This window comes from Corynebacterium sp. USCH3, from assembly GCF_037619475.1.
In the GTDB taxonomy this organism is placed as follows: Bacteria; Actinomycetota; Actinomycetes; order Mycobacteriales; family Mycobacteriaceae; genus Corynebacterium.
Genome location: NZ_JAQPZT010000002.1, coordinates 1 through 115,343, shown reverse-complemented (window position 1 = coordinate 115,343; position 115,343 = coordinate 1). Strand labels below are relative to the sequence as shown.

Sequence of the window (115,343 nt, the reverse complement as noted above, 5' to 3'; positions counted from 1 at the left end):
TGCGGCTGGTCGGGGTGAGCCTGTCTGGGCTCACCGAGGAGCGTCAGGCGGTCCTCTTCCCCGAGCCTGGCCTGTCCGACGGCCAGTCCGTGGAGGTGCCCGGCCCTGTACATGCCCCTGAACATGCCCCTGAGCCGGAAGCGGCGGCGGTGGAGTCGCCGGAGGGCCCGCCCCGTGCATCCTGGCGCCCGACCGTGGACGTCCACCACGCCGACTACGGGCACGGCTGGGTGCAGGGCACCGGCGCCGGGGTCGTCAGTGTGCGCTTCGAGACCCGGTCCACTGGCCCGGGGAAGGCACGGTCGCTGGACGTCGACGACCCGGATCTCAGCCCTGCGGACCCCCTGGACAGCCTCCGGTAGCTTGTCCTGCGCGGTGCACCGCCAGTTCACACAGCAGTTCCATCCGCGCCTGGGCGGCGGTGAGCTGTCCGGCGGACCGCACCCCGGCCCGCGCCAGGCTACGGCCGCCACCGGCGCCGCCGTACACCAGCTGGACCCCACCGGCGGCGACCCGACTGGCGACGACCACGGGGATCCCCTCAGCCAGTGCGACGCTGATCCCTTCGGCGTGCACACCGACGTTTCCCGAACCGAAGGCGGCGACCACGATCCCGTCGGCGCCGGTGCGCACCGCCGACTCGACGAGGGTGGGCTCCGACCCCTGGCAGGCGGCGACGATGTCGACCCGGAGACCGTCCAACGGTGCCGGGTGTGTGCCGTGCGTACCGGGGACAGCCGGACGGGGCAGGGGCGGGGTGTCGAAGGCGGCGTCGGCGGAGGTGTGGATCTTGCGCACACCGTAGGCCGGCAGAGTCCGTCCGCCGAAAACCACACACGGGGCGTCGACATGCGCTGCGGCGGCCACGGCGTCCCGGAGGTTCCCCGGGCCGTCGGGCGCGTCGTCGTCGGCGGGACGTTGGGCACCGGTGAGGACCACCGGACCGCCGATGAGCCGGTCCACCGCCATTGCGGTCTCCTCCATCGAGTCTGTGCCGTGGGTCACGACGACGGGGCCGCGTCGACCTGCCTCGTGGATCTCGGCGAGCAGCGCGTCGAGATCGCGGAGGCTCATGGTGGAGGAGTCGAGGCGGAGGATGTCCCGGGCGGTGACTGAGGAGCGGTCCAGCCCGGCGTCCTCGAGAAGTGCGTCGATGTTGAGGGTGGGGACGAGGTCACCGCGGGCGTCGGCGGTGCAGGAGATCGTCCCGCCGGTGGCGAGCACGGTGGGGAAGTCAGCGGATGTGTCGGTCACGGATTACTAGGCTACCGGTTGAACGGCGGTAGACTCTCGTCATCCGTTGTACATCCGCACGCAAGAAGGAGCCCCGTCACTGTGAGATCATTGAAGCGAACCCGCGCCATCGCCGCAGCCGTCGCCATCACCGCAGGGCTGTCCGTGACCGCCTGTTCCTCGGACGACGACGCCGCCGACAGCTCGGCCACGGAGACCACCGCTGAGCAGACGACCGAGCAGGCACCGTTGCCGACGGCCCAGGAGCTCGGTGAGATCCTCGACCGCGCCGTCGCCCCGGGCGTCCCCGCCGAGGAGAAGGCGGACACCGTGGAGAACGGCGACCAGGCCGTGGAACTCTTCGACGTGATGACAGCGTCCAAGGAAGAGTCCGGCGCGACGTTCGAGGTCATTGACCCGGTGATGCCCGGACTCGTCGAGAACACGGTGGAGACCCAGATCAACATGACTCTTCCCGACCAGGAGCCGCAGCTCATCCAGGGCGTGAAGTTCGTCGACGACAACGGCCAGTGGAAGCTGTCCCAGGAGTGGGCCTGCACCCTGGTCAGCAATGTCGCCCCGGACCAGGTGCCGGAGAGCTGTGCCCCGTTCCTCGAGGACGCCCCCGCCCCTGAGGGCGGCGCACCCGAGGCGCCCGCCGAGGACGCGCCTGCCGAGCAGCCGGCCGAGCAGCCTGCCGCTTAGGCAGGCTCCCAGCTGGACTTCGTCCGGGAGACCTGGACCACCGTCACCGGTGAATCCGTCTCCCCGTAGGTCACACTGGTCGAGGTCTCGATCATCCCCGAGACCGGGACCGGACGGCGCAGGTCGACGGTGATGTTGCCGGAGGACTCACTCTCCGAGTCCATGACCTGCAGGTTGGTGCCGGGAAGCTGCCGTACCGACGGGGTGCGCTCGACCTCGACGTCCAGCTCGATACGCGAGCCCTCCCTGGCCACCAGGGTGTAGGTCACCGCCTGCCGCATCGACACGGTGTCGTCGACCTGCCCGGTGACCGTCCAGGTCGCGCCGGTGCCCAGGTCGTCGGTGGGGAAGACGACCGGGATGTCCGCCATCTGGCTGAACGACTGCTCCACGCTGGCACGCGCCGAGTCGGACGCCTGCTCAGGTGCGGAGAATCCCCGGGAGATGACCCGCCCGTCCTGGTTGTAGCGCTGGTTCATGGTGAACCCCTCCGCCGAGGAGATGTCGTCGTTGCGGTCGGAGTTGTCGCCGGTCGGGCGCCCGGCGACGACGGTGGCCTCCAGCTCTTCGCCGTCGGTGGACGTCGACACGGTCAGCGGTACCTCCATCGTGACGTCCTCGTAGGGCAGGTCGTCCGCGTCGGCACCTCCCTCGGTACGTTGTTCGAGTCCGCGTGTCGCCCGGAACACCGTCTCCTTCTCCCCGGGGTCGCTGAACCAGACCAGCGGTTCACGCGGGGCGTCGCCGGTGTCGCCGACGGTGACGGAGACCCCGGACACCGGGGCGTCGACGGGGTCTTCGGCGGTCTCGTCACCGGAGGAGCAGGCGGTGAGCACCGAGGCCGTCAGCACGGTGGTCATCAGTGTCGGCAGAAGTGCCCGCCGCAGGGGCACACGTGGTTGGAAGCGCACGCCTGTCAGAATACCAACTGCCGGTGCACCGACTGAGGTCCGTGGGCCGGGAGGCGTTAAGATCGTCGCCGTGACTGTTTTCAATGTCCGACCCTGGGCGCTCATCCCGTTGACCGGTATCGTCGCCGTCGACCAGCTCACGAAGTGGCTCGTCGTGGAGAATCTCGAACCGGTGACGGCGTACCCGGTGATCGGAGACGTCGCGCGGCTCTACCTGATCCGCAACTCCGGTGCGGCGTTCTCCATGGGCGAGGGCGCCACAGTGGTCTTCTCGGTGATCCAGATGATCGCCGTGGCGCTCTGCGTCGTCCTGGCTTTCCGTGTGCGTAACCCGTGGGCGGTGGCGGCGGTCGGCCTGATCGGTGGCGGTGCGGCCGGGAACCTCATCGACCGGATTCTCCGGGATCCCGGCGCACTGCACGGCCACGTCGTCGACTTCGTCTCGGTCGGCAGCTTCGCGATCTTCAACGTGGCGGACGCCGCGATCAGCGTCGGTGTGGTGGTGTACCTGGTGTACGCCCTGCTCATCGAACCGAGGCAGGAGAAGCGGCAGGAGAAGGAGACGGACGGGGAGAACGGGGTGCAGGCGTCGTGAGTGCAAGCCCCAGGGAGTCACGCATGATGCCGGTGCCGGACGGACTGGCGGGAATGCGGGTGGACGCCGGTCTGTCGAAACTGCTCGGCCTGTCCCGCACCGTCGTCGCCGAGCTCGCGGAAGCGGGCGACGTAACCCAGGACGGCCGTCCCGCCGGGAAGTCGGACAGGCTCGTCGGCGGCGCATGGCTGGACGTCACCCTGCCTGAACCGGAGCGCGATCTCGCCGATGAACCGGCCGAGCACGTCGAGGGCATGGAGATCCTCTACTCCGACGACGACATCATCGCCGTGAACAAGCCCGTCGGTGTCGCGGCGCACCCGACGATCGGGTGGGAGGGGCCGACGGTGACCTCGGGGCTGGCGGCCGACGGTTTCCGGATCTCCACCTCCGGCCCGCCGGAGCGCAAGGGGATCGTGCACCGGCTGGACGTCGGCACGTCCGGGGTGATGGTCGTCGCCGCCAGCGAACGCGCCTACACGGTGCTCAAGCGGGCGTTCCGCGACCGGACGGTCGACAAGACCTACCACGCCCTGGTCCAGGGGCACCCGGACCCGACGACGGGCACCATCGACGCACCGATCGCCCGTCACCCCGGTGCCGGGTGGAAGTTCGCGGTGCGCGACGATGGCCGCCATGCGGTGACCCACTACGAGACCCTCGAGGCGTTCCGGCAGGCGACCCTGGTGAAGGTGCACCTGGAGACCGGGCGGACCCACCAGATCAGGGTCCATTTCTCTGCGCTGCACCATCCGTGCTGCGGTGACCCGATGTACGGTTCCGATCCGGCCCTCACGGAGTTCCTGGGGCTGGAACGCCAGTGGCTCCACGCCGTACACCTGGGATTCACGCACCCGGACGGCCGGTGGATGGACATCGAGTCGCCGTATCCGGCGGACCTGCGTATGGCGCTGGACCGGCTCCGGGAGGTCAACTGATGGCGGCCTCCGGGGCCCGTCCCTCCCGCCGGATCGCCCCGGACCGCAAGGTGCGGCGGCGGCGTGAATGGGAGGACACGCGGCGTCCCGCCTGGGTGATGTGGCTGTCGGTGGCGTGTCTGGTGTGTCTCGCGGTGACGGTGGTCGCGCTGGCGGGGTCCGAGCGGATGTCCCGGCCGCAGGCGATCAACGGTGACGCCCTGGGGCCGGACAACAGTGAGACGCTGGACGGCTACCTCGACCGCGCCGCTGCATCGGTGCAGGACGCAGTCGACGACACCGGTGACGGCCACGGTGCCGGCCGGTGGGCGTTGGTGACCCCGGTCGCCCCCTCCGGCCCCGACGCGCTGGCGGAGATCTTCGGTGGGATGTCCGACCTGCGGGTCTCGACGCTGCTGTTCGGAAACTCCCGGTGGGAGATCCCGGAACCCGCGGACGGGCACCGGCGCGCCGACGTCTTCACCACCGCCCGTGACCAGGTGGCGGTCAGCGCCGGTACGGCGCAGGACGACCCCGCCCTCGACGCGCTCGGCGTCCTCGTCCACGGCACGCCCGACGATCTGGCGGACCTCGCGGACCGGCCCGGCGTCCTCGCGGTCGAGGCGTTGCCCGCCGACGCGGCGTACGGGCGGTTCGGGGTGCGCCCGGTCACCGTCGAGGAACGGGAGGAGCACCGATGATCTGGGGAGTCCTGGCCTACCTGATGTGGGGGTTCTTCCCCGCGTTCTTCCCGCTGCTGCGCCCGGCCGTGCCGATGGAGATCCTGGCACACCGGTTCGTGTGGACGTTGGCCTTCGTCGTCGTCGTGATGGCCTGCACCACCGGTTTCCGGTGGATGCGCGGCATTCCGCGGGGCCTGTGGCTGCGCATCACGGCCGCGGCGGTACTCATCGCGGGCAACTGGGGCCTCTACATCTACGCGGTCAACAACGACCATGTCGCCGACGCCGCCCTCGGGTACTTCATCAACCCTCTGGTCAGCGTGCTCCTGGCGGTGCTGGTGCTGCGGGAGCGGCTGCGGCCCCTGCAGTGGGTCTCGGTCGGGATCGCGGGGGTGGCGGTGGTCATCCTCACCGTGGCACTGGGGTCACCGCCGGTGGTGTCCCTGGGCCTGGCGGTGTCCTTCGCCGGCTACGGGCTGCTGAAGAAGCGGGTGCCGCTGACACCGTTGCAGTCGCTGACCGCCGAGACCGCCGTCCTCGCGCCGGTGGGCGTACTTTTCCTGGTCTGGCTGCAGTCCCAGGGGGAGAACACGATGGTCCAGGGCGGGCACGGCGTGGGCCACGTCCTGTTGCTGATCACCGCGGGTGCGATCACGGCGCTGCCGCTGCTGTGCTTCGCCCGGGCAGCCCACGAACTGTCGCTGACGAGCCTGGGGATGCTGCAGTACCTGACACCGGTGATGCAGATGCTATGGGCCGTGCTGGTCGTCGGTGAGCACATCGAGCCCGCCCGGTGGATTGGCTTCGCGATCATCTGGGTCGCCCTGCTGGTCTTCATCACCGACACGCTGCTCAACGCCCGCCGGGCCAATCGGCTGACGCGCGTCAGTTAGCGGGAAGCCCGCCGGGAGAGATCTCAGAGACCGAAGATCCGGTCGACCATCGGGTTGCGGAACATCCCGTCCGGGTCGACGCGCGACCTCAGGTCCGCGACCTCACCCAGGTCGGGGTGGACGGCCGCCAACGCGTCGTGGTCGAGGGTGTGCAGTTTTCCCCAGTGCGGACGTCCACCGGCGGCGGTGAGCACGGGCTCGACCACGGCGAAGAGTTCACGGTAGTCGTCACGGTGGTAGCGGTGCACCGCGACGTAACAGGACTCGCGTCCCTTCGCCGTCGAGAGCGGCACATCGTCGGCGGCGGTGCAGCGCACCTCGATGGGGAACCCGACGGGCAGACCCGACGAGTCGATCCGCCGGTGCACCTCGGTGAGGACCTCGGGGGCGTCGGCGAGGGGGACGGCGTACTCCATCTCGTTGAACCGCACGCGGCGTGCCGACACGAAGACGTCGTGGGCGACGTCCGAGTACTCCCGTTGCGCCAGTGTCGCGGCGGCGAGACGGTTCATCGCCCCGGTCGTGCGGGGGACGAGGTGCATCAGGGTGCACATCGCCCCGAAGGCGGCGTTGCTGACGAGTTCGTCGTCGACCACCGACCGCCAACGGGGGACCGGTCCGGGGAGCTGCGCCGCGGCGGCGTCCTGCAGCGAAAACCGGGTGTTGGTCTTGACGTGGGCGCGGTCGGTACCGGGGAACCAGTAGTACTCCAGGTGGTCCACGGCGGCGGCGCGTGCGGGGAACTCCCCGACCAGGGGCGCCAACGGCTCCGCCTTCTCCACCGCGGACAGGACGAAGGAGTCGACCACCGACATCGTGATCCGTGTGGTGACCCCCAGCGCGCCGAGTGACACCCTCCCGACGTCGAACAGGGCGTCGCCGGGGCCGACGTCGTGCACGGTGCCGTCAGCGGTGACGGTGCGCAGTCTGCGGACCATGCCGGCGAAGCCGGTCAACCCGACGCCGGTGCCGTGGGTGCCGGTGCTCACCGCACCGGCGAGGGACTGGGGGTCCACGTCGCCCTGGTTCGCCAGCGCGAGACCGTGCGGACGCAGGAGCGCCGGCACGTCACGGAGCCGGGTGCCGGCCAGGAACGTGACCTCCATCGCGGCGGTGTCGACCGCGACCAGGCCGCTGAGGTTGTCCAGGTTGACCAGGACCCCGTCCGTCACCGCGACCGGGGTGAAGGAGTGACCGGCGCCGACGGCCTTGACCCGTAGCCCGTCCTCGGCGGCGCGCCGGACGACCTCGACCACCTCGGCCTCGGTGGACGGTCGGACGAACCGGGTCGGTTGCGCGGTCTGTCCGCCCGACCAGTTGTGCCATCTCATGTGAAGATCCTTCCCTCGCCACGGTAGGTCGGCCATTCGTCGATGATGTCGCCGTCGCTGACGACGAGGACGGAGTCGGTGAACTCGGCCTGTTCGCCGGCCTTGGCGTGCCGGAACCACACATGGTCACCGAGCTCCAGCGCCGCGGCGACCGCACCGTGCAGCGGGGTCTGGACCTCCCCGGCGCCCTCGGTGGAGGTCAACGAGAGCCCCCGGGGGTAGTCGACCACCGGGACACGGTCGGCCCCGGGGGGTCCCGAGGCGATCCGTCCTCCACCGGCGACGGTGACGAACCCGGGTGCCGGACGGCGGACGACCGGCAGCACGAACCACTCCGCCGCCAGCGGGTGGAAGGACGAGTAGTTGTCGAACAGTGCCGGGCCGACGACGCCTGAACCGGCGCCGATCTCGGTGACGGCCTGCTCCGCCGTGGTCGACTCGATCGATCCGGTGCCGCCACCGTTGACGAACGCGAGGTCACCGACGACCTCCCTGACCGCGGCGACGACCGCGGCGCGACGACCCGCCAGCTCCCGCACGGACATCTTCTTCACCGCCGCGACGAGCGGGGAGGAGTCCGTGGTGCCGGCGATCTGGCCCTCGTAGGCCATCAGCCCGACCAGGGCGAACCCGTCACGGTCACGGATCGCCTCGGCCAGGGCACGGGCCTGTTCCACGGTGTGCACCGGCGACCGGCGCGCGCCCAGGTGCACCGGCCCGACGGTCAGCGAGGCGTCGACGTCGACGCACACCCGAAGGTCGCCGCGCTCGGCGGGAGGGACGACGGCGTCGATGAGGTCGAGGTGTTCCACCGAGTCGACCATCACCGTGATCGAGCGAAGGTAGGTGTCACCGCACATCAGCTGGTGGAGCAGCTGACGGTCGGCGCTGGGGTAGGCGACGAGGATGTCGTCGCAGACCCCGTCGTCGGCCAGCCACAGTGCCTCGGCCAGCGAGTAGGCGAGGAGCCCGTCGATCCCGTCCAGGGTCAGCAACCGCCGGATCAACGGGCGGATGCGGACCGACTTCGTCGCCAACCGGATGGGGGTGCCGGCGGCACGCCGGACCATGTCACCGGCGTTGGCCAGTGCACTGTCCAGGTCAAGGACCGAAAACGGGGCGTCGAGGTGCGCTACCGCCTCACGCACCGCCAGTCGTGGTGTACTCACGAGGTTGAGGATACGTCGGGAAACCGTCCGGAGTGGGGCAGTTTCGGATATCATCACCGGACATGACTGTGACGACTGTTGAACAATTCGGGAGTCCCCTGTTGGAGGGGGTGTTCCGTGCTCCGGGCCACACCGGGCCCGAGGGCGACATCGGCCGCTGGGAGGGGGTCGCCGGGGACGGGGAGTGGGCCGCGGAGATCCGACGACTCAAGGAACTGCGCAATGCGGTCATCCTGGCGCACAACTACGAGCTGCCGGAGATCCAGGACATCGCCGACCACACCGGCGACTCGCTCGCGCTCTCCCGGATCGCCGCCGAGACCGACGCCGACGTCATCGTCTTCTGCGGGGTGCACTTCATGGCGGAGACCGCCAAGATCCTCTCCCCGGACAAGACCGTCCTCATCCCCGACGAGGACGCCGGCTGCTCGCTGGCCGACTCCCTCAGCGCAGCGGAACTCGCCGGATGGAAGGCCGAGCACCCGGACGCGCTCGTGGTCAGCTACATCAACACCACCGCCGCCGTGAAAGGACTCACCGACGTCTGCTGCACCAGCTCCAATGCCGTGGACGTCGTGGCCGGCCTGCCCGCCGACCGGGAGATCCTCTTCGGCCCGGACCAGTTCCTCGGGGCCCACGTGCGCCGGCAGACCGGACGGGACAACATCCACGTGTGGGCCGGGGAATGCCACGTGCACGCGGGGATCTCCGGACCGGAGCTGGCGCGCCGGGCCGAGGAGAACCCCGGGGCCGACCTGTTCATCCACCCGGAGTGCGGCTGCGCGAACTCCGCGATCTACCTCGCCGGAGAAGGCGTGATCGACCCGGAGCGGGTCCACATGCTCTCCACCGGCGAGATGCTGACCTCGGCGCGGACGGCCGCGGAGAACGGCCGCGGGAAGGTGCTCGTCGCCACCGAGGTCGGCATGCTCCACCAGCTCAAGGGTGTCGCCCCGGAGGTGGACTTCGCGCCGGTCAACGAACGAGCGTCCTGCCCCTACATGAAGATGATCACCCCGGCGGCCCTGCTGCGCTGCCTGGCACTGGGCACCGACGAGGTCCACGTGGCCGAGGACGTCGCAGACAAGGCACGCCTCGCCGTCGAACGGATGATCTCGATCGGCACTCCGGGAGGAGGCGAATGACCGGCGTGCTCCCGGAGACCGACCTCGGGGCACTGGACGGGGACCCGGCCCTGTTCTCCGGGCTGGCCTGGGCCGCGCTGCAGGAGGACATCGCCTCCGGGGACGCCACCACCCTGGCCACCGTCCCGAAGGAGTTGACCGGGAGGGCGCACCTGGTGGCACGGCAGGCCGGGGTCGTCTCCGGTGTGGACGCGGTACAGGCGGTCCTCGACGCGGGGGCGTCCTACCCCGTCCTCGGTGGGCGGGTGGAGCTGCAGGACGCGGTCGCCAACGGCGCCCGGGTCTCACCGGGCACGGTCATCGGCGTCCTGGCGGGTCCGGTCGTGGCGATCCTGCAGCTGGAGCGCAGTGTGCTCAACGTCCTGTCGCACGCCTCCGGGGTGGCGACGCACACAGCGGCGTGGGCTGACGCCGTCGCCGTCGCCCGCCCCGGAACCGTCGTGCGGGACTCACGGAAGACACTGCCCGGACTGCGACTGCTGCAGAAACGTGCCGTGGTGCACGGTGGCGGGACACCGCACCGCTACAACCTGTCCGACCAGGCCATGGTCAAGGACAACCACGTCGTCGCCGGAGGGGGAGTGGTCGCCGCTTACCTGGCGGTCCGGGCCGACAACCCGGCACTGTGGTGCGAGGTCGAGGTCGACGACCTCGACCAGCTGCACGTGGTGCTGTCTGTCGGGGAACCGCCGCAGCAGGTGCTGCTGGACAACTTCACGGTGGAGGAGACTGCGACGGCGGTGCGGATGCGCGACGAGATCGCGCCGGGTGTGCTGCTGGAATCGTCCGGTGGGTTGACACTGGACGTCGCCGGGGAATACGCCGCGGCCGGGGTGGACTCGCTGGCCGTGGGGGCCCTGACACACTCCGTGACGGCGTTGGACATCGGGTTGGACCTGTAGAGATGGCGGGCGTTCAGGCCAGCTACGAGATGAAGATGCCCGCCGTGTTCGGGGTTCTTCCGCCGGTGGTCCTTGCCCCGAGTGCCGTCGGTCTGGTCGCGACGGGGTCGTGGACAGCCGGCATCGTGGTTGTTGTCCTGCTCGTGGTGTTCGAGTGGGCGATCTTCACCGCGACGGTGCAGGTGAGCTTGCATGAGGACGAGGTGGAGTTCCGTGCACCGTTCTACCGGCGGCGTGTCCCGTACCGGGAGGTCAGCTCGGTTGAGGTGACGAAGGACTTCGGGCTCAATCCCGGGCTGCTGAACTGGCCGGTGGTCGGGCGGACAGAGTCCCGCCGAGGGGTACGGCTCAACGTCGGGGGATCCGCGGCGCTGACGGTCTCGGCACGTGGCGGCCAGGAGAACATCACGGTGATGTTCGCGCAGATGGCGGAGGCTCGGGAGTGCGCCGACATCATCGAGACGGCCCGGTAGGTCAGTCAGCACATCGTCGTCGCGGACGATGGGGGAGAGCTTCACCTCTACGGCGATGACCTTCCCGTCGTACCGTTCCATGACGAGGTCGACCTCGTGCTCGCCTCCCCGCGTGCGAAGGTGGTAGGTCTTCGCCTCCGCCACCTGTCCTGCCGCGCGGACGGTCAGCGTGGTCAGAGACTCCAGGAACTGGCCGAACAGCTCCCCGCTGCCGGCAGATCCTGAGGTGAGGATCTGTGGTGTCACGCCGAGCAGTGCGGCGGCGACCCCCGGATCGACCACCTGGTGCTTCGGCGTCGTCGTGAGGCGTTTGAGAGGGAGGAGCGTCGGTGTCCACGCAGGCACAGGATCAAGGATCAACACCTGTGTGGGCAGGTCCCGGCAGGACTGTGCGGCGTCCTTGGAGATCTTCTCGGCATCGCCGGCGGTCGCCGCTGCATAGGCCGTTCACCAGGCGCGTAGCGCGCCGGGTTTGCGGACGAGGAATCCGGCGTCCGCGATGTCGCGGTCGATGACACGGGAGATATACCCGTCGATCTGGCTACGCCGGAGCCTGCCGCGGAGGCGGCGGATGCCGGGGAAGCCGGTGGAGCAGATCGCCTCGGCGTAACTGCGCGGGTCCATCTCAGTAGGTCCTCTGATGGGGCCACGCCGTCGCCGTCGAAGAGGTCGGACAGGGACACCGAGGGCTCCGTGGTGCCGCGTTCCGCGAGGGACAGTGGGCGCATACACAGAGAGAGGATCCGGCCTGCACCGGAGTGGGTGTCTGTCCCGGCGGGAAGACCCGCACTTCCGGTGAGGAGAAAGCGGGTGGGAGCGTGGTCATCGACCTGGCGGACGGTGTCGGCCTCGACGAGATGACGGGTGTCGGGGGGGAGTCGAGCGAGAGGACGACGTCGGCTCGGCGGGACGCGGTCGCGGTCTTGCCCACACCTTTGGCACCGTCGATGGCGATAGCGCTCGCCTCCGGAAGGAGGTCATCGAGCTCCCGGTCAATGTGTCGGGCGAGGTAGGACATGCCCATGAACTGCAATGACTTACCCTCACCGTCGTTTCGGCGGATGGTGTCGTGATCGGACGCTCAACTAGTATTGGGGGGTGAACTCTATTGAGATTGAGGTGTTTCACCGATGTGGAACCACAGGATCATGAGACCGGCACTGGCGATCGGGGTGGGGGCACCGCTGCTCCTCGGCGGTTGTCTCGCAGTCAGGGACGGTGAGTCGGAGGACGGTCCGGTCGTCACCGACACCCGGACCGTCACCAACACGGTGGAGATGCCTGCACCTACGGGAGAGGCGACCGTGCCCGGTGAGGAGGTCGAGACCTACTTCTCCACCGAAGGCCAAGAGGTCGGCGTCGCCGGATTGGGCCCGGATCAGGAGCCGCTGATCGTGCGGGACGTCCCCTCCGCGGACGGTGACGAGGTTGCTCACGTCGACCGGCTCGGCGCGGTGGAACTCGCCGGACGGGAGTGGAACAACACCGACCTGCCCGACGAGGGCTACTGGGCGGAGGTCCGCGTGGACGGAGCCCAGGGCTGGATGCTCAGCGGGCACCTGTTCCACTTCGGTGGGAACACCGACGTGACCGGCGACTACGTGGACATTCCCGCCGCCGACGAGGAACAGGAGCTGGTGACTTCCGTCGGTGGTCAGTCGGCAGGGGACCAGGCGGAGTGGATTCTGCTCACCACCCCGGACTACGCGGGTGAACCGTTCTACCGGGTGGACGTCACCGGGATGAAGGACGACGCACAAGCAGGTGAGCGGTTGTTCGTGACCGTCGAGGAGAACGACGGACGTTACGCCGTCGGGAAGGTCGAGCGGACCCTGCTGTGCCACCGTGGTGTGAGTGGCGGGCTGTGCCTGTAGGTGTCCGTCAGTGCTTCTGCTGGCGACGGATCCAGTCGCCCATTCCCGGGGTGATGAAGTGCAGTCCTCCGGTGGGGCTGCGGTAGATGGTGCCCTTCTTAATCAGCCGTTCACGAAGATAGCTGACCGAGCGTACCGGTTCCCCGAGGACCTTCGCGACGTCTCCGCCGTTGGGTTCGTCGTCAATGACCTCGGCAGTGGCCAGCGCGACGAGATATTCTCGCTCCCTGCCGCTCGCGTCTTCCCACCGGCTGGTGAACAATTGCTCAAGATCTGCCTGGATTCTCGGCGTGGCCTTCGCGACGTGCTCCGCAGTGATGGTCGTGCTGCCGTGGGAGGCGCGCCAGGCGAAATGGCCGGCGACTTGGATCTCGTAGGGGTATCCGCCGGACATTGACAACAAGGTGTCGGTGGCATCTGTCTGAAGCGGTCGGCCAGACTGTTCTGCCGGCCCGGTGAGTGCGTCACGTGCATCGGGTTCCGGCAATGAATCGAGCGAATGCCACTCCGCGCGTTCCAGGTACGTGGGGAGACGGCTGCCACGCGTCTCACGCAAGGACGGGAGCGCCGCCACCGCGACGACAAGTGGCCAGTTCTCGGGCACGATCTCCTGTAGGGCCCCGCCCAGCTCATGGAGATCTTTGGGGCTGGCGTTCTGAAGCTCATCGAGGGTGAGAAGTAGTCCGCTGGTCCGGGAATGCGCAATCGTCATCGTCGTGCGAAATTCCTCAGCCAGGCTGGTGACCTGCTGTTTGTCCGATGTCGAGATGTCAACCCCAGCACCGATGCCGAAGGCGCTCGCCTGGAACGTCGCACCCGTGATCGACTTCCTTCCAGATTTATCTCGCGGGACAGTGCCGCCGAAGGCGCTTCTGACGGCGCGGAGCTTGTCCACGAGTTCGGTGAGTATGCCCGCAGACTTCGCCTCGACATGCACAGTGGGCCAGGAGTGCTGTTCGGCGGCGACGTGGGATATCTCACCGAGTGTCACTGTTTTTCCGACGCCACGGGGGCCCACCAAGATGAGAGGACGAGGGGTTCTCCCGTCGAATGCCGCGACCTCGAGTGCCTCTGCGGCAGCGTCGATAACCTCGCCACGTCCAGCGAATACCATCGGGGCCTGGTTGAATCCTGGAGTGTAGGGGTTCGGGGTTCGTACGGAGGGAGCACGCATAGAGCAAAGTATAGCGTGTATAGCAAAAAATCGGATGTATAGCACGGTAGAGCAGGTATTGCACCGTAGAGCACCGTCGGCTGTCTGAACGGGGGTGACCCCACCTTCGTCTCCTGCTACGCTCAGGGCCATGGGAACACTGATCTTGTAGAACGGGACACCGCGTCGAGTTGGCTCCGCGGTGGGTCCTCAGCACGTCGGACGTGACTGCGCCGGGCGTGAGTTGACCCCGTTCATCTGCGCGCCTTGCGGCGCGCACACCACCAGACGGCACTGGTTGACCCGTGCTGTCGGTGAGGAGTTTTTCCATGACTCATGCCCCTGAATCACCCATGTCCACCGGCCCCTCGTCCGGGCCGCGGAGGACCTGCGAGATCCGCGGCGGCACCGTCCGCTTCGCGGAACGCACCGTCCTCGACGACGTCGACCTGATCATCGGGCCGAAGGAACGCATCGCCGTCATCGGCGACAACGGCGCGGGCAAATCGACTCTGCTCGGAATGCTCGCCGGATCCGTGCCACTCGCGGCCGGCGAACGCTCGGTCGTTCTCCCCGGCGGCCTTGCACTGGCCGAGCAGCATCCCCGGTTCGACGAGGACGCCTCCGTCGCCGACGCTCTCGACACGCTCCTGGTCGAGGTGCGGCACCTGGAGTCGGCGATCAGTGATCTGTCGACACGCCTCAGCCGGGCGAGCGATGAAGAACAGCCTGCTCTGCTGGCTGAACTCGGCAGGGCGACGGACACGTTCGAGGCGCGTGACGGTTACGCCGTCGACCAACGCGTCACTGAGGCGGTGGAGCAGCTCGGGCTCGGACGTGTCGACCGTGCTCAGCGGGTTCATTCGCTCTCGGGCGGCGAGCGGGCCCGGCTTGCGCTCGCGGCGGCGTTGTCGGCCGAGGCTGAACTGCTGCTGCTCGATGAACCGACCAATGATCTCGATGACGATGCGCTCGCATGGCTGGAGGCCCGCCTCGACGCGCACCGGGGGTCCATGATCGTCGTGACGCACGATCGGGCCTTCCTCGACCGGTTCGCGACGGACATCGTCCACGTCGACGACGGGATGCTGCGCCGGTACGGAGACGGGTACCAGGGGTTCCTCACCGCTCGGGAGGTGCAGCGGAAGCGCCTTCGCGCTGAGCACGAGGTCTGGTTGCGGGATCTCGCTCGCAACGAGGCGCTCATCGCCACCATCGCCTTCCGGATGGACGCGATCCCCCGCAGGATGGAGAAGTCGGGGTTCGGACACGGCGCGTTCCGCGCGCGGGGGCGCGACCACGGTGCCAGCGGCAGAATCCGGATGGCGAAGGCGCAGGTGTCCCGATTGCTCGCCGACCCCGCGCCGCCGCCAGCCGAGCCGCTCCGCTTCACACCACCGTCGGAGGTCGGACGCTGGACGGAAAGTGGAGACGAGCCGGCTATCGCGGCTCGTGGCGTACGGCTCGGCACCGGTGACGGGCCCCGCCTGGTTCTCGATGAGCTGATCGTCGGGACGTCAGACCGGATCCTCATCACCGGTCCCAACGGAGCAGGGAAGACGACCCTGCTCCGGGTCCTTGCCGGGGAACTGGTCCCTGGGTGTGGAACAGTGTCACACCGGCACGGGCTGAGGTCCGCCTGGTTGCGACAGGAACTCCTCGCCGGGAAGCCACAGACCCTTCAGCAGGCGTTCGCGGAGGCGACGGGGGACTACCTCGACGACGCGTCCGACCGGCTAGTGTCGTTCGGGCTGTTTCAGCGGGAGGATCTACCCCGGCCGCTGTCCGAACTGTCCATCGGCCAGGTGAGGCGATACGAGATCTCCGTCGCACTCGCGGCGCCCACCGACGTGCTGTTCCTCGACGAGCCGACCAACCACCTCGCACCCGAGCTCGTCGAACAGCTCGAGGCTGCGCTCGCGGAGTACGACGGCGCGGTCCTCACCGTCACCCACGACCGCAGATGGAGACAGTGCACCGCCTCCGACACCGGCACGAGGCACCTCCACGTCCGCCCGGGAGGACTGTGCGTCCCAGACGCCTGAGCCCGACTTGCCACCACCGGTAGACTGACCCCCATGAAGAAGTCCTCCTTCGTCCACCTGCACAACCACACCGAGTACTCCATGCTCGACGGGATGGCGAAGGTGGACCTGCTCGCCGAAGAGGTCTCGCGCCAGGGGATGCCCGCGGTCGGCATGACCGACCACGGCAACATGTTCGGCTCCGACGCCTTCTACCGCGCGATGACCGGTGCCGGCGTGAAACCCATCATCGGCATCGAGTGCTACATGGCACCCGAGTCCCGACTCATCAAGGACCGCGTCAAATGGGGTGAGCCCGAGCAGAAGCGTGACGACGTCGCCGGCGGTGGCTACTACCTGCACCAGACAATGATGGCGGAGAACGCCACGGGCCTGCGCAACCTGTTCCGGCTGTCCTCCCTGGCCAGCTACGAGGGGCAGGTCTCGAAGTACCCGCGTATGGACGCGGAGATCGTCGCCGAGCATGCCGAAGGGATCATCGCCACCACCGGTTGCCCGTCGGGCGACGTGCAGACCCGTCTGCGCCTCGGCCAGTTCGACAAGGCTCTCGAGGCCGCCGCGATGTGGCAGGACATCTACGGCAAGGACAACTACTTCCTCGAGCTCATGGACCACGGCCTCGAGATCGAGAAGCGCGTGCGTGACCAGCTTCTCGAGATCGGGCAGAAGCTCGAGCTGCCACCGCTGGTCACCAACGACTGCCACTACGTGCTGCAGAAACAGGCCAAGCCGCACGAGGTCATGCTGTGCGTGCAGACCGGTGCCACCATGGACGAGCCCACCCTCGACGAGGGCGGGCGCCGTTTCGCCTTCTCCGGCGACGGCTACTACATCAAGCCCGCCGAGGAACTGCGCAACTACTGGGACCCGATCGTCCCCGACGGCTGCGACAACACCCTCTGGATCGCCGAGCGGGTCCAGGACTACGGCGAACTGTGGGAGGAACACACCCACGACCGGATGCCGAACTACGACGTCCCGGAGGGACACACCCCCACCACCTGGCTGCGCCATGAGGTCCACGACGGACTCAAGGAGCGCTTCCACGGGGGAGAGGTGCCGAAGGAGTACCTCGACCGCGCCGAGTACGAGATCGACGTCATCGACATGAAGGGCTACCCGTCCTACTTCCTCGTCGTCGCCGACCTGATCAAGCACGCCCGGTCCATCGGCATCCGTGTGGGCCCCGGTCGTGGTTCCGCCGCCGGCGCACTGGTCGCCTACGCGCTGACGATCACCAACATCGACCCGATCGACCACGGTCTGATGTTCGAGCGGTTCCTCAACCCGGAGCGCCCCTCGGCACCGGATATCGACATCGACTTCGACGACCGGCGTCGCGGTGAGATGATCCGCTACGCCGCCGACAACTGGGGCCAGGACAAGGTGGCCCAGGTGATCACCTTCGGCACGGTGAAGACCAAGCAGGCGCTGAAGGACGCCGCCCGGGCCCACCACGGTCAGCCCGGTTTCCAGATCGCCGACCGCATCACCAAGACCCTGCCGCCGGCGCAGGCGGCCAAGGACATCCCGCTCTCCGGGATCATGGACCCCAACCACGACCGGTACCAGGAGGCCGCGGAGATCCGCACCCTCATCGAGACGGACCCCGTCGTCAAGGAGATCTACGACGACGCCCTCGGTCTGGAGGGCGTGGTCCGCCAGGCCGGTGTGCACGCCTGTGCGGTGATCATGGCATCCGTCCCGTTGCTCGACCACATCCCGATGTGGAAGCGTCAGCAGGACGGTGCGATCATCACCGGTTGGCCCTACCCGGCGTGCGAGGCCATCGGGCTGCTGAAGATGGATTTCCTGGGGCTACGCAACCTCACCGTCATCGGCGACTGCATCGAGAACATCAAGAAGAACCGGGACGAGGACCTCGACCTCGAGGGACTGACCACCGATGACCCGCAGTCCTATGAACTGCTGGCCCGTGGTGACACACTCGGCATCTTCCAGCTCGACTCCGGTGGTATGCAGGAACTGCTGAAGCGGATGAAGCCGACCGGCTTCAACGACATCGTCGCCGCCCTGGCGCTGTACCGGCCCGGCCCGATGGGCGTGGGTGCGCACTGGGACTACGCCGACCGTAAGAACGGTCGCAAGCCCATCGAACCCATCCACCCGGAACTCGCCGACGCGCTCGAGGAGATCCTCGAGGAGACCTACGGTCTGATCGTGTACCAGGAGCAGATCATGAGGATCTCGCAGAAGGTCGCGAACTACACCGCCGGCCAGGCCGACGGGTTCCGCAAGGCCATGGGCAAGAAGAAGCCGGAGGTGCTGGCCAAGGAGTTCGCCAACTTCGAGGCCGGAATGAAGGAGAACGGATTCTCCGGTGAAGCGATCAAGACACTGTGGGACACGATCCTCCCGTTCGCCGGCTACGCGTTCAACAAGTCCCACGCCGCCGGTTACGGTCTGGTCAGCTTCTGGACCGCCTACCTCAAGGAGCACTACACCGCCGAATACATGGCGGCCCTGCTGACCTCGGTGGCGGACAAGAAGGACAAGTCCGCGATCTACCTCGCCGACTGCCGTCACCTGGGCATCAAGGTCCTGTCCCCGGATGTCAACGAGTCGGACTACACCTTCAAGCCGGTCGGCCAGGACATCCGTTTCGGGCTGGGGGCCGTGCGCAACGTCGGCGAGGACGTCGTCGACTCGATCGTGGCGACACGCAAGGAGAAGACGTCGTTCTCCGACTTCTCCGACTACCTCGACAAGATCGACGCCACCGCCTGCAACAAGCGGGTCACCGAATCGTTGATCAAGGCGGGGGCCTTCGACTCCCTCGGGCACCCCCGCAAGGGCCTGATGCTGGTCTTCGAGGACGCCGTGGACTCCGTCACCTCCACCAAGAAGGCCGCCGCCCGCGGTCAGTACGACCTGTTCTCCGGGCTCGACGCAGTGGAGGACGACGCCTTCAAGGTCGAGGTCCCCGACCAGCACTGGGAACGCAAGCACGAGCTCACCCTGGAGCGCGAGATGCTCGGTCTCTATGTCTCCGGCCACCCGCTCGACGGGTTCGAGGCATCACTGGACTCGCAGATCGACACGCCTTTGACCACGGTGATCTCCGGTGAGTTGCCGGACAAGCGCACCATCAAGGTCGGTGGCATCATCTCCAGCGTGGACCGCCGCGTCGACAAGAAGGGAAACCCGTGGGCGATCGTCACGATCGAGGACCAGCACGGCGCACAGATTGAACTGCTGTGCTTCTCCCGCACCTACTCGATGGTCGCCCCGATGATCGCCGAGGACAACATCATTCTCGCCCAGGCTGAGGTGAGCATCCGCGACGACCGCACCAGCCTGTTCTGCAATGACCTCAAACTCGCCGAGCTCTCCGTCGGCGCAGGCGCGGGAGTGCCGTTGCGGCTGCGGATGCGGCTCGACCAGTGCACCCCGGACAACATGGACCGGCTCAAGGGCGTGCTGCACAACAACCGCGGTGACTCCGACGTCTACCTCACCCTCACCGACGGCACCGAGGAACTGCAGTACATGCTGCCGCCGGACCTCCGGGTCTCCCGGACGTCGTCGTTGATGGGTGACCTCAAGGCGTCGACCTGGGCCGGCGTGCTCGGGTGACCGAGCCGGTGAGCCGACCGTACCTGCGTCCCGCCGATGATCGTCCGGTCGCGGAGACCGAGGTCAAGCGGTCGCGGTTCATCGCCTGTGCCGCCCGGGTGGTCGACGAGGACGCCGCCCGGACGTTCCTCGCCGGGATCCGGGCGCAGTTCCCCGACGCCCGCCACCACTGCAGTGCCTACATCCTGCACGTCGACGGGGCCAACCCCGTGGAACGATCCAGTGACGACGGCGAGCCGGCAGGCACCGCCGGCCAGCCGATGCTCGAGGTGGTGCGTGGCTCCGGACTGCAGGACGTCGCCGTGGTCGTGGTGCGTTACTTCGGCGGGGTGAAACTGGGTACCGGTGGACTTGTGCGTGCCTACCAGGACGCCACCCGTGCCGTCCTGGACGAGGTCGCGGTCAGGCGACGCGAACCCCGGGACCTCTGGACGCTGGACGTCGGCCACGGGGAGGCGGGCAAGATCGAGGCGGAACTCCGGGGACGCGGATTCGGCGTCGAGGCGTCCTACGGACAGACGGTGACGTTGACCCTCACTGTGGCGGCCGGAGAGGACCCCGGTGGCGTTGTCAGGGAGATCTCAGGCGGAACTCTGGAAGTTGTACGGGACGGGTCCCGCTGGGACGACGTCACGGTGGGGTGAACCGGGGTAGAATCGCGCCCATGACCATGGACAACTACTCCGACAATCCCGTTGCCCGTCGTAAGGCCGACGTCCGTAAACGGTCGCGGTCGATCCAGGTGTCCGGGGGGATCGCGGTGGCCGGGGGAATCCTCGGCATCCTGGGGGTCGCCTCCGGTTTCTTCTTCACCATCGCCGTGGTCTCGCTCGTGGTCCTGGGATGGAACGTGGTGAAGGTCCGTGAGGTGCTCAACCACAAGGACCAGTGGTGACCGGTGACCCGGATCGACGCCTGGGTGTGGGCCGTCCGCCTGTACAAGACCCGGTCGGCCGCCGCTGAGGCCTGCCGTGCCGGGCACGTGAAACTCAACGACGTCTCAGTGAAACCCGCCCAGACCGTCGCGGTCGGGGACCGTGTGCGCGCCTGGGTGAACCACCGCGAGCACGTCGTCGAAGTCACCGAACTGGTGTCGAAACGGGTCGGTCCGCCACGGGCACGGGAATGCTACGTGGACCACTCGCCGCCGCCCCCGCCGAAAGAAGTCCTGGCCTCCATTCCACGCAGGGACAGGGGTGCCGGTCGGCCGACCAAACGTGAACGCCGCCAGATCGATCAGTTGCGCGGTCGCTGACCCATCCTCTGCCACCGGTTCCCCAACCTGCCCGGGCGCGACGACGTGTGGTCGCCGATGTGCACGGTCCGGCGGATGTGGTCGCGACCGTAGGTGAACAACAGCAGGTCGTCGATGAGGCGGACCTGCCCCGGGGGATAGCCGTAGCCGACAGTCTCCTGCAGCTGCGCCAGGGCTTCCGGTGTGCACAGGGCGCTGAGCTCGCCGATGGTCGTCACACCGTTCGCCGCGAGCATGTCCACGGCGAACCGGTAGTAGTCGGCCTTGGACATGGGGTACCCGTTGCCCACGAGCATCGTCAGCACACCGGGCAGCATGGTGGCGGTGAGTTCGGTGTCATCGGTCGCACTCTCGTCGGTGCTGGTGGCGCGGACGATCGTGTCGAACTGCTGGTCAGCGAGTTCAATCAGCCCTGCGGCGAGCGTGAAGGCGCGGTGGACCTCCGGACTGATCTCGTGGCCCGGGTTCTTGTAACGGACATCGTGCTCGAACTCCGCCCACGCGTGCTGCAGCACCGTCCTGATCTGGATCTCGACAAGCCTGCCCTCCAGGTCCGTCAGAGACGGCATGGTGGAACTGGTGACCCGGGCGATGACGTGGGAGGACGCGTAGCCGAACTCGCCCCGGTCCGCGGTCTGGGCGGACTTGTCGGTCACGGAGACCACGTCGAAGAGACTGCGCATCACCCCCACAAGCAGCAGGATGTCCGAGGTGGTGTAGACCGTGACCCGCACCCCCAGGACGTCGTAGGCGGAAGCGAAGTCACGGTAGTCGGGATGCAGGGAGTCGTGGATCTTCGCCAGGTAACTGCCGCGGTCCTTGATGCGCACCGAGACCTGGTCGAAGGCGATACCGGCGTCAGAGAGTTCGTCGGAGAGGACCTTCTGGATGTCCGTGACCACGGTGGGGTGGTCGGCGAGCCACGTGTCGAAATCGCGCAGGACGGTGGAATCTTTCATGGCACCGACTCTAGCGTCTGACAGTGGCCGGCCGAGATGTCGAGAGGTCCGGTGCAGTCCACCGGGGGAACGGCACCGGTGGAGATGAACAACCGCTGGTCCGGTGTGACGAAGAACGGGGTGGGGGACGGGCCGACGGTGAGGATGCGTGACGTGGGCAGCGCGAGCAGCGGGTGGGAGACCAGTCCGGCCGCGGGAAAGGGGTCGCCGATCACGGCGATCTCCCTGACCCCGGCACCGACGTCACGGTGCCGGAGAGCCGTGCCGTGGACGACGGAGAGCTCCCCGAGAACGGCGAGCATCCCGGTGGCGGTGTTCTGCCACAACAGTGAGGCGCTGGCCCCCACCGTCGTCAGGTCGCCGACCGTGAGCGGCCGCGCACCGTCGTGGACGGTGGCGCCGAGCCCTCCTCCCAGAGGCACGGTGACCAGGGCGCCGGGATCGTAGGGGTCGTGGTCGTCGGCGACGGGGACGGTGCGCAGATGGAGTTTCCGGTTCATACCGGTAGAGAGACTCCTAGAAGGGTGCGGAGGTTCCCTTCACGTCGTCGAGATCCGGCCGACGCGACTTTCCCAGGGCGGAGAGCAACTCGTCGAAACTCCACAACGAGATGTCCTGGCCCTTCTCCTTGAGCTCACGGGCACGCTTCTCCTTACTGGTCACCGACCCCCACTCGCCGATGACGAGCAGGGTGGTCTTCTTGGTGACGTTCTTGCCCACGGTCGCCCCCGCCTCGGCGATCATGTCCCACACCTCGCCCTTCTCGTACGGGGCGAAGTCCCCGGTGACAGTGACGTTCTGCCCGAAGACCGGGCCGTTCGCGTCGGCCCCGGTGTTGGCCTCCGGAACCGTGTCCGGGGTCGCGACGCGCTGCCAGGTCTTCTGCGGTGCCGACTGTGCCGACGTTGCCGATTTTTCCGACGGAGCCGCGGTCTGCTGCGTCTCGCCGGCTGTGGGGGAGGCTGCGGGTGCAGATTCGGGCTCGGCGGAGGCAGGCGCCGTCTCCAACGGGAAACCCGCCTGCAGGTTGGTCAGCAACTGGTGGACCTCACCGAACTCGTCCTGCTGACCGGGAGCGAAGACGACGACGTCGGACGCACCGCGGGTCGCGGGGAAACCCCGGACCGGGCGCAGGGCCGCGTTGTCGGGAGCCTCGGTGATCGAGAACTGGATCCAGCCGGGGGACGTGTCGGTCGGCGCGTGGTGGTACCACCCACGCAGGTCCGCCGGGGCGACCGTGAGTTCGGCCGGCAGCAGCGTCTGCCCCATCGGGGTTCTCCGGACGCGTACCCCGTCGCCGTCCACCGTGATGTCCGCCCCGTGGGCGGTGACCGTGTGCGCTGCAGCCGTGGTGCTCATAACGTCCGATCCTAGTTCGCGACGCCGTCGAGGACGAGGTCGACCCCGGAGAGCACCTGGGGGACCGTGCGGGGGGTCGCCCCGGCCGCCTCCGCGGTCTGCACGTCCGTCGCCGCACCCAGCAGGTACCGCGACAACACCCAGCCGGTCAGTTCACGGTCCGGAGCCGGAGACCCCGACAACGCGTCGCCGAGTGTCGCGGCGGGATCGTGCGCTGACGTACCGGCGGCGAGCGCCGCGGCGACGACCTCGGCACCGTCGCGTACCGACAGGAGCTGGTCGAGCAGGGCGGAGGCCGTGGCACGTGTACGCTCCCGCCAGGCGTCGGACTGAGGCTGGGGCACCGGTGTCGCCGTGTCCGCCGACACAGCGTCCAGGATGCGTTCGGCGATGCCGCCGAGAAGCTCCTGCTTGCTCGGGAAATGCCAGTACAGGGCGCCGGGGGCGACGTCGAGGGTGCGTGCCAGCCGTCGCATCGTCAGGTCGCCGAGGCCGAACTCGGCGAGGATGTCGAAGGCTGCGGTGAGGATACGGTCGCGGTTGAGCTGCACCCCGCCCAGTGTAGTGATCCGGCACACCTTGCCGACGACCGTGGCTAACGTTCCGCGTCCGGGCGACGTTGTAGGGTCGTAGCTGTACAACAAGCGTGAGAAGGGAACCACGAATGTCACCACGGGTGTCAGGCCACCGGCCGGGAATCACCACGGCCGTTCTCGCCGGGGTCGTTGCGACGACTCTGGCACTGGCCGCCTGCGGCTCCGACGATGCTGACGGCGACAGTACCGCCACCAGCACGACGAGCAGTTCCTCCGGCGCCGCGTCCACCAGTGCGAAGGAGTCGACGGAGGCCTCGGAAGCTTCGGAGTCTGCCCGGCCGGACGCCAGTGAGTCCGCTGAACCGGCACCGGGTGACCAGCCCGACGGTGACCGAAACGAGGGCGAGAACCCTGAGGGTGCCCCTGCTCCCGAACCCGCCAACGCGCCCGCGGGCAACCCCGCCGTCGGCGATGACGCTGCGCAGATCACGGCGCTTGAAAGAGGGTTCGCTGAGGATCGTACCTACAGTGAGTACCTCCGGTACACTTACGAACACACCTGTAACGCCGATCTTGACCAGACCGTGGGGGGCCGCGAAGCGGCCATGCAGGACGCTGACGCCAACGGTGAACTGGGGCAGAAGCGGGTCAGCGAGGTAATGGGTACGCTCCCAACCATTCACGGCGTCAATGACATCCGTGTGAATGGTGACCGCGCAACTGCTAATCTCGATCAGACTATGAACGGGAACCGCCAGACTCTGCCGAAGAACTACGTCCGTGAAGACGGACAGTGGAGGACCTGCATCGCCTGATGGCATCTCGTCGCGTACTGATCGGACAGTCGGCGAAGACCCTCACGGTCTTCCTGGCTGTCTTCAGCATTTCCGGACTGCTGTGGGGCTGGTGGCGCCCCGCGGTGACTGCCGTGGTCACCGACACCGGCGCCGCCCAGCTTGACCCGGCGACCTCCGGTGCCCCCTTCCTGTCCTTCGCGGTCTTCGCACTGGCCACCGGGCTGCTCGGGGGCATCCTCGCCGGGTGGTCCTTCTGGCGCTCACCACGTCTGAGGGGCCCGGTGATGCTGCTGGCCGTGATCGCCCTGGCTTTCGTCGGTGCGGCGGTCTTCCTGCTGTTCGGCAACTGGATCGCCGACACCTTGCACGGCACCGACATCACCGCCGGACTGGCGGACAACCTCAGCCCCGGCCAGGACGTCACCATCATCTCCCAGGTCACCGGAGCCGCCGGCTACCTCGCCGCCCCCGCCGCCGCGGCCGTGGTCTACTGGACCTGTTCACTCTTCGCCCCGGACACCGCCTTCGAGCGGTGACCGCGCACTGAGCCGGTCTGCCGTCACTGCCCGCGCAGGTGACGGAGTTCCCGGTACGCCTGCCAGACAGATCCCTCAGGTCCCTCGGTGCCGTCGAATCCGTCGTCGACCTCCGGCATCGTCTCCTCCGGCACGAGGAGGAGCTCGCCGTGTGCGCGGTCGAGGGCCACGTCACAGGACGAGTCCTCCCCACGCTCCAGGTACAACGAGGCCGCCGCCACCCAGTTCATCGCGGCGCTGCTGTGGTCCCGCGCCTCGGTGAATGACTCTGCCGCACGCGTGGCGTACTCCAACGCGAGATCCTCACGACCGGCGTCCTCCCAGATCGCAGACATATCCTCGTTCCAGTCGCCGAGGTGCCAGGAGAGCATCGGGTCGTCGTCCGTCTCCTCCAGGATCCGGCGCGAGCGTTCCATCAGCTCCACCGCCCGCGACGTGTCGCCGACGTTGAGGTGCTCGCGCGCGCCGGTACGCAACGCCTGCGCGGCAGCCAACGGCCGGTCGAGGTCGCGGTACAGAGCACAACTGCGTTCCAGTAGACCGGCGGTCACCACATGCTGCCCGGAGGTGGAGGCTGCGACGCACGCCATCGTCAGGCACGCCAGGGTGCGTTCGCTGTCCGGGGTGAACATCGACCAGTCGGCCGTCGCCACCGCCAGTGACAGTCCCTCGTCCAGGTTGCCGACACCGATCGCGGCACGGGCCCGGACAGCACGCAGGTTCAGCACGGCAGGGGAGACCGGGGCTCCGGCGGCTGCGTCGTCGAAGCGCACCGCAAGGTCGTAGGCCTCGGCGTAGTCTCCCTCAGCATTGAGCAACTGGCACGCCTGTTCCGCCCGGTGCATCCCCTCCAGGGGCGCACCGAGCTCCAGGGCGATCTCCGCACACTGTCGCCAGTGCTCCAGCACCGCGGCCTGACTGCCACTGTCGTCGGAGGTGAGCGCGAAGTAGCCCAGCAGGTCATGTGCCTCATACCGCGTGGTGGGGGACTCCGAGGCCAGCATCCCCGAGGCGACCTCGACGGCAGCCTCGACCTCCCCGTCGGCGTGCAACTGCTGGGCACGGGTCAGCTCCCGGTCACCGGGGGAGACCGATCCGACGGTGAACCTGTCCGCCAGTTCCCGGAACACCGGGCGCAGCGGGGCGGTCTCCGGCGTGGCGAGCGAGGTGGCGCACGTCAGCCCACCCATCGCCGCGAGCGACAGGCACGTCGCCTCGTGCCGGGGCAGGCTGTCGCCGGTGATCGTCGGGTCCTCGGCGACGGTGGGGCCCTCCGGGACGGGACGGAAGGACATGACCGAGCCCTGCAGGTCCTCGAGCAGGTGGGCCGCGGGCGGCAGCGCGCCGAGGTCGACCCCGTCGGACTCCACGACCATCGCCACCAGGCACAGCGCGGAGTTGGCGAGGACCGCCGAGGCATGGTCGCCGGTGTCCCTGGCGAGATGGCGCCACTCGAACACCGCCTCGGCGGCCTCCTCGTGGAGCTCGAGACGGTCGGCCACCGCCGCGTGCAGGACGTGGAACTCGGTCCGCAGGTGCGCCGGAGCGTCCGTCGGGAGATCGGTGTCCGGGTCCGACAGCCAGTGCTGTGTGCCGAACTGACTGGTGAGACGCCAGCTCGCGGCGTGGTCTCCGACGGACGTTGCGGCGACGGACGCCTGCAGCAGGTCCTCGAGCGACGGCTGTGACGACTGCGGTGACACCAGGGTGACCCTCCGTCCTTTCTTCAGTGTGGTAACGGGCTAGAATCACAACACGTTACCCGTTCACCGACCCTGGAGACGATCCCACGCCATGCTCTCGCGCCTGGACCTGAGGGGCCAGACCCCCTCCACCGCTGAACTCCGTCGAATCCTGCCGCGCGGCGGCACCGACATCGACCATGTTCTCCCGGCGGTGACACCGGTCGTGGAGGACGTCCGCGCCCGTGGCGCCGAGGCCGCACTGGAGTACGGCGAGAAGTTCGACCACGTCAGGCCGTCCTCCGTCCGGGTGCCGGACGACGTCGTCGCCGCGGCACTGCGCGACCTGGATCCCACGGTCACCGATGCGCTGCGGGAGGCCATCCGTCGGGTGCGCGCCTTCCACGGCTCCCAGAAGCCGCAGGACGCCTCGGTCGAGGTCGCTCCCGGTGGTGTGGTCTCCGAACGCTGGATTCCGGTCAACCGCGTGGGCCTCTACGTCCCGGGTGGCAACGCGGTCTACCCCTCGTCGGTGATCATGAACGTCGTCCCCGCCCAGGAGGCCGGCGTCGGGAGCCTCGTGGTGTCCTCCCCGCCGCAGGCGGACTTCGGCGGCTGGCCCCACCCCACGATCCTCGCGGCCTGCGCCCTGCTCGGTGTCGACGAGGTCTGGGCCGTCGGAGGTGGCCAGGCCGTCGCACTCATGGCGTACGGCGACTCCGGCGCCGCCGACCTGGAGCCGGTCGACATGATCACCGGACCCGGCAACATCTTCGTCACCGCCGCCAAGCGTCTCTGCCGCTCGGTCGTCGGCATCGACTCCGAGGCCGGCCCCACCGAGATCGCCGTGCTCGCCGACGACACCGCCGACCCCGTGGCCGTCGCCTACGACCTGATCAGCCAGGCCGAGCACGACGTGATGGCCGCCTCGGTGCTCATCACCGACTCCGTCGAGTTCGCCGACGCCGTCGACCGTGAGATCGAGGAGCGCTACGGCGTGACGCTGAACTCGGACCGGGTCGCCGAGGCCCTGACCGGGCGGCAGTCCGGCATCATCCTCACCGACTCCCTCGACGAATCGGTCCGGGTCGCCGACGCCTACGCCGCCGAACACCTCGAGGTCCAGACCGCCGACTCCGCCGCCGTCGCCGCGCGGATCACCAACGCCGGGGCCATCTTCGTCGGGCACTACGCGCCGGTGCCGCTCGGGGACTACGCCGCCGGGTCCAACCACGTCCTGCCGACGTCCGGAACCGCCCGGCACTCCTCCGGACTGTCGACCCACACCTTCCTCAAGCACGTCGACGTCATCTCCTACGACCGCGGCGCCCTCAAGGAGGTCGCCGACACCGTCACCGCCCTCGCCGACGCCGAGCAGCTGCCGGCACACGGTGAGGCCGTGCGTGCCCGTTTCGAGACACAGGAGCGATGATGACCGAGCAGACCACCCTGTCGGACCTGCCGCTGCGTCCTGAGCTGCGCGGAAGATCGGCCTACGGCGCCCCCCAGCTCACCGTGACCAACCAGCTCAACACCAACGAGAACCCCTACCCGCCGAGCGACGGCCTGGTGGAGGACCTCGTCGCGGAGGTGGCACGTCTGGCGACCACGCTGAACCGCTACCCGGAACGCGACAGCGTCGACCTGCGCGGGGAGCTGGCGTCCTACGTGACCCGACAGACCGGGGTTCCGGTCGGCGTGGACAACGTCTGGGCCGCGAACGGTTCCAACGAGGTCCTGCAGCAGCTGCTGCAGGCCTTCGGTGGGCCGGGCCGCAGCGTGCTCGGGTTCACCCCGAGCTACTCCATGCACCCGATCCTCGCCGCCGGGACGCAGACCGCGTTCATCGACGTCCCGCGTACGGGCGAGGACTTCGGTATCGACGTCGACGCCGCGGTGCAGACCATCGGGGAGGAGACGCCGGACATCGTCTTCGTCACCACCCCGAACAACCCCACCGGTGGGGTGACCGGTGTGGCGGACCTGCGTCGGATCCTCGACGCGACCCGCGCGGCCGGTGGCATCGTCATCGTCGACGAGGCCTACGCCGAGTTCTCGGCCGAGTCCAGTGCCACCGCGCTGATCGCCGAGTACCCCACGTCGTTGGTGGTGTCCCGGACGATGTCCAAGGCCTTCGACTTTGCCGGGGGACGGCTCGGCTACTTCGTCGCCGACCCGGCCTTCATCGAGGCCGTGATGCTCGTCCGTCTGCCGTACCACCTGTCGACGCTGTCGCAGGCCGCGGCCACGATCGCGCTGCGGCACAGCGACGAGACCCTCGCCACCGTCGACGCCCTGCGCGGCGAACGCGACCGGGTGGTCGCGGGGCTGGTGGAACTGGGTTACGGTGTGGTTCCCAGCGAGTCCAACTTCATCTTCTTCGCCGTCCCCGGCGACGCACACCGGATGTGGCAGCACTTCCTCGACCGCGACGTCCTCATCCGGGACGTCGGCGTGCCCGGCCACCTGCGGATGACGGTCGGGCTCCCGCAGGAGAACGACGCCTTCCTCGCCGCCGCCGCAACGATCATCGGAGAACACACGTGAGAACCAGCCGCATCGAACGCACCACGAAGGAATCCTCGATCACCGTCGAGATCAACCTCGACGGGACCGGGTCCACCGACATCTCCACCGGCCTGCCCTTCTTCGACCACATGCTCACCGCCTTCGGCTCCCACGGTTGCTTCGACCTGACCGTGCACGCCGACGGTGACACCGACGTCGACGCCCACCACACCGTCGAGGACACCGCCATCGTGCTGGGCCAGGCGATCAGCGAGGCCCTCGGGGACAAGGCCGGGATCCGCAGGTTCGCCGACTCCCACATCCCCATGGACGAGACCCTGGCGCAGGCTGTGGTGGACGTCTCCGGGCGCCCGTACTTCGTCGGTTCCGGTGAACCGGAGACCATGCTCACGACCGTGATCGGCGGACACTACGCCACCGTGATCAACGAGCACTTCTTCGAGACGCTCGCCTTCAACGCCCGGATCGCCCTGCACGTGCGCTGCCTCTACGGCCGCGACCCGCACCACATCACCGAGGCCGAGTACAAGGCGGTGGCCCGCGCGCTGCGCGCCGCCGTGGAGCCGGACCCGCGGGTGACGGGGGTGCCGTCGACGAAGGGGACCCTGTGACCGTTCTCTCGGTCAGGGGCGTGCCCCTGATGCTGCTGAGCGTGTTCTGCGCCTTCCTCGGCTGGTCGTTGCTGCTACCGGTCATTCCGGTGGCGATGCTGGACGCCGGCTACGGGGACTCCCTGGCGGGCCTGTCCACCGGAGTCTTCATGGCGGCCACGGTGATCACGCAGATCTTCGTCCCCCGGCTGCTGCGGCGCTGGGGGTACGTGCCGGTGATGGTGTCCGGGGCGGTACTGCTCGGGGTGCCCTCCGCGCTCTACCTCATCGACGGCGGGTCCTGGCTGGTGCTGGTCGTCTCGGCGATCCGGGGCATCGGCTTCGGCGCGGTCACCGTGGCACAGTCGGCACTGCTCGCCGAACTCGTCCCCGTCCACCAGCTCGGGCGGGCGAACGCCTTCTTCGGCGCGTCGATCGGCGTCGGGGAGATCATCGGGTTCACCGTCGGTCTGCCCCTCTACACCCATGCCGGCGACCTGGTGTTCCTCGTCGCCGTGGGGTGCGGTGTGATCGGTGGGTTCGGTGCACTGGGAATCCCCGCCCTGCAGGCGGCCGAGGTGACGAGGGACACCGCGCAAGTCCGGCGGCAGACACAGCGACGTGCACCGCTGTGGAAGCTCGTCCTCGTCCCGATCGTCGGACTGTGCACCGGGGCCATGGGCTTCGGGGCCTTCTCCACCTTCACCGCTCCCGCGGTCGGCGAGATCGACGCCACAGCCGCGGCAACGCTCGCCGGGGTGACGCTGGCGGTCATCGGCGGCGGCCAGATCCTGGGCCGGACGATCTCCGGATGGTGGGCCGACCGCGTCGGGGAGCCGGGTCGCCTGGTCGTCTGGGCGTCGCTGTCCGCCGTCGGCGGGATGCTCGCCATGTCCACGCTCATCGTCACGGCGCCGACCGGGGGCGTCCTGGTCGTCGGCGCCCTCGGTGCCGCGGCCGTCTTCGGACTCGGGTTCGGGGCGATCCAGTCCGAGACCCTGCTGATGATGTTCTCCCGCATGCCGAAGGAACGGGTCTCGGAAGCCTCGGCGATGTGGAACATCGGCTTCGACTCCGGGACCGGGGCGGGTTCCTCCGTGCTGGGTGTCGCGGCCACGACCAGCGGGTACGGTGGTGCCTTCCTGGTCGGTGCGGGTCTGGTGGGGCTGGGCACCGCCACACTCGCCGGCGACCGGATCCTGGGGCGCAACCGGGTCGCCGAGCACGGCAACGTCCGGGCCCGGCTGCGGAGCCTGCGCCCCGGCGGGGAGCGGTAGGGCCGGAGCGTCCGGGAGGACGCGCGGCCTTGTAGGATCACTGACCATGGTGGAAAAAGCATCCCCGACGGTCGCGCTCCTGGACTACGGCTCCGGCAACCTGCGCTCGGCGCAGCGGGCACTGGAACATGCCGGGGCGGTCGTCACCGTGACAGCTGACCCGGACACCGTCCTGGCCGCCGACGGTCTGCTGGTGCCCGGGGTCGGCAACTTCGCGGCCTGCATGACCGGACTGCGGGCTGTCCACGGGCCGAGGCTGATCGGGGAGCGGCTCGCCGGCGGACGTGCGGTGTTCGGCATCTGCGTCGGCATGCAGGTGCTGTTCGACCGTGGTGTCGAAGGCAGCACGGGCGGTGGCGACGGCAGCGACGGCACAGGCACCGAGGGCTGTGGTGAATGGCCCGGGACCGTCGCACGCCTGGACGCCTCCGTCCTGCCCCACATGGGGTGGAACACCGTGGACACCCCGCAGGAGTCCCGGATGTTCGCCGGTGCCGCCGCCGACGAGCGTTACTACTTCGTCCACTCCTACGGCGTCCGCTCCTGGGAGCTGGAGACCGACGGGCACACGGTCGCACCGTCGGTGACGTGGGCGACACACGAGGACTGCCGGTTCGTCGCCGCCGTCGAGAACGGCCCGCTGTGGGCCACCCAGTTCCACCCGGAGAAGTCCGGGGAGGCCGGTGCCCGGCTGCTCCGGAACTGGCTCGCCACTCTCTAAGACCGTCCCGCCCCGATTCACGCGATAGGATACCTCCCATGACTCTTACCCTGCTTCCCGCCGTTGACGTCGCCGACGGCCAGGCTGTCCGCCTGGTCCAGGGTGCCGCCGGCACCGAGACCAGCTACGGCGCACCCCTGGACGCCGCCCTGGCCTGGCAGAACGCCGGAGCGGAGTGGGTGCATCTCGTCGACCTGGACGCCGCCTTCGGCACGGGGAGCAACTTCGACCTGCTCAACGAGGTCATCGGGCAGCTGGACGTGCAGGTCGAACTCTCCGGGGGCATCCGCGACGACGCGTCGCTGGAACGTGCCCTGTCGACCGGCTGTCGTCGGGTGAACATCGGCACCGCCGCCCTGGAGAACCCGGACTGGTGCGAGAAGATCATCGCCGAGCACGGCGACCGTGTCGCCATCGGCCTGGACACCCGTCAGGTCGACGGTGAATGGCGCCTGCGTGGGCGCGGCTGGGTCTCCGACGGCGGCGACCTGTGGGAGGTCCTCGAACGCCTCGACTCCCAGGGCTGCTCCCGTTTCGTGGTCACCGACGTCTCCCGCGACGGCATGCTCAACGGCCCGAACATCGACCTGCTGCGCGAGGTCGCGGCGGCGACGTCGGCACCGGTCGTGGCCTCCGGCGGCATCTCCAGCCTCGACGACCTCCGCGCCCTGGCGGCCGTCGTGGACGAGGGGGTGGACTCGGCCATCGTCGGCAAGGCACTTTACGCGGGCAAGTTCACGCTGGAAGAGGCACTGGTGGCCGCCCGTGGGGAGACACAGGCGGTGCCCGGTGAGTGACGAGATCGACACCCGGGCACTGCTGGCGATCGCCGAGGCTGCCGTCGACGAGGCGGAGACGACGTTCTCCGCCGCCGTCGGCGCCGAGCCCTCGGTGATGAAGAGCCCCGGTGACTTCGCCACCGAGGCCGACCTCAGCGTGGAACGCCAGCTCCGTCACCTGCTGACCAGCTACACCGGACTGCCGGTCCACGGCGAGGAGTACGGGGTGGTGCGTCCCGGGGAGCCGGTGGAGATCAACCCCAACGACGACAAGGCCGACGACCTCGACGGGCCGCGTCGCGACCGGTCGGACCCCGGGCCACGGACCACCGACGCCACGGACGCCGACACCCTCGACCGTGCCGACGCCGACAAGAACCCCGGACTCGACGAACTTCCGGAGACCTGCTGGGTCGTCGACCCGATCGACGGCACGGCGAACTACGCCGTGGGCAACCCGTTCTGCTGCATCCTCGTCTCCCTCGTGCACAAGGGGGAGGCGGTCGTCGCCGTCACCGAGATGCCCCTGCTGGGCCAGCGCATCACCGCCCGCAAGGGCCACGGGCTCTACGTCGACGGGCACCCCGCCCGACCGATGCTGCCCTCGGACCCCGGCGTGACGCAGATCAGCTTCGGGTCCATCCTGTCGCAGCGCCGCGGTAACCTGCCGATCTCGTACCGTCAGGACATGCTCAACGCGATCGGCCGGACCTACCCACGCATGCGGGTCACCGGTTCCTGCGGGATCGACCTGGCCTTCACCGCCGCCGGGATCTTCGGCGGTACCGTGACCTTCAGCCCGAACCTCTGGGACAACGCCGCCGGCATGCTGCTCGTGCGCGAGGCCGGGGGAGTGGTGACCGACTTCAACGGCGACCCGTGGCGTCCCGGCGTGTCCGGGCTGGTCGCCGGGGAGCCTGAGGTCCATTCGATCCTGCTGGACCACATCCGCTCGGTGCCGATCGGCACCGCCGCACGAAACGCCCAGGAAATCATGGACCGGGGAGGAATACGGTGATCAACCGATGAGTGTTGCAGTACGGGTCATCCCGTGTCTCGACGTCGACGACGGACGCGTGGTCAAGGGGGTGAACTTCCTGAACCTCAGGGACGCCGGCGATCCCGTCGAGCTCGCCGCGCGCTACGACGCCGACGGCGCCGACGAACTGACCTTCCTCGACGTCTCGGCGTCGAAGGCGGGACGGGGCACGATGCTCGACGTCGTGCGCCGGACAGCGGACCAGGTGTTCATCCCGCTCACCGTCGGCGGCGGGGTCCGCTCCGAGGAGGACGTGAACCAGCTCCTGCGGGCCGGTGCCGACAAGGTCTCGGTGAACACCTCCGCGATCCACCGTCCGGAACTGCTCCGGGAGCTCTCGGCCCGTTTCGGTGCCCAGTGCATCGTGCTGTCCGTCGACGCCCGTCGGGTGCCGGAGGGAGGGGACCCCCAGCCCAGCGGCTTCGAGGTGACGACCCACGGTGGCTCCCGGTCCGCCGGCATCGACGCGGTGGAATGGGCGGTGCGTGGCCAGGAACTCGGTGTCGGGGAGATTCTGCTGAACTCCATGGACGCCGACGGCACCCGCGACGGCTTCGACCTCGACCTGCTGGCACTGGTGCGTGCCGCCGTGAGCATCCCGGTCATCGCCTCCGGCGGGGCGGGCACGGTCGCCGACTTCCCGCCCGCGGTGGAGGCGGGGGCCGACGCGGTGCTCGCGGCCTCGGTCTTCCACTTCGGTGAGATCGCCATCCCCGAGGTCAAGGACGCGATGGCGGAGCAGGGGATCGAGGTCCGGCGATGAGCGCGCTGACCACAGACGACGACGTCCGCGGCGTCGACCTCGATCCTGCTGTCGCGGCGCGGCTCTCCCGCAACGACGCCGGCCTCGTCGCCGCCGTCGTGCAGGAGGCGTCCACCGGCGACGTCCTCATGCTCGCGTGGATGGACGACCACGCCCTGGCACACACACTCGCCACCCGTAAAGCGACCTACTGGTCGCGGTCCCGCGACGAGTACTGGGTCAAGGGGGAGACCTCCGGACACACCCAGTACGTCCACGAGGTCCGTCTCGACTGTGACGGCGACACCGTCCTGCTGACGGTCGACCAGACCGGCGGTGCCTGCCACACCGGGGACCACACCTGCTTCGACGCCGACCGGCTGCTCCAGCCTGAAAGACCAGTTCATGACTGACCTGACCGACCAGTACGACCGACACGACCCGTCCGACCCCTACCAGATCACGAGTTTCGACACCTTCCGGCGCCTGGCGGCACGCCACCGCGTCGTCCCCGTCGCCCGGAAGATCCTCGCCGACGGGGAGAGCGCGCTGAGCGCCTACACCAAACTTGCCGGGGACCGCCCCGGCACGTTCCTCTTCGAGTCGGCCGCACCGGGACAGTCCTGGTCGCGGCACTCCTTCATCGGCACCGGTGCGCGGTGTGCGTTGACCGCGAAGGACGGCGACGTCCACTGGATCGGCACGCCGCCGGCGGGCGTGCCGGAAGGCACCGACCCGCTCGCCGTGATCCGCGAGAGCCTCGCACTGCTGCACACCGACCCGATGCCCGGTCTTCCCACGCTGACGTCCGGCCTCGTCGGCTACATGGGGCACGACATGATCCGCTACATCGAGGACATCCCCGACACCTGCACCGACGACCTGCAGGTTCCCGACATGGTGCAGCTGCTCGCCGACACCCTGGCCGTCATGGACCACCACGAGGGCACCATCTGGCTCATCGCCAACGCGGTGAACTGGGACGGTTCCGACGACCGGGTCGAGGGCGCCTACGCCGACGCCGTCGCCCGGGTCGACGAGATGGAGCGGCGTCTGGCCTCCGGCGCCCACCTGCCCTCGGCGACGTTCTCCACCCCGGCCCCGCAGCCGCGTCGTCAGCGCGCCCTGGACGACCACAAGGCCCGCATCGAGACCTGCAAGGAACACATCCGGGCCGGCGACGCCTTCCAGATCGTCCTGTCACAGCGCTTCGAGCTCGACACCGACGTCCCGGGGCTGGACGTCTACCGCATGCTGCGGGTGTCCAACCCCAGCCCCTACATGTTCCTGCTGAACGTCCCGGACGACTCCTTCACCGAGACCGCGTTCCAGATCATCGGCTCCTCTCCGGAGTCGCTGGTGCAGGTGTCCGACGGCCGGGTGACCACCTTCCCCATCGCCGGCTCCCGGCCCCGTGGCGCGACGTTCGAGGAGGACGAGCTCATGGAGAAGGAGCTCGTCAACGACGAGAAGGAGAACTCGGAACACCTGATGCTGGTGGACCTGGGCCGTAACGACGTCGGCCGGGTCTGTGCGCCCGGCACGGTGGAGGTCCACGACTTCCGGCACGTGGAACGCTACAGCGCCATCATGCACCTGGTCTCCGGGGTCAGTGGTCGTCTGGCCGAAGGGAAGACCGCGCTCGACGCCTTCGTCGGCACCTTCCCGGCCGGCACCCTCTCCGGCGCCCCGAAGCCGTCGGCGTTGACCATCATCGACGAACTGGAGGACACGCGCCGAGGTGTCTACGGTGGGACCGTGGGCTACTTCGACTTCTCCGGGAACGCCGACCAGGCGATCGCCATCCGTACCGGCCTCTACAAGGACGGGACGGTGTACGTCCAGGCCGGCGGCGGGATCGTCGCCGACTCCGACCCCGACGCGGAGGACGAGGAGACCCGGAACAAGGCCCTCGCCGTGCTCCGCGCTGTCGCCGCGGCCGAGACGATGGTGAACGTCGCTCCCACGGCAGCCGACACGGGGGCCGACCGGTGAAGCGTCTCGGAGGACGGAGCCTCGCACTCCTGCTGACGGTCCTCAGCGCCGCCGGGCTCTGGGGTGCGGGGCAGATGACCTGGTTGACCGTCACCGTCGAGGACGACAAGAGCGGCGAGTCGGTCAAGAACATCATCGGGTCGGTGTGGGACGCCGCCGGGACACCGCTGGCGCTGGCGATGCTGGCCGCGATGATCCTGTCGATGGCACTGCAACCCCTGGCCCGACGCGTCCTGGGCGGTATCTCCGCCCTGCTCGCCGCCGGCGCCGGGATCGCCGCGGTGACGCTGCTCTCCGGCGGGCCGGACCTGAACCGGGCGCAGTCCCTGCTGGTGAGTGGGGCCGGCACACAACGCGAGTCCGACCCCGTGCAGATCTCGGAATGGGCCACCGTCCTGGACGGGCACGTCCACGCCGGGCCGGTCGTCCTGTTCCTCGTCGCCGCGGCCCTGGGGGTCGTCGGCGGTGTCCTGCTGGCCATGAAGCCGGGCGCGGCGCGCTCCGGGCACAGCAAGTACGAGACCCCCGAGGCCCGCCGTGCCGGCGTGGAGAAGGACCTCGACGACAACCCCGGCTCCGGACGGGTGCTGTGGGACGCCCTCGACGCCGGCGTCGACCCGACCGACCGTGACGGCACCGACCGTGACACAGGCGACGGCGGACACCGGGTGTGACGCCGACATCACCCCGATGTCGCCGTCCCGCGACCGCGGGGATAGCATGAAGGTTCTCTACGACACCTGACCTCCCGGGAGGAATGATGGCAACCGTACTCGACGAGATCATCGCCGGAGTACTCGAGGACACCTCGCGACGCGAGTCCGCGGTCCCGTTCGCCGAGATCAAGGCGATGGCGCAGGACGCACCGCCCGCCCTCGACGCCCGTGCGGCCCTGGCCGGCCCGGAGGTGAGTGTGATCGCCGAGGTCAAGAGGGCCAGCCCCTCGAAGGGCCATCTCGCCGACATTCCCGAGCCGGAGATCCTGGCCCGGGCCTACGCCGCCAACGGTGCGACCGTGATCAGCTGCCTCACCGAGGAGCGCCGGTTCCACGGCTCTCTGGCTGACTTCGACAAGGTACGTGCCGCGGTCGACGTCCCGCTGCTGCGGAAGGACTTCACGGTCAACCCGTACCAGGTCCACGAGGCCCGCGCCCACGGCGCCGACGTGGTCCTGCTCATCGTCGCCGCACTGGAGCAGGACCGGCTCGCCGCCCTGCTGGACCGTACCGAGTCCCTGGGGATGACCGCACTCGTGGAGGTCCACTCCGAGGAGGAGGCCGAACGTGCCGTCGCCGCCGGTGCCTCGGTGATCGGCGTCAACGCCCGCAACCTCAAGACCCTCGAGGTCGACCCCGGTGTGTTCGGCCGGATCGTGCCCGGACTGCCGGACTCGGTCATCAAGATCGCCGAGTCCGGGGTGCGCAACACCACCGACATGCAGGCCTACGCCACGGCGGGGGCGGACGCGATCCTGGTCGGCGAGGGACTCGTCACCGCCGCCAACCCGGGACAGGCGTGCCGCGCGCTCGTCGCCGCCGGACAGCACCCCGCCTTCCGCCCGGACCCGACGTAGCCGGGGGAGCACGTAAGGTACAGTTCCTGGGTGTGAGTACACCATCCGGGAACGACAAGAGTGACTTCAAGAACACGCTCAACCTGCCCACGGCAGGGGAGGTCCTCGCCGTGCCGACGGCGCACGACGCGGACGACAACGGTCACTGGGGAAACTACGGCGGACGGTACATTCCTGAAGCCCTGATGGCCGTCATCGAGGAGATCCAGGATTCCTGGGCGAAGGCCAGGGCCGACCAGGACTACCTCGATGAACTCGACGACCTGCACCGCAACTACACCGGGCGCCCGTCGCCGCTGTACTACGGTGCACGGTTCTCTGACGCGGTGGGGGCCGACGTGTGGTTCAAGCGTGAGGACCTGAACCACACCGGTTCCCACAAGATCAACAACGTCCTCGGCCAGGTTCTGCTGGCCAAGCGCATGGGCAAGGCGAACGTCATCGCCGAGACCGGGGCAGGGCAGCACGGTGTGGCCACCGCGACCGCCTGTGCGCTGCTCGGCCTGAACTGCCGCATCTACATGGGGCAGGTGGACGCCCGTCGCCAGGCGCTCAACATCGCCCGCATGCGACTGCTCGGTGCCGAGGTCATCGAGGTCACCGTCGGTTCGGCGACGTTGAAGGACGCCATCAACGAGGCCATGCGCTACTGGGTCTCCCACGCCGACGACACCTACTACTGCTTCGGCACCGCCGCCGGCCCGCACCCCTTCCCCGAGATGGTGCGTGACCTGCAGCGCATCATCGGTGTGGAGGCCCGTGCCCAGATTCTCGCCGGGGCAGGACGTCTGCCCGACGCGGTCATGGCCTGCGTCGGCGGCGGATCCAACGCCATCGGCCTGTTCCACCCCTTCATCGACGACGAGGGCGTCGCGCTCATCGGTGGTGAGGCCGGCGGCGACGGTGTCGAGACCGGGCGGCACGCCGCACCCATCACCGTCGGCTCGGAAGGGGTCTTCCAGGGTTCCTTCGCCGCGCTGATGCAGAACGAGGACGGCCAGATCACCGAGTCGCACTCCATCTCCGCCGGCCTGGACTACCCCGGCGTCGGGCCCGAGCACTCGTTCCTGGCCACCGAAGGACGGGCCGAGTACCTGCCTGTCACGGACTCCGAGGCGATGGACGCCTTCCGGCTGCTGACGCGGACCGAGGGCATCATCCCCGCCATCGAGTCCGCCCACGCCGTCGCACTGGCGGTGACGGTCGGCGCGCAGTACGCCGACGGGACCCGGACCACCGCGAGCGGGAAGCGCCCGGTGTTCATCGTCAACGTCTCCGGCCGCGGTGACAAGGACGTCGACACCGCCGCAACCTGGTTCGGCATGCACCCGGAAGAGAGCCGGGACGAGGAGAGCAACCGATGAGCACACTGTCCGAGATCTTCACCGGCGCCAGGGACGAGGGACGTGCGGCACTCGTCGGCTACCTCCCGGCCGGCTACCCGACGCTGCAGGAGTCCGTGGAGCTGGCGACGGCGCTGTCGCGCTACGCCGACCTCATCGAGGTCGGGATCCCGTTCACCGACCCGATGATGGACGGCCCCACGATCCAGGAGGCCGCGACGACCGCCCTCGAGGCAGGCTTCCGGGTACGGGACACCTTCACCGTGGTCCGCGCGATCACCGAGGCCGGCGGGAGCGCGGTGATCATGAGCTACTGGAACCCGATCCTCCAGTACGGTCCCGAGAAGTTCGCCGAGGACCTCGCCGCCGCCGGCGGACTCGGTTCGATCATCCCGGACCTGCTGCCGGAGGAGTCCGCACGCTGGAACGCGGCCTGCCGGGCCAACGGGCTGGACAACGTCTACCTCGTCGCACCGTCCACCACCCCCGAACGCCTGGACCTCACCGTCAAGGCAGGAGGCGGTTTCATCTACGCACAGTCGCACATGGGTGTCACCGGTGCCCAGGACGACGTCTCCGCCGACGCCCGGGACCTCGTCGCCCGGACCCAGGCGGCCACCGACCTGCCGGTCGCGGTCGGGCTGGGGGTGAAGACGGGGGACCATGCCGCCGCGATCGCCGACTACGCCGACGGCGTCATCGTCGGATCCGCCCTGATCTCCGCCGCGTCCTCCGGGGTGGCGGCGTTGGAGAGGCTGGCCGCGGACCTCCATGAGGGGGTCCGTCGGTGACCACGGACATTCTCGCCGCCATCCCGTCACCGCCCCAGGGGGTGTGGTACCTCGGTCCGGTGGCGGTGCGCGCCTACGCGCTGTGCATCCTCGTCGGCATCGTCGTCGCGGTGTACTGGACCGTGCGTCGTTACGTCGCCCGCGGCGGACGCGCGGAGACCGTGATCGACTGTGCCATTGCCGCGGTGCCCGCCGGCATCATCGGTGGACGGATCTACCACGTCATCACCGACCACCACCTCTACTTCGGTGAGGGGCGGGACTGGGTCGACGCGTTCAAGATCACCAACGGCGGCCTCGGCATCTGGGGTGCGGTCGTCGGCGGAGGGCTGGCGGTATGGGCCGTCCTGTCCTACAAGAAGGTGCCCCTGGCACCCTTCGCCGACGCCGTCGCCCCGCCGATCCTGCTCGCCCAGGCCATCGGGCGGCTGGGCAACTGGTTCAACCAGGAGCTGTACGGCGGCGAGTCCGACGCCCCGTGGGCGTTGGAGATCTACCGGCGGGTGGACGAGAACGGCAACATCGACCAGATGAACGGTGTCTCGGACGGGTTCGTCCTGGCCACCGTGCAACCCACGTTCCTCTACGAACTGCTGTGGAGCCTGCTTGTGGTGGTGCTCCTGGTCGCCGCCGACCGTCGCTTCCGGCTCGGCGGAGGACGGGTGTTCATGCTGTACGTGGCCGGCTACACCTTCGGCCGCTTCTTCATCGAACTGATCCGCACCGACGCGGCGACGACCGTCTTCGGCGACGTCCGGATCAACAGCGTCGTGTCCGCGGTGGTCTTCGTCGGCGCCCTCGTCCTGTTCATCGTCACGAGGTCCAGGACCCGCGAGGACCCCGCGTACGTCGCGGGGCCTGCGATGCAGGACGAGCCCGTGTCGGTCGGGTCGGCCGGGGACGACACCCGGCGGTAGCGGGCACGGGGGTACGGGGTTATCCTCGGACGGGTGAGTAGACGCACCAAGATCGTATGCACCCTGGGCCCGGCAGTGGCCTCCGCGGACAACATCCGTGAACTCGTTCTGGCCGGCATGAACGTCGCCCGGCTGAACTTTTCGCACGGTGAGCACGCGGATCACCAGCAGAACTACGAGTGGGTCCGGCAGGCGGCCGAGGAGACCGGTCGCTCGGTCGGCGTGCTCGCCGACCTGCAGGGACCCAAGATCCGGCTCGGACGGTTCGCCGAGGAGAAGACCTACTGGGAGACCGGTGAGGAGGTCCGGATCACCGTCGACGACGTGTCCGGCACCCACGACCGTGTCTCGACCACCTACAAGCAGCTCGCCCGGGACGCCCGGCCCGGTGACCGGCTGCTCGTCGACGACGGGAAGGTCGGCCTCGTCTGCAAGTCCGTCGAGGGCAACGACGTCGTCTGTGAGGTCGTCGAGGGCGGCCCCGTCTCCAACAACAAGGGTGTGTCCCTGCCGGGGATGAACATCTCCGTGCCGGCACTCTCCGAGAAGGACATCGCCGATCTCCGGTTCGCCCTGACCATGGGTGCCGACGTCATCGCGCTGTCCTTCGTACGTTCCCCGGCGGACGTCGAGCTCGTCCACGAGATCATGGACGAGGTGGGCCGTCGGGTCCCGGTCATCGCGAAGCTGGAGAAGCCCGAGGCCGTCGACGCCCTCGAGCCGATCATCCTCGCCTTCGACGCCATCATGGTCGCCCGCGGCGACCTGGGCGTCGAGGTCCCGCTGGAGGAGGTGCCGCTGGTGCAGAAGCGTGCGGTGCAGATCGCCCGTGAGAACGCCAAGCCCGTCATCGTGGCAACCCAGATGCTCGACTCGATGATCGAGAACTCCCGTCCCACGCGCGCCGAGGCGTCCGACGTGGCCAATGCGGTGCTCGACGGCGCCGACGCCGTCATGCTGTCCGGTGAGACCTCCGTGGGCAAGTACCCGGTGGACACGGTGAAGACCATGTCGCGCATCGTCCTCGCCGCCGAGACCGACGGCGAGGTCCCGCCGCTGTCCCACGTCCCGCGCACCAAGCGTGGCGTGATCAGCTTCGCGGCCAAGGACATCGGTGAGCGGCTCAACGCCCGCGCCCTGATCGCCTTCACGGCGTCCGGCGACACCGCCCGCCGTGTCGCCCGGCTGCGCTCCGACCTGCCCCTGCTGGTGTTCACCCCGTCCCAGGAGGTCCGCAACCAGCTGGCCCTGACCTGGGGGGCCGAGTCCTACCTGACCAACGAGGTGTCGACCACCGACGAGATCATGCAGGAGGTGGATTCGATCCTGCTGGGCCAGGCCGGGTACACCCGTGAGGACGCGGTCGTCATCGTCGCTGGGTCGCCCCCCGGCACCGAGGGCAACACCAACATGATCCACGTCCACCTCCTCGGCGAAGACACCGCCTAGGAGAAGGTTCCCGGGGCAGAGGCAAGGAGACCCGACCACTGATGATCGACGCACGCGACACGGCACTGCTGCTCGAGGGCGGAGGTATGCGTGCGTCGTACAGCGCCGGTGCGATGGACGTGCTCATGGAGCACGAGGTCCGCTTCGGCTGGGTTGGGGGTGTCTCGGCCGGCGCATCGCACCTGGTCAGCTATCTCAGCGACGAACGGGACCGGCTCCGTCACAGTTTCGTCGACTTCGCCACTGACCCGAACTTCGGGGGCTGGACGTGGCTGCTGCGGGGGAAGGGCTACTTCAACGCCGAGTACATCTACGGTCAGGCGCCGACACTTGACCTTCCGCGTCCGTACGATGCGTCGCGGGTGCTCGAGGGGGACACCGAGTTCCGTATCTGCGCCACGCGTGCGGACACCGGCGACCCGGTGTACTGGGGGCGGGACGACATCAGTTCCGGCAGTGAGCTGATGGAGCGGGTCCGGGCGTCGTCGACGATTCCTTTCGCCATGCCGGTTCCCCGGATCGACGGCGTGCCCTACGTCGACGGTGCACTCGGACCGTCCGGGGGCATCCCGCTGGAGGCTGCCCTGGCGGACGGCTACGACCGGTTCTTCGCCGTACTCACCCACCCCCGGGGCTACGTCAAGCCCCCGATGGGCAGGACGAAGGTGTGGCGTACGCTGCTGCGCCGGTACCCGGCGGTGGCGGAGGCGCTCATCACCCGGCACATCCGGTACAACGCCACCATGGCGCGTCTCTACGCCCTGGAACGCGCGGGACGGGCCTTCCTCTACTTCCCGGAGGACGACGCCCCGGTGAGCTCCACGGAACGCAAGGTCGACGTCTTGCGTGACTCCCTGCACCGGGGGACCGTGCAGGCGCGGAGGGACTGGACGACGATGGACGAGTTCCTGGGGCAGTCGACGGTGCGGACCCGCTGACGGCCTCCGTTCCCCGCCGCCACCGTCAGGAGCGCCAGAGGTAGGCCAGCACCCCCGCCAGGGCGGACCGCGTCGCCGCGTCAACGGTGCCCGGCGCCGGCAGGAAGTGCGGGGAGTGGTTCCCGGGAATGTCCTGGGCGACCCGGTCGGCGGTCACCGCGGCATCCCACTCGTCACGGTCGGTGCATCCGGTGAGCCAGAACTCGTAGGGCACGCCGAAGTGCCGGGGGATCTCGGAGAAGTCCTCCGAGGCGGTCCACCGGGTCGCGTCCTGTGAGCGGTCGCCGAAGACGGCGTCGAAGACCGGGCGGACGGTCTCGTGCACGGCACTGTCGTTGTCGGTGAGCTCCCCGCGGGCCGAGTAGACGATGTCGGCGGGCTGCGGGGTCCCGGACGCCACACACTCGGCCTGGATCACCCGCTCGATCGCCGCATACGTCCTGTCCCGCACCGTCGTGTCGTAGAAACGGCAGTTGAGCACCAGCGTCGCGGTGTCGGGGATGGTGTTGTTCGTGTGCCCGGCGGTGAGCGTGCCCACCGAGACCACCGCGAAGTCGTCGGCGGCGACCTCACGGCCCACGATGCCCTGGAGTCGGACGACGATCATGGCGGCGAGGAACGTCGGGTCGATCGAGTTGTGGGGTGCCGAGGCATGGGAGGACACCCCGTGCAGGGTCACGGTGATGGTGTCGCACGCGGCCATGACGGGGCCGGCGGAGGAGAACACGGTGCCGACCGGTCCCGGCATCACGTGCTGGCCGAGACAGACGTCCGGGGCGGGGATGCGCTCCGCCAGGCCGTCCCCGATCATGGACGTGGCGCCGCGCGTGACCTCCTCCGCCGGCTGGAACAGGGCGATGAAGGTCCCGGACCAGGCGTCCCGCCGGGCATCCATGATCTCGCACAGGCCCATCAGGGCGGTGGTGTGCACGTCATGTCCGCAGGCGTGCATCACGCCCGGATTCCGTGAGGCATAGGGCGCGCCGGTGTCCTCGGTGACCGGCAGGGCGTCGAAATCCGCACGGTAGAGCACCGTGGGGCCGTCGCCGTTGCGCCACACCGCGGTGATGCCGTGGCCGCCGATGCCGCTGGTCACCTCGGCGCCGAGGGATTCGAGACGGCGCAGGACATGTGCCGCGGTCTGTTCTTCGTGCTCGCTGAGTTCAGGGTTCTCGTGCATCCACGTGTAGAAGTCACCTGTCCAGGACAGGTCCACACCATGACTGTCGACGAACTCCGCGATGCCGGTCGGGTTCCCAGGTGTACTCATGGACGACGATTCTAGCTACTGGACCGCGGGGTTGTACCGCAGGGAGTTGCGCTGGAACTCGATCTCGTCGCCGAGCCGGATGCCGGGGGCCAGCCGACCGTGGTCGCGGGCGTCCCGGAGGCTGGCGAGCACCTTGGTCTTCAGGCCCGCCGGACTGAGTGTGTTGATGAAGATCTTGGTGCCGCCCTCGAACCCGGCCATGGTCGAGTCACGCCACTTGATCATGATCCGCCACGGCATGGGGACGTCCACGTCCAACGGCCGGTGCAGCCACTCCTCGTTGGACGGCATGTGCGGTCCGGCGGCGACGTGGCAGGCGTGGACGAGGTCGGCCACCGCGTCCCGCTCCTCGTCGCTGATCAGCCAGGGTTCGGTGGTGCCGGACCGGGAGAAGACCTCGAGTGTGGGCCACCGGTGACCGAAACCGGCGAAGACCACGGCATGGTCGTTCTCGGCGACGATGAGGTTGTGGTGGCCGGCGTAGTCCACCGCCCACTGGTTGTACATGTTCGGGTTCGCCCGGACCTGGGCGATCTCCGTCTCGTTCTGCAGACCGTGCTCGTCGATGGCCACGAGCTGCTTGTGCAGGTGCTCGATCGACGCGCCGGCGGGTTCCAGCCAGTTCTGGAATGCCGCGACGTAGCGGACGTAGGGGTTGGCACGGTAGAGCCGGTCCATCGCGTCGACGGTGAAGGCGATGTAGAGCCGGTGGTCCGACCAGCTCATCTCGCCGGAACTCAGCAGCTGGTCGCTGCGGGTGGCACCGGGGATGTAGTGGTCACGCGCGAGGATGATGTCGTGCCCACCGCCGAACAACGGTGCGCCGAGCTCGTTGACGCTCTGCACGGCGCGCTCCTCGGTGAACAGCGCGTCGATCTCGTCGGCCGGGCGCCCGGCGGCGGCCATCCGGATCCGCAGCAACTGCTCCACGTGGGCCCGCCCCTCCGGCTCGGAGAGGTACTCGGCCATGTGGCGTGCCGCCGTGGCGTCCATCCGGTGCCCGTAGTTCACCAGCCAGTAGTCGTAGGTGAGGATCTCGTAGAGGTTCGCCACACGCCGGAACAACGGGTCCGTCGCCGACAGCTCGGAGACGGTGAGTCCGCGGAGGATGCGGGGGTCACCGTTGTCGTCGATGACCATCCGGCCTTTCTCCGGCGTCGTCCGTAGCAGGTCGGCGATGCCGAAGTCCGTCTGGTTGTCCCGGTTGTCCGCGGTGATGTCGAAGACGTCCTCCGGACGTTCACGGACGGGACGGTGGCCGCGGCTGGGCACCGTCCACACCTCCGTGCCGGAAAACGGGTTGACCTGTTTGATGGTGCCGTCCGGCAACGTCGTCAACGGGGGCACCGGTGCTGGGGAGATGGAGGAGTGGCCGATCACAGTTACCCAACACTAGTCGCTCGGACCCTGGCCGTGGGAGCAAGTCAGTGCTTTACTGGTCCCCATGCCTCAGATCGTGTTCAAGATTCTTTCCACCCCCGACCAGCGCGACAGTATCGTCGCCGATCTCCGCCACCTGCTGGACCTCAATTCCGAGGTGCTCACTGCCGGCCTCGAGGTGGCCACGGGGACCCCCGTCGACGGCAGTCTCGAGGACGTCTGGCGGGACTACGGTTTCGCTGACGCGGTCGCCGGGACCGGGGACGCCCCGGAGCCGGCGACGCTGACGGTGGACGTGACGAGGTACGACGGCAGTATCAGCGCCCTGACGGCCCGGATGTCCGATGTCCTGGTGACGCGGGACAAGCAGCCCGCCGAGCAGCTCTTCCAGCAGGTCCTCGACGATCCGGGGAGCCCGCGCGTGCCGTGGCACGTCGACATCCGGCCCTGAGTCGACGGGGTGACGGGGCTCCACCTCCTATATGGTCCTCAGTCGAGGATGCTGGAGAGGAATGACCGGGTACGTTCCTGCTGCGGGTCGGTGATGACCTGACGGGCCGGGCCGTGCTCGACGATGCGCCCGCCGTCCATGAAGGCGACCTCGTCGGCGACCTCCCGGGCGAATCCCATCTCATGGGTCACCACGAGCATGGTCATGCCGTCATCGGCGAGACGGCGCATCACGTTGAGCACCTCACCGACGAGTTCAGGGTCCAGGGCGGACGTCGGCTCATCGAAGAGCATGAGCTTCGGTTTCATGGCCAGGGCACGGGCGATCGCCACGCGCTGCTGCTGACCGCCGGAGAGTTGGACCGGCCACGCCTCCGCCTTGTCGGAGAGACCGACCAGGGCCAGGAGTTCGCGCGCGGTGGCCTCCGCCTCAGCTTTGGGCACTCCCTTGACCTTCACCGGGGCCTCGATAATGTTGGCCAGCACGGTGCGGTGGGTGAACAGGTTGAACTGCTGGAAGACCATGCCGATGTCCGCACGTTGACGAGAGGCCTCGCGTTCGGAGATCTGGTGGAGGCGGCCGTGACGCTCCTGGTAACCGATGAGGTCCCCGTCGACCTCGATGCGGCCGGCGTCGATGCTCTCCAGGTGGTTGACACAGCGCAGCAGCGTGGACTTGCCGGAACCGGAGGGGCCGATCAGACAGGTCACGCTGCCGACGGGAACCTCCAGGTCGATACCCTTGAGGACGTCGAGTCGGCCGTAGCGCTTCCACACGTCCTTGACGGCGATCATCGGGGTGCTGTGCTGGGTGCTCATCGGCCGTTCTCCTTCGGGGTGCTGTTGCTGGGGTTCCCGGCGTCCTCGACCGTGATGTTCAACGGGGGCAGGCCTTCGGCGTCGGTGAGTGCGGCAAGCTGCCGGCTGGTCAACGCCCGCGAGGACCCACGGGAGTAGTAGCGCTCCAGGTAGTGCTGGCCGACCATGAGGATCGAGGTGATCACGAGATACCAGGTGGCCGCCACCAGGAGCATCGGCACGGGCTCGAACATGGCGTAGGCGATGTCCATGGACCGGCCGTACAGTTCCCCGGCGTAGGGCAGGGCGATGACCAGTGACGTGGTCTTCAGCAGGCTGATCAGCTCATTGCCGGTCGGCGGGATGATGATCCGCATGGCCTGGGGCAGCACGGTACGGCGCATGTTCTGCCACCAGGTCATGCCCAGCGCCTTCGACGCCTCGGACTGCCCCTCAGGCACGGCCTGGATTCCGGCGCGGACGATCTCGGCCATGTAGGCGGACTCGTTCAGACCCAGGCCGATCACGGCGAGCCAGAACATGTTGTTCAGGAGGGGTTCGAGCTCGATCTCGGTGAAGCCCACGTTGACCGACTGGTAGATGGCGGAGAGCAGCCCCCAGAACACCAGCTGCACGTACACCGGCGTGCCACGGAAGATCCAGAGGTAGAGCCAGGCGATGCCGCTGGTCACCGGGTTGGGGGACATGCGCAGGACCGCCAGGACGGCACCCAGGACGACACCGACGACCATCGCCAGCACCGTCAGTGCCAGGGTGTGCAGGGCGGCTTCGGCGATACGGGTGTCGAAGAGGTACGAGGCGTAGATGCTCCAGCCGTAGGCCTCGTTGTGGGCGGCGTCCCAGATGAACAGGGCGACGACGACCAGCAGGATCACGGAGGCGATGATGCGGCCGGGGTGGCGCAGGGGGACGACGTCATTGTCGGTCGGACGGGTGCGTTCCGGGGTCCGGGGGTGGTCGCTCATGAAGATGCTCCTTCGTCGGCGGGGGCCCCGGCGGTTGCCGCGGCAGGCAGGTCGACGTCCTGCGTGTTGACGGTGACGGAGTCCACGGCCCCGTCGGTGAGGCCCCAGGGGTCGAGGATGTCCTCGTACTGTCCGGAGGTGATCAGGTACTGGAGGGCGGCGGCGAACGCCGGGACGAGATCGGAGTTCTTGCTGAACGCCCATCCGAAGGGGGTGGTGTCGAAGGCGTCGCCGGCGGGGATCAGCTTGCCGTCGGACAACCGGATGGCGTAGTCGGTGACCGCGGAATCGGAACTCATCGCGTCCGCACGCTCCAGCGCGGTGGCGTTCGCCGCCGCATTGGCGGACTCGTACACGAGTTTGTTGATCCCCGGGTGTCCGGCCGCCACACACTCGTCCGACTTCACCTGGACATCGTCGGTGTCCGAGTAGGTGCCCTTCTGGACCGCCACCGTGAGCCCGCAGGCGTCCTGCGGGTCAACGGTCTTGCCCGGTGTGGTCGCCCACGAGATCCCGGAGGTGTAGAAGTCGACGAAGTCATAGGACTTCTGCCGTTCCTCGGTGTCGGAGAACCCCGATGTCCCGATGTCCACGGTCCCGGCACTGATCGACGGCAGGATCAGGTTGAAGTCCTGCTGCTGGAAGCCCACCTCCAGGCCCAGGACCGCACCGGCGGCACGCACGAGATCGACCTCGAAGCCGATGATCTCGCCGGACGGGTCCTTGAACTGATTCGGGGGGAAGGTCGGGTTGGTGGAGGCCGAGATGCGTCCGGAATCGCGGTACTCCCGGGGGAGCAGGTCCTGCAGGGCGGGGACAGGTTCCGGCAGGGTGTCGACCCAACCGTCGGGGTTCCCGGACTCCTCGTTGGTGACGCAGGCCGCCAGGGACGTCGAAAGCATCAGCGCCCCCAGGACAGAGCCGACCCTGCGGGCGGTCCGGCCCGGTCGGGGAACGGAATGGGGTGTCATGGGGGGAAGTATATCGGCGGCGGATTCTGTTAGTCTCGGGCCCCATGGATTCTCTCGTCGAAGACTATCTCAATGACATCCTGGACCGGGTCCGAGACGAGGACGGTGGTGCCGTGGCCGACTACATCCCGGAACTCGCCAAGGCGGACCCGACACCGCTGGCACTGGCCATGTGCACGAACCAGGGGTGGGTCTACAGCGTGGGCGACGACGAGCGCGAGTTCACCATGCAGTCGATCTCGAAGCCGTTCGCCTACGCCGCTGCACTGCAGGACTGCGGGGTCGACAAGGTCATCGAGACCGTCGGGATGGAGCCGTCCGGGGAGGCGTTCAACGAACTCTCCCTGGACGGCAGGACCCACCGGCCGGTCAACCCGATGATCAACGCCGGCGCCATCGCGGTGAACCAGCTCATCAACGGGGAGGACTCGTCGGTCGAGGACAGGGTGGAGGTCATCGTGGACTACTTCTCCCGGCTGGCCGGGCGTCAGCTCACCGTGGACGAGAACGTCACCGAGTCGGAGACCGGTACCGCCGACCGCAACCTGGCGTTGGCACACATGCTGCGCAGCTACGACGTCATCGTGGACTCGGCCGAGGACGCCGTCGCCAGCTACACGCGGCAGTGCGCCATCCGGGTCACGGTGAAGGATCTGGCGGTAATGGGGGCGACGCTCGCACTCGGCGGGGTGCAGCCGATCACCGGTGAACGCATCCTGGAACCGCTGGTGTGCCGGCAGGTGCAGGCGGTGATGGCGTCCGCCGGCATGTACGACGGGGCAGGGAAGTGGATGGCCGGCGTCGGTATCCCGGCGAAGTCCGGGGTGGCCGGCGGACTGATGGGCACGCTGCCGGGACAGCTGGGGATCGCCACCTTCTCCCCGCAGCTCGACGAGTCAGGGAACAGTGTGCGGGGAGCGAAGATCTTCCGGGCACTGTCCGAGGACATGGGTCTGCACCTGATGTCGGCCGTGACCCGCAAGGGCAGCGCGGTGCGGGGGATACGTACCCGTGGCCGGACCACGATATTCCGGCTGCAGGGCGGACTTGACTTCTCCGGCGCGGAGGAGTTCCTGACCGCCGCGGAGAACAAGGAGATCAAGACCCCCCGGGTGATCATCGACGCCCGTCAGGTCACCGAAAGCAACCCCGTGGGCCGGCGCATGGTCAAGGAGGGGCTCCGGCGGATCCGTGAGAACGGGAAGAAGGTCGCCGTCGTCGACCCGAACAACGTCCTCGGCAAGCGGAGGTTCGAGGACGGCACGCCGGTGGCGACGACCGCAGCCGAGTTCGACGACCAGTAGGCGGCGGGACTGCCGGTCTGTGGTCTAGGAGCGCGGCAGGAACGACGTCAGGTAGGCTCCCAGATCGCCGATGAGGCCGAACGGGGATGACAGCATGGATCCTGCGATGAACAGCGCGTTGGACGCGTAGGCGCCAGAGGTTTCGACAGCGTCGGCGATAGGAAGGTCCACGGGTTTTCTCCTGAGGGACGTAGCGCGCCGGGTGGCTCCCGACAGTTTGCCCACCCAATGTAGCGCATCGGCGGGGCAAGTACCATGGAACGGATGACGGACTGGTTTACCGCCGACACTCATTTCGGCCATCCCACCCCGGCAACCGCGCGGGGGTTCGACGCGACGACGGAGCATGACGCGGTCCTGGTCGAGAACCTCGCACGACGTCTCCTGCCCGGTGACCGGCTCTTCGTCCTCGGTGACATCTCGTCGGGCATGCCCGACGAGGAGGACCGTGCGTTGCGGTTGTTGGCGCAGGTGCGCGACGCGACCGGGGCACGCCTCCACCTGGTGGCGGGCAACCATGACGCGGTGCATCCGATGCATGCACGTTCACTGGCCGGCCACTCACGCTTCCTCCGGACCTTCGACACGGTCGGTTCCGCGATGACCGTGAAGATCGAGGGGCAGCGGGCAGTGGTAAATCACTTCCCCTACGACGGCGACCACACCAGCCCTGACCGCCACGTGCAGTGGCGCCCGCGGGACTGTGGTCAACCGATCACCCACGGGCACACCCACTCCACAGACAAACTGAGCTACTCGGCGGCCGGGACGCTGCAACTCTGCGTCAGCCTCGACGCGTGGGAGATGAGACCGGCGAGGAAGGACGACCTGGCAGCGCTGGTACGGCAGTGACCATTAACCCGCAGTGACCGCGACCCGGCGGAACCGGGGAACACGAAGAACCCCGCCGGTCTCCGTGGAGACCGGCGGGGTCGTCGAGTGGTGCCCTGGGTGGGACTCGAACCCACACGCCCGAAGACACTGCATTTTGAGTGCAGCGCGTCTGCCAATTCCGCCACCAGGGCCGACCCCGGAAAGCATACGGCAGAGTTGTCACCGCCGACAACACGGGGTCGGCGGCCGCCGTACGGACGGCTACGCCCGGGCGTCCTCACCGTCGAGGACGCACTGGATAAGACCCCCGTAGTACTCGACGAAAGCGTCGACGTCGGCCTCGTGAAAGTACTCCTGGGTCACCAGCCGTCGCATCAGGGCCAGGCCGATGACCATCGACATCGCCGCCTCAGCCCGCATCTCCGCGTCAGTGGGAGAGTGACCGAGGGACTCCGCGGCGACCCTCTCGAGCACCGGGGCGACGACCTGTTGCCGAAACACCTTCCCCAGGGCATCGACGATGTGCCGGTTGCCACCGGCGTCGGCGAGCTTGCGTACCAGTGAGTTGGGGCTGTCGTCGGCTGAGGTCACGGCCAGCCGCGCCAGATGCGTACCCATCTCCGCGAACGCGACGTTGTCGAGCCGTTGGGCCGCCTCGGTGAAGTCCAGCTGGGCCTCGTACAGGTTCTCCTTCGTCCCGTAGTACTTGATGATCAGCGGTGCGCTGACGCCGACGTCCTCGGCGATGTCCTTGAGTGACACTTCACTGTAGGGACGCTGGTTGAACGCGACTCTGGCGCGCTCGAGAATGCTCACCCTCGTCTGCTCCGCCCGCCGACGTGCCGACGACTGCCGTTCGTTGTCGCGGGGGGACGTCGCTTCGTCCGGGATGCTCTCTGTCTGGTCACTCATGGCGACTAGGATAGCCGGGGTACGACGCCGACCGCGGCAGCCACCACGAGAAGTGTGTCCGACATGTGACCGACAGGTGTCACGGACATGCAGGAAGGTCACATGACAGACAACTCCGGAGACCCACGTCCCACCCTGTTGTTGCTCGACGGACACTCACTGGCGTTCCGGGCGTTCTACGCACTGCCGGCCCAGAACTTCTCCACGACCGGAGGCCAGTACACCAACGCCGTCTACGGCTTCCTGGGCATGTTCCTCGGCCTCGTCGACACAGAGAAGCCCACGCACATCGCGGCGGCGTTCGACCTCTCCGGTCCGACCTTCCGGGAGAAGGACCTGCCGGAGTACAAGGCGCAGCGTCCCCCGGCACCGGAGGAGTTCCGGGGCCAGGTCGACCTGATCCAGGAGGCACTCCGCTCGTTGGGTGTCACCACCCTGACCAAGGAGTCCTACGAGGCGGACGACATCATCGCCACCCTGTCCTGCCGGGGCAGCGACGCCGGCATGCGCACCGTGATCTGTACCGGTGACCGGGACAGTCTGCAGCTCGTCAACGATGACGTCACCGTCCTCTACACCCTGCGTGGGGTCTCCGAGCTCGACCGGTTCACGCCGGCGCGGGTGGAGGAGAAGTACGGGGTCACCCCGTCGCAGTACCCGGACCTCGCGTCGTTGCGCGGGGACACCTCCGACAACATGCCCGGCGTCCCCGGCGTCGGCCCGAAGACGGCGCAGAAGTGGATCAGCAAGTACGGCAGCCTGGATGCCGTCATCGACCACCTCGACGACTTCAGCGGGAAGGTCGGGGAATCGCTGCGTGACAACATCGACAATGTCGTCCTCGCCCGCAAGGTCACCGAGATGGTCCGCGACCTCGACCTCGGGGATCTCGACGGCGACAATGGCCCACTGTCGGCTCTGCGTCCGAGGGCGGTCGACGCGTCGGAGGCCACCGCCCTCTTCGACTCCCTGCAGTTCGGTGCGAACCTGCGCAACCGGACATTCCGGGTACTGGGCATCGAGTTCGAGGACGGTGCAGCCGTCGAACTCTCCGTCGACGACCTGGCCGACGGGAAGCTCGCCGCCTGGCTCACCGCCCGTGCCGGCTGGAAGGACGGGCGCAATCACGGTGACGCCTCGGTCAACCGGCCGATCGTCGTCGAGGTCAACGGTGAGGGGACGCCGTTCGGAGGTCACGCCGACAGCGTCGTTCTGCTGGATCCGGTGACCGGTGACGACGGCGTCCTGCACGCCGTGCAGATCGACCTCGCAGACCAGGCCCCCAAGGACGAGAAGGCGCTGCTGGGGTATCTCGCCGACCGGTCGGCGGCGAAGTGGCTGCATGACTCCAAGCGCTCCTGGCACATGCTCAACGGGTCGGGGATCCGGCTCGACGGTGTTGAACACGACACGGCGCTGGCCGCCTACCTGCTGCGTCCGGACGTCCGTTCGACCGGTCTCGCCGACGTCCTGCAACGCCACGTCGGGCACGAACTCGCCGACGGTGCGACACCGGTCATGCGCGCGCAGGCCGTCCTTGAACTGGTCACGTCGTTGACCCCGGAACTCGCCTCGATCGGTGCGATGGAGCTCTACCTGGATCTCGAGGTGCCGCTGGCGACGATCCTCGCCAGGATGGAGAGCCACGGGATCTCGGTCGACCGTCCCGCACTGCAGGAGCTGTCGGACAACTACACCGACCGTATCGCCGAGGAGGTCGCCTCCGCGCGGGAGCTGGCCGGTGACGACACGCTCAACCTGTCCAGCCCGAAGCAGCTGCAGAAGGTCCTCTTCGAGGACTTCGGTCTGCCGACCACCAAGAAGACCAAGACAGGCTACTCCACCGCAGCCGGTGAGCTCGAGAAGCTCACGGTGCAGACCGGGCACCCGTTCCTCAGCCACCTGATGGCGCACCGTGAGTACCAGAAGATGAAGACCACCATCGACGGACTCATCGAGGCCACGGGGGACGACGGTCGTATCCACACAACCTTCAACCAGCGTGGTGCGGCGACGGGGCGGTTGTCCTCGGCGGAGCCGAACCTGCAGAACATCCCCGTGCGTACGGAGGCGGGCCGGCACATCCGTGGTGCCTTCCGGGTCGGTGACGGTTATACCACCCTGTTGACCGCCGACTACTCCCAGATCGAGATGCGCGTCATGGCGCACCTCTCCCAGGACCCCGGCCTGATCGAGGCGTACCGGCAGGGCGAGGACCTCCACAACTATGTCGGATCGAAGGTCTTCGACGTCCCGGTCGACGAGGTCACCCCCGAACTGCGCCGACGGGTCAAGGCGATGAGCTACGGTCTGGTCTACGGCTTGAGTGCCTTCGGGCTGTCCCAGCAGCTCAACATCCCCGCTGGCGAGGCCAAGAAGATCATGGAGACCTACTTCGAACGTTTCGGAGGGGTGAAGACCTACCTCGACGACGTGGTGGAACAGGCGAAGGAGGACGGTTACACCGAGACGCTCTACGGTCGTCGGAGGTACCTGCCCGAGCTCAACTCCACCAACCGGGTCGCACGGGACAACGCCGAACGCGCCGCGCTCAATGCTCCGATCCAGGGCACGGCGGCCGACATCATCAAGCGCGCGATGATCCGTGTCGACCGTGAGATGACCAGGCGCGGGATGGCGTCCCGGGTGCTGCTGCAGGTCCATGACGAACTCGTCGTCGAGGTCGTCGATGGTGAGCTCGAGGAGATGACGGCTCTGCTGCAGGAGCAGATGGACGGCGCCGCCGAACTCCGGGTTCCGCTGGATGTCTCGACCGGCACCGGCCCGGACTGGGAGGCGGCAGGGCACTGAGCACGTTCACTCGAGATCACCACTGGAGATGATCTCGACCCGGCGGACTCCGTCCATGCCGGACAAGGACGTCGTCAGGGTGTCGACCCGGTGGCGCCCCACGAGTTCGAGGGTGACCGTGGCGGACCGTTCATCCTGTCGGCCGGGCGTGGCGCTGTGCTCCTGGTTCACCTGGCGGATCGTCCAGCCACTCCCGGTGATGGAGGTCAGGACCGCGCGCAACAGACCACGCCCCTCGTCGTAGGATACGTCGAGCAGAACATGGCTGTGCGGGCCGGGAAGTAGACGGGACAGGCGTCGGAGGCCGAAGGTGGTCACCATGTGCAGGACGGTGACGGCGAGTGCGAGTGACCAGAGACCGGCTCCGGCCGAGGCGCCGATCGCGGCAACCTCCCACACGGATGCGGCCGTGGTCAGACCGACGACGGCCCCACGTCGGGTGAGGATCAGCCCCGCGCCGAGGAAACCTATCCCCGAGACCACCGACGCCGCCACCCGCGACGGATCGTAACTGGTCTGCTCCGAGACGACATCGGCGAAACCGTACTTCCCCAGCATCACGAACAGGGCTGATGACGTGCCGACGATGGCCAGTGTGCCGGGGCCACCGTTGTGACCGCGCAGTCGCCGTTCCACGCCCACTGCCGTGCTCAGCGCGAATGCGAGCAGCAGCAGACCCACCTGGGGCCATAACTGGTCGGTGACCGGGATCATCCCTCCATGCTAAACCGCTGCTTCAGTGGTGTCAGGGGAGCTGGCCCTCGGAGTGCGTCGGGCGTGCCGCGTGGTCGCGGGTCCGACGGCGTTTCGTGACCTGTTCGGCGACGACCATGGCGGCGACGACCGCTGCGCCGAGGACGAACAGTCCCAGCGCAAGACCGGCCTGGTCCCCGGGAACCTGGATGGCGGCGTCGTCGTCCTGCCAGGGCCACAGTGCCCGCAGTGACCCCAGCAGCATGCCGGTCATGGTGAACAGGGTCAGGGTCCGGTGCTTGGTGAGGAGATGCTCCATCACGCGGACGAACAGCACCAGCCCTGTCAGTGCGCCGAGGCCGAAGACGAGGATGTAGGTCACGTCCAGGTCACTGACGGCGGTGAGCGTCGCCGAATAGATACCGATGGCGTAGAGGAAGAACGACCCGGAGACGCCGGGCAGGATCAGCGCGCACACGGCGATCGCGGCGGCGACGAACACCAGGAACAGGTTCGGGTCGGGATTCGTCGACGAGGAGAACCCGGTCGCGATGAAGGTGAACAGTGCACCGACGATGAACAGGGGGACGGCCACCGGCAGACGACGCTTCAGGTCGGCGGAGTCGATCATCAGCAACGGGACGACGATCGAGACGGCGACCATGCCGAGGAAGAGGCTCCGGGCGGGGATCGGGTGGTCCTCGACGAACGAGCCGAGGATGCCGGCCAGAGCGAAGACCATGGCGACCATGCCGACCGCCATGGGAAGCAGCATGGTCCAGTCCACCGCCTTGAACCGCCGGGCACCTTCGGCACGGTCCGAGGGGAATGCCTTCACAGCGTCCAGCAGCCGGTTGGCGTTGTAGAGGACCCGCTCGTAGGCGCCGGTGACCAGCGCGACGGTGCCGCCGGAAATACCGGGGACGAGCTCAGCGGAACCGATCATCCCGCCGCGGACGAGGTTGAAGACGACCGTCCCCGGGTTGAGGGGCGTACGTCCGAACGTCGGTGGCTGGACGTCTGGCTGTTCTTGACTGGGGGAGTTGTCTTTCACGGGCGTCATCGTATCCGGATTTCCCGGGGGAGGGTGAAACCTGCGTGCGCGACGCGTGTCCGGTCAACAGGGAGGCAGCCCGGGACGATCCTCTAGGATCGGCCGGGTGGGCATGACGACAGGCAAACGACGGGCACAGACTCAGGCACGGACACTGACGCTGGGCTACTGGCCCGGTGAGGGGATCGGTCCGGAGATCGTGGAGCCGGCGGTGGTCGCCACCACGACCGCGCTCCGCCACCATGGAGGGCACACCGTGCGGTGGGTGCCGCTCCTTCTCGGTCGTGAGGCCTTCGGGGAGACCGGTCAGATCCTGCCGGACGAGACGTGGTCGGCGGTGCAGGCGCTCGACGGTTGGGTGCTGGGACCGCACGACAACGCGTCCTACCCGCCGGGCGCGCGGCGGCAGCAGAATCCGTCGGCGGCGCTGCGCGTGCGTGCGGACCTCTGGGCGAACATCCGGCCCGTCCGCGGCCTGCCGGGGGCGGTGGCCCCGGAGATGGACCTGGTCGTCGTGCGCGAGAACACCGAGGGGTTGTACGCCGACCGCAACATGTTCGCCGGCTCCGGGGACCTGAAGGTCACTCCGGACGTTGCCCTGGCGATCGGTACATTCACCCGGCAGGGGGTACGCCGTATCGTCCGACGTGCCGGTCAGCTCGCCGCCGAGCGGGGAGGGGTGCTCACCGTGGCGCACAAGGCCAATGTCCTGGCACGCACCTCGGGGATGTACCTGGAGGAAGCTGAGGCCATGGCGGCCGACACCGGTGTGGAGCTGCGGCCGGTGCACATCGACGCGCTGTGCGCGGACCTGGTGACCCGTTCGGACCGTCACCGGACGATCGTGGCGGAGAACATGTTCGGCGACATCCTCTCCGACCTGACCGCGGCGCTGGGCGGGTCGCTGGGCGCGGCGGGCAGCGTCAACGCCGGCGACCGCGCCGTGATGGCGCAGGCGGCCCACGGCTCAGCCCCCGACATCGCCGGGCAGGGCATCGCCAACCCGGCCGGTGTGATGAACTCCGCCGCCATGATGCTGGGGCACCTCGGTTTCCCGGAGGCGGGCGACGCGCTCGCCACTGCGGTCCGGGACGCCCTGACATCCTGTCCGACCCAGGATCTCGCCGGACCCGGGGGAGCGGGCACGGAAGAGTTCTCCCGGACCGTATTTGCACAGCTCGGAGGGGTCGTGTAGCCTGCAGTCTGTTAACCGTCTGTCCGCAGACGCGCGACGGTGCCGCAACGCTGAACGCTGGCGGAACGGTGCCCCTTGTCCATCACTAAGAACAATCCGTCTCGGAGCAACTTCACATATGCCCACCAACAACGTTCCTCAGGTAGCCGTCAACGACATCGGCTCCGCTGAGGATTTCCTCGCCGCAGTCGACGCCACCATCAAGTACTTCAACGACGGTGACATCGTCGAAGGTACCGTCGTCAAGGTCGACCACGACGAGGTCCTGCTTGACATCGGATACAAGACCGAGGGTGTCATCCCCTCCCGCGAGCTGTCCATCAAGCACGATGTCGATCCCGGCGAGGTCGTCGAGGTCGGCGACGAGGTCGACGCCCTGGTCCTCACCAAGGAGGACAAGGAAGGCCGCCTGATCCTGTCCAAGAAGCGCGCACAGTACGAGCGCGCCTGGGGCACCATCGAGGAGCTCAAGGAGAAGGACGAGCCGGTCATCGGTACCGTCATCGAGGTCGTCAAGGGCGGCCTCATCCTGGACATCGGTCTGCGTGGCTTCCTGCCTGCGTCCCTCGTCGAGATGCGTCGCGTCCGCGACCTTCAGCCGTACATCGGCCAGGAGATCGAGGCCAAGATCATCGAGCTCGACAAGCAGCGCAACAACGTCGTCCTCTCCCGCCGCGCATGGCTCGAGCAGACCCAGTCCGAGGTCCGCTCCGAGTTCCTGCACCAGCTGCAGAAGGGCCAGGTCCGCAAGGGCGTCGTGTCCTCCATCGTCAACTTCGGTGCGTTCGTCGACCTCGGCGGTGTCGACGGTCTGGTTCACGTCTCCGAGCTGTCCTGGAAGCACATCGACCACCCGTCCGAGGTCGTCACCGTCGGTGACGAGGTCACCGTCGAGGTCCTGGACGTCGACCTGGACCGCGAGCGTGTCTCCCTGTCGCTGAAGGCCACCCAGGAAGATCCGTGGCGCGTGTTCGCCCGGACCCACGCGATCGGTCAGATCGTCCCGGGCAAGGTCACCAAGCTGGTTCCGTTCGGTGCCTTCGTCCGCGTCGAAGAGGGCATCGAGGGCCTGGTCCACATCTCCGAGCTGGCCGAGCGCCATGTGGATGTCCCGGACCAGATCGTCACCGTCGGCCAGGAGCTCATGGTCAAGGTCATCGACATCGACCTCGAGCGTCGTCGGATCTCCCTGTCCCTGAAGCAGGCCGACGAGGACTTCGCCGAGGAGTTCGACCCGTCCAAGTACGGCATGGCCGACTCCTACGACGAGCAGGGCAACTACATCTTCCCGGAGGGCTTCGATTCGGAGACCAACGAGTGGATGGAAGGCTTCGACGAGCAGCGTGAGGCATGGGAGGCCCGGTACGCAGAGTCCGAGCGCCGTCACAAGACGCACGCCGCCCAGATCGAGCGCCACCGCGCCCAGGCCGCCGAGGCTGCCGACAACGGCTCCTACTCCAGCAACTCGGACAAGCCCGCTGCCGCCGCCACCGAGGAGACCACCTCCGACGCCGGCTCGCTGGCCTCCGACGAGCAGCTCGCCGCTCTGCGCGAGAAGCTCGCCGGCTCCGGTGAGTAGTACTCCGTCGCTCAGTCTGCGGTGATCCGCTACTGAGTACCCGGTCTGACCCGCCCCACCCCGTCACGGGGTGGGGCGGGTCTTCCGTATTCCTGACCCTTATCTTTTCCATCGTGAAGTTCTATGATGTGGAGAATGCTGTCCCACTCAGCGACGGCAGTTCATCCCTGTCACCTGACCTAGGCGGAACCACACCATGGCATCGGCAACCACAGACACCTCCCGGCACATACTCCGGGAGATCGGGGGAGCGGACAACGTCTCCTCCCTGACCTACTGCGCGACCAGACTCCGCTTCGACCTCGTCGACCGGTCGAAAGTCGACAATGACGCTCTCGACAGCGACCCGGCTGTTCTGGGGGTCGTCGAACAGGGAAGCACCGGTCTCCAGGTGGTGATGGGAGGAGGGGTCGCCGACTACTACAACGCCATCGTCAAGGAACCGGGGATGGGGGACGCGGAGTCTCGCTCGTCGTCGAAAAAGGAGTACGGAGGGGTCCGTGGCCGGTACGACTGGGTGAACTACTGCTTCGAGTTCCTCTCGGACACCTTCCGGCCCGTGCTGTGGGCACTACTGGGGGCTTCCCTGATCATCACGATGCTGGTCCTGGCAGACACCTTCGGCTGGCAGGACTTCCGTGCCGACATGGCGGACCAGCCCGACGGCTACGTCCTGTTGCACGCCATGTGGCGGTCGGTGTTCTACTTCCTCCCGATCATGATCGGCGCGACGGCGGCCCGGAAACTGGGTGCCAACGAGTGGGTCGGCGCCGCGATCCCCGCGGCGCTGCTGACTCCGGAGTTCCTGTCCCTCGGCGAGGCCGGGGAGACAGTCCACATCTTCGGTGTCCCCCTGGTGCTCAACGACTACTCCTCGCAGGTCTTCCCGCCGCTAATTGCGGCGATCGGGCTGTTCTGGGTGGAGAAGGGACTGAAGAAGGTCATTCCTTCCGCGGTCCAGATGGTCTTCGTCCCGTTCTTCTCCCTGCTGATCATGATCCCGGCCACGGCCTTCCTCCTGGGCCCCTTCGGCATCGGCATCGGTAACGGGATCTCGGACTTCCTGCTGTGGCTGAACGGCGTCTCGCCCTTCATCCTCGCGGTCATCATCCCGCTGCTGTACCCGTTCCTCGTCCCGCTGGGTCTTCACTGGCCGCTCAACGCCATCATGATCCAGAACATCGCCACCCTCGGGTACGACTTCATCCAGGGGCCGATGGGTGCCTGGAACTTCGCCTGCTTCGGTGTCGTCGCCGGCGTCCTGTTCATCTCCTTCCGCGAGAAGAACAAGGGGATGCGACAGGTGTCCCTGGGCGGTCTGATGGCCGGACTGTTCGGAGGGATCTCCGAACCCTCGCTCTACGGTGTCCTCCTGCGGTTCAAGAAGACCTACGTCCGCTTGCTTCCGGGATGTCTCGTCGGCGGTATCATTATCGGCTTCTTCGACGTCAAGGCGAGTGCCTTCGTGTTCACCTCGCTGCTGACCTTCCCCGCGATGGACCCCTGGGGCGGCTACCTCATCGGTATCGCCGCGGCTTTCGCTACCTCGATGCTGCTGGTCGTCTTCTTCGACTACCGAGGGAAGGACGAGAAGGCGGAGGTTCTCGCCGGCCTCGCCGCTGAACAGGGGAGGGAGGACGGGGAAGAAGGTGCGGCCATCGGGCCGTCCGGGGCAGAGGCCACCGCGTCAGTCGGGAAGACTGCCCTGCGGCCGGGAGCAGTCACCGTGATCACCGCGCCCGTGGAGGGGAAAGTGGTCCCGCTGACGGAGGTGGACGACCCGGCCTTCTCCTCCGGGGCACTCGGGCAGGGAATCGCGGTTGAACCGTCCGGTGACACGGTCGTGGCACCGGCGGACGGAACGGTCCTCACTGTCCAGAACACCGGTCACGCCGTCGGACTGCGGCTCGACAACGGAGTCGACCTGCTGGTCCATATCGGTATCGACACGGTGAAGATGGGTGGGGCAGGTTTCGAGGTCCTGGTCGAGAAGAAGCAGAGGGTGACCGCCGGTACCCCGTTGATCCGCTTCGACGCCCTCCGGATCCGTGACGCCGGCTACTCCGCCGTCACCCCCGTCGTCGTGGTCAACACCAGGAAGTTCGGGAGCGTCGAGGGAATGCCGGCACCGGTGGCGGCATTCGGTGACGACGTCATCACCGTCACCGCGAAGACTGCCGAGGAGCCCGCCGGCAGCGTCAGCGCGGGCTGAGTTCCAGGCGGCGTAGTACCTGGGCATTCAGGGCGACCACCACCGTTGATGCCGACATCAGTACCGCTCCCACGCTCATCGGGAGAACGAATCCGACCGGGGCCAGTACCCCGGCAGCCAGCGGAACGGAGACCAGGTTGTAGCCCGCCGCCCACCAGAGGTTCTGCGACATCTTGCGGTAGGTGGCGCGGGAGAGGTCGATGACGGACAGGACGGAGCGGGGGTCGGAACTGGCGAGGACCACTCCCGCTGATCCGATGGCGACGTCAGTACCTGCACCGATGGCGATGCCCACGTCGGCGGCGGCCAACGCGGGGGCATCATTGACACCGTCGCCGACCATGGCGACCCGGCGTCCCCGGTCGTGGAGTTCCGAGACTTTCGCCGCCTTGTCTTCGGGCCGTACTCCCGCGAGCACCCGGTCGATGCCGAGGTCGGTGGCTACGGAATCTGCGACCGCCTGGGCATCACCGGTGATCATCATGACCTGCACGCCCCGCGCGTGCAGCGCCTCGACGGCGCCCCTGGACTCGGGCCGGATCTCGTCGGCCAACCGCAGTGCGCCGGCGACCGTACCGTTGACGAGGACATGGAGGATGATTGCACCGTCGTCGCGCCAGCGGTCGACGTCGACCAGTTCGGATATTCCGTGGTTCTCGAGGAGGTGGGGGCCGCCGACCTCGACGGTGGCACCATCGACGGTAGCTTTCACCCCGACTGCCGGGGACGAGGAGAACTCCGTCGCGTGGGGAACCGTGAGTTCCCGCTGCCGGGCCGCGTCGGTGATGGCCGTGGCCAGTGGATGTTCGCTGTCAGCCTCGGCGGCTGCCGCGGCGGAGAGGACCCCGTCCTCGTCAAGCCCGGCGTCGCCGAGGGTGATTCCGGTGACGGTGGGTTCACCCCTGGTGAGCGTCCCGGTCTTGTCGAACAGTACGGTGTCCACCGACCGCATGGACTCCAGGGCGAACCGGTCCTTGATCAGGATGCCTGCACGGGCGGCCCGCTCAGTGGCGATCGAGACCACCAGCGGGATAGCGAGGCCGAGGGCATGGGGGCAGGCGATGACCAGGACCGTGATCGTCCGGACGACGGCGTCCTCCGGTCGGCCGGCGGCGGACCAGACGACCGCGGTCAACGCTGCGGCACCGAGGGCGAACCAGAACAGCCACCCCGCTGCGGTGTCGGCGAGCCGTTGAGCTTTCGACGAGGAGTCCTGAGTCCGTGGCCACGGTGGCTGCGACCACCGTGTCACCGACCTCCCGGCGGACGGTCGCCGACTCGCCGGTCACCATGGACTCGTCCATCGACGCCGAACCGTCCACGATCGTCCCGTCGGACGGCACCGAGGCTCCTGGCTGGACGACGACGATGTCGCCCAGCTCAAGCTCACCGGGGGCGACCGTGGTGACGGTGCCGCCCTCCGACACCTTCTCCGCCTCGTCCGGTAGTAGTGCGGCGAGAGAGTCGAGCGCCGAGGACGTCTGGGCCAGTGACCGCATCTCGATCCAGTGCCCCAGCAGCATGATCACCACCAGGAGTGCCAGTTCCCACCAGAAGTCGAGTTCGTGGCTCAGCAGGTGGAGGCTGGCACCCCAGGAGGCGATGAAGGCGACCGAGAGTGCCAGCGCGATGAGCAGCATCATCCCCGGTCGCCGGGACCTGATCTCCTCCCAACCACCGGTCAGGAACGGGCGCCCTCCCCATACGTACATGACGGTCCCGAGGACGGGTGATATCCAGCCGGTGAGTCCGTCATCCGGCAGGGGGTAGCCGATCAGGCTGGCGAACATGTCGTTGAACACCACCACCGGCACGGCGAAGATCAGCATGACCCAGAAGAGTTGCCGGAACTGGGCGACGTGGTCGCCGTGCCCGGAGTGGTCGTGCCCGGAGTGTTCGTGCTGGGTGTGGTGGTCGTGCATCTGTCGGTTCTCCTCCTCAGGCCCCGGTCGCGCGGCTACTCTGCCGGACGGATCTCGCTTTCAGTGACCCACTTGTGGTTCGTCATGGTCATGCCGTCGGCCTCGTAGTCGACCATGTAGACGGTCTCGTCGGTGGAGCTGTCGATCGTGGCTTCGGCCCCTTTCATCCCCGCCATGTGGTCGGCCTCCAGGGTGGCGGTCGCTCCGTCGTCGAGCCGGTCGTCGCCGACGTCGGCGAGCTCCTCCTGGACGACCCACCTGTGGTCGGACACAGGCTCACCACCGTTGGTGGGTGTGTAGGACACGGAGTAGGTGTAGGTGTCGAAGGCTCCGGCGATGGTGGCGGTCGCCCCCTCCATCCCTGACATGTGGTCGGCCGTGAGCAGGACTTCTGTGCCGACGGGGTACTCGGGGGCCTCCGCCTCGCTGATGCCTTCGGGGGCGGGGCCTCCGTCGGCGGGGTGGTCCATGTGCTCCATGTGGTCCATGTGACTGTCGTCGCCGGCGGAGTCGGTCGCTGTGCTGTCGTTCTGGTCGGAGCTGCATGCCGTCAGTGCCAGCGCGACGCTGAGGACCGCTGCAGTGGCGACGGAGGAGAGGGTGGATCGGCGTTTCATCAGGGTGGTCCCGCTTTCTGGTCGATGTCTCGTATACCCCTAGGGAGTATACGCACCGTTCCTGTGCGTACCCCCGTGTGAGCGTGGTGGCGCAGCGAAAGCCCCGTACACCGACAACGGTGTACGGGGCTCGGCGGTGGTGGGGGCCGTCGATGTGACGCCGGGGGATTAGACCGGCGTCACCTCCGCGATCGCGTGGAGCGTCTCCAGCTTGGACGCCTTGCGCAGCTGAACCTTCCAGCTCTCCCCGTCCTTCTCCGTGAAGAAGGCGACCTTCGTCGGGAGGACGATCGGCTTGGCGAACTCTACCGAGTACTTCCCGGCGGGCGGCAGGAGGCCCTCCAGACCACTGAGGATCCGGGCTGCGGACCACATACCGTGGGCGATTGTCGCGGGGAAGCCGAAGGCCTTCGCCCCCAACGCCGACACGTGGATCGGGTTCTTGTCGCCGGAAGCGTCCGCGTAGATCTTGATGCCGGCCTGGTCGACGGGCCAGGTGGCCGTCGGAGTGGGATCCGCCGGGACCTCGGGACGGTCGAACAGGGACCCGGTGTCCTCGTCACGGCCGGAGACCGTGGCGTCGGCGGACGACGACAGTTTGGCGCCCTTGGCGAGGAAGCCCGACGTCTGCCTCCACACCGGGGCGTCGCCGTCCTCTCCCTCGACGAACACCTCGGTGACCATGTCGATGAGCAGTCCCTTACGGTGCTTCCGCAGATTCTCCGCGTGCGTGCGGATGTGCAGGACATCGTCGACGGTCAGTGGGCGGGACTGCTCGATCACGTTGGTCAGGTGCACACCCCCGACGGCGTTGAAAGGGAAGTCGTCGGTCGACATCACCTTCATCACCAGGGCGAAGGAAATCACGTAGGGGTAGGTGTACGGCAGTTCATTGCCGAGGCGGAGCCCGGTGGCGTCCGCGTACGCGGCGAGGTGGGGAATGTCGATGGTGACACCCTTGACCTCGAACCCCGTCGACGGGTCCTTCGTGGCTGACCGCTTCGCGCCGACCACAGGAACCATGTTCTTGGCGGCACCCTTGTACTCCGTCATCAGGTCGGGGATGGCGGGGAGTTCCTTGTAAGTGACAGTCACGGTGGGGTTCCTTCCTAGGCGCCGAGCAGGTTCTGGCCGCAGACGCGTACGGTGTTGCCGGTCACGGCGTTGGACGCGTTGCCGGCGAAGTAGGCGATGGTCTCGGCGACGTCGACGGTGTGGCCACCCTGGGCCAGGGAGTTGAGGCGACGTCCGACCTCGCGGGTGCCGAAGGGCATTGCGTCGGTCATGGCGGTCTCGATGAAGCCCGGGGCCACGGCGTTGACGGTGATCCCCTTGTCGGCGAGTTCCTCGGAGAAGGAGTCGACGAGACCGACGACGCCGGCCTTGGTGGTCGCGTAGTTGGTCTGGCCACGGTTGCCGGAGATGCCGGCCATCGAGGACACGCCCACGACACGTCCGCCGTCAGCGAGGCCACCGTTGCGCAGCAGACCCTCGGTGATGCGGACCGGTGCGACGAGGTTGATGTTCTGGACCATGTTCCAACGGCCCTCGTCCATGTTGGCGAGCAGCTTGTCGCGGGTGACCCCGGCGTTGTGGACGATGATGTCGACCTTGCCGCCGTGGCGCTCCTCGGCATGGGCCTTGATCTTCTCCGCGGCGTCGGGTGCGGTCACGTCGAGCGGAAGGGACGACCCCTTGACCTCGTTGGCGGTCTCTGCGAGCCCCTCGCCGGCGGCGGGGATGTCCACGCAGATGACCTTGGCGCCGTCGCGACCGAGGACCTTGGCGATGTCAGCGCCGATGCCGCGGGCGGCGCCGGTCACGACGGCGATCTTGCCGGCCAGCGGGGCGTCCCAGGACTCGGGGGCGGTGGAGGCGTCTGCGGAGACGCGGATGACCTGGCCGTCGACGAAGGCGGACTTGCCGGACAGCAGGAAGCGCAGGGTCGACTCGACTCCGGTGAGATCGGAGGAGGTCTCCGGCGCAACGTAGACCAGCTGCGCCGTTGCTCCGCGGCGCAGCTCCTTGGCCACCGACCGGGTGAAGCCCTCGAGGGACCGCTGGACGATGTGCTCGTCGCGGTCCTTCACCAGTTCGGGTGTGGTGCCGATGACCACGAGACGAGCGCAGGGGAGCAACTTGCGCATCTGCGGGTTGAAGAAGTCGAAGAGCTGGTGGAGTTCTTCCGGTGTCGTGATGCCGGTGGCGTCGAAGACAAGGGCGGCGCGCTTGGCGTCGGTCCCCGCGTCGACGAACTGGTAGTCACCATTGAGCAGCGGCTTCACGCCGGCTGCGACGCGGCCTTCGCCGCCGATGACCACCGGACCGTCGAGAGCGGGCTCGCCCTTCTTGTAGCGGCGCAGCGGCTCTCCCTGGGGGACGCCGAGCTTGCCTGCGAGACCGGAATTGACGACCTGATCGAGCAGGCCCTTGTTGGAGGAAGACAACGTTCGTAACTCCTTGGTAGTGGATCCGTTATTCGAAAGCGTACCTACGGCCGCTCGAACAATGTATGTTCACATTTGTACCCTAGTATGTGACCCCGAACCACGTCTCGAGATTCCGTGACGAGGGTTACATAAAAGTTCAGGGGCCGGACCAGACGGGACCGCACCGGTAGACTTCCGGGACACGTCTGACCGACACCACGATCCACGACAACACACGATGGAGAAACATCCTGATGACTACTTCGCCTCGTAAGGTCGCCATCCTCGGCGGCAACCGCACCCCTTTCGCGCGCTCCAACAAGGAGTACGCGAATGCCTCCAACCAGGACATGCTGACTGCTGCCATCAATGGACTGGTCGCCCGTTACGGCCTGCAGGATGAGCAGTTGGGCATGGTCGTCGCCGGAGCAGTTCTCAAGCACGCCCGCGACTTCAACATGACCCGCGAGGTCGTGCTCGGGTCTGCACTGAACTCCCAGACGCCCGCGTTCGACCTGCAGCAGGCCTGCGGAACGGGCCTGGCGGCCGCCATCCAGGTCGCCGACGCCATTGCGCTGGGACGTATCGACGCAGGTATCGCCGGTGGCACCGACACGACCTCCGACGCACCCTTGGCGGTCAACGACGAACTGCGCAAGACCCTGATCAAGGTGAACAACGCCAAGACCACCGGTGAGATGGTCAAGTTGCTGGGGTCGGTGCGGCCCTCCCAGATCGCCCCCGAGCAGCCCCAGAACGGTGAGCCGCGTACCGGCTTGTCCATGGGGGACCATGCCGCAATCACCGCCCGCGAGCTCAATGTGACCCGGGAGGACCAGGACAAGCTGGCCGTCGAGTCCCACCAGAAGCTCGCCGCCGCCTACGACGCGGGCTTCTTCGACGACCTCGTGACCCCGTACCTCGGTGTCCAGCGCGACACGAACCTTCGCCCGGACTCCTCGCTGGAGAAGTTGGCCAAGCTCAAGCCGGTCTTCGGCAAGAAGGATGCGGCAGACCACGGCACCCAGGCGACCATGACCGCGGCCAACTCGACCCCGCTCACCGACGGTGCCTCGGCGGTGCTGCTCGCGTCTGAGGAATGGGCCGAAGCCCACAACCTGCCGGTTCAGGCCTACCTCGTGGACTCCGAGACCGCCTCGGTCGACTTCCTGCACGGGCGTGACGGCCTCACTCCGGACGGACTGCTGATGTCCCCGACCTACGCGGTTCCGCGTCTGCTGGAGCGTAACGGCCTCACCCTGCAGGATTTCGACTTCTACGAGATCCACGAGGCCTTCGCCTCTCAGACCCTGGCCACGCTGCAGGCCTGGGAGTCCGAGGACTACTGCCGTGACCGCCTCGGCCTGGACGCACCCCTGGGCGCCATCGACCGTGCGAAGCTCAACGTCAAGGGCTCGTCGCTGGCCGCCGGCCACCCCTTCGCAGCTACCGGCGGCCGCATCATCGCCACCGCAGCCAAGACCCTCGAGGAGAACGGCGGCGGTCGTACCCTCGTCTCGATCTGCGCCGCCGGTGGGCAGGGCGTCACCGCCATCATCGAGCGCTAGTCGCTTCACCTGCTCCACTGTGTCTGCGGACCATGGGGCGCCCCTGCGGTGACCGAGGTCACCCCAGGAGTGTGTCGACGTCCGAGCGCAGCATCGCGGTGTTGTATCCGGACCACGTCGTCATGACGAAGTACAGTCGCGACGGGTCCGTCGGAGCCTGCATCGGCAGCATGAACGCCCCGTAGGCGTCCGGAACCTGCAACCGGGAGACCACGGTGTGCTTCCTCGACCACGGGCCCTGGGGGGTGTCGGACTCGCGCAGGACGATGCCCTCGGTGGATTCGTACATCGCCAGCCAGGTCCCACGGTGCTCGTTGTACTGTACCGACAGTTCGGAGACCCGGCCGTCGAGGACTTTCGCCGCGGACGCGGAGTCGGTCGACCAGCCGGTGCCGTTCCAGTACTCGGCCGCTGACCAGTCCGGGAACGCGTCCTGCGCAATGCGGGCGAGCCTGGCACTCCCGTCACGCCCGCTGGGGGTGCCGTAGGCGTAGACGTAGTCGGTGCCGTCCTCCCTGTGTTTGGTCAGTGCCGTCATCTGGAAGGTGTCGACCGTCGGATGCCCAGTAGTCACGTCGGTGATCCGTGAGTTCGACGAGGCGTTGCCCGACACCCGCGTCGAGTCCTCGACCGGGGTGAAGGTCGTGCCGCCGTCGTCCGAGACGACGGTCTGCGCGTAGTTGGTGGTCCACTGGCCGGCGCTGCCCCAGGACCGCACCGACATGAAGTCCACGTACTGCCTGCCGTCGACCTCGATTCCCGACGTCGGAATCTTGGTGTGCTCGATCCCCGGTTGTTTCAGCGAGGTGGGGAGAAACTCGCCTGACCGTCCTCCGTTGGCGGTTCCGTCGATGACCAGACCGTCCGAGGGGTCCTTGTCCGAGGAGGTGAACAAGGCGTTCGAGTGCCAGCCGTCTCCGGAGGCGGCGCAGCCGAAACTGTCGCCGAAGGCGATGAGGGTCCGACCGTCCCCGGCGTCCCACATGAAGCCCAGGTCGGTGGAGGCCAGGCCCAGGTCACTGGTCCGATCCGGACTGTTCGGCCCGGTCACCATGTACATCGCCTCGGTGGTCCCCCCGAGGTTCGGCAGGTCCCAGGGGGTGTCCCCGGCCCAGGAGGTGAGGGAACCTGACGTGTCCGAGCTACCCGAGCTACCGGAGCTTCCGAGCGAACCTGACCCGGAGCTCAGCAGGGCGGACGCCCGGTCGACGAGGCCGGGGGAGTACGTGTCGCAGGGTGCGGCGCTGGCGGAGGCGCTGCCGAGGATCGCGGCCGCGGACGCAGTGACGACCGCTGTGAGTGACAGCGTCGACACCCGTCGGAGAGAAGAGGTGAACATGGGACTCCTGAGGTGAAACATCATCAGAGTTATATGAGTGAAGAATTATGACTATAGTTCACTCTCATGACCCTCACCTCTGAACGTCGTACGACGACCCGCCCCGCATCGCTGACCACCGCCGGTGCGGCGGCTGCGGTGCTTGCGGCAGGAATCCTTGTCGCGCCCGGTGTAGCAGCTGACACGACGGAGCCGGATTCGACCGACATCACCGAGGCTGCGCCGGCGCTCCCGGACGTCCGTGAGATCGACGGCTCGACCGGAAGCCTGTTGAACCGGGACATCGGCACAGGTGACCAGGCGTTCTGTGCTGATTTCGGCGCGAAACTCGAGGACTTGGCGGGGCAGTGGGCGGTCGCTGTCGAGGGGCTGGATGAGGGCGAGGCATGGAAGGCGGCCAACGAGATCCGCATCCTCTTCACGAACACGGAAGCCGCGAACTTCCAGTGCCTGACCGCGGCGGGCGCCGCGCTGACCTCGTCCGGCAACGGCTCCCTGATCGGATCCTGACGTCACCGGCGGGGAGCGGTATCCTTGACGACATGCGCATCATCGGCCTGACAGGCGGTATCGGTTCCGGGAAGACGACGGTGGCGGAGCGGCTCCGGCAGAAGGGTGCTTTCGTCGTGGACGCGGACAAGATCGCCCGCGAAATCGTCGAACCCGGACAGCCCGCTCTCGCGGAGCTCGCTGAGGCGTTCGACGGGGTGATCACCCCGGAGGGCGGGCTCGACCGGGCTGCGCTCGCACGCCAGGCGTTCGCATCGACAGGCGCCACGGACACCCTCAACGCGATCACCCATCCACGCATCCGGGCGCGGACCACCGAACTCTTCGACCGTGCCGCCGCTGACGGTCGTGAGACCGTCGTCTACGACATGCCCCTGCTCATCGAGAACGGGGAGACGGAGACAGTCGACACCGTCCTCGTCGTCGACGCCCCTGACGACGTCCGGATCGCACGCCTGGTGGCGTCCCGGGGCCTGGACGAGGACGACGCACGTCGTCGGCTGGCCGCTCAGGTTGACCGGGAGACCAGACTCTCTGCCGCAGATGTCGTCCTGGACAACAGCGGGGACCTGGACTCGCTGATCGCCCAGGTCGACGCGTTCTGGGACGAGGTGTAGGGCACATGGCCTTCGCCGCAGAACATCCCGTCCTCTCAGAGTCCGAGTTCCGTCCCGTCGGGGACGTCGAACGCAGTGACGCCCGCTTCGAGGTCATCAGCGAGTACGAACCCGCGGGTGACCAGCCCGCCGCGATCAAGGAGCTCGATGAACGTCTGAGCCGGGGGGAACGTGACATCGTCCTCATGGGTGCCACCGGTACCGGTAAGTCGGCGACGGCCGCCTGGCTGATCGAGCAGCAGCAGCGCCCCACGCTGGTGATGGCACCGAACAAGACCCTCGCGGCACAGCTGGCGAACGAGCTGCGTAGCCTGCTCCCCAACAACGCCGTCGAATACTTCGTCAGCTACTACGACTACTACCAGCCCGAGGCGTACATCGCGCAGACGGACACCTACATCGAGAAGGACTCGTCCATCAACGACGACGTCGAGCGACTGCGGCACTCCGCGACCTCGAACCTGTTGTCGCGCCGCGACGTGGTAGTGGTCTCCTCGGTGTCCTGCATCTACGGTCTGGGAACGCCGCAGTCGTATCTCGACAGGTCGGTGGTCCTCAAGGTCGGTGAGGAGGTCGAGCGGGACCGGTTCCTCCGGCTCCTCGTCGACATCCAGTACGACCGAAACGACGTCTCCTTCACCCGTGGGGCATTCCGGGTCAAGGGGGATGTGGTCGACATCATCCCCGCCTACGAGGAACTGGCGGTGCGCGTGGAGTTCTTCGGTGACGAGATCGACAGCCTCTTCTACATCCACCCCCTCACCGGCGACGTCATCCGTGAGGTCGAGGAGGTCCGTATCTTCCCGGCGACGCACTACGTGGCGGGGCCGGAACGGATGGAGAAGGCGATGGAGGACATCCGGGACGAACTCGAGAAGCGCGTGGCAGACTTGGAGGGGCGGGGAAAGCTCCTCGAGGCGCAGCGGCTCCGGATGCGTACCGAGTACGACCTCGAGATGATCCAGCAGGTCGGTTACTGCTCCGGCATCGAGAACTACTCGCGCCACGTGGACCAACGTGAGGCAGGTTCGGCACCTGCGACGTTGATCGACTACTTCCCTGAGGACTACCTCACCATCATCGACGAGTCGCATGTCACCGTCCCGCAGATCGGTGGAATGTTCGAGGGCGACATGTCGCGCAAACGAAACCTCGTCGACTTCGGTTTCCGGCTGCCGAGCGCGTTGGACAACCGCCCCCTGACGTGGGAGGAGTTCGACGACCGTAAAGGCCAGTGTGTGTACATGTCGGCCACTCCGGGCGACTACGAGATGGCTGCGACGGGGGGAGAGTTCGTCGAGCAGGTCATCCGTCCCACCGGGCTGGTCGACCCGAAGGTCGAGGTGCGCCCGACCGAGGGGCAGATCGACGACCTCATCGAGCAGATCCGTCAACGGGTGGACAAACAGGAACGTGTCCTGGTGACCACGCTGACCAAGCGCATGGCAGAGGACCTCACCGACTACCTGCTGGAGCACGGGGTCCGGGTCAGGTACATGCACTCCGACATCGACACCCTCAAACGCGTCGAGTTGCTGCGTCAGCTCCGTCTCGGCGAATATGACGTCCTGGTCGGGATCAACCTGCTGCGCGAGGGGCTGGACCTGCCTGAGGTGTCGTTGGTGGCGATTCTCGACGCGGACAAGGAGGGCTTCCTGCGGTCGGAGCGGTCCCTGGTGCAGACCATCGGGCGTGCAGCCCGCAATGTCTCCGGCGAGGTGATCATGTACGCCGACAAGATCACGGACTCCATGCAGCACGCCATGGACGAGACGGACCGGCGCCGTGCCAAGCAGATCGCCTACAACGAGGAGCACGGGATCGACCCGCAGCCGTTGCGCAAGGCGATCGCGGACATCCTCGACCAGGTGTACGAGAACCGTGGTGACGACGCAGACAGCACCTCCACCGGTTTCGGTGCGGACGTCAACGTCGCCGCGGGCGACTCGGCGGCGGCCGGGGCGCAGGACGCCGGGTCGATGGCACGGCCGGAACTCGAGCGGTTGATCGCCGATCTCACGACACAGATGCAGGACGCGGCCAGAGAGCTGAAGTTCGAGCTCGCGGGGAGACTGAGAGACGAGATCGCCGACCTCAAGAAGGAACTCCGCGGCATGATCGAAGCAGGGATCTGACTGGGGTAGGATTTCGTGTGGAAACCATCCACGATCACAGAGGGCTGGCAGTGAGCGATAGCACCACCTATGAGACCATCGTCGTCGGAACCGACGGATCATCGTCATCCGTTCTGGCGGTGAAACGGGCAGCAGCACTGGCCGCGGCGTTCGATGCCCGGCTCGTCATCGGTTGCGCCTACTACAAGAACGCTGAATCGGCGGTGAAGGCCATCCGGATGGATTCGAAGACGGTGGTCGGTGGGGACCCGGCGCAGGAGAATCTGGCTGCTGCAGTCGCCGCGGCTGAAGAGGTCGGCGCGACGAAGGTCTCCACCGCGGTGAAGGAGGGGGCACCGGTCGACGCGCTCATGGCGATCGTCACCGACGAGTCGGCGGATCTGCTCATTGTCGGAAACCGCGGCATCAACTCTCTGACCGGCCGGCTCCTGGGGTCGGTACCGGCGGACGTCGCGCGTCAGTCCGACTGCGACGTGATGATCGTCCACACGGTGTAATCTCACGCCCTCCGGTGCAATTCCCGGACCTCACCGGCCAGGGAGGGGTCGGGGCCGTCGACGACGATACCGGGGAGAATCTCCCGGATCCGCACCGGTGCGACCGGTGACGGGGGTCGACCGTCCCCGGCCGCCCAGGACGCGAACTGGGTCGCGGAGGTGGCGTAGACGATCCGGCCGAGTCCCGCCCATCCGTGGGCTGCCGCACACATCGGGCAGTGCTCGCCCGACGTGTAGACCGTGCACCGTGCCCGTCCTGTGGCGCTGAGGTTCGCCACGGCCCATTCGGCGGCGGTGAACTCCGGGTGCCGCATTGGGTTGGAGTCGGAGACGACACGGTTGCGGTCGGAGAAGAGGACCGTGCCGTCCTCATCGACCAGAACGGTGCCGAACGGGTCGTCACCGGCATGGAGGGCCTCCCGCGCACGGTCGACGGCGAGACGGAGATAGTCGCGGTCACTGCCTGATATACCCACAGAGCCCATTCCTACCAGGGCAGCGGCCGGTCATGGACGAGGGTGAGGCCCTGTGTCGCTCGCGTGACGGCGACATAGAGGTCGTTCAACCCCTGGGGCGACGCCTCCGCGATCTCCCCGGGTTCCACCAGGACGACCTCGTCGAACTCGAGGCCTTTGGCCCCGTTGACGTCGGAGACGACGACGGTGGCAGTCCCGAACCGCTCGTCCAGTTCGCTGACATGCGGGGCGGCCGCGATGACGCCGACGAGACCTGCTCCGGCAGCGTCGACGGCCCCGTGCACCGCCGCGGCGAGCTCCGACACCGGGAAGCCCCTGACCCCGCTGCCCGTGTCCCGCAGGCAGGCCGGGGCCTCCTGGTCCGGGGCGATCTCGGCGAGGATGCGTGTGGCGATCCCGCTGATGTCTGACGGTGTCCGGTAGTTCACCGTCAGCTCGTGAAGTTTCCACCGGTCGTTCACGAACGGCTGGAGCGCCGACGCCCAGTCCTCGACCCCGGCCGGACTGCCCGTCTGGGCGGGGTCACCGACCAGCGTCATCCACCTGTTCGGGGAGCGTCGGAAGATCATCCGCCAGGCCATCGACGAGAGTTCCTGGGCTTCGTCGACGATCACATGTCCGAACGCCCACGTCCGGTCGGCGGCGGCGCGTTCGGCGGTGGACATCGACGACCGGACACGTTGCCGTTCAGCAAGTTGTTCGGCGTCGATGACGTCGTAGGCCATCAGGATCTCTGCGTCAGTTCCGTCGTCGAGGTCCTGGTAGGCGGAGCCGCTGAGGATGTCGAGTGCCTCCTGAGCCTCGTCGACCTGGGCTCTCCACCGTCGGCGCTCCTCGGCTTCAGCCTCCTCGGCGCCTGCGATGCCGAGAATTTCGGCCAGCTCGTCGAGCAGGGGAGCGTCAGCCTCGGTCCAGTCGTCCGGCTTGTCCTCGCGCAGCAGGGCGTGCCGGGTCAGGTCATCGTACTCGGCGGCGGCCGAGTCAACGGCCTGCGAGGAGCCGAACAGTCCGGCGAGCACCTCCTCGGCGGTGAGTTCGGGCCACAGCGCATCGACGGCGTCGGCAACCGCGGGCTCCTCGGCCAGGTCCTCCCGCAACTGCTCGCGGTCGGAGGCAGTCAGCAGATTCTCCCCGCCGAGGGGGTCTGCACCGATGGACTCGGCCATGGCGTCGCACATGAGATCGAGCACCGCATCGCGGAAACGTCCACGGGCAAGGTTGTGGGGGCGGTGCGTCCGCCGGGCGCGTGTCCGTGCCTGCCGTGCGATGGCCGGAGTCAGCGACACCGGCACACCGTCGATGACGAAGTTCACCGGCTGCGCAGGCACGGTCTGCAGGTCGCGGACGGCGGCGGCGAGGATCTCGAGCATCTCCAGGGAACCTTTGACTTCCTGGGTGGTCAGAGTCTCTGCGCCCAGGGGACGTGCGGTGATTCCCGGCAGCAGCGATCCCGGGGTCGCCAGGACGACCCCGGTTTCGCCGAGGCTCGGCAGGACCTGCGAGATGTAGTCCAGGAAGCGACGGTTGGGGCCGATGATGAGGACACCGGTGTTCGACAGCTGCTCACGCCAGGTGTACAGCAGGTAGGCCGTCCTGTGCAGCGCCACCGCCGTCTTACCGGTTCCGGGGCCTCCCTGAACCACCGTGACACCGCGGTGCTCCTCCCGGATGATCCGGTCCTGTTCCGCCACGATGGTGTCGACGATGTCGTGCATGTGCCGGTCCCGTGCGCGGTTGACCGCATGCAGCAGAGCGCCTTCCTGCGCCACGGAGCCGTCCCTGTCGCCGGCCGTGACACCGTCCTCCCCGCCGGGGCCACCGGAGAGACGTTCATCGGCGACGTCGGTCACGGTACGGCCACGGGTCCTGATGTGCCGGCGGACGTGGACGCCCTCGGGGTGGAGCGTCGTCGCGAGGTAGAACGGTCGGGCAAGGGGGGCCCGCCAGTCCATCAGCAGCGTCCGCATCTCGTCATCGGTGGTGTGCAGCCCGATCCTGCCGATGTAGCGGCGGTCAAGGGCAGGTTGTCCGGGGACGTCGGTGACCGGGTTCTCCGGTTCGTCGTCGTCGACGTCGATGCGTCCGAAGAACAGGCCGATCTCCGCCGCAGAGTACTCGTCGAGGCGACCGGCGACCTCATAGGTCTCGTGGTCGCGTTCGAGGAGAGTCTGCGGCTGATCTATGTCGGCGCGACGGCGCTGTGCCTTACGCATCCGCTCGGTGAGCCGTTCCCTGGACTCGTCGACGACAGCGAGCAACGCGTCGAGGTGCTCCTGCTCCGCCGTGATCTCCGGGGTCTCGGAAGGGGTGTCGCTCATGGTCTCCTGAATCTCGTGCCGGTTGTCCGTCGCTCCCGCAACAGGACGACCATTCTACGCTGTCCGGCGGTGCGGAGAACCCGCGTTCACCACCCGCGTTCCCGCCACTGCTCCAGGTGCGGACGTTCAGTGCCGATCGTCGTGCCGTCCCCGTGGCCCGGGTGGACCAGGGTGTCGTCCGGCAGAGAGAAGCAGCGTCGGCTGACATCGGTGAGCAGCATGTCGAAATCCTCCGGTGACTCGGTCTTGCCGACACCGCCGGGGAACAGGCTGTCACCGGCGAAGAGGTGGTCGGGGCCGTCGTCCCGGGGGAGGATCACCCCCAGCCCGCCGGCGGTATGGCCGCGGAGCAGGATCAGACGCATACCCAGCGAGTTGAGCGAGGGGGAGGAGGTGATGAAGTCCTCGGGGGCGTCCCGGTCGGGGTCGTGTCCCCAGGAAGCGTCGACGTGGACCGGCAGATCCGGTGCGTCCTGGACCGAGGCATGGTGGCGTGCTCCGGTGGCGGCGAGAATCTCGGTCAGGGCCTGGACATGGTCCCAGTGCCGGTGGGTGGTCAGGACATCGGTGATCCGCACGCCGGCGTCGGCGGCCGTCGAGAGCAGATGGGGGGCCTCGTCCGCGGCATCGATGAGCAGCGCGTCGCCTCCGGAGCTGACCAGGTAGCAGTTGTTGCCCATCGGGCCTACTGTCGTCGTGGTGATTTGTGTGGGATCCATGGACCCCACCATAGCCGCGCCGCCGCCGTGACGGCGCGACATTTTTCGACTATCCGTTCGACTGCGCCGGGGCCTTCACGTACGATGGCGACGCAGTGACGAACTTCCATGAAGGAGAACCTGGTGGCTGAGATCCTCACCGTGCGGGGAGCGCGGGAACACAATCTGCAGGGCGTCGACATCGACCTGCCGCGTGAGCGGATGATTGTTTTTACCGGACTGTCCGGGTCGGGAAAGTCATCGCTGGCTTTCGACACCATCTTCGCCGAGGGACAGCGGCGGTACGTGGAGTCGCTGTCGTCCTACGCACGTCAGTTTCTCGGGCAGATGGACAAGCCCGACGTCGACCTCATCGAGGGACTGTCTCCGGCGGTGTCGATCGACCAGAAGTCGACGAACCGGAACCCACGGTCGACGGTCGGCACAATCACCGAGATCCACGACTACCTGCGCCTGCTTTTCGCGCGGACAGGCGTAGCCCACTGCCCGGAATGCGGGGAACGGATCCAGGCACAGACCCCCCAGCAGATCGTCGACCAGATCCTGGACATGGAGGAGGGTCTGAAGTTCCAGGTGCTCGCCCCGGTGGTGCGGACCAGGAAGGGCGAGTTCGTCGATCTCTTCGAGGACCTGGCGTCGGACGGGTACTCGCGGGTCCTGGTGGACGGGGAGACATACCGGTTGTCGGATCCGCCCACCCTGGAAAAGCAGGTCAAGCACGATATCGACGTGATCGTCGACCGCCTCCAGGTCAAGCCCTCCCAGAAACAACGGCTGACCGACTCGGTGGAGACCGCGCTACGGCTCGCCGACGGGCGTGTCGTCATCGACTTCGTCGGTCTCGACGACGCGGACGACAACCGTTACCGTCGTTTCTCTGAACACATGGCATGTCCCAACGGCCACCCCCTGGCCATCGACGAGCTGGAGCCACGGAGCTTCTCGTTCAACAGTCCCTACGGCGCGTGCCCGGTGTGTGACGGCCTCGGTACCCGGCTGGAGGTCGACGAGACGCTGATCATTCCCGACGACGACGCCCCGCTGCTGTCGGCGATCGCTCCCTGGGCGTCCAGCCCGAATCACAAGTACTTCGACAAGCTCCTCACCGCCCTCGCAGAGAACATCGGTGTCGATCCACGGACGCACTGGTCGGAACTCACGAAGAAGGAACGCAAGGCGGTCCTCCACGGACATCCCGAGGAGATCACCGTCCGGTACCGGAACCGCTACGGCCGGTCACGGCAGTACTCGGCCCCTTTCGAGGGCGTGATGCCTTACCTGCACCGCAAGATCGACCAGGCGGAGAGCGAACACCAGAAGGAACGCTTCCTCGGGTACATGCGGGAAGTCCCGTGCGCGACGTGCGACGGGACCCGCCTGCGTCCGGAGATCCGCATGGTCACCATCAGCTCGGAACTCGGTGAGAAGTCGATCGCCGACGTCTCCGACATGAGCATCGAGGACGCGAGCGGTTTCCTCGACCGGTTGAGCCTGTCGACCCGTGACGAGATGATCGCGGGGCGGGTGTTGAAGGAGATCCAGGCGCGTCTGACCTTCCTCCTCGACGTCGGACTCAACTACCTCAACCTGTCACGTGCGGCGGCGACCTTGTCCGGTGGCGAAGCCCAACGCATCCGGCTGGCGACGCAGATCGGCTCGGGCCTGGCCGGGGTTCTCTACGTTCTCGACGAGCCGTCGATCGGTCTGCACCAGCGGGACAACAAACGCTTGATCAGCACGCTCCAGCACCTCAGGGACATCGGGAACACCCTGATCGTCGTCGAACACGACGAAGAGACGATCCGGACCGCGGACTGGCTGGTCGACATCGGGCCGCGTGCCGGCGAGTACGGCGGCCGCATCGTCTACGAGGGTGAGCCCGGCGGCATCGTCGACGCCGACGAGTCCCTCACCGGTCAGTACCTGTCCGGCAGGCGCCTCCTCGCCGTTCCGGACACGCGCCGGACCGTTGACCGGGAGCGGTCCATCACGGTTCATGGTGCGACGGAGAACAATCTGCGGAATGTCACCGTCAGCTTCCCGCTGGGTGTCCTGACCTGCGTGACCGGGGTGTCCGGGTCCGGCAAGTCGAGTCTCGTCAACGGGATCCTGGCGCAGGTGCTGGCCAATGAACTGAACGGGGCGCGACAGGTGCCAGGGCACCACAGGAAGGTCACCGGCCTCGACCAACTCGACAAGCTCGTCCGCGTCGACCAGAGTCCGATCGGCCGGACTCCGCGGTCCAACCCGGCGACCTACACCGGCGTCTTCGACAAGATCCGGAATCTCTTCGCTGAAACCACTGAAGCGAAGGTCCGGGGCTACAAGGCCGGCCGTTTCAGTTTCAACGTCAAGGGTGGACGCTGTGAGGCCTGCCGTGGCGACGGCACATTGAAGATCGAGATGAACTTCCTGCCGGACGTCTACGTGCCCTGCGAAGTGTGCGACGGTGCCCGGTACAACCGTGAGACACTCGAAGTCCACTACAAGGGCAGGACGATCTCCGAGGTCCTGGACATGCCGATCAGTGAGGCCGCGGAGTTCTTCGCGCCGATCACCTCGATCGCCCGCTACCTGGACACCCTCGTCGACGTGGGGTTGGGCTACCTGCGGCTCGGGCAGGCGGCGACGACACTGTCCGGCGGCGAAGCCCAGCGGGTCAAGCTGGCCAGTGAACTGCAGAAGCGGTCGAACGGTCGAACCGTCTATATTCTGGACGAACCCACGACCGGCCTGCACTTCGAGGACATCCGGAAGCTGATGCTCGTCATCCAGGGACTCGTGGACAAGGGCAACACCGTCCTGGTGATCGAGCACAATCTCGACGTGATCAAGGCAGCTGACTGGGTGATCGACATGGGTCCCGAGGGGGGCGCCGGTGGCGGGATGGTCGTGGCGGAGGGGACTCCGGAAGACGTGGCGGCGGTGGAGTCGTCGCACACCGGGTCGTTCCTGCAGGATCTGCTCTGAACAGGTGATCAGAGGGAGTCGGACGACGGGCCGGGGGCCTTCCGTCCGCGCTCCCGCAGCAGTGCGGCGACGAGGAGAATCGCGCCGCAGATGATGAACGCCGCCACCTGGATCAGCCCGGCCAGGGCAGAGAGGTCGTAGAAGACGAGCTTCGCGGACGCCAGCAGCGCCAGCACGAGGCCTGCAGGCCCGTTGTCCCTGGCAAGCATGGTGACCCCGAGGCTCATCCACGAGACCGACATCACCAGGTGGCCCGCCATGAACGCACTGTCGGTGTCACTGACCGTGAGGAAGATCAGGGGGATGGCCGACGACACCACAACCAGGAGTACCGCGGCCAGCAGCAGTGTCAGTTCCCGGGCCGCGCCCAGTGCGCGGGACTGCCTGAGGACCATGACGCCCGGTGCCGCCGTCACGAGCAGTACCGGCCACATGATGGCGGGGTGGACGTCCGTCTCGATCCAGGCGGGAACGGCCCGGGGAAGCGCATAGGCGAGGGTGACGAGGAACACGCCCCACACCAGAATCGTCGGCAGCCGGTCGGAGACCACCACCAGAGTGGTGGCCAGTGCGACGAGAGCGACCATCCACCACAGGGACGACACGGCGAACGGGTCGCTCTGCCGGACCATCATCACCGCGGTCAGTCCGGCGACGCCGGTGCACAGCGCGGCAGTTAGACCGGGCGCGGGGGTCGCGTCTCCGGGGGTAGTGGCATCAGGGGGACCCGTCCGCAGCGGTATCCCGAGGAACACCGAGGCAGCGGTACTGCCGACCACCGGGGCGCCTGCGATGGCGAGGCAGGCGACCGAGGCTGCCGTGACGGACATCGGCCCGGCGGTGTCGGAGAGCAGGAGGAGTACCGGGACAAGCGAGGCCGGGATCCACCGGGTGGCCGCCGACAGGCCCGCCGACTGCCCCGGGGCCGACAACGCCAACCAGGTCATGAGGGCCACCCCGGTGAGCGCACAGACCGTCAGAGCCATGCGCTGCCCGTCGCCGTACAGGACCACGGATCCGAGGACGAGAACGGCGGCGGACGACCAGGAAACCGCCGTCCACTCCCTGTGCCAGGTGGCAGCGGCACCGATGAGTGCGACGACGACCAGTGACAGTGCCTCGAAGCGGTGGGTGGTGGACACCTGCAGGAGGTGGAGGACCGCGGGAGTGAGAAACCCGGTCCCGGCGATCAGGAGGATCACGGCCAGCACCTGGTGGGACCACGCCCAGGCGGTGAGCAACCCCGCGGCGGCGATGCCGGCCACCAGGACAACGCCGGGCATCGGTTCCATCCACCCGAGTCCGAAGACGAGAACCCACAGGTCAGTGAACATGCCGAGCACACCTACGCTGACTAGGGCCGGTGCCGTCGGCCCGGTGGGGTGTCGATGGTGAACCGCGAAGCCACCGGTGATCAGCAGCAGGCAGAGTACCGCCGCCGCCGAGACGGCGCTCGCCGGGCCGAGCCAGCCCCGGCTGAAGGCCTGCACCGCGAGGAAGACCAGACCGATGACGGTGATGACACCTCCGAGAGCGGATACACCGATGGTGACCTTGTCCTTGTCCTCGAGGTAGCGGGAGACGGGGCCGGAGACCACTGTGCCGGGATGACTGCGGGGCGCTCGTGGCAGACCTGCCGAGGGCGCCAGGGGCGGCGCGGGTGTGGAAGCAGACGGTGCCGGGGCGGACGGCCAGGCGTCCGGCCGTGCCGCGGACGGAGCCGGTGTCGGGTGTTGCTCCGGAGGCGGTGCAGGGACGGTACCGTAGAGTTTCGCGAGCAACTCCGAGGTGACGCGGACCGTGTCCCGGTGTGCGGCCTCTGAACGTTGCAGTGACAGCTCGAGCTGCCGTCGGAGTATGTCGATCTCATGCGGTGACCCCTCCGCCCCCGGATGTCGCATTCTGTTCATGTCCTAAAACTAGCAGGCGGGCGCGGCATTATCGGCAGCTTGTCAACGTCGGGGGCGTCTGTTAGTGTTCAGTCCACTACCGCCTGTCAACGATGTCAGGCTGCAAGTGGAGTCTCTCCCACCTGAAACCGCCGTCCGGCAGGGTTCGGGTCACTGGAACGGTCACCGGTCGCCACCGTCGTGGATGCACCGGTGCCGTCCGAGGTGCGGTGCATGTGCACCGTCCGGGGGATCACACTCGCAGTACGCGGTACACGTTTCTACCACTGCTACTGAGGAGTTCTCATCAGCGCACAAGCTCGCATTAACGACCGGATTCGAGTTCCCGAGGTCCGACTCGTCGGTCCGGGAGGCGAACAGGTCGGTATCGTCCGTATTGACGATGCACGCAAGCTGGCCTATGACGCAGACCTCGACCTCGTCGAGGTTGCACCGAACGCCAAGCCGCCCGTGTGCAAGATCATGGATTTCGGCAAGTTCAAGTACGAACAGGACCAGAAGGCTCGCGAGGCTCGCAAGAACCAGCAGCAGACCGTGGTCAAGGAGCAGAAGTTCCGTCCCAAGATCAGCGACAACGACTACGAGACGAAGAAGTCCAACGTGGTCCGGTTCCTGGACAAGGGATCCAAGGTCAAGGTCACCATCATGTTCCGCGGTCGCGAGCAGTCCCGCCCTGAGCTGGGCTTCCGGTTGCTCGAACGGTTGGCTGAGGACGTGCGTGAGTACGGCGTTGTTGAGACCCGGGCAAAGCAGGACGGTCGCAATATGACGATGGTGCTGGGACCTGTCCGCAAGGGCAAGAAGTAGTTCCCCGACCCCGGTCGGCACCTATCCACGAAGAAGTGAAGGATCCACGATGAAGCAGAAGACCCACAAGGGCACCGCCAAGCGCATCAAGGTCACCGGTTCCGGCAAGCTGCGCCGCGAGCAGGCCAACCGTCGCCACCTCCTGGAGGGGAAGCCCTCCAAGCGCACCCGTCGCCTCAAGGGCACCGAGGAAGTTGCACCGGCCGACGTCAAGCGCGTCAAGCGTCTGCTGGGCAAGGCCTGAGCGCCTTCTCCCGCCTCGACTCGTATCCCGTAATTCCAGGGAACACCGGGTAGTCCGGTAGTCCCAGAAGATCAAGAAGCTAGAAGATAAGGACGTCCCACCATGGCACGTGTCAAGCGCTCAGTGAACGCGAAGAAGAAGCGTCGCGAGATCCTCAACGAGGCCTCCGGCTACCGCGGCCAGCGCTCCCGCCTGTACCGCAAGGCCAAGGAGCAGGTCCTCCACTCCAAGACCTACGCCTTCCGCGACCGCCGCGCTCGCAAGGGTGAGTTCCGCAAGCTCTGGATCCAGCGCATCAACGCTGCAGCCCGGGCCAACGACATCACCTACAACCGCCTGATCCAGGGGCTGCGCCTGGCGGAGATCGAGGTCGACCGCAAGAACCTCGCCGAGATCGCCGTCTCGGACCCGCAGGCCTTCACCGCTCTGGTCGAGGCAGCGAAGGCAGCCCTCCCGGAGGACGTCAACGCACCGCTGTCCAACTAGGGACGCACCGCCTGCCGCGATCCTGCTGCGAGATCACCGCGCCACCCCCCCGTGTACGCCACGGGGAGTGGCGCGGTTCGTCGTCTCTGTCGCCCCGGGGCCGAGGGGCGGGGTAGGCGAGGTGTCGCTCCGCGCTAGAATCATGGACCATGACTGAACCGTCGCCCACAGGCACCGCACACCCTCTCGCCGCCGACTGGCGCACCTGGATGGGGGACGAACCCTTCACCGAGCGCACGCCGCGCATCGTGAACGCGGCCAAACTCCACCGTGCCGCAGCGAGGAAGAAGGCCGGCCGGTTCCTCGCGGAAGGGTCCAATGCGGTCTCTGCTGCGTTGCGGAACGGGGACGTCGTCGAGGTGTACCTCACTGAACAGGGGCTGGAGGCGGTCGGTACGGAGCTCGACCACCTGACCGGCGGGGACGACCGCGGCGTCCGGGTCCACCTCATCACCGACCGGGCGGCTACTGCACTGTCGGAGTCGGTGACACCGACAGGCATCTTCGCCCTGTGCCGACACCAGCTCGTCGACCTGGCAGACGCCGTAGGTGGGACCTTCGTGGCCGTTGCCGTGGAGACCTCCGAACCGGGCAATGCCGGGGCCCTGGTGCGTGTGGCGGACGCGACGGGCGCCAGCGGTGTGGTCTTCGCCGGCGCGACCGTCGATCCGCAGGGGGGTAAGGCGGTGCGGTCCTCCGCGGGTTCGCTGTTCCACCTCCCCGTCGCCCGACACACCGGTGTCGCGGAGGTGATCGACGTACTGCACGACCGGGGGTTCACCGTCCTGGCGACCGCGGGTGACGGTGACATCTCGCTCGACGACGCGTCGGTGTCCCCGGACGGCACGCCGCTGCTCGGGCAGAAGATCGCGTGGCTGTTCGGTAACGAGGCGCACGGGCTCGGTGACTGGCAGGACCTGGCGGACGTGCGGGTCTCGATTCCCATGGGGGGGAAGGCGGAGAGCCTGAACCTCGTCACCGCTGCAGCCATCTGCCTCTACGAGACCGCGCGCGTGGCCAGGACCGTGTGAGCCGTCACTGAGACCGTGTCCCCGACCACCCGTGGCGCGCGGCTGATTGGTATCATCTTGAGTCGACTCCAAAAGGGGATCGACCGGGACGAGAACGAGCGCGAGGTGCGGTAGGTGGCTGACGACATCGACATGAGTGAGGCCGGGCTGGAAGGTGCGGCGGACGCCGCCGAACAGGCGTTCGCCGCTGCCGACGACCTGGACGCGTTGGCCGAACTGCGCCGTGCACATCTCGGAGATGACGCACCTGTCCCGGCTGCCCGCCGGAACCTCGGGTCGTTGCCGAAGGAACAGCGGAAGGACGCCGGCCGTCTGGTCAACCAGGCGCGGGGGCGCATCGAGAAGGCCTATGCGGCGACCAAGGTGGCCCTCGAGGAGAAGCGAAACGCCCAGGTTCTCGCGGCCGAGCGCATCGACGTCACCGCGCCGACCACCCGAGGTCAGCGCGGTGCCCAGCATCCGATCACGATCCTGTCGGAGCAGATCGCCGACATCTTCGTCGGCATGGGCTGGGAGATCGCCGACGGTCCTGAGGTGGAGGCGGAGTACTTCAACTTCGACGCCCTGAACTTCCTGCCTGATCATCCGGCCCGCACGCTGCAGGACACCTTCCACATCGCACCGGAGGGGTCCGGTCAGGTTCTGCGGACACACACCTCGCCCGTTCAGGTCCGCACGATGCTCGACCGCGACGTACCGGTCTACATCGCCTGTCCGGGGCGGGTCTTCCGCACGGACGAACTGGACGCCACCCACACCCCGGTATTCCACCAGGTCGAAGGGCTGGCCGTCGACAAAGGGCTGACGATGGCACACCTCAAGGGCACGTTGGACCACCTCGCCCGCACCCTGTTCGGCGAGGATGCGGTCACCCGTATCCGACCCAACTTCTTCCCGTTCACCGAGCCGTCCGCAGAGGTGGACGTCTGGTTCCCCGACAAGAAGGGGGGCGCCGGGTGGATCGAGTGGGGCGGCTGCGGCATGGTCAACCCCAACGTCCTGACCGCCGTCGGTGTGGACGCGGAGGTCTACTCCGGTTTCGCCTTCGGCATGGGAATCGAGAGAACGTTGCAGTTCCGCAACGGCCTGCCTGACATGCGCGACATGGTGGAGGGCGACGTCCGTTTCACGGAGCCCTTCGGAATCCGCGGCTGACCCCGGTGCACCACCACCGGCCTGACCATCCCTGACACAACCTAGAGGAACCGAGCACCCGTCAATGCTGATCTCACAGTCCTGGCTCACCCGCCTTCTCCAGACCTCCACCGCGCCGTTCTCGGTCTCCGCCGAGGAACTGGACGCAGGCTTCGTCCGCGTCGGCTTCGAGACCGAAGGTTACGGGCACATCGAGCCGACGACCGGTCCGCTGGTGTTCGGGCGCGTCGAGCACATCGAGGAGCTCGAGGGTTTCAAGAAGCCGATCCGCTACTGTGACGTCAACGTCGCCGGCGCCAACGGGTCCGGAGAACTGCAGCACATCATCTGCGGTGCCAGGAACTTCCGGGAAGGCGACATCGTCATCGTCTCCCTGCCCGGTGCGGTACTGCCCGGCGGTTTCGAGATCAGCGCACGTGAAACCTACGGCAGGACGTCCGAGGGCATGATGTGTTCCGCGGCCGAGCTTGGCCTGGCGAAGGTGCAGACCGCCGGAATCATCGCTCTGCGGGGTGCTGAAACGGACGATCCGCGCATCGTCGTCGGCGAGGACGCACGCGAGTTCCTGGGTCTCGACGACACCGTCTTCGACGTGAACATCACGCCCGACCGGGGGTACGCCCTCTCCGCCCGCGGGTTGGCACGTGAACTCGCCAGCTCGTTCTCGTTGACCTTCCGGGACCCCGCCGACGATCCGGCGGCGGCAGCGCTTCCGACAGACCTGCTCGCCGGGCTGCCGCACGAGACCGACCGCGGTGACCTCCCGGAGATCACCGTCGATGAGTCGACGAAGTGTGCCCGTTTCGGGATCCGCAAGGTGTCCGGGATCGCCACGGACGCGGAGTCACCGTACTGGCTGCAGCGGGAACTGCTGCTCTGCGGTCAGCGTCCCGTCAACCCCGCCACCGACGTCACCAACTACATCATGTTCCTGCTGGGGCAGCCGATGCATGCCTTCGACGCCGACCGCATCGACGGGAACCTCCACATCCACCTCGCGACCGAGGGGGAGACGCTCACCACGCTCGACGGTGTCGAGCGCACGCTGTCCGGTGAGGACGTGGTGATCTCCGACCAGAACGGCATCCAGTCCCTGGCAGGTGTCATGGGGGGGTCGACCTCCGAGATCTCCGACTCGACCACCAGTGTCTACTTCGAGGCGGCCTTCTTCGACCAGATCACCGTGGCACGGACCTCCAGGCGGCACCGCCTGTCCTCGGAGTCCTCGCGCCGGTTCGAGCGGGGGACCGACCCGGCCGTGATCGAGGCGGCCCTCGACTTCGCCGTCGCCCTGTTGACGAGGATCGCCGGCGGGCAGGTCGAGGCCGGGGTGAGCCTCGTCGGCTCCGTCCCCGGCATGCCGGTGATCGACATGCACACCTCACGTCCGGGGAAGACCGCGGGCATGATCTACCCGACCGGCACGACGGTGGCGCGCCTGACCGAGGTCGGGTGCGCTGTGCGGGAGACCGGTGAGCGGGACTCCAACGGTGCCAAGGCGATCGAGGTGACCCCGCCCACCTGGCGCCCGGACCTCACCATGCCCGCTGACCTCGTCGAAGAGGTGCTGCGGCTCGAAGGCCTCGACAAGATCCCGTCGATCGTCCCCACCGCGCCGGCCGGACGTGGACTCTCCCGGCGCCAGCGCATGCGCCGCTCGGTCGGCCACGCCCTGGCGTGGGGCGGTTACGTCGAGATCCTTCCGAGCCCCTTCGTCCCGAACGACGTCTTCGATGTCTGGGGGTTGGACGCCGACGACCCGAGGCGGGCTGCGGTGCGGGTGCTCAATCCGCTCGAGAACGACGTCGCCACGATCGGGACGAGCCTGCTGCCGTCCATGATGGAGTCGTTGCGGCGCAACGTCTCCCGTGGCCAGCATGACGTCGCGCTCTACGGCGTGGAGCAGGTGACCAGTCCGACTTCCGGGTCCGGCAGGTCACCGATGCCGTCGGTGTCGGTGCGTCCGTCCGACGAGGACGTGGCGGCCCTGTTGTCCTCACTGCCGGAGCAGCCGCTGAACGTCGCCGTGATCGCCGCCGGCGACAGGGTCCTGCCGGGAACCTGGGGCGACGCCGTTCCGTTCGAGACGTCGGACGCGATCGAGGCGGCACGCACGGTGGCCCGTGCAGCCGGAGTCGAGATCACCCTGCGCAATGCGGAGTACCTGCCGTGGCATCCGGGACGGTGCGCCGAGATACTCGTCGCCGGCGGCACAGGCGGCGCAGATGCCACCGATGCCGTTGTCGTGGGGCACGCCGGTGAACTGCACCCCCAGGTCTGCGAACGCGCGGGGCTGCCCCGGCGGACGGTGGCGCTCGAGATGAACCTCGACGCACTTCCACTGGTCGAGACATTCCCGAAGCCCGTGATCTCCCCGTTCCCCGCCGTCAACCAGGACGTCGCCGTGGTCGTCGACGAGACGACGCCGGTCGCCGCGGTCGAGGAGGCACTGGCGTCGGGTGCCGGCGAGCTGCTGGAGCACATCCGCCTGTTCGACGTCTACCGTGCCGAGGCGCTCGGGGACTCGCAGAAGTCGCTGACCTTCACCCTGCGGTTCCGTGCCACGGACCGGACCCTCACCGAGGACGAAGCCTCCGCCGCCCGCGAGGCGGCCGTGACCGCTGCCGCGGAGAAGGTCGGCGCGACGCTGCGCGGCTGACAATGGTCCGCCTGCATAAAAATCAGATCAATGCATAACTTGCGCCCGACTGTGATCGGGTGCATACTTGCACAATGATCTCGATCGCAGTCGCAGGCGCCAGTGGATACGCCGGAGGGGAAGCTCTCCGGCTGCTCCTGAACCACCCCGGTCACGGCCGGGACTTCCAGATCGGCGCCCTCACCGGTGCGTCCAACGCCGGCCAGCGTTTCGGGGACCTCGTTCCCGCCCTGCCGCAACTCGCCGACCGCACCGTCGACGAGACCACCGAGGAGGTTCTCGCCGCCCATGACGTCGCCATCCTCGCACTTCCGCACGGTGTCTCCTCCTCGCTCGACCTGGGCGACACCGTCGTGCTGGACTGTGGGGCGGACCGGCGCCTGTCGTCCGCGGCGGACTGGGACACCTACTACGGGGGGACCTACCCTGGCAGCTGGCCCTACGGCATCCCGGAGCTTCCCGGTAACCGGGCCACCGTCGCCGCAGCGACCGGTGTCGCCGTCCCCGGCTGCTTCCCGACCGGGGCCACCCTCGCCCTGCTGCCGGGGATGGCTGCGGGGCTGCTGAGCCCGGACGTCTCGGTCGTCTCCGTTACCGGTGTCACGGGAGCGGGCAAGAAGCCCGCCGTCGAACTCCTCGGCGGGGAGACGATGGGCAACCTGCGTGCCTACAAGGTCGGCACCCACCGGCACACCCCCGAGATCGCCCAGAACATCCGGCGGGTGCTCCCGGGGGCGGGCGACACGCGTGTCACCTTCACTCCGGTGCTCGCACCCCTCGGGCGGGGAATCCTCACGACCGTCGCCGCGGACGCCCGCGGCGACGCGGCCGAGCTTCGCTCCGCGTACGAGAGCTTCTGCGCCGACGAACCGTTCCTCCACCTTCTTCCCGAGGGACGGCAACCTGAGGTCAAGAGCGTCGTGGGAACCAACATGGCACACATCCAGATCACCGTCACCGATGGCGTCGCTGTGGCGACGAGTGCCATCGACAACCTGACCAAGGGCACCGCCGGTGCCGCCGTGCAGTGCCTGAACCTGATCCAGGGCTGGGACGAGACCGCCGGTCTCCCCACCGCCGGCCTGTAGACGAACGAAGGACACCACCACCCATGAGTGACGATTTCGACCCCAATGACTCCGCCACCTTCCCGGACCATCTGACGGACGGGCGGGACACCGAAGACGACGATGCGGTCGCGCAGACCACCGAGGCGCTCGGCGTGACCGCGGCCCACGGGTTCCGTGCGGCGGCGACCACCGCCGGCATCAAACCGTCGGGCAACCCGGACATGGCCCTCGTGGTCAACGACGGCCCCGAGTTCACCGCCGCGGCCGTCTTCACCCGTAACCGGGTCGTCGCGTCGCCGGTGAAACTCACCCGCGCGAACAACGACGGGACCTTCCACGCGGTGATCCTCAACGCCGGAAACGCCAACGCCTGCAACGGGGATCAGGGCGACCGGGACGCCGCAGCGACAGTCGCCGCCGTCGCAGAGAAACTCGACGTCGCCCCCGACGAGGTGGCGGTGTGCTCGACCGGGCTGATCGGGGACACCCTCCCGATGGACAAGGTCCTCGCCGGAGTCGACACACTCACCGCTCAGGTCCGGAGTGACGGTGCGACGTCCCCGGAGTCCGGTACCGCCGCCGCCGAGGCCATCATGACTACCGACCTGGTGAGCAAACAGGCTGTCTACCACGGTGACGGATGGTCGTTGGGTGGCATGGGCAAGGGTGTGGGCATGATGGCCCCCTCGCTGGCGACGATGCTGATCGTGCTGACCACCGATGCCCACGTCGAGGACCCCGCGCCCGCGCTCAAGGCGTCCACGGAGGTGACCTTCGACTGCGTCGACATCGACGGGTCGACCTCCACCAACGACACCGTGATCCTCATGGCCAACGGAGCCTCGGGCGTCACCCCGTCCGACGACGAGTTCCGCACCGCCGTCCATGCCGTCTGCCTGGACCTGGCCAGGCAGCTGCAGGCCGACGCGGAGGGCGTGACCAAGCGTGTGTCCATCACGGTCACCGGCACCGACTCCGACGCCGACGCGAAGACCGCGGCCCGCGTCCTCGGACGGGACAGCCTGTTCAAGTGCGCGATGTTCGGCTCCGACCCGAACTGGGGCCGTACCCTCGCCGCCGTGGGGATGGCACCGGTGGCCATGGATCCCGACCGGATCTCGGTCAGCTTCAACGGGCAGCCGGTGTGTGTCAACGCCACCGGCGCGCCCGGTGCCCGCGACGTCGACCTCTCCGGGGAGGACATCGACGTGCTCGTCGACCTCGGGACCGGGGGAGAGGGCACGGCGACCGTCTGGACAACCGATCTCTCGCACGACTACGTCCACATCAACTCCGCCTACAGCTCCTAGAAAGGCAGCCTCATGACAGACGCCGACCCCGAGAAGGTCGTCTACCGCGGTGCCACCGACCTCGACCCCGCCACCCGGGCGAACGTCCTCGCCGAGGCGCTGCCGTGGCTGCTGCACTACCGCGACAAGATTGTCGTGGTGAAGTACGGCGGCAACGCCATGATCGACGAGGACCTCAAGGCGGCGTTCGCCGCCGACATGGCCTTCCTGCGGACGGTGGGTGCCCACCCGATCGTGGTGCATGGCGGCGGACCCCAGATCACCGAGATGCTCAACAAGGTGAACCTGCCGGGAGAGTTCGTCGGTGGATTCCGGGTCACCACCCCTGAGACGATGGAGTACGTACGCATGGTCCTGTTCGGCAAGGTCGGCCGGGAACTGGTGAACCTGATCAACCAGCACGGTCCGTTCGCCGTCGGTACCTCGGGTGAGGACGCCGGCCTGTTCACCGCGGTCAAGCGCACCGCCACGGTCGACGGGGTGGAAGTCGACCTGGGACGGGTCGGCGACATCGAGCACGTCAACGCCAGTGTTCTCATGGACCTCATCGACGCCGGCCGCATCCCCGTCGTCGCCCCGTTCGCACCGGACGAGGACGGCAATGTCTACAACGTCAACGCAGACACCGCCGCCGGCGCGCTGGCGGCGGCGGTGGGCGCGGAACGCCTCGTGGTGCTGACCAACGTCGAAGGCCTCTACACCGACTGGCCCGACAAGAGTTCGCTGGTGTCCCGGATCGCCCCGGACGAACTCGACAAGATCCTGCCCGACCTTGACGCCGGGATGATCCCGAAGATGGAGGCCTGCCTGAGCGCGGTCCGCACCGGCGTCTCGGCGGCACACGTCATCGACGGACGTGAACGACACTCCGTCATCCTCGAGCTCATGACCGAAGGCGGCATCGGCACGATGATCGCCCGCGACGACTGGGAGTCCCCGCATGCCTGAGAACTGGAAACACGACTGGGAGTCGGCGGTGATGCCGACCTACGGTACCCCCGCCGTGGAACTCGTCTCCGGCCACGGTGCGAGGGTCACGGACTCCGAGGGCCGTGAGTACATCGACCTGCTCGCCGGGATCGCCGTCAACGCCCTCGGCCACGCGCACCCGGCCATCGTCGAGGCAGTGTCCCGGCAGATCGCCACCCTGGGGCACACCTCGAACATCCACGCCCACCCCCGGGTCGTCGAGTTGGCCAGGTCGCTGCAGGACCTGATCTCCCCGGACGCGCAGGTGTTCTTCTCGAACTCGGGTGCGGAAGCCAACGAGGCGGCGTTCAAGATCGCACGCTTGACCGGTCGTGGCCGGGTGCTGGCCGCCGAGCACGGCTTCCACGGCCGTACCATGGGCTCACTCGCGTTGACCGGGCAGCCGGACAAGCGTGCCCCGTTCGAGCCGCTGCCTGCCGGGGTCGAGTTCTACCCTTACGGCGACATCGCGGCACTGCGGGCCCTCGTGGAACAGGACGGGACGGCCTCCGACACCGCGGCGATTTTCCTCGAGTCCATCCAGGGGGAGACCGGCGTCGTCCCGGCACCCGAGGGATTCCTCACCGAGGTCCGGGCGCTCTGTGACGAACACGGCATCCTCATGGTCGTCGACGAAGTGCAGGCAGGCATGGGGCGCACCGGACGGTGGTTCGGCTATCAGGTCGAGGACGTCCTGCCGGACATCGTCACGCTGGCCAAGGGACTCGGCGGTGGGCTCCCGATCGGTGCCTGCGTCGCGGCGACACCGGCCGCACAGCTGCTGTCCAAGGGGCAGCACGGCTCCACCTTCGGCGGCAACCCGGTGGCATGTGCCGCCGGCAGCGCCGTCATCGACACCATACGGACCGACGGACTCCTGGACCACGTCCGCGCGACGGAAGCGCTGGTGCGCGATGACCTCGGCTCCTGCGACGCCGTGGCCGGAATCCGCGGACGGGGCCTGATGCTGGGCGTCGTGCTGCGCGAGCCCCGTCCCGGGCTGGCCGACCGGGCGCTGGAGGCAGGCCTGCTGCTCAATCAGCCGGCGCCCGACGTACTCCGACTCGTCCCACCCCTGACCATCACGGACACCGATGTCCGTGAATCCCTCGAGACACTGAAGGAGCTGTTGTCATGACCCGTCATTTCCTCGCCGACGACGCCGTTTCCGTCGCCGAACAGGCCGAGATCCTCGACCTGGGCATGGAGATGGTCAAGGACCCCTACCGGACCAGCCTGGCGAACAAGTCTGTCGCCGTCCTGTTCGACAAGACCTCGACCCGCACGCGTTTCTCCTTCGACGTCGGCATCAACCAGCTCGGCGGTCACCCGATCGTCGTGGACTCGGGGAAGTCGCAGATGGGCAAGAAGGAGTCCTACCAGGACACCGGTGCGGTGCTCTCCCGCTTCGTCGACGCGGTCGTCTGGCGGACCGGTGCCCACCAGAACCTGCACGACATGGCGGAGACCGCCACCGTGCCGATCATCAACGCCCTGTGCGACGACTTCCACCCGTGCCAGATCCTCGCCGACCTGCTCACCATCCGGCAGCACAAGGGTGCGTTGCGGGGTCTCAAGGCCGTCTACCTCGGCGACGGTGCCAACAACATGGCGAACTCGTACATGCTCGGTTTCGCCACGGCGGGGGTGGACATCACGATCGCCGCGCCCGCCGGTTTCCAGCCTGAACAGCGGTTCGTTGACCGGGCGCAGGCCCGTGCGGACGAGACGGGCGCGACGCTGACCGTGACCGGCACCCCGGACGTCAGTGGCGCCGACGTCGTCATCACCGACACCTGGGTGTCGATGGGAATGGACGAGGACCGTGACACCGGTGCGCTGGCGCCTTTCCAGGTCAACGAGGAGCTGATGGCCACCGCGGACAAGGAGGCGGTGTTCATGCACTGTCTGCCCGCCTACCGGGGGTACGAAGTGACCGCCGGTGTCATCGACGGGCCGCAGTCGATCGTCTTCGACGAGGCAGAGAACCGGCTCCACGCGCAGAAGGCCCTGATGGAATGGCTGCTGCGGTAAACCACCCGGGCCCGCTGACCCGGTCGGCCCGGCAGGGACTGATCAGCAGGCTCATCGACGGCCGCAGGGTCGCCAGTCAACGGCAGCTCCAGGACCTCCTCGCCACCGAGGGTGTCGAGATCACGCAGGCGACGTTGTCCCGGGATCTCGTGGATCTCGGTGCCCGGAAGGTCCGGGCCGACGGACAGTCGTTCTACAGCCTCGGTGTCAGCGACACCGACCTCGCCACGGACGGTCCGGCACGGTTGCGACGCATCCTGGTCGAGCTGTTGGTCGGCACCGACTACTCGGGCAATACCGCGGTCCTGCGGACGCCCCCGGGGGCGGCGCAGTACCTGGCCAGTGTGATCGACAGGTCAGACCTCCCTGAGGTCGTGGCCACGATCGCCGGCGACGACACCGTGTTCGTCCTCGCCCGCGACCCCGTGGACGGGCGGGCACTGGCCGAGCATCTCCACGAGCTCTCGGTATCCGCGCCACCGTCGGTCGTCCCGCCACCGTCCGTGCGCGAGTGAACCACCCCACCAGATACACTTTTCCTACCTACCCTCTTTTCCGAAAGGACTGACGAACACCATGACTGACCGCGTCGTACTCGCCTACTCCGGAGGCCTCGACACCACCGTCGCCATCCCGTACCTCAAGCAGATGACCGGAGGTGACGTCGTCGCCGTCTCCATCGACCTCGGGCAGGGCGGTGAGGACATGGAGTCCGTGCGCCAGCGCGCCATCGGTGCGGGCGCCGTCGAGTCGATCATCGTCGACGCCCGTGACGAGTTCGCGGAGGAGTACTGCCTGCCGACCATCAAGGCCAACGCGATGTACATGAAGCAGTACCCGATGGTCTCGGCGATCTCGCGTCCGCTCATCGTCAAGCACCTGGTGGAGGCCGCGCAGGAACACGGTGGCACCCACGTGGCGCACGGTTGCACCGGCAAGGGCAACGACCAGGTCCGTTTCGAGGTCGGATTCATGGACACCGACCCGTCGCTGAAGATCATCGCTCCGGCCCGTGACTTCGCCTGGACCCGTGACAAGGCCATCGCCTTCGCCGAGGAGAACAACGTCCCGATCGAGCAGTCGGCGTCGTCCCCGTTCTCGATCGACCAGAACGTGTGGGGCCGCGCGGTCGAGACCGGGTTCCTCGAGGACCTGTGGAACCCGCCGACGAAGGACCTCTACGCGTACACCGAGGAGCCCTCGTTGGGCCAGGCACCGGACGAACTGACGATCTCCTTCAAGTCAGGCAAACCCGTCGCCATCGACGGCCGTGAGGTCACGGTCCTCGAGGCGATCGAGGAGCTGAACCGTCGTGCAGGTGCCCAGGGTGTGGGTCGTCTGGACATGGTCGAGGACCGGCTGATCGGGATCAAGTCCCGCGAGGTCTACGAGGCGCCGGGCGCACTGACCCTGATCCGTGCACACGAGGCACTGGAGGACGTCACCGTCGAGCGTGAACTGGCCCGCTACAAGCGCGGCATCGACGCCGAGTGGTCCAACCAGGTCTACGACGGTCTCTGGTTCTCCCCGCTGAAGCGGTCCCTGGACGCGTTCATCGAATCCACCCAGGAGCACGTCACCGGTGACATCCGCCTGGTGCTGCACAACGGGAACATCGTGGTCAACGGCCGCCGCTCGGAGGAGTCGCTCTACGACTTCAACCTGGCGACCTACGACACCGGCGACACCTTCGACCAGACGATGTCGAAGGGTTTCGTGGAGCTGCACGGCCTGTCCTCGAAGATCGCCAACAAGCGCGACCGCGGCGGGAAGTAAACGCAGATGACCGACAACCCGACCGAGAATCCGATCGAGAAGCACGGCACGAACGAAGGCGCGCTGTGGGGAGGGCGTTTCGCCGGCGGCCCCACGGAAGCCATGGCCGCACTGAGTAAGTCGACCCACTTCGACTGGGTGCTGGCGCCCTATGACGTCCTGGCGTCGAAGGCACATGCCAGGGTGCTGAACAACGCCGGGCTCCTGTCCGACGAGGATCTCACGACGATGCTCGACGGTCTCACCCGACTCGGTGAGGACGTCGCCTCCGGCGCATTCGGTCCCGACGCCGGGGACGAGGACGTCCACGGTGCGATGGAGCGTGGACTCATCGACCGGGTCGGACCGGAGGTCGGGGGGCGGCTGCGTGCCGGACGGTCCCGCAACGACCAGGTGGCCACGCTGTTCCGGATGTGGGTCAGGGACGCTGTCCGGGAGACGACGGACGGGGTGCTTGACGTCGTCGACGCGCTGGTCGCGCAGTCGCGGGCCCACCCGGACGTCGTCATGCCCGGCAAGACCCACTTCCAGGCGGCTCAGCCTGTCCTGCTGGGACACCAGTTGCTGGCGCATGCCCAGCCGCTGCTGCGGGATGTCGCGCGGTTCCGCGACCTCGACAAACGGCTCGCCGTCTCGCCCTACGGATCCGGGGCACTGGCCGGTTCGTCGTTGGCGTTGGACCCGGAGGCGATCGCCGTCGAGCTCGGGTTCGACTCCGCCGGTGACAACTCCATCGACGCGACGAGTTCGCGGGATTTCGCGTCGGAGACCTCGTTCGTTCTCGCGCAGGTCGCTGTCGACCTGTCACGGCTCGCTGAAGAGATCATCGCCTGGTCGACACCGGAGTTCGGTTACGTCACCCTCGCCGACGAGTGGTCGACCGGCTCGTCGATCATGCCGCAGAAGAAGAACCCCGACGTCGCTGAGCTCATGCGTGGCAAGACCGGACGTCTGATCGGCAACCACACCGGGCTCCTGGCGACCCTCAAAGCGTTGCCGCTGGCGTACAACCGGGACCTCCAGGAAGACAAGGAGCCCATCGTCGACTCCGTGGCGCAGCTGCGTCTGCTGTTGCCCGCCATGGCGGGGCTCGTGGGGACCCTGACGTTCCATCCGGAGCGACTGCGTGAACTGGCTCCCGCCGGCTTCACGCTGGCGACGGATCTCGCCGAGTGGATGGTCCGGCAGGGGGTTCCGTTCCGGGACGCCCACGAAGCCTCGGGCCAGTGTGTCCGTATCGCGGAGAGCAGGGGAGTGGACCTGGTCGCGCTCACCGACGAGGAGCTCTCGGGTGTCCATCCGGCGTTGACGGCCGAGGTCCGCCAGGTGCTGACGGTCGACGGCGCCGTCGCGTCCCGGTCCACGCGCGGGGGAACTGCCGGGGTCCGGGTCGCCGAACAGCTCGCCCGCGTCGTCGAGGCGGTCGTCGAAGCACGGGAGTGGGTTGCGGCGCCGCTGCGCTGACGTCGGCCGGTACGCGGGGGCCGGGCCCCGTTCCCGCCCCCCTCGCGGCAGGGGTAGGTCCGCTGACCCTGTGCTACCTGCCGGGACGGTCGGGGGATAGACTGACCGGCATGATCGATCCCCGACTTCTCGAGATCCTCGTCTGCCCCCAGGACAAGCAGCCCCTGGAGGACCACGGGGAGTATCTGGTGAACCCGCGGCTGGATGTCGCCTATCCGGTGCAGGACGGCATCCCCGTCCTGCTTGCCGACGAAGCCGTCAGCTGGCCGTTGCCGCCCCGCTGACTCCACCCCGAGAAGGACAGAAGGACCATCACGACAATGACCGACCAGAACAACATCCTCGACGAGCTGCAGTGGCGCGGTCTCATCGCCCAGTCCACCGACATCGAGGCATTGCGCGAGGAGTTGTCGACTCCGACGACCGCGTACGTCGGATTCGACCCGACCGGACCGTCGCTCCACGCCGGCCACCTCGTCCCCCTCCTCATGCTCGCACGTCTCCAGCAGGCAGGTCACACGCCTATCGTCATGGCTGGCGGTGCGACCGGCATGATCGGCGATCCCCGCGACGTGGGGGAACGCACGATGCTGACGGTGGACCAGGTCGAGGGCAATGTGGAGCGTATCAAGAAGCAGCTCGCACGTTTCGTCTCCTTCGACGGCGACAACGCGGCCATCCCCGCGAACAACATCGACTGGACCGCCGAGATGACGGCCATCGACTTCCTCCGGGACATCGGGAAGAACTTCGGACTGAACACCATGCTCGCCCGGGACACCGTGAAACGTCGTCTGGAGACTGACGGCATGTCCTACACGGAGTTCTCCTACATGCTGCTGCAGGCCAACGATTTCGTCGAGCTCCGTCGGGCCCACGACTGCCGGCTGCAGATCGGCGGATCCGACCAGTGGGGCAATATCGTCTCAGGAGTCGACCTGAACCGTCGGGTGGACGGGGAGAGTGTGCACGGTCTGACCGTTCCCCTGGTGACGGACTCCGAGGGCCGCAAGTTCGGTAAGTCCACCGGTGGGGGAAAGCTCTGGCTCGACCCGGAGATGACCAGCCCCTACAGCTGGTACCAGTACTTCCTCAATGCGGCTGACGCCGATGTCATCCGCTACCTGCGCTGGTTCACGTTCCTGGGACAGGACGAGCTGGACCGGCTCGCCGTCGAGGTCGCCGAGCGACCGTTCAAGCGTGAGGCGCAGCGGACCCTTGCCCGGGAGATGACCGAGCTGGTCCATGGCGCGGAGGCGGTCGTGAAGGTGGAGAAGGCTGCGGAAGCGCTCTTCGGTAAGGCGGAACTCGCCGAGCTTGATGACGTGACTCTCTCCGGCGCCCTGTCCGAGACCGAGTGTGTCGAGGTCACGGCCGGGTCGAGCGTCGTCGATCTGTTCATCGCTGCCGGACTGGAGAAGTCCAGGGGTGCCGTGCGCCGGACCATCGGCGAAGGGGGCGTGTACGTCAACAACGTGCGGGTCACCGACGCTGAATGGCAGCCGGGCACCGAGGACCTGCTGGCCGGCGGATGGCTGGTCCTGCGCAAGGGAAAGAAGCGCTTCGCCGGAGCCAGGTTCGCCGAGGCGGGATGACCGCAACCGGACCGCCGGGTGATACTCCCGCGGTCCCGACCGACGACGCCGTCACCGGATCACCGGTGCCGGCGTCGTCGTGGTTGGAGGGGTTGTCCGGTCTTGGCCGTGCCCCTCGTACCGGTCGTGACCTGCGGGGTTGTGGTGGTGTGGTGTGGTGTGTAGATTGATGCGAGTCAGCGAGACGCCGGGACATGGTTCTGGTGCCGCGGATGGCGAGGTGTCGGCCCGGTGACGGGTTGGTTGCTGTTGGGTTGCCTGTGGGTGGCTGGATGGTGTACCTTGTGTTTCAGCCGCAGCGGCTTCCCAGTGACTTTGGTTGGTGGGTGTGTTGTGTGCGTGTGTTGTTTGAGAACTCAATAGCGTAACAAACCAAGTATTTTTTTGTCGCACCGGTTGTGTGGCGCGGTGGTTTGGGATGGTGCCGGCAAGCGTGATTGCTTGTTAAATACTGTTCTTTTCTTATTGTGCTGCTGATTGGTGTTGATGTTCGTCGGCTCGTGCCACCCCCGTGGTGTGGGTCGATGGTTGATTGACATTTTTTGTCAGTGGTTCATTTTTTATTTTGCCAGTATGTTCAGGCTTTTTGTAGGGCTGATATGCTTTTATGGAGAGTTTGATCCTGGCTCAGGACGAACGCTGGCGGCGTGCTTAACACATGCAAGTCGAACGGAAAGGCCCTGCTTGCAGGGTACTCGAGTGGCGAACGGGTGAGTAACACGTGGGTGATCTGCCCTGCACTTCGGGATAAGCCTGGGAAACTGGGTCTAATACCGGATAGGACCATCGTTTAGTGTCGGTGGTGGAAAGTTTTTCGGTGCAGGATGAGCCCGCGGCCTATCAGCTTGTTGGTGGGGTAATGGCCTACCAAGGCGTCGACGGGTAGCCGGCCTGAGAGGGTGGACGGCCACATTGGGACTGAGACACGGCCCAGACTCCTACGGGAGGCAGCAGTGGGGAATATTGCACAATGGGCGCAAGCCTGATGCAGCGACGCCGCGTGGGGGATGAAGGCCTTCGGGTTGTAAACTCCTTTCAACCATGACGAAGCTGGTCTTATTGGGTCAGTGACGGTAGTGGTAGAAGAAGCACCGGCTAACTACGTGCCAGCAGCCGCGGTAATACGTAGGGTGCGAGCGTTGTCCGGAATTACTGGGCGTAAAGAGCTCGTAGGTGGTTTGTCGCGTCGTCTGTGAAATTCCGGGGCTTAACTCCGGGCGTGCAGGCGATACGGGCATAACTTGAGTACTGTAGGGGAGACTGGAATTCCTGGTGTAGCGGTGAAATGCGCAGATATCAGGAGGAACACCGATGGCGAAGGCAGGTCTCTGGGCAGTTACTGACGCTGAGGAGCGAAAGCATGGGTAGCGAACAGGATTAGATACCCTGGTAGTCCATGCCGTAAACGGTGGGCGCTAGGTGTGGGGGTCTTCCACGACTTCCGTGCCGTAGCTAACGCATTAAGCGCCCCGCCTGGGGAGTACGGCCGCAAGGCTAAAACTCAAAGGAATTGACGGGGGCCCGCACAAGCGGCGGAGCATGTGGATTAATTCGATGCAACGCGAAGAACCTTACCTGGGCTTGACATATGCAGGATCGGCGTAGAGATACGTTTTCCCTTGTGGTCTGTATACAGGTGGTGCATGGTTGTCGTCAGCTCGTGTCGTGAGATGTTGGGTTAAGTCCCGCAACGAGCGCAACCCTTGTCTTGTGTTGCCAGCACGTTATGGTGGGGACTCGCGAGAGACTGCCGGGGTTAACTCGGAGGAAGGTGGGGATGACGTCAAATCATCATGCCCCTTATGTCCAGGGCTTCACACATGCTACAATGGTCGGTACAGTGGGTTGCGATGCCGTGAGGTGGAGCTAATCCCTTAAAGCCGGTCTCAGTTCGGATTGGAGTCTGCAACTCGACTCCATGAAGTCGGAGTCGCTAGTAATCGCAGATCAGCAACGCTGCGGTGAATACGTTCCCGGGCCTTGTACACACCGCCCGTCACGTCATGAAAGTTGGTAACACCCGAAGCCAGTGGCCCAAACTCGTTAGGGAGCTGTCGAAGGTGGGATCGGCGATTGGGACGAAGTCGTAACAAGGTAGCCGTACCGGAAGGTGCGGCTGGATCACCTCCTTTCTAAGGAGCTTTTTGGTTGCAGGCCTTCTCGCCCGCCACGCGTGTTGTGTGGTGGGGGTTGCGTAGTCTGCTTTTGTTGAATCCGGGTGGAGATCATGTCTGGATCATCGTTTGTTTGCCGCATGGCTTTATGTGGTGTCGGCGAAAAAATTTGTGTCTTGGTTTGTTGCGGTGTTGGGTGTCTGGGGCAGCATGTGCTCCTGTTGGGCATCTGGTGGTGTTCGCATGCGTTTGTGTGTGTGGGCTGGTGGGTGTCGTGTTGTTTGAGAACTGTATAGTGGACGCGAGTATCTTCTTTATTTTATGCAATTTTTGTAGAGTCATCTTTTTGTTTTAGTGTTGTCTGTGAAGGGCGCACGGTGGATGCCTTGGCACAATGAGCCGATGAAGGACGTGAGAGGCTGCGAAATGCCTCGGGGAGTTGCCAACTGAGCGTTGATCCGAGGATGTCCGAATGGGGAAACCCGGCCGTGGTTATGCGCGGTCACCCACTGGTGAATATATAGCTGGTGTGGAGGGAACGCGGGGAAGTGAAACATCTCAGTACCCGTAGGAGAAGAAAACAATAGTGATTCCGTCAGTAGCGGCGAGCGAACGCGGATGGTGGCTAAACTTCATGTGTGTGATACCTGACAGGGGTTGCATGTGGGGTGTTGTGGGGTCTTGTGTGGTGGGTCTGTCAGCCTGCCGCCTGTGTGTGTGGTGTTAGCGGAAGTGGTTTGGAATGGCCTGCCGTAGACGGTGAGAGTCCGGTACGTGAAAGCATCATGCATGTGGGTTGCAAGTGTCCCCGAGTAGCAGCGGGCTCGTGGAATCTGCTGTGAATCTGCCGGGACCACCCGGTAAGCCTGAATACTTGTTGTGACCGATAGCGGATTAGTACCGTGAGGGAATGGTGAAAAGTACCCCGGGAGGGGAGTGAAATAGTACCTGAAACCGTGTGCCTACAATCCGTCAGAGCCTTGTAATGGGGTGATGGCGTGCCTTTTGAAGAATGAGCCTGCGAGTCAGCGGCACGTCGCGAGGTTAACCCGTGTGGGGTAGCCGTAGCGAAAGCGAATACTAACTAGTGTGTTGTTAGTGGCGTGTCCTGGACCCGAAGCGGGGTGATCTACCCATGGCCAGTGTGAAGCGACGGTAAGACGTCGTGGAGGCGCGAACCCACTTAGGTTGAAAACTGAGGGGATGAGTTGTGGGTAGGGGTGAAAGGCCAATCAAACTCCGTGATAGCTGGTTCTCCCCGAAATGCATTTAGGTGCAGCGTCGTGTGTTTCTTGCCGGAGGTAGAGCTACTGGTTGGTTTAGCGGGACTACCATCTTAGCGACATCAGCCAAACTCCGAATGCCGGTAAGTGAGAGCGCGGCAGTGAGACTGCGGGGGATAAGCTTCGTAGTCGAGAGGGAAACAGCCCAGATCGCCGGCTAAGGCCCCTAAGGGTGTACTAAGTGGAAAAGGATGTGGGATCGCGAAGACAGCCAGGAGGTTGGCTTAGAAGCAGCCATCCTTGAAAGAGTGCGTAATAGCTCACTGGTCGAGTGGTTCTGCGCCGACAATGTAGTGGGGCTCAAGTACACCGCCGAAGCCGCGGAACTCACACTTATGGTGTGGGTTGGTAGGGGAGCGTCGTGTAGCGAGTGAAGGTGCGGGGTGACCCAGTGCTGGACGCTATGCGAGTGAGAATGCAGGCATGAGTAGCGAATGATGAGTGAGAACCTCATCCGCCGGATGACCAAGGGTTCCTGGGTCAAGTTAATCTTCCCAGGGTGAGTCGGGGCCTAAGGCGAGGCCGACAGGCGTAGTCGATGGATAACGGGTTGATATTCCCGTACCCGTGTGTGTGCGACCATGGTGAATCAGCGATACTAACCGCCCTGAAGCGCATTGTGCACTACTTTGTGGTGTGTGGTGTTGTGGATGCGCGGGACCTGAGCTGGTAGTAGCCAAGTGATGGGGTGACGCAGGAAGGTAGCCGAGCCACTTATTGGATTGTGGTGTAAGCGTGTGGCCCGAGCCCTAGGTAAATCCGGGGTTCATTGTGGGTGAGGCGTGATGCGTACCCGTTTGCGGGGATGTCGGTGATCCTATGCTGTCGAGAAAAGCCTCTAGCGATGTGCACATTCGGCCCGTACCCCAAACCGACACAGGTGGTCAGGTAGAGAATACTAAGGCGATCGGGTGAACTGTGGTTAAGGAACTCGGCAAAATGCCCCCGTAACTTCGGGAGAAGGGGGGCCCGTGCTGGTGAAGGCTTTTTCGGCTGGAGCTGGTGTGGGTCGCAGAGGATAGAGGGAAGCGACTGTTTACTAAAAACACAGGTCCGTGCGAAGACGGTAAGTCGATGTATACGGACTGACGCCTGCCCGGTGCTGGAAGGTTAAGAGGACCTGTTAGAACTTCGGTTCGAAGCGGAGAATTTAAGCCCCAGTAAACGGCGGTGGTAACTATAACCATCCTAAGGTAGCGAAATTCCTTGTCGGGTAAGTTCCGACCTGCACGAATGGCGTAACGACTTCCCTGCTGTCTCAACCACAGGCCCGGCGAAATTGCAGTACGAGTAAAGATGCTCGTTACGCGCGGCAGGACGAAAAGACCCCGGGACCTTCACTATAGCTTGGTATTGGTGTTCGGTTCGGTTTGTGTAGGATAGGTGGGAGACTGTGAAGCGGCCACGCTAGTGGTTGTGGAGTCGTTGTTGAAATACCACTCTGATCGTGCTGGATATCTGAACCTCGGCCCATGATCTGGGTTAGGGACAGTGCCTGGTGGGTAGTTTAACTGGGGCGGTTGCCTCCCAAAGAGTAACGGAGGCGCCCAAAGGTTCCCTCAGCCTGGTTGGTAATCAGGTGTTGAGTGTAAGTGCACAAGGGAGCTTGACTGTGAGACTGACAGGTCGAGCAGGTACGAAAGTAGGGACTAGTGATCCGGCACCGGCTTGTGGAAGCGGTGTCGCTCAACGGATAAAAGGTACCCCGGGGATAACAGGCTGATCTTCCCCAAGAGTCCATATCGACGGGATGGTTTGGCACCTCGATGTCGGCTCGTCGCATCCTGGGGCTGGAGTTGGTCCCAAGGGTTGGGCTGTTCGCCCATTAAAGCGGCACGCGAGCTGGGTTTAGAACGTCGTGAGACAGTTCGGTCTCTATCCGCCGTGCGCGTTGAAACTTGAGAAAGGCTGACCCTAGTACGAGAGGACCGGGTTGGACATACCTCTGGTGGGCCAGTTGTCACGCCCGTGGCATGGCTGGTTGGCTACGTATGGGAGGGATAACCGCTGAAAGCATCTAAGCGGGAAGCCTGTTTCGAGATGAGGTTTCGTTTGAGGTTCCCTGTAGACGACGGGGTTGATAGGCCGGATCTGGACAGCATGTGAGTGTTGGAGGTGACCGGTACTAATTGACCGAGGATAACATTAGTTAACGGGTGATTCTGCTGTGTAGGATTTGTTGATTCGCGTCCATTGTGCAGTGTCTGGAACGGCACAGCACACCATCGTTGGTGGTGGGTGTGTGTTTTGTTCTGTTGTGTTTGTCGGTGGTTTTAGCGGCGGGGTCACGCCCGGTCCCTTTCCGAACCCGGAAGCTAAGCCTGCCTGCGCCGATGGTACTGCACCCGGGAGGGTGTGGGAGAGTAGGACGCCGCCGGCATCATCTTTTTTGTGTGTGGGAAGGCCTCATGGTCGTCAGTGTTGTGCTGGCGGTTGTGGGGTCTTCCCCTTTTTTTGTGTGTGTTCTGGGGTGGGGTGCCCACCACCACACGACGAGGGGCGGGACGCCTAGGGGTGTATAGGCCGTTTCAGTCCCGCAGGGTTCGTCGAGTCAGACAGTCCCGGAGATGAAGGAGCTGCGGAAGTTCCTCGTCTCTCCGCTGAAAGGGTCGTCGAACGTCATCGTTGTGGCCGTCAGCCCCATGGGCTGGCCGAAGTCTTCGTCGGCGACGGCCGGGACAAAAGGCAGGGTGCTGTCGACGTCCCACAACGCGGCGTCGCTCAGTTCCCCGTACAGCGGATCCGCCGCGATCGGCGTGCCGAACAACCTCATGTTCACCCGCAGCTGATGCGTACGTCCGCTGTGCGGCTCCAACGTCCACACGACCCAGGGAACGGGATCGAGGGGGTCGTCGGCTACCCGGATTCCAGTGACCCGGGTTTCCGCATTGGGTTCACCGTCAGTGAGGTAGGTCGCCATACGGCCGCGGAGCTTCACCATGTGGTGGCGTAGTACCCACGGCTGCTCATTGGACGGGGCTTGGAGTTCCGAGGCTCCGCTCCCGGCGTACAACGCGTTGCGTGGCACCGGGAGCAGTAGGTCCCCAGGCCCTCCGCGTCCGTCGAGGTCGCCGCGGGCGTCGTTCAACCGCTGGCCCCAGCCTTCCGGCACGGGGGTCACAGCTTCGTAGGTTTTCGTGACCTTGCGCTGCTCGAACAGTCGCTGGTAGGCCCCACGGACCTCCTGGGTCTTCGTGAAAAGCAGGACGCCCCTGGTGAGTCTGTCCAGCCGGTGCGCGGGCGACAGGGAATCGATACCGAACTGACGGCGTGCACGCACGACCGCGGTCTCGGTGATGTGCTGGCCCCGGGGCAGCGTCGACATGAACGGGGGTTTGTCGACGACGAGTATCCGTTCATCCTGGTAGATTTCGTGCAACGTGCCAGGCACGGTCCGTTCGGGTGCAGGTCGCCGGTAGAACCAGATGAACGAACCCGCAGTGACCCGGTCGTCAGGCGACAGGACCCGACCGTCGTCGAGTCGGACAGCACCCTCACTGAAGCGCTGCATGATGGCCGCGTGGTCGTCAGTCGGATCGTGATGCTGCTGGGTGGAAATCAGGTGCTGCACCACCGTGAGGGCCGGGGCCTCCTCCTCGACGCGGACACGTGACGGGTTGAGCCCGTCGACTATTGGGAGGGGTGGATTACGCAGGCTATGCTCCTGTCCATGGATATGTCACAGATCGTCGAGTTCCTTCAGACCACCATCGGCCAGGCTGTTCTCGGAGCGGCGCAGTTCATCTTCGAGCTCCTGTTCCCGAGCAATGCTCCGGGTGCGCCGTTGGACTGACCGGGCAGTCGTTGTTCCGGACCAGTATACCCACCCCCGTCAGGCCCCCCGGAGCCGGCTCGACCCCGGGTGCACCCCTCCGACGTGCTGTCCGCTACCCCTGAATGGGAGGTTTTCTGCAGTGAATCTCCCCCCGGGGGATAATGGACGGTAGATGGACGCCACCGACCTGAAAGGGGTTCCGAGATGTCGGATGCCAAGGCCACCAATGAAATCGTCGTCGCTGTCGACGGCTCTGACGCAGGAGCCGCGGCCGTCGCCTGGGCGGCGAACGCAGCCACCAAGCGCAAGGCGCCGCTGAAGCTCGTCACGGCGTACACCATGCCCCAGTTCATGTACGCCGACGGGATGGTGCCTCCGCAGGAGCTGTACGACCAGCTCGAAGAGGAGGCGATGGGCAAGATCAACGAGGCGCGGGAGGCTGTCCGCGAGTTCGACGAGAACATCGAGGTCAGCTACTACATCGCGGAGTCGACCCCGATTGATCTGCTGCTGCAGCTCTCGGAGGATGCCGACATGGTCGTCATGGGCTCGCGTGGTCTCGGTGGGCTGTCGGGCCTGGTTCTCGGCTCGGTGTCGTCGGCCGTCGTCGCCCACGCGTCGAGTCCGGTCGTCGTCGTCCGGAAGGACAATGACGTCACCGTGAACAACAAGTACGGTCCTGTCGTCGTCGGCGTCGACGGTTCGGACGTGTCCCGCAAGGCGCTCGAGTACGCGTTCCGTGAGGCCGACGCCCGCGGTGCCACACTGCGGGCCGTGCACAGCTGGGCGGACGCACAGGTGCAGACCAGCCTCGTCGGATTGGCCGCCGTGCAGAGCCAGCTGGACTCGATGTCGGCCCAGGAACGCAAGATCCTTCAGGACGAACTCGCCCCGCTGCGTGAGAAGTACCCGGACGTCACTGTCGAAGAGGTGGTGGACCGCGACCGCCCGATCCAGGTTCTCAAGGACAACGCGGATGACGCGCAGCTGCTCGTACTCGGCTCCCACGGTCGTGGCGGATTCCGCGGAATGCTGCTGGGCTCCACCTCGCGTGCACTACTGCAGTATGCGCCGTGCCCGATGATGGTCGTACGCCCGACGTCCTAGCCGCCTGACGTCTGCGCCGCCGCCGACAGCCTGTCGGTGGCGGCGCGTGCGTGTGTAAAATACTGCAGGAACGGCGGGTACGGCCCGCTGACAGACCTACCCGTACAAATGGAGGGACGACATGGCCGGCTCCGGTTCCACGACGACCGACGGCAGTGGCGCGTCCCCGTCCAAGGCGAAGACGACGAAGGCGTCGAAGAGTCCGTCCACCTCGCGTCGGCGTAACCGTCCGGGGCCGCGGCAACGGTTGCTGGGCAGTGCGACCCACCTGTTCACGACCGAGGGCATCCGCGTGATCGGTATCGACCGGATCCTGCGGGACGCTGACGTGGCGAAGGCGAGCCTCTACTCGTTGTTCGGCTCGAAGGACAACTTGGTGGTGTCCTACCTGGAGGAACTGGACAAGGACTGGCGCGACCGCTGGGAGAAGATGTGTGATGACCGGCCGAAGCCGGAGGACCGCATCCTCGCGTTCTTCGATATGTGTATCGCCGAACAACCGGGGGAGAATTTCCGGGGGTCACATTTCCAGAACGCGGCGAGCGAGTATCCGCGCCCGGACACCGACAGTGAACACCGGATCCGGGCCGCCGCGCTCGAGCACCGTCGTTGGTGTCGGGACACGATGGCGGACCTACTCACGGAGAAGTTCGGCTACGCCTCGCGCACACTGGCCGACCAGCTGATGGTCTTCCTCGACGGTGGGATCGCCGGGGCGAAGATGAACCGGACTGTCACACCACTGGAAACGGCGCGGGAGCTCGCCAAGCAGCTGCTGTACACCGCGCCGATGATGTACAGCATCTGACAGGAATGTGTCACCGGTGGAGCCGGTGGCGTCCGCGGTAGGGGCGCGGACCTGTCTCGTCCTCGGTATCGGGCAACCGGTGTCGCCCACCGGTGGAACTACGCACGGGGGTCGCGTGGCGCCCCGGAACCGCGGCAGCTGCTCCGGCCGGTCCGGACCCTCCTGTCTGTGCTGCCGTCTCTGCCAGGGAAGCCTGGCCGGTTCCCGGCTCCGCAGGCTCGCCCGCGTCCTCCCCGGGCTCCGCGGTTCCCGACGCCTTCGTGGCTTTCTTCGCGGCCCTCTTTGCGGCGATGGCCTGCCGTTGCAGCTCCCGCTGACGTGCCCGACGCTCGGCACGCTCCAGTTTCTCGCGTTTGACGAGCCTGTCGGTTGCCTCGCGGTCGGCAGCCTCCTCCGCCTCCAGCCGACTGTGCTCGTCCGCTGCCTCAGCGCGGACGGAGTCCAGTGACGACTGGCGCAACGTCGCATCCAGCTCCCTGATCCGTGCAGCGCGTTCCCGGGAGCGGGCCGCGAACGCCTTCTCCGCGTCGCGGATCTCCCCCCTGCGCTGCTTGCGCGCCGCTCCGACCTCGGCGCGGTGTGCACGGAACTCCTCGGAATAAGGGACCTGACGGTCGAGGACCAGGTGTAGTCCGATGTTCTGGGTCATCGTCCAGAGGTTGTTCATCACCCAGTAGCACATGATCGCTGCCGGAGCGGGGCCGGCGAGGCCGAAGACGATCGGCACGAGGATCGCCACCGGTGCGAGGAAGAACAGGAGCTTGAACATCGCCCGGGCCGTGCCGTTGTTCTCGTCCAGCGTCAACCAGTTGCGGTAGATGGAGTAGGCCATGTTCAAGGTCGTGAACACGGCAGCGGTGATGCACAACGGCACGGCGAAGGTGAAGACCTCGCCGCCGGTGGTGCCCAGGAAGGCGAACTGGTCGTCGGACATCGTCGAGTACGCGGCCAGGGGGACGCCGAGGATGTCCGCGTCGAGGAAGTGGGCGACGTCGTCTCCGCTGAGCGCGCCGATCCCGGGGTGGGAGGCAGCCTCGAGGTCGGTGGGGCGGGCGACCTGGAGCAGGATGCGGTAGAGCCCGATGAAGAAGGGGATTTGGATCAGGGCCGGCACGCACCCGTCCCGCATGCGGTACCCGTTGGCCAGCTGCAGCTCCCGCCGCTTCTTCAGCAGTTCCCTGCGTTCGGGTTGGCTGAGCCGGTCCTTGTATTCCTCGTCGAGGGCGGAGAGCGCGGGCCGTAGGTTCACCAGGATGCGGGTCGACCGGTACGCACGGTAGGCGAAGGGGACGAGGAACAGCCGTACGGTCAGCACCAGTAGTGCGATCGACGCCGTCCACGCCGTGGCATCGCCGGCACCCATGGCCGTCAGGGCCACGTGCCACAGTTTCATCACTGCGGATACCGGGTACTCGATGAACTCCACGAGTCGAGGATACTGTGTTCCCATGGGCAAGGATGTGGCGGTGCGTGATTCGGTACTGATGAGGGGTGGCATCGCCGCGTTGGTGGGTTTGCTGCTGGCGGTGACGGTGTGGTCCGCGGCGGGACGTGTGGACGGCCCACCGACGGTCGTGGCGGTGACTGCGGTACCGTTCGCACTGGTCGCTGCGGTCGGGCTGTCCCGTCCGGTGTCTACGGCGCTGCCACGTCGGGTGTCCTGGCTGACGGTGCTCAGCGTGCTGTGGATCCTGTTGGCTGTGCAGGAGGCGACGGCGGCCTACCTGGCGCTCGCGCTGTTCGCACTGTATCTGTACCTCCTGCCGTTGTGGTGGGGGGTGACGGCGACGGGGCTGGTGACCGTGGTCGCCGCCGTACTGTCGGTGGCTGTCGCCGGGCCCACCACCGGTGCTGTGCTGGGGCCGGTGCTTTCCGGGCTGGCCGCGATCTCGATCGGTGTCACCGTGGAGGGGTTGTACGTGGTCAGCGAGGACCGCCGCCGACTCATCGACGAGTTGGTTCGTACGCGCGGGCTGCTCGCCGAGTCGGAACGTCAGGCGGGGGTCGTGGAGGAACGGGAACGGCTGGCGCACGAGATCCACGACACCGTGGCACAGGGGCTCTCCAGTATCCAGATGCTGCTGCATGCCGCGGAGCGTGACATCCGGGCCAGCGCGTCAGGCGGCGGTCCCGCGGTCGAGCGGCTGATCCAGGCCCGGGAGGTGGCCGCGGGCAGCCTCCGTGAGACGCGGGCGATGATCGCGGCGCTCCAGCCGGCCGACCTGGACGGAGGGACATTGGCGGACGCGCTGGGCCGTCTCGCCGGGGCGGCGTCGGGGGACGGCCTGGTCGTCAGCGCGGACACCTCGGAGAGCGGGGACGGGGCGGGGGAGCTGCCGGTGGCGGTGGAGGCGGTGCTGCTGCGCGTCGCCCAGTCCGCGGTGGCGAACGTCCGGCAGCACTCCGGTGCGTCGAGGGCGCTGATCACGCTGTCGACACATCCGGACGCCGTCCGTCTCGATGTCGTCGATGACGGCGTGGGGTTCGACGTGGATGCGGTGGACGCGTCACTGCCGGAACGCGCCGGGGAGGGCCATATCGGCCTGAGGACGATGCGCCGGCGGGTCCGGGAGCTTGGCGGCACGGTGATCGTGGAGAGTACGCCGGGGTCCGGTACGGCACTGGCGGTGGAGGTCCCCCTGCCCCGTACGTCGGGCCCGGCAACGGGGCCGCCGGGCGGTACAGGCTTGTAGGATGACCAGTCACGGAGGAACGGGAGAAGGAGACCAGGCGATGATTCGTGTTTTGTTGGCGGACGACCACGAGATCGTGAGAATGGGACTGCGTGCGGTCCTGGAAAGCGCCGCCGACATTGACATCGTCGCCGAGGTCGACACCGCGGACGGGGCGGTGGCGGCGGTGGGCGAGGCCCCGGTGGACGTCGTTCTCATGGATCTCCGGTTCGGTGCCGGGACAGCCGGGACAAAGGCGGAGACCGGGGCACAGGCCACCGCCAGAATCCGGGAACTTCCGGATCCTCCCAATGTGCTGGTTGTCACGAACTACGACACCGATGTGGAGATTCTCGGCGCAATTGAAGCCGGGGCTGTCGGCTATCTATTGAAGGATTCGCCACCGGCGGAATTGATCAGTGCGGTGCGTTCGGCGGCGCAGGGCACCACCGCATTGTCCGGCGCAGTCGCCCACCGGCTGCGGCACCGTGAAAAAGACCCTGCGACATCATTGTCCGCACGGGAACTCGAAGTTCTCCAGGCGGTGTCGCAGGGTAAGTCGAACCGTGACATTGGAGCGGAACTGTTTCTGTCCGAAGCGACGGTGAAATCCCATCTCGTCCATGTCTACGACAAGCTGGGAGTGCGCTCACGCACCTCGGCAGTGGCTGCCGCACGTGAGGCGGGCATGCTGTAGATCCCTGTTCAGCCGCTGGTTCAGCGGTCGGACGGGTTGGCGGCTTCGTAAGCCTCGATGACCTCACGGGCGATCTGGCCGCGGCTCGAGACCGACAGGTCGTTGCTGCGGGCCCAGTCACGGATACGCCGGTTGCGGTTTGAGTCCGACTTTCCTGCGGAGGTGGCAGGACGGCCACGGCCCCGCGTGCGTGTCACTTTCGTGCCGGCGGCGATATAAGGCTCGACAATGTCAGCGAACTTCTGGGCATTCTCCTCGGAGAGGTCCAGGACGTAGGTCGACCCCTTGTAGCTGAATTCGACGACGTTCACCTCGTCCGCGGTGAGGGGGGTGTTGTCGAGGTCGTCGAAGAACTGGGTGACTTCTCTGCGTGCCATGTTTTCCTTAGCTTCCTTCTGGAGGATTGAGGTGGTCACCGTGACAGTGGTGGCACAGTGACGTTCCGTTATCCGGAAGTGTAGCGGAGAGTCTGACTTACTGTCACCCTCAGTATTCCCGGTCGGGTATATCCCGACTATTCACTTATGGGAAAGATCAGACCTTTTCGGAGAACTGGCGGTCCAGCAGGTCCAGCTCGGTGGACACACTCGAGGTGAGGTTGCTGGTCTGGGAATCCGACATTCCGGACGCATTGTCGAGGGAGTTCTCCAACTCGTCAAGCCGGGCGTTGGCGTCCTTGGCGAATCCGGACGGAACGTCGCCGTGTTCGAGACGGGTGCGCAGGTCGGCGATTCGGGCGCGTTGCGGTGCACCGACTCCGACGAAATTGGAGAACTCGGCGGTGGTCCCGCGACCCGTCCCTCCCTGGGACAACTGGGTGAACGCCCGGTAGACCAGAGGAATGGCGACCGGCAGCAGCACCCGCAACGCCCCGGTGTAACGCAGCACCGTCTTCGTGTTGAACCGACCGGCCTTGATCTGCTCGACAGCCGCCTCGGCCAGTTTCGCGTCGTGCTTGCGCTGGTCCTTGAGATCCTTGGCCTCCTGCTTGCGGACCTTACGGGCCATCTTGTGCAGGTACTCCTCCTTCTTCCTGTCCAGCTTGGCCGTCTCCCGTGCCTCGGTACGCGCCTGGACCTTCGCGGCTTTGTAGCTCGCGCGCTTTTCGTACCGCCGGCGTCGTGCCGAGCTGAGAATTCCCATGATCGATATGCTCCCGTACCTGTCGTCGCGCCGCATCTGTCGGCTGTTTTCTCCGTCGTTTTCTCCGTGCCAGTCTACTCAATAGTATGTGGGCGTATGTGGGAACATGAGGGCTGTGAGGTTACCGACGTGACGGCAGCTGCGGCGCCGGTTACTCCGTCGGACCTGACCGGGTGCCGGTACCGACGGGTGCTCAACCGGGCCCTCCGGTCGGGACGGGTGTCGCCGGAACTCAGTCCCGGTACCGTCATCGACCGCACGGTGAGCAGGTACCGGGCCCGGTTGCGGCGGTCGGCCGTCGCGGCGGCGCTGCCCCGGTCGCCACGGTTCGGCGAACGTCTCGTCCCCACGCGGGTCGACGTCGTCGACGACGGCACGGCCGAGGAACAGACTCTGGAGGCACTCGCCGCCGGTGTCCGGCTCATCGTCGGTGGGCGGTTGGCGGACGGCGCCCTGTCCTGTGACGCCGACCTGCTCGTGCGCACCGACCCCGGGGCGGGACCCGCCGTCGACATGACGTACATGCCGGTCACCGTGACAGCACACACGGTGTCGGCCCCGGGCAAGGCCCCGGGCAGGGCACTGAGTAAGGCACCGAACAGGACGCCGAACACCGGGGTGCGGGTGGTGGATGTCGCGGCGTTGGGGTTGGCGCGTCCCCTCGCCGCTGGGCTGAAGCACCGGAGCACCCCGGTGGACTCCCAGAAGGTGGCGGTGGCCCACGCCCTGTTGGACGTCCTGGGGCTGGCCTCGGGCGATGTCGGATTCATCGGTGCCGACCTGGCGCGGTGCCTGGTCATCCCCGCTGAGCGGGTGGTCCCGGGGCTGGTCCGCGCACTGGAGGCGCCCGTACCGGACGAGCCGACCCGGGTGCGGGAGTGCGGCACGTGCGAGTTCCACAACCACTGCCGGGCACGGCTGCTGCGTACCGGCGACCTCAGTCTGATGTTGCCCGGGGACCGGGCGGAACGCTGGCGGGAGAGGGGGATCGACACCCTCGCCGAGCTCGCGGCCGCGGACCACGGCGAGACGTCGGCACTGGCGAGCGCCTGGTTGGCCGGCGTCGGGTACCTGCGGCGCCCGTTGCGACGGTGGATCGTGCGCCCCGACCTGTGGTGCGGACACACCTTCCGCATGCCCGAGCGGCTGCTCGACGGTGATACGCCGATGGCCGGTGAACTCGCCGACGCCGTCGAGATCGACGTCGACATGGAGGCGCACCCCAGCCGGGGGACGTTCCTGTGGGGCACGTTCGACGGCGCGGTCTACCGTTCCTTCACCGACTTCGGCACGGACGGCGACGGTGGTCGTCACGTCGCGTCCTTCTGGACCTGGTTGTCCGCACGGCGGGACGCCGCGACCCGGGAGGGACGTGCCTGCCGGGTGTACTGCTACTCCCGGCAGGGGGAGAACCACTGGTTGCGTCACTATGCCCGGGACTACGGAGGAACACGGTACGCCCTCGCGGACGGCAGGGAGGCTGTCATGCCGACGCTGTCCGAGGTCAACGTGTTCCTGGAGTCCGGGCAGTGGGTGGACGTCTTCGACCTGGTGCGCTCGGCCGTCGCCGCGAATTCGTCGTTGGGGCTGAAGGCGGTGGCGCCGCTGGCCGGTTTCACCTTCAGTCAGGACGACGTCGACGGGCGAGTCGCCGTCGACCTGTTCGAGGTCGCTGTCGGGGGTGACGGGCCGACGGCCTCCGCCGCTCAGCGCACCCTGGAGCGGTACAACGCGGACGACTGTTTCGCCACGGCGGCCGTGCGCACCTGGTTGCGTCGCGGCGCGCCGGGAATCCCTGCGCTCTCTCAGCCGTTGGAACGGGTATGAACTTCCTCGACCGTATCCTCGCCATGAATGCCGCCCCGAACTCCGGACCGTTCCGCGCGGACCGGCCGACCGCCGACACCGCCCTGTCGGGCGGTCGTCACCCGGTGCTGGAGAATCCCCGACCGCACACCGTTCTCGGTACCCCGCTCACCGGCCCGTGGAAGGACGGCCAGGAGCATGTGGTGCTCGGCCTGGGCTGTTTCTGGGGCGCGGAGAAGCTGTTCTGGCAGCTCGACGGGGTGGAGGCCACGTCCGTCGGCTACGCCGGGGGCTACACCCCGAACCCCACCTACCGCGAGGTCTGTACCGGGCGGACGGGGCATTCCGAGGTCGTGGAGGTGGTGTTCGACCCCCGGCGTGTCGATCTGCGCACCGTCGTCCGGACCGGCCTGGAGAACCACGACCCCACCCAGGGCGACCGCCAGGGCAACGACGTCGGCTCCCAGTACCGTTCGGTGATCTACGCGGCGACCCCGGAACAGCGGGACCTCGCGGCGGCGGAGGTGCAGGCCTACGGGGAGAAGCTCGCCGGGGCCGGGTACGGGGAAATCACCACCGAGGTCTCGTTGCTGTCGGAGACGCCGGCCGGGGAGTACTACCTCGCCGAGGACGAGCACCAGCAGTACCTGGACAAGAATCCGGGTGGCTACTGCCCGGTCCACGCCACCGGGGTGACCTGCGGCTAGGCGTCAGCGGAGGCGTCAGCTGCGGCCGACGGGGGCGACGTCCGCCCCGAGGACCGCCACGAGGTCGTCGGGGGAGATCTCGATGTCGAGCCCACGACGTCCTCCGGACACGAAGATCGTGGGGTGGGCCCGGGTGCTGTCGTCGAGCACGGTGGCCAGGGGGCGCTTCTGGCCGAACGGGCTGATGCCGCCGACGATGTAGCCGGTGGAACGCTCGGCGGCGGACGGGTCGGCCATCGTCGCCTTCTTCGCGCTGAAGGAGGCGGCGACCGCCTTCAGGTCGAGGGTCATCGTCACCGGGACGACGGCCACGGCGAGGCGGCCCGACCGGGGGCCGCCGTCGAGGCTGACCAGGAGGGTCTTGCAGATGCGCCCGGGGTCGACGCCCCCGAGCGCGGCGGCGGCCTCCCCGCCGAAGTCGGTGACGCCGGGAGTGTGGGTGAACGTGTGCACGGTGAACGACGTCCCCGCGGCGTCCAGGGCGACGGTGGCAGGCGTGCTGCCGGTGCCACCGTTGCCGCTTCTCGCGCTCTTCCTCCTGCCCACATGCGACACCCTACCTGTACGCCGGCACGACGAAACCCCGCCCCGGGGCAACCGGGACGGGGTCGGCCCGGACGGCGGTCCGGGGTGTTTGTTCTAGGCCTTGGCGGCGGCGTAGCGCTCGGCGACGTCGTCCCAGTTGAACACGTTCCACACGGCCTTGACGTAGTCGGGCTTGA

Annotated in this window: 103 protein-coding genes, 1 tRNA gene, 3 rRNA genes and 3 pseudogenes (1 of these 110 running past the window's edge); 73 read left to right on the top strand and 37 right to left on the bottom strand. The window is 67.1% G+C overall.

The window, feature by feature from the left end:
• Positions 1-362: the 3' portion of a DNA polymerase IV gene (locus PQI66_RS03825; RefSeq protein WP_339996175.1), read on the top strand. It extends 1,000 nt beyond the left edge of the window; only the last 362 of its 1,362 coding nucleotides appear in the window; its start codon lies off the left edge, out of view; its stop codon occupies positions 360-362.
• On the opposite strand, the gene PQI66_RS03820 is transcribed toward PQI66_RS03825, so the two are convergent.
• Positions 328-1,254: an asparaginase domain-containing protein gene (locus PQI66_RS03820; RefSeq protein WP_339996173.1), complete on the bottom strand. Its 927-nt coding sequence runs from the start codon at positions 1,252-1,254 to the stop codon at positions 328-330. The genes PQI66_RS03825 and PQI66_RS03820 overlap by 35 nt on opposite strands.
• Before the next feature lie 90 nt (positions 1,255-1,344).
• Between PQI66_RS03820 and PQI66_RS03815 the strand changes: the two genes are divergently transcribed.
• A complete protein-coding gene (locus PQI66_RS03815; protein WP_339996172.1) occupies positions 1,345-1,938 on the top strand; it encodes a hypothetical protein in 594 nt (197 codons plus the stop codon).
• Here the strand turns inward: PQI66_RS03815 and PQI66_RS03810 are convergent.
• The gene (locus tag PQI66_RS03810; protein ID WP_339996171.1) at positions 1,935-2,849 is read right to left on the bottom strand and encodes a DUF6263 family protein; all 915 of its coding nucleotides are present in this window, start codon (positions 2,847-2,849) and stop codon (positions 1,935-1,937) included. The genes PQI66_RS03815 and PQI66_RS03810 overlap by 4 nt on opposite strands.
• Before the next feature lie 70 nt (positions 2,850-2,919).
• Between PQI66_RS03810 and lspA the strand changes: the two genes are divergently transcribed.
• From lspA to rarD, 4 genes are read left to right on the top strand one after another with little or no spacing between them, the layout of a single operon-like run.
• Positions 2,920-3,444 carry a signal peptidase II gene (gene lspA / locus PQI66_RS03805; protein ID WP_339996169.1) on the top strand — a complete coding sequence of 175 codons (525 nt, stop codon included), beginning with the start codon at positions 2,920-2,922 and terminating at the stop codon, positions 3,442-3,444.
• Positions 3,445-3,470: 26 nt separating this feature from the next.
• Positions 3,471-4,382, top strand: coding sequence for an RluA family pseudouridine synthase (locus PQI66_RS03800; protein ID WP_339996795.1), 912 nt, complete (start codon positions 3,471-3,473; stop codon positions 4,380-4,382).
• Positions 4,382-5,062 carry a hypothetical protein gene (locus tag PQI66_RS03795; RefSeq protein WP_339996168.1) on the top strand — a complete coding sequence of 227 codons (681 nt, stop codon included), beginning with the start codon at positions 4,382-4,384 and terminating at the stop codon, positions 5,060-5,062. Before PQI66_RS03800 ends, PQI66_RS03795 begins: the two co-directional genes overlap by 1 nt.
• Positions 5,059-5,937 carry an EamA family transporter RarD gene (rarD, locus tag PQI66_RS03790; protein WP_339996166.1) on the top strand — a complete coding sequence of 293 codons (879 nt, stop codon included), beginning with the start codon at positions 5,059-5,061 and terminating at the stop codon, positions 5,935-5,937. The genes PQI66_RS03795 and rarD overlap by 4 nt, the downstream gene beginning before the upstream one ends.
• A gap of 23 nt (positions 5,938-5,960) precedes the next feature.
• Here rarD and PQI66_RS03785 read toward each other — a convergent pair whose 3' ends face one another.
• Positions 5,961-7,268, bottom strand: a complete 1,308-nt coding sequence (locus PQI66_RS03785; RefSeq protein ID WP_339996165.1) for a D-arabinono-1,4-lactone oxidase — start codon at positions 7,266-7,268, stop codon at positions 5,961-5,963.
• On the bottom strand, positions 7,265-8,437 hold the full coding sequence (locus PQI66_RS03780; RefSeq protein WP_339996163.1) for an alanine racemase: 1,173 nt from the start codon (positions 8,435-8,437) through the stop codon (positions 7,265-7,267). The genes PQI66_RS03785 and PQI66_RS03780 overlap by 4 nt, the downstream gene beginning before the upstream one ends.
• Before the next feature lie 62 nt (positions 8,438-8,499).
• Here PQI66_RS03780 and nadA point away from each other — a divergent pair, with 62 nt between their 5' ends.
• From nadA to PQI66_RS03765, 3 genes are read left to right on the top strand one after another with little or no spacing between them, the layout of a single operon-like run.
• Entirely contained in the window at positions 8,500-9,582 is a 1,083-nt protein-coding gene (gene nadA / locus PQI66_RS03775) for a quinolinate synthase NadA (protein WP_339996161.1), read from the top strand.
• Positions 9,579-10,484 (top strand): carboxylating nicotinate-nucleotide diphosphorylase, encoded by a 906-nt coding sequence (gene nadC / locus PQI66_RS03770; RefSeq protein ID WP_339996159.1) that lies wholly within the window; start codon positions 9,579-9,581, stop codon positions 10,482-10,484. Before nadA ends, nadC begins: the two co-directional genes overlap by 4 nt.
• Before the next feature lie 2 nt (positions 10,485-10,486).
• On the top strand, positions 10,487-10,957 hold the full coding sequence (locus PQI66_RS03765) for a hypothetical protein (RefSeq protein WP_339996158.1): 471 nt from the start codon (positions 10,487-10,489) through the stop codon (positions 10,955-10,957).
• 93 nt (positions 10,958-11,050) lie between these two features.
• On the opposite strand, the pseudogene PQI66_RS15415 reads toward PQI66_RS03765, so the two are convergent.
• Together PQI66_RS15415 and PQI66_RS03760 are read right to left on the bottom strand one after the other, a co-directional pair.
• Positions 11,051-11,320: pseudogene (locus tag PQI66_RS15415) on the bottom strand (DUF4143 domain-containing protein); the annotation flags it as partial.
• 84 nt (positions 11,321-11,404) lie between these two features.
• A complete protein-coding gene (locus tag PQI66_RS03760) occupies positions 11,405-11,581 on the bottom strand; it encodes a hypothetical protein (protein WP_339996157.1) in 177 nt (58 codons plus the stop codon).
• 524 nt (positions 11,582-12,105) lie between these two features.
• Here PQI66_RS03760 and PQI66_RS03755 point away from each other — a divergent pair.
• Positions 12,106-12,831 (top strand): hypothetical protein, encoded by a 726-nt coding sequence (locus PQI66_RS03755; RefSeq protein ID WP_339996155.1) that lies wholly within the window; start codon positions 12,106-12,108, stop codon positions 12,829-12,831.
• A 7-nt stretch (positions 12,832-12,838) separates the two neighbouring features.
• Here the strand turns inward: PQI66_RS03755 and PQI66_RS03750 are convergent, their stop codons facing one another.
• The gene (locus PQI66_RS03750; RefSeq protein ID WP_339996793.1) at positions 12,839-13,945 is read right to left on the bottom strand and encodes an ATP-binding protein; all 1,107 of its coding nucleotides are present in this window, start codon (positions 13,943-13,945) and stop codon (positions 12,839-12,841) included.
• 368 nt (positions 13,946-14,313) lie between these two features.
• On the opposite strand from PQI66_RS03750, the gene PQI66_RS03745 reads away from it, so the two are divergent.
• The 5 genes from PQI66_RS03745 to PQI66_RS03725 are packed head-to-tail and all read left to right on the top strand — an operon-like array spanning position 14,314 to position 20,881.
• Complete coding sequence (locus tag PQI66_RS03745; protein WP_339996153.1) at positions 14,314-16,029, top strand: ABC-F family ATP-binding cassette domain-containing protein; 1,716 nt, start codon at positions 14,314-14,316, stop codon at positions 16,027-16,029.
• Positions 16,030-16,062: 33 nt separating this feature from the next.
• On the top strand, positions 16,063-19,626 hold the full coding sequence (gene dnaE / locus PQI66_RS03740; protein WP_339996151.1) for a DNA polymerase III subunit alpha: 3,564 nt from the start codon (positions 16,063-16,065) through the stop codon (positions 19,624-19,626).
• An 8-nt stretch (positions 19,627-19,634) separates the two neighbouring features.
• A complete protein-coding gene (locus tag PQI66_RS03735) occupies positions 19,635-20,270 on the top strand; it encodes an IMPACT family protein (RefSeq protein WP_339996149.1) in 636 nt (211 codons plus the stop codon).
• A 20-nt stretch (positions 20,271-20,290) separates the two neighbouring features.
• Positions 20,291-20,521 carry a hypothetical protein gene (locus PQI66_RS03730; protein ID WP_339996147.1) on the top strand — a complete coding sequence of 77 codons (231 nt, stop codon included), beginning with the start codon at positions 20,291-20,293 and terminating at the stop codon, positions 20,519-20,521.
• Positions 20,522-20,524: 3 nt separating this feature from the next.
• Positions 20,525-20,881: an RNA-binding S4 domain-containing protein gene (locus PQI66_RS03725; RefSeq protein ID WP_339996146.1), complete on the top strand. Its 357-nt coding sequence runs from the start codon at positions 20,525-20,527 to the stop codon at positions 20,879-20,881.
• Here PQI66_RS03725 and PQI66_RS03720 read toward each other — a convergent pair.
• Genes PQI66_RS03720 through PQI66_RS03705 form a run of 4 tightly spaced genes read right to left on the bottom strand, consistent with a single transcriptional unit; the run spans position 20,863 to position 23,750 of the window.
• The gene (locus tag PQI66_RS03720; RefSeq protein ID WP_339996145.1) at positions 20,863-21,840 is read right to left on the bottom strand and encodes a GTP pyrophosphokinase; all 978 of its coding nucleotides are present in this window, start codon (positions 21,838-21,840) and stop codon (positions 20,863-20,865) included. The genes PQI66_RS03725 and PQI66_RS03720 overlap by 19 nt on opposite strands.
• Positions 21,837-22,340, bottom strand: a complete 504-nt coding sequence (locus tag PQI66_RS03715; RefSeq protein ID WP_339996144.1) for a hypothetical protein — start codon at positions 22,338-22,340, stop codon at positions 21,837-21,839. Before PQI66_RS03715 ends, PQI66_RS03720 begins: the two co-directional genes overlap by 4 nt.
• A gap of 16 nt (positions 22,341-22,356) precedes the next feature.
• A complete protein-coding gene (locus tag PQI66_RS03710) occupies positions 22,357-23,199 on the bottom strand; it encodes a BRCT domain-containing protein (protein WP_339996142.1) in 843 nt (280 codons plus the stop codon).
• An 11-nt stretch (positions 23,200-23,210) separates the two neighbouring features.
• On the bottom strand, positions 23,211-23,750 hold the full coding sequence (locus tag PQI66_RS03705; RefSeq protein ID WP_339996140.1) for a TetR/AcrR family transcriptional regulator: 540 nt from the start codon (positions 23,748-23,750) through the stop codon (positions 23,211-23,213).
• Positions 23,751-23,863: 113 nt separating this feature from the next.
• On the opposite strand from PQI66_RS03705, the gene PQI66_RS03700 reads away from it, so the two are divergent.
• Positions 23,864-24,550, top strand: coding sequence for an Rv0361 family membrane protein (locus tag PQI66_RS03700; RefSeq protein WP_339996138.1), 687 nt, complete (start codon positions 23,864-23,866; stop codon positions 24,548-24,550).
• Positions 24,550-25,068, top strand: a complete 519-nt coding sequence (locus tag PQI66_RS03695; RefSeq protein WP_339996136.1) for a hypothetical protein — start codon at positions 24,550-24,552, stop codon at positions 25,066-25,068. Before PQI66_RS03700 ends, PQI66_RS03695 begins: the two co-directional genes overlap by 1 nt.
• Positions 25,069-25,091: 23 nt before the next feature.
• On the opposite strand, the gene PQI66_RS03690 is transcribed toward PQI66_RS03695, so the two are convergent.
• Positions 25,092-26,771, bottom strand: coding sequence for a hypothetical protein (locus PQI66_RS03690; RefSeq protein ID WP_339996135.1), 1,680 nt, complete (start codon positions 26,769-26,771; stop codon positions 25,092-25,094).
• 91 nt (positions 26,772-26,862) lie between these two features.
• Between PQI66_RS03690 and hisD the strand changes: the two genes are divergently transcribed.
• The 17 genes from hisD to PQI66_RS03605 all read left to right on the top strand — a co-directional run bounded on the left by hisD (position 26,863) and on the right by PQI66_RS03605 (position 43,433).
• Positions 26,863-28,182 carry a histidinol dehydrogenase gene (gene hisD, locus PQI66_RS03685; protein WP_339996134.1) on the top strand — a complete coding sequence of 440 codons (1,320 nt, stop codon included), beginning with the start codon at positions 26,863-26,865 and terminating at the stop codon, positions 28,180-28,182.
• Positions 28,182-29,297 (top strand): histidinol-phosphate transaminase, encoded by a 1,116-nt coding sequence (locus tag PQI66_RS03680; protein ID WP_339996132.1) that lies wholly within the window; start codon positions 28,182-28,184, stop codon positions 29,295-29,297. Before hisD ends, PQI66_RS03680 begins: the two co-directional genes overlap by 1 nt.
• Positions 29,294-29,890 carry an imidazoleglycerol-phosphate dehydratase HisB gene (gene hisB / locus PQI66_RS03675; RefSeq protein WP_339996131.1) on the top strand — a complete coding sequence of 199 codons (597 nt, stop codon included), beginning with the start codon at positions 29,294-29,296 and terminating at the stop codon, positions 29,888-29,890. Before PQI66_RS03680 ends, hisB begins: the two co-directional genes overlap by 4 nt.
• On the top strand, positions 29,887-31,146 hold the full coding sequence (locus PQI66_RS03670) for an MFS transporter (RefSeq protein ID WP_339996129.1): 1,260 nt from the start codon (positions 29,887-29,889) through the stop codon (positions 31,144-31,146). The genes hisB and PQI66_RS03670 overlap by 4 nt, the downstream gene beginning before the upstream one ends.
• A 46-nt stretch (positions 31,147-31,192) precedes the next feature.
• Positions 31,193-31,867, top strand: coding sequence for an imidazole glycerol phosphate synthase subunit HisH (gene hisH, locus PQI66_RS03665; protein WP_339996128.1), 675 nt, complete (start codon positions 31,193-31,195; stop codon positions 31,865-31,867).
• Between the two features lie 38 nt (positions 31,868-31,905).
• Positions 31,906-32,664: a bifunctional 1-(5-phosphoribosyl)-5-((5-phosphoribosylamino)methylideneamino)imidazole-4-carboxamide isomerase/phosphoribosylanthranilate isomerase PriA gene (priA, locus tag PQI66_RS03660; protein ID WP_339996126.1), complete on the top strand. Its 759-nt coding sequence runs from the start codon at positions 31,906-31,908 to the stop codon at positions 32,662-32,664.
• Complete coding sequence (locus PQI66_RS03655; protein ID WP_339996124.1) at positions 32,657-33,664, top strand: inositol monophosphatase family protein; 1,008 nt, start codon at positions 32,657-32,659, stop codon at positions 33,662-33,664. The genes priA and PQI66_RS03655 overlap by 8 nt, the downstream gene beginning before the upstream one ends.
• 7 nt (positions 33,665-33,671) lie before the next feature.
• Positions 33,672-34,448, top strand: a complete 777-nt coding sequence (gene hisF / locus PQI66_RS03650; RefSeq protein WP_339996122.1) for an imidazole glycerol phosphate synthase subunit HisF — start codon at positions 33,672-33,674, stop codon at positions 34,446-34,448.
• Positions 34,445-34,840, top strand: coding sequence for a phosphoribosyl-AMP cyclohydrolase (gene hisI / locus PQI66_RS03645; RefSeq protein WP_339996120.1), 396 nt, complete (start codon positions 34,445-34,447; stop codon positions 34,838-34,840). The genes hisF and hisI overlap by 4 nt, the downstream gene beginning before the upstream one ends.
• Entirely contained in the window at positions 34,833-36,422 is a 1,590-nt protein-coding gene (locus PQI66_RS03640) for an anthranilate synthase component I (RefSeq protein WP_339996119.1), read from the top strand. The genes hisI and PQI66_RS03640 overlap by 8 nt, the downstream gene beginning before the upstream one ends.
• Positions 36,419-37,096, top strand: a complete 678-nt coding sequence (locus tag PQI66_RS03635; RefSeq protein WP_339996118.1) for a TIGR02234 family membrane protein — start codon at positions 36,419-36,421, stop codon at positions 37,094-37,096. Before PQI66_RS03640 ends, PQI66_RS03635 begins: the two co-directional genes overlap by 4 nt.
• Positions 37,097-37,182: 86 nt before the next feature.
• Entirely contained in the window at positions 37,183-37,995 is an 813-nt protein-coding gene (gene trpC / locus PQI66_RS03630) for an indole-3-glycerol phosphate synthase TrpC (protein ID WP_339996116.1), read from the top strand.
• Positions 37,996-38,027: 32 nt separating this feature from the next.
• Positions 38,028-39,359, top strand: a complete 1,332-nt coding sequence (trpB, locus tag PQI66_RS03625) for a tryptophan synthase subunit beta (protein WP_339996114.1) — start codon at positions 38,028-38,030, stop codon at positions 39,357-39,359.
• Positions 39,356-40,129, top strand: coding sequence for a tryptophan synthase subunit alpha (trpA, locus tag PQI66_RS03620; RefSeq protein WP_339996112.1), 774 nt, complete (start codon positions 39,356-39,358; stop codon positions 40,127-40,129). The genes trpB and trpA overlap by 4 nt, the downstream gene beginning before the upstream one ends.
• Complete coding sequence (gene lgt, locus PQI66_RS03615; protein ID WP_339996110.1) at positions 40,126-41,046, top strand: prolipoprotein diacylglyceryl transferase; 921 nt, start codon at positions 40,126-40,128, stop codon at positions 41,044-41,046. Before trpA ends, lgt begins: the two co-directional genes overlap by 4 nt.
• 33 nt (positions 41,047-41,079) lie before the next feature.
• On the top strand, positions 41,080-42,495 hold the full coding sequence (pyk, locus tag PQI66_RS03610; RefSeq protein ID WP_339996109.1) for a pyruvate kinase: 1,416 nt from the start codon (positions 41,080-41,082) through the stop codon (positions 42,493-42,495).
• Positions 42,496-42,536: 41 nt separating this feature from the next.
• Positions 42,537-43,433 carry a patatin-like phospholipase family protein gene (locus tag PQI66_RS03605; protein WP_339996107.1) on the top strand — a complete coding sequence of 299 codons (897 nt, stop codon included), beginning with the start codon at positions 42,537-42,539 and terminating at the stop codon, positions 43,431-43,433.
• 25 nt (positions 43,434-43,458) lie between these two features.
• Here the strand turns inward: PQI66_RS03605 and PQI66_RS03600 are convergent, their stop codons facing one another.
• A complete protein-coding gene (locus tag PQI66_RS03600; protein ID WP_339996105.1) occupies positions 43,459-44,703 on the bottom strand; it encodes an amidohydrolase in 1,245 nt (414 codons plus the stop codon).
• Positions 44,704-44,718: 15 nt separating this feature from the next.
• On the bottom strand, positions 44,719-46,083 hold the full coding sequence (locus tag PQI66_RS03595) for a DUF4921 family protein (RefSeq protein ID WP_339996103.1): 1,365 nt from the start codon (positions 46,081-46,083) through the stop codon (positions 44,719-44,721).
• 64 nt (positions 46,084-46,147) lie between these two features.
• On the opposite strand from PQI66_RS03595, the gene PQI66_RS03590 reads away from it, so the two are divergent.
• Positions 46,148-46,534, top strand: coding sequence for a hypothetical protein (locus tag PQI66_RS03590; protein ID WP_339996101.1), 387 nt, complete (start codon positions 46,148-46,150; stop codon positions 46,532-46,534).
• 38 nt (positions 46,535-46,572) lie between these two features.
• On the opposite strand, the gene ehuA is transcribed toward PQI66_RS03590, so the two are convergent.
• Genes ehuA through PQI66_RS03575 form a run of 3 tightly spaced genes read right to left on the bottom strand, consistent with a single transcriptional unit; the run spans position 46,573 to position 49,288 of the window.
• Positions 46,573-47,352 carry an ectoine/hydroxyectoine ABC transporter ATP-binding protein EhuA gene (gene ehuA, locus PQI66_RS03585; protein WP_339996099.1) on the bottom strand — a complete coding sequence of 260 codons (780 nt, stop codon included), beginning with the start codon at positions 47,350-47,352 and terminating at the stop codon, positions 46,573-46,575.
• Positions 47,349-48,317, bottom strand: coding sequence for an amino acid ABC transporter permease (locus tag PQI66_RS03580; RefSeq protein WP_339996097.1), 969 nt, complete (start codon positions 48,315-48,317; stop codon positions 47,349-47,351). Before PQI66_RS03580 ends, ehuA begins: the two co-directional genes overlap by 4 nt.
• Positions 48,314-49,288, bottom strand: a complete 975-nt coding sequence (locus tag PQI66_RS03575; protein WP_339996095.1) for an ABC transporter substrate-binding protein — start codon at positions 49,286-49,288, stop codon at positions 48,314-48,316. The genes PQI66_RS03580 and PQI66_RS03575 overlap by 4 nt, the downstream gene beginning before the upstream one ends.
• Before the next feature lie 44 nt (positions 49,289-49,332).
• Between PQI66_RS03575 and PQI66_RS03570 the strand changes: the two genes are divergently transcribed.
• A complete protein-coding gene (locus tag PQI66_RS03570) occupies positions 49,333-50,592 on the top strand; it encodes a glutaminase (protein WP_339996094.1) in 1,260 nt (419 codons plus the stop codon).
• 24 nt (positions 50,593-50,616) lie between these two features.
• Here PQI66_RS03570 and PQI66_RS03565 read toward each other — a convergent pair whose 3' ends face one another.
• Positions 50,617-50,763, bottom strand: a complete 147-nt coding sequence (locus PQI66_RS03565) for a hypothetical protein (protein ID WP_339996092.1) — start codon at positions 50,761-50,763, stop codon at positions 50,617-50,619.
• A gap of 93 nt (positions 50,764-50,856) precedes the next feature.
• Here PQI66_RS03565 and PQI66_RS03560 point away from each other — a divergent pair, with 93 nt between their 5' ends.
• A complete protein-coding gene (locus PQI66_RS03560; RefSeq protein ID WP_339996090.1) occupies positions 50,857-51,444 on the top strand; it encodes a metallophosphoesterase family protein in 588 nt (195 codons plus the stop codon).
• Between the two features lie 88 nt (positions 51,445-51,532).
• Here the strand turns inward: PQI66_RS03560 and PQI66_RS03555 are convergent.
• A tRNA-Leu gene (locus PQI66_RS03555) sits at positions 51,533-51,617 on the bottom strand.
• A 70-nt stretch (positions 51,618-51,687) separates the two neighbouring features.
• On the bottom strand, positions 51,688-52,338 hold the full coding sequence (locus tag PQI66_RS03550; RefSeq protein WP_339996088.1) for a TetR/AcrR family transcriptional regulator: 651 nt from the start codon (positions 52,336-52,338) through the stop codon (positions 51,688-51,690).
• A gap of 102 nt (positions 52,339-52,440) precedes the next feature.
• On the opposite strand from PQI66_RS03550, the gene polA reads away from it, so the two are divergent.
• Complete coding sequence (polA, locus tag PQI66_RS03545; RefSeq protein ID WP_339996087.1) at positions 52,441-55,149, top strand: DNA polymerase I; 2,709 nt, start codon at positions 52,441-52,443, stop codon at positions 55,147-55,149.
• 6 nt (positions 55,150-55,155) lie between these two features.
• On the opposite strand, the gene PQI66_RS03540 is transcribed toward polA, so the two are convergent.
• Positions 55,156-55,863, bottom strand: coding sequence for an MgtC/SapB family protein (locus tag PQI66_RS03540; RefSeq protein WP_339996085.1), 708 nt, complete (start codon positions 55,861-55,863; stop codon positions 55,156-55,158).
• 31 nt (positions 55,864-55,894) lie between these two features.
• Positions 55,895-56,905 (bottom strand): DUF368 domain-containing protein, encoded by a 1,011-nt coding sequence (locus PQI66_RS03535; protein WP_445227992.1) that lies wholly within the window; start codon positions 56,903-56,905, stop codon positions 55,895-55,897.
• A gap of 103 nt (positions 56,906-57,008) precedes the next feature.
• On the opposite strand from PQI66_RS03535, the gene PQI66_RS03530 reads away from it, so the two are divergent.
• The 3 genes from PQI66_RS03530 (at position 57,009) to PQI66_RS03520 (ending at position 61,882) form a co-directional block, all read left to right on the top strand.
• Positions 57,009-58,091, top strand: a complete 1,083-nt coding sequence (locus PQI66_RS03530) for an isocitrate/isopropylmalate dehydrogenase family protein (protein ID WP_339996082.1) — start codon at positions 57,009-57,011, stop codon at positions 58,089-58,091.
• 118 nt (positions 58,092-58,209) lie between these two features.
• Positions 58,210-59,670, top strand: a complete 1,461-nt coding sequence (gene rpsA / locus PQI66_RS03525; protein WP_339996080.1) for a 30S ribosomal protein S1 — start codon at positions 58,210-58,212, stop codon at positions 59,668-59,670.
• 196 nt (positions 59,671-59,866) lie between these two features.
• A complete protein-coding gene (locus PQI66_RS03520) occupies positions 59,867-61,882 on the top strand; it encodes a glucose PTS transporter subunit IIA (protein WP_339996078.1) in 2,016 nt (671 codons plus the stop codon).
• Here the strand turns inward: PQI66_RS03520 and PQI66_RS03515 are convergent.
• From PQI66_RS03515 to PQI66_RS03500, 4 genes and pseudogenes are all read right to left on the bottom strand, one after another.
• A pseudogene (locus PQI66_RS03515) lies at positions 61,869-63,804 on the bottom strand (heavy metal translocating P-type ATPase). The gene PQI66_RS03520 and the pseudogene PQI66_RS03515 overlap by 14 nt on opposite strands.
• Before the next feature lie 35 nt (positions 63,805-63,839).
• Positions 63,840-64,421, bottom strand: coding sequence for a YdhK family protein (locus PQI66_RS03510; protein WP_339996077.1), 582 nt, complete (start codon positions 64,419-64,421; stop codon positions 63,840-63,842).
• Positions 64,422-64,589: 168 nt separating this feature from the next.
• Positions 64,590-65,516: a MaoC/PaaZ C-terminal domain-containing protein gene (locus PQI66_RS03505; RefSeq protein ID WP_339996076.1), complete on the bottom strand. Its 927-nt coding sequence runs from the start codon at positions 65,514-65,516 to the stop codon at positions 64,590-64,592.
• A gap of 14 nt (positions 65,517-65,530) precedes the next feature.
• Positions 65,531-66,868 carry a 3-oxoacyl-ACP reductase gene (locus PQI66_RS03500; protein ID WP_339996075.1) on the bottom strand — a complete coding sequence of 446 codons (1,338 nt, stop codon included), beginning with the start codon at positions 66,866-66,868 and terminating at the stop codon, positions 65,531-65,533.
• A gap of 236 nt (positions 66,869-67,104) precedes the next feature.
• Here PQI66_RS03500 and PQI66_RS03495 point away from each other — a divergent pair, with 236 nt between their 5' ends.
• Positions 67,105-68,418, top strand: a complete 1,314-nt coding sequence (locus PQI66_RS03495) for an acetyl-CoA C-acetyltransferase (RefSeq protein ID WP_445227991.1) — start codon at positions 67,105-67,107, stop codon at positions 68,416-68,418.
• A gap of 58 nt (positions 68,419-68,476) precedes the next feature.
• On the opposite strand, the gene PQI66_RS03490 is transcribed toward PQI66_RS03495, so the two are convergent.
• The gene (locus PQI66_RS03490) at positions 68,477-69,757 is read right to left on the bottom strand and encodes a DUF4185 domain-containing protein (RefSeq protein WP_339996073.1); all 1,281 of its coding nucleotides are present in this window, start codon (positions 69,755-69,757) and stop codon (positions 68,477-68,479) included.
• Between the two features lie 66 nt (positions 69,758-69,823).
• On the opposite strand from PQI66_RS03490, the gene PQI66_RS03485 reads away from it, so the two are divergent.
• Genes PQI66_RS03485 through PQI66_RS03470 form a run of 4 tightly spaced genes read left to right on the top strand, consistent with a single transcriptional unit; the run spans position 69,824 to position 73,516 of the window.
• Positions 69,824-70,267: a hypothetical protein gene (locus tag PQI66_RS03485; RefSeq protein ID WP_339996071.1), complete on the top strand. Its 444-nt coding sequence runs from the start codon at positions 69,824-69,826 to the stop codon at positions 70,265-70,267.
• Positions 70,268-70,299: 32 nt separating this feature from the next.
• Entirely contained in the window at positions 70,300-70,884 is a 585-nt protein-coding gene (gene coaE / locus PQI66_RS03480; RefSeq protein WP_339996069.1) for a dephospho-CoA kinase, read from the top strand.
• A 5-nt stretch (positions 70,885-70,889) separates the two neighbouring features.
• Entirely contained in the window at positions 70,890-73,019 is a 2,130-nt protein-coding gene (gene uvrB, locus PQI66_RS03475) for an excinuclease ABC subunit UvrB (RefSeq protein ID WP_339996067.1), read from the top strand.
• Between the two features lie 50 nt (positions 73,020-73,069).
• Positions 73,070-73,516, top strand: a complete 447-nt coding sequence (locus PQI66_RS03470) for a universal stress protein (RefSeq protein WP_145943194.1) — start codon at positions 73,070-73,072, stop codon at positions 73,514-73,516.
• 2 nt (positions 73,517-73,518) lie between these two features.
• Here the strand turns inward: PQI66_RS03470 and PQI66_RS03465 are convergent, their stop codons facing one another.
• The 3 genes from PQI66_RS03465 to PQI66_RS03455 form a co-directional block, all read right to left on the bottom strand.
• Complete coding sequence (locus PQI66_RS03465; RefSeq protein WP_339996065.1) at positions 73,519-74,001, bottom strand: nucleoside deaminase; 483 nt, start codon at positions 73,999-74,001, stop codon at positions 73,519-73,521.
• A gap of 2 nt (positions 74,002-74,003) precedes the next feature.
• Entirely contained in the window at positions 74,004-76,310 is a 2,307-nt protein-coding gene (locus PQI66_RS03460; protein WP_339996064.1) for a HelD family protein, read from the bottom strand.
• Positions 76,311-76,396: 86 nt separating this feature from the next.
• Complete coding sequence (locus PQI66_RS03455; protein WP_339996063.1) at positions 76,397-77,029, bottom strand: MBL fold metallo-hydrolase; 633 nt, start codon at positions 77,027-77,029, stop codon at positions 76,397-76,399.
• Between the two features lie 123 nt (positions 77,030-77,152).
• Here PQI66_RS03455 and uvrA point away from each other — a divergent pair, with 123 nt between their 5' ends.
• Complete coding sequence (gene uvrA / locus PQI66_RS03450; protein ID WP_339996062.1) at positions 77,153-79,999, top strand: excinuclease ABC subunit UvrA; 2,847 nt, start codon at positions 77,153-77,155, stop codon at positions 79,997-79,999.
• 8 nt (positions 80,000-80,007) lie between these two features.
• Here the strand turns inward: uvrA and PQI66_RS03445 are convergent, their stop codons facing one another.
• Positions 80,008-81,909: a hypothetical protein gene (locus PQI66_RS03445; RefSeq protein ID WP_339996060.1), complete on the bottom strand. Its 1,902-nt coding sequence runs from the start codon at positions 81,907-81,909 to the stop codon at positions 80,008-80,010.
• Positions 81,910-82,194: 285 nt separating this feature from the next.
• On the opposite strand from PQI66_RS03445, the gene infC reads away from it, so the two are divergent.
• From infC to rrf, 19 genes are all read left to right on the top strand, one after another.
• Positions 82,195-82,716, top strand: coding sequence for a translation initiation factor IF-3 (gene infC, locus PQI66_RS03440; protein WP_339996791.1), 522 nt, complete (start codon positions 82,195-82,197; stop codon positions 82,714-82,716).
• A gap of 49 nt (positions 82,717-82,765) precedes the next feature.
• Positions 82,766-82,960: a 50S ribosomal protein L35 gene (gene rpmI, locus PQI66_RS03435; RefSeq protein ID WP_339996058.1), complete on the top strand. Its 195-nt coding sequence runs from the start codon at positions 82,766-82,768 to the stop codon at positions 82,958-82,960.
• 102 nt (positions 82,961-83,062) lie between these two features.
• A complete protein-coding gene (gene rplT / locus PQI66_RS03430) occupies positions 83,063-83,446 on the top strand; it encodes a 50S ribosomal protein L20 (protein WP_339996057.1) in 384 nt (127 codons plus the stop codon).
• A gap of 149 nt (positions 83,447-83,595) precedes the next feature.
• Positions 83,596-84,477, top strand: coding sequence for a TrmH family RNA methyltransferase (locus tag PQI66_RS03425; RefSeq protein ID WP_445227990.1), 882 nt, complete (start codon positions 83,596-83,598; stop codon positions 84,475-84,477).
• A gap of 132 nt (positions 84,478-84,609) precedes the next feature.
• The gene (pheS, locus tag PQI66_RS03420; protein ID WP_339996788.1) at positions 84,610-85,632 is read left to right on the top strand and encodes a phenylalanine--tRNA ligase subunit alpha; all 1,023 of its coding nucleotides are present in this window, start codon (positions 84,610-84,612) and stop codon (positions 85,630-85,632) included.
• A gap of 64 nt (positions 85,633-85,696) precedes the next feature.
• Positions 85,697-88,291 carry a phenylalanine--tRNA ligase subunit beta gene (gene pheT, locus PQI66_RS03415; protein ID WP_339996055.1) on the top strand — a complete coding sequence of 865 codons (2,595 nt, stop codon included), beginning with the start codon at positions 85,697-85,699 and terminating at the stop codon, positions 88,289-88,291.
• A gap of 74 nt (positions 88,292-88,365) precedes the next feature.
• A complete protein-coding gene (gene argC, locus PQI66_RS03410) occupies positions 88,366-89,379 on the top strand; it encodes an N-acetyl-gamma-glutamyl-phosphate reductase (protein WP_339996054.1) in 1,014 nt (337 codons plus the stop codon).
• 23 nt (positions 89,380-89,402) lie between these two features.
• Positions 89,403-90,671: a bifunctional glutamate N-acetyltransferase/amino-acid acetyltransferase ArgJ gene (gene argJ / locus PQI66_RS03405; RefSeq protein WP_339996053.1), complete on the top strand. Its 1,269-nt coding sequence runs from the start codon at positions 89,403-89,405 to the stop codon at positions 90,669-90,671.
• Positions 90,672-90,683: 12 nt separating this feature from the next.
• On the top strand, positions 90,684-91,619 hold the full coding sequence (gene argB, locus PQI66_RS03400) for an acetylglutamate kinase (RefSeq protein WP_339996052.1): 936 nt from the start codon (positions 90,684-90,686) through the stop codon (positions 91,617-91,619).
• A complete protein-coding gene (locus PQI66_RS03395; protein WP_339996051.1) occupies positions 91,612-92,778 on the top strand; it encodes an acetylornithine transaminase in 1,167 nt (388 codons plus the stop codon). The genes argB and PQI66_RS03395 overlap by 8 nt, the downstream gene beginning before the upstream one ends.
• Entirely contained in the window at positions 92,775-93,674 is a 900-nt protein-coding gene (argF, locus tag PQI66_RS03390) for an ornithine carbamoyltransferase (protein ID WP_339996050.1), read from the top strand. Before PQI66_RS03395 ends, argF begins: the two co-directional genes overlap by 4 nt.
• Positions 93,659-94,189, top strand: coding sequence for an arginine repressor (argR, locus tag PQI66_RS03385; RefSeq protein WP_339996049.1), 531 nt, complete (start codon positions 93,659-93,661; stop codon positions 94,187-94,189). Before argF ends, argR begins: the two co-directional genes overlap by 16 nt.
• A 61-nt stretch (positions 94,190-94,250) precedes the next feature.
• Positions 94,251-95,450, top strand: coding sequence for an argininosuccinate synthase (locus tag PQI66_RS03380; RefSeq protein ID WP_339996048.1), 1,200 nt, complete (start codon positions 94,251-94,253; stop codon positions 95,448-95,450).
• Positions 95,451-95,483: 33 nt separating this feature from the next.
• Positions 95,484-96,914 carry an argininosuccinate lyase gene (gene argH / locus PQI66_RS03375; protein WP_339996787.1) on the top strand — a complete coding sequence of 477 codons (1,431 nt, stop codon included), beginning with the start codon at positions 95,484-95,486 and terminating at the stop codon, positions 96,912-96,914.
• A gap of 110 nt (positions 96,915-97,024) precedes the next feature.
• Positions 97,025-97,198, top strand: coding sequence for a Trm112 family protein (locus PQI66_RS03370; RefSeq protein WP_339996047.1), 174 nt, complete (start codon positions 97,025-97,027; stop codon positions 97,196-97,198).
• A gap of 36 nt (positions 97,199-97,234) precedes the next feature.
• On the top strand, positions 97,235-98,509 hold the full coding sequence (gene tyrS / locus PQI66_RS03365) for a tyrosine--tRNA ligase (protein WP_339996045.1): 1,275 nt from the start codon (positions 97,235-97,237) through the stop codon (positions 98,507-98,509).
• Positions 98,510-99,113: 604 nt separating this feature from the next.
• A 16S ribosomal RNA gene (locus PQI66_RS03360) occupies positions 99,114-100,641 on the top strand.
• 336 nt (positions 100,642-100,977) lie between these two features.
• Positions 100,978-104,054, top strand: a 23S ribosomal RNA gene (locus tag PQI66_RS03355).
• 115 nt (positions 104,055-104,169) lie between these two features.
• Positions 104,170-104,286, top strand: a 5S ribosomal RNA gene (rrf, locus tag PQI66_RS03350).
• The 16S, 23S and 5S rRNA genes sit together here, the layout of an rRNA operon.
• A gap of 171 nt (positions 104,287-104,457) precedes the next feature.
• On the opposite strand, the gene PQI66_RS03345 is transcribed toward rrf, so the two are convergent.
• Positions 104,458-105,480, bottom strand: coding sequence for a pseudouridine synthase (locus tag PQI66_RS03345; RefSeq protein WP_339996044.1), 1,023 nt, complete (start codon positions 105,478-105,480; stop codon positions 104,458-104,460).
• Positions 105,481-105,576: 96 nt separating this feature from the next.
• On the opposite strand from PQI66_RS03345, the gene PQI66_RS03340 reads away from it, so the two are divergent.
• The 3 genes from PQI66_RS03340 to PQI66_RS03330 all read left to right on the top strand — a co-directional run bounded on the left by PQI66_RS03340 (position 105,577) and on the right by PQI66_RS03330 (position 107,596).
• The gene (locus PQI66_RS03340) at positions 105,577-105,699 is read left to right on the top strand and encodes a hypothetical protein (protein ID WP_339996043.1); all 123 of its coding nucleotides are present in this window, start codon (positions 105,577-105,579) and stop codon (positions 105,697-105,699) included.
• Between the two features lie 186 nt (positions 105,700-105,885).
• Entirely contained in the window at positions 105,886-106,788 is a 903-nt protein-coding gene (locus PQI66_RS03335; RefSeq protein ID WP_339996042.1) for a universal stress protein, read from the top strand.
• Between the two features lie 121 nt (positions 106,789-106,909).
• Entirely contained in the window at positions 106,910-107,596 is a 687-nt protein-coding gene (locus tag PQI66_RS03330) for a TetR/AcrR family transcriptional regulator (protein WP_339996041.1), read from the top strand.
• Between the two features lie 10 nt (positions 107,597-107,606).
• On the opposite strand, the gene yidC is transcribed toward PQI66_RS03330, so the two are convergent.
• On the bottom strand, positions 107,607-109,022 hold the full coding sequence (gene yidC, locus PQI66_RS03325; protein ID WP_339996040.1) for a membrane protein insertase YidC: 1,416 nt from the start codon (positions 109,020-109,022) through the stop codon (positions 107,607-107,609).
• Positions 109,023-109,044: 22 nt separating this feature from the next.
• Between yidC and PQI66_RS03320 the strand changes: the two genes are divergently transcribed.
• A complete protein-coding gene (locus PQI66_RS03320; protein ID WP_339996039.1) occupies positions 109,045-110,289 on the top strand; it encodes a sensor histidine kinase in 1,245 nt (414 codons plus the stop codon).
• A 40-nt stretch (positions 110,290-110,329) separates the two neighbouring features.
• Positions 110,330-110,965 carry a response regulator transcription factor gene (locus PQI66_RS03315; protein ID WP_339996038.1) on the top strand — a complete coding sequence of 212 codons (636 nt, stop codon included), beginning with the start codon at positions 110,330-110,332 and terminating at the stop codon, positions 110,963-110,965.
• Between the two features lie 20 nt (positions 110,966-110,985).
• Here PQI66_RS03315 and PQI66_RS03310 read toward each other — a convergent pair whose 3' ends face one another.
• Both PQI66_RS03310 and PQI66_RS03305 read right to left on the bottom strand, forming a co-directional pair.
• Positions 110,986-111,342, bottom strand: coding sequence for a histone-like nucleoid-structuring protein Lsr2 (locus PQI66_RS03310; protein ID WP_339996036.1), 357 nt, complete (start codon positions 111,340-111,342; stop codon positions 110,986-110,988).
• A gap of 157 nt (positions 111,343-111,499) precedes the next feature.
• Positions 111,500-112,108 carry a DUF6474 family protein gene (locus PQI66_RS03305; protein WP_339996034.1) on the bottom strand — a complete coding sequence of 203 codons (609 nt, stop codon included), beginning with the start codon at positions 112,106-112,108 and terminating at the stop codon, positions 111,500-111,502.
• A gap of 96 nt (positions 112,109-112,204) precedes the next feature.
• Between PQI66_RS03305 and PQI66_RS03300 the strand changes: the two genes are divergently transcribed.
• On the top strand, positions 112,205-113,935 hold the full coding sequence (locus PQI66_RS03300) for a ribonuclease H-like domain-containing protein (RefSeq protein ID WP_339996033.1): 1,731 nt from the start codon (positions 112,205-112,207) through the stop codon (positions 113,933-113,935).
• Between the two features lie 23 nt (positions 113,936-113,958).
• On the top strand, positions 113,959-114,621 hold the full coding sequence (gene msrA / locus PQI66_RS03295) for a peptide-methionine (S)-S-oxide reductase MsrA (RefSeq protein ID WP_339996786.1): 663 nt from the start codon (positions 113,959-113,961) through the stop codon (positions 114,619-114,621).
• Between the two features lie 15 nt (positions 114,622-114,636).
• On the opposite strand, the gene PQI66_RS03290 is transcribed toward msrA, so the two are convergent.
• Both PQI66_RS03290 and PQI66_RS03285 read right to left on the bottom strand, forming a co-directional pair.
• Positions 114,637-115,167, bottom strand: coding sequence for an aminoacyl-tRNA deacylase (locus PQI66_RS03290; protein ID WP_339996031.1), 531 nt, complete (start codon positions 115,165-115,167; stop codon positions 114,637-114,639).
• A gap of 93 nt (positions 115,168-115,260) precedes the next feature.
• Positions 115,261-115,343, bottom strand: a pseudogene (locus PQI66_RS03285) (superoxide dismutase); the annotation flags it as partial.

Bases quoted from the DNA above. Each gene is read 5' to 3' on its own strand.
- PQI66_RS03730 (WP_339996147.1), top strand. From the start codon at position 20,291: ATGACCATGGACAACTACTCCGACAATCCCGTTGCCCGTCGTAAGGCC.
- PQI66_RS03490 (WP_339996073.1), bottom strand. From the start codon at position 69,757: ATGTTCACCTCTTCTCTCCGACGGGTGTCGACGCTGTCACTCACAGCG.
- PQI66_RS03535 (WP_445227992.1), bottom strand. From the start codon at position 56,905: ATGACGCCCGTGAAAGACAACTCCCCCAGTCAAGAACAGCCAGACGTC.
- nadC (WP_339996159.1), top strand. From the start codon at position 9,579: ATGACCGGCGTGCTCCCGGAGACCGACCTCGGGGCACTGGACGGGGAC.
- trpA (WP_339996112.1), top strand. From the start codon at position 39,356: ATGAGCACACTGTCCGAGATCTTCACCGGCGCCAGGGACGAGGGACGT.
- PQI66_RS03485 (WP_339996071.1), top strand. From the start codon at position 69,824: ATGACCCTCACCTCTGAACGTCGTACGACGACCCGCCCCGCATCGCTG.
- PQI66_RS03785 (WP_339996165.1), bottom strand. From the start codon at position 7,268: ATGAGATGGCACAACTGGTCGGGCGGACAGACCGCGCAACCGACCCGG.
- argR (WP_339996049.1), top strand. From the start codon at position 93,659: ATGGCTGCTGCGGTAAACCACCCGGGCCCGCTGACCCGGTCGGCCCGG.
- PQI66_RS03550 (WP_339996088.1), bottom strand. From the start codon at position 52,338: ATGAGTGACCAGACAGAGAGCATCCCGGACGAAGCGACGTCCCCCCGC.
- PQI66_RS03700 (WP_339996138.1), top strand. From the start codon at position 23,864: ATGTCACCACGGGTGTCAGGCCACCGGCCGGGAATCACCACGGCCGTT.
- PQI66_RS03575 (WP_339996095.1), bottom strand. From the start codon at position 49,288: ATGACACCCCATTCCGTTCCCCGACCGGGCCGGACCGCCCGCAGGGTC.
- PQI66_RS03760 (WP_339996157.1), bottom strand. From the start codon at position 11,581: ATGGACCCGCGCAGTTACGCCGAGGCGATCTGCTCCACCGGCTTCCCC.
- PQI66_RS03795 (WP_339996168.1), top strand. From the start codon at position 4,382: ATGGCGGCCTCCGGGGCCCGTCCCTCCCGCCGGATCGCCCCGGACCGC.
- PQI66_RS03425 (WP_445227990.1), top strand. From the start codon at position 83,596: ATGACTGAACCGTCGCCCACAGGCACCGCACACCCTCTCGCCGCCGAC.
- pheS (WP_339996788.1), top strand. From the start codon at position 84,610: ATGAGTGAGGCCGGGCTGGAAGGTGCGGCGGACGCCGCCGAACAGGCG.
- dnaE (WP_339996151.1), top strand. From the start codon at position 16,063: ATGAAGAAGTCCTCCTTCGTCCACCTGCACAACCACACCGAGTACTCC.
- PQI66_RS03380 (WP_339996048.1), top strand. From the start codon at position 94,251: ATGACTGACCGCGTCGTACTCGCCTACTCCGGAGGCCTCGACACCACC.
- PQI66_RS03330 (WP_339996041.1), top strand. From the start codon at position 106,910: ATGGCCGGCTCCGGTTCCACGACGACCGACGGCAGTGGCGCGTCCCCG.
- trpC (WP_339996116.1), top strand. From the start codon at position 37,183: ATGGCAACCGTACTCGACGAGATCATCGCCGGAGTACTCGAGGACACC.
- PQI66_RS03560 (WP_339996090.1), top strand. From the start codon at position 50,857: ATGACGGACTGGTTTACCGCCGACACTCATTTCGGCCATCCCACCCCG.
- PQI66_RS03715 (WP_339996144.1), bottom strand. From the start codon at position 22,340: ATGAACCGGAAACTCCATCTGCGCACCGTCCCCGTCGCCGACGACCAC.
- PQI66_RS03340 (WP_339996043.1), top strand. From the start codon at position 105,577: ATGGATATGTCACAGATCGTCGAGTTCCTTCAGACCACCATCGGCCAG.
- rpmI (WP_339996058.1), top strand. From the start codon at position 82,766: ATGAAGCAGAAGACCCACAAGGGCACCGCCAAGCGCATCAAGGTCACC.
- PQI66_RS03640 (WP_339996119.1), top strand. From the start codon at position 34,833: ATGACTGACCTGACCGACCAGTACGACCGACACGACCCGTCCGACCCC.
- nadA (WP_339996161.1), top strand. From the start codon at position 8,500: ATGACTGTGACGACTGTTGAACAATTCGGGAGTCCCCTGTTGGAGGGG.
- PQI66_RS03370 (WP_339996047.1), top strand. From the start codon at position 97,025: ATGATCGATCCCCGACTTCTCGAGATCCTCGTCTGCCCCCAGGACAAG.
- rpsA (WP_339996080.1), top strand. From the start codon at position 58,210: ATGCCCACCAACAACGTTCCTCAGGTAGCCGTCAACGACATCGGCTCC.
- argB (WP_339996052.1), top strand. From the start codon at position 90,684: ATGACAGACGCCGACCCCGAGAAGGTCGTCTACCGCGGTGCCACCGAC.
- PQI66_RS03395 (WP_339996051.1), top strand. From the start codon at position 91,612: ATGCCTGAGAACTGGAAACACGACTGGGAGTCGGCGGTGATGCCGACC.
- PQI66_RS03300 (WP_339996033.1), top strand. From the start codon at position 112,205: ATGTGGGAACATGAGGGCTGTGAGGTTACCGACGTGACGGCAGCTGCG.
- PQI66_RS03305 (WP_339996034.1), bottom strand. From the start codon at position 112,108: ATGGGAATTCTCAGCTCGGCACGACGCCGGCGGTACGAAAAGCGCGCG.
- PQI66_RS03455 (WP_339996063.1), bottom strand. From the start codon at position 77,029: ATGGATCCCACACAAATCACCACGACGACAGTAGGCCCGATGGGCAAC.
- PQI66_RS03800 (WP_339996795.1), top strand. From the start codon at position 3,471: ATGCCGGTGCCGGACGGACTGGCGGGAATGCGGGTGGACGCCGGTCTG.
- PQI66_RS03570 (WP_339996094.1), top strand. From the start codon at position 49,333: ATGGATTCTCTCGTCGAAGACTATCTCAATGACATCCTGGACCGGGTC.
- PQI66_RS03310 (WP_339996036.1), bottom strand. From the start codon at position 111,342: ATGGCACGCAGAGAAGTCACCCAGTTCTTCGACGACCTCGACAACACC.
- rarD (WP_339996166.1), top strand. From the start codon at position 5,059: ATGATCTGGGGAGTCCTGGCCTACCTGATGTGGGGGTTCTTCCCCGCG.
- hisF (WP_339996122.1), top strand. From the start codon at position 33,672: ATGAGTGTTGCAGTACGGGTCATCCCGTGTCTCGACGTCGACGACGGA.
- rplT (WP_339996057.1), top strand. From the start codon at position 83,063: ATGGCACGTGTCAAGCGCTCAGTGAACGCGAAGAAGAAGCGTCGCGAG.
- polA (WP_339996087.1), top strand. From the start codon at position 52,441: ATGACAGACAACTCCGGAGACCCACGTCCCACCCTGTTGTTGCTCGAC.
- PQI66_RS03315 (WP_339996038.1), top strand. From the start codon at position 110,330: ATGATTCGTGTTTTGTTGGCGGACGACCACGAGATCGTGAGAATGGGA.
- hisI (WP_339996120.1), top strand. From the start codon at position 34,445: ATGAGCGCGCTGACCACAGACGACGACGTCCGCGGCGTCGACCTCGAT.
- PQI66_RS03755 (WP_339996155.1), top strand. From the start codon at position 12,106: ATGAGACCGGCACTGGCGATCGGGGTGGGGGCACCGCTGCTCCTCGGC.
- PQI66_RS03600 (WP_339996105.1), bottom strand. From the start codon at position 44,703: ATGAGTACACCTGGGAACCCGACCGGCATCGCGGAGTTCGTCGACAGT.
- PQI66_RS03335 (WP_339996042.1), top strand. From the start codon at position 105,886: ATGTCGGATGCCAAGGCCACCAATGAAATCGTCGTCGCTGTCGACGGC.
- uvrB (WP_339996067.1), top strand. From the start codon at position 70,890: ATGGCCTTCGCCGCAGAACATCCCGTCCTCTCAGAGTCCGAGTTCCGT.
- msrA (WP_339996786.1), top strand. From the start codon at position 113,959: ATGAATGCCGCCCCGAACTCCGGACCGTTCCGCGCGGACCGGCCGACC.
- PQI66_RS03580 (WP_339996097.1), bottom strand. From the start codon at position 48,317: ATGAGCGACCACCCCCGGACCCCGGAACGCACCCGTCCGACCGACAAT.
- argJ (WP_339996053.1), top strand. From the start codon at position 89,403: ATGAGTGACGATTTCGACCCCAATGACTCCGCCACCTTCCCGGACCAT.
- PQI66_RS03460 (WP_339996064.1), bottom strand. From the start codon at position 76,310: ATGAGCGACACCCCTTCCGAGACCCCGGAGATCACGGCGGAGCAGGAG.
- PQI66_RS03520 (WP_339996078.1), top strand. From the start codon at position 59,867: ATGGCATCGGCAACCACAGACACCTCCCGGCACATACTCCGGGAGATC.
- ehuA (WP_339996099.1), bottom strand. From the start codon at position 47,352: ATGAGCACCCAGCACAGCACCCCGATGATCGCCGTCAAGGACGTGTGG.
- coaE (WP_339996069.1), top strand. From the start codon at position 70,300: ATGCGCATCATCGGCCTGACAGGCGGTATCGGTTCCGGGAAGACGACG.
- tyrS (WP_339996045.1), top strand. From the start codon at position 97,235: ATGACCGACCAGAACAACATCCTCGACGAGCTGCAGTGGCGCGGTCTC.
- hisH (WP_339996128.1), top strand. From the start codon at position 31,193: ATGGTGGAAAAAGCATCCCCGACGGTCGCGCTCCTGGACTACGGCTCC.
- argC (WP_339996054.1), top strand. From the start codon at position 88,366: ATGATCTCGATCGCAGTCGCAGGCGCCAGTGGATACGCCGGAGGGGAA.
- PQI66_RS03540 (WP_339996085.1), bottom strand. From the start codon at position 55,863: ATGATCCCGGTCACCGACCAGTTATGGCCCCAGGTGGGTCTGCTGCTG.
- pheT (WP_339996055.1), top strand. From the start codon at position 85,697: ATGCTGATCTCACAGTCCTGGCTCACCCGCCTTCTCCAGACCTCCACC.
- PQI66_RS03530 (WP_339996082.1), top strand. From the start codon at position 57,009: ATGACGACAGGCAAACGACGGGCACAGACTCAGGCACGGACACTGACG.
- hisD (WP_339996134.1), top strand. From the start codon at position 26,863: ATGCTCTCGCGCCTGGACCTGAGGGGCCAGACCCCCTCCACCGCTGAA.
- PQI66_RS03745 (WP_339996153.1), top strand. From the start codon at position 14,314: ATGACTCATGCCCCTGAATCACCCATGTCCACCGGCCCCTCGTCCGGG.
- PQI66_RS03750 (WP_339996793.1), bottom strand. From the start codon at position 13,945: ATGGTATTCGCTGGACGTGGCGAGGTTATCGACGCTGCCGCAGAGGCA.
- PQI66_RS03720 (WP_339996145.1), bottom strand. From the start codon at position 21,840: ATGAAAGATTCCACCGTCCTGCGCGATTTCGACACGTGGCTCGCCGAC.
- PQI66_RS03445 (WP_339996060.1), bottom strand. From the start codon at position 81,909: ATGAACAGAATGCGACATCCGGGGGCGGAGGGGTCACCGCATGAGATC.
- PQI66_RS03680 (WP_339996132.1), top strand. From the start codon at position 28,182: ATGACCGAGCAGACCACCCTGTCGGACCTGCCGCTGCGTCCTGAGCTG.
- PQI66_RS03590 (WP_339996101.1), top strand. From the start codon at position 46,148: ATGCCTCAGATCGTGTTCAAGATTCTTTCCACCCCCGACCAGCGCGAC.
- PQI66_RS03605 (WP_339996107.1), top strand. From the start codon at position 42,537: ATGATCGACGCACGCGACACGGCACTGCTGCTCGAGGGCGGAGGTATG.
- priA (WP_339996126.1), top strand. From the start codon at position 31,906: ATGACTCTTACCCTGCTTCCCGCCGTTGACGTCGCCGACGGCCAGGCT.
- PQI66_RS03510 (WP_339996077.1), bottom strand. From the start codon at position 64,421: ATGAAACGCCGATCCACCCTCTCCTCCGTCGCCACTGCAGCGGTCCTC.
- PQI66_RS03495 (WP_445227991.1), top strand. From the start codon at position 67,105: ATGACTACTTCGCCTCGTAAGGTCGCCATCCTCGGCGGCAACCGCACC.
- PQI66_RS03765 (WP_339996158.1), top strand. From the start codon at position 10,487: ATGGCGGGCGTTCAGGCCAGCTACGAGATGAAGATGCCCGCCGTGTTC.
- PQI66_RS03465 (WP_339996065.1), bottom strand. From the start codon at position 74,001: ATGGGCTCTGTGGGTATATCAGGCAGTGACCGCGACTATCTCCGTCTC.
- argF (WP_339996050.1), top strand. From the start codon at position 92,775: ATGACCCGTCATTTCCTCGCCGACGACGCCGTTTCCGTCGCCGAACAG.
- PQI66_RS03320 (WP_339996039.1), top strand. From the start codon at position 109,045: ATGGGCAAGGATGTGGCGGTGCGTGATTCGGTACTGATGAGGGGTGGC.
- PQI66_RS03710 (WP_339996142.1), bottom strand. From the start codon at position 23,199: ATGAGCACCACGGCTGCAGCGCACACGGTCACCGCCCACGGGGCGGAC.
- PQI66_RS03695 (WP_339996136.1), top strand. From the start codon at position 24,550: ATGGCATCTCGTCGCGTACTGATCGGACAGTCGGCGAAGACCCTCACG.